Origin of the sequence: Schaalia sp. lx-260 (assembly GCF_021083645.1) — a bacterium.
Classification (GTDB): domain Bacteria; phylum Actinomycetota; class Actinomycetes; order Actinomycetales; family Actinomycetaceae; genus Pauljensenia.
In genome coordinates, this window is the sequence record NZ_JAJNRQ010000003.1 from 172,081 (window position 1) to 287,423 (window position 115,343).

General features: G+C 49.2%; 91 protein-coding genes and 1 riboswitch (2 of these 92 only partly in view). Of the genes, 34 read left to right on the forward strand and 57 right to left on the reverse strand.

Going from position 1 to position 115,343, the window contains the following annotated elements:
- The 3 genes in view from LRP57_RS04770 to LRP57_RS04780 are tightly spaced (each overlapping or abutting the next) and all read left to right on the forward strand, a layout consistent with a single transcriptional unit that may run on beyond the window.
- Window positions 1-971, forward strand: the 3' portion of a protein-coding gene (locus LRP57_RS04770) for a DUF4350 domain-containing protein (RefSeq protein ID WP_231205394.1). Its footprint begins 172 nt before the window's first position; 971 of the gene's 1,143 nt are visible here — the last part of the coding sequence; the start codon falls outside the window, past its left edge; it ends in the stop codon at window positions 969-971.
- Complete coding sequence (locus tag LRP57_RS04775) at window positions 964-2,055, forward strand: AAA family ATPase (protein ID WP_231205395.1); 1,092 nt, start codon at window positions 964-966, stop codon at window positions 2,053-2,055. Before LRP57_RS04770 ends, LRP57_RS04775 begins: the two co-directional genes overlap by 8 nt.
- Complete coding sequence (locus LRP57_RS04780; protein ID WP_231205396.1) at window positions 2,055-3,449, forward strand: DUF58 domain-containing protein; 1,395 nt, start codon at window positions 2,055-2,057, stop codon at window positions 3,447-3,449. The genes LRP57_RS04775 and LRP57_RS04780 overlap by 1 nt, the downstream gene beginning before the upstream one ends.
- 32 nt (window positions 3,450-3,481) lie before the next feature.
- On the opposite strand, the gene LRP57_RS04785 is transcribed toward LRP57_RS04780, so the two are convergent.
- Window positions 3,482-4,474, reverse strand: a complete 993-nt coding sequence (locus LRP57_RS04785) for a stage II sporulation protein M (protein WP_231205397.1) — start codon at window positions 4,472-4,474, stop codon at window positions 3,482-3,484.
- 18 nt (window positions 4,475-4,492) lie between these two features.
- Here LRP57_RS04785 and LRP57_RS04790 point away from each other — a divergent pair, with 18 nt between their 5' ends.
- Window positions 4,493-5,341 carry an RDD family protein gene (locus LRP57_RS04790; RefSeq protein WP_231205398.1) on the forward strand — a complete coding sequence of 283 codons (849 nt, stop codon included), beginning with the start codon at window positions 4,493-4,495 and terminating at the stop codon, window positions 5,339-5,341.
- Here the strand turns inward: LRP57_RS04790 and LRP57_RS04795 are convergent.
- Window positions 5,328-5,858 (reverse strand): DUF3499 domain-containing protein, encoded by a 531-nt coding sequence (locus LRP57_RS04795; protein ID WP_231205399.1) that lies wholly within the window; start codon window positions 5,856-5,858, stop codon window positions 5,328-5,330. The two genes, LRP57_RS04790 and LRP57_RS04795, sit on opposite strands and share 14 nt — an antisense overlap.
- A gap of 49 nt (window positions 5,859-5,907) precedes the next feature.
- Between LRP57_RS04795 and LRP57_RS04800 the strand changes: the two genes are divergently transcribed.
- Window positions 5,908-6,330, forward strand: a complete 423-nt coding sequence (locus tag LRP57_RS04800) for a metallopeptidase family protein (RefSeq protein ID WP_231205400.1) — start codon at window positions 5,908-5,910, stop codon at window positions 6,328-6,330.
- Window positions 6,331-6,523: 193 nt separating this feature from the next.
- Here the strand turns inward: LRP57_RS04800 and LRP57_RS04805 are convergent, their stop codons facing one another.
- Window positions 6,524-6,820 (reverse strand): WhiB family transcriptional regulator, encoded by a 297-nt coding sequence (locus tag LRP57_RS04805; RefSeq protein WP_331274740.1) that lies wholly within the window; start codon window positions 6,818-6,820, stop codon window positions 6,524-6,526.
- Between the two features lie 268 nt (window positions 6,821-7,088).
- Here LRP57_RS04805 and LRP57_RS04810 point away from each other — a divergent pair, with 268 nt between their 5' ends.
- Window positions 7,089-7,910: a hypothetical protein gene (locus LRP57_RS04810; RefSeq protein ID WP_231205401.1), complete on the forward strand. Its 822-nt coding sequence runs from the start codon at window positions 7,089-7,091 to the stop codon at window positions 7,908-7,910.
- A gap of 52 nt (window positions 7,911-7,962) precedes the next feature.
- On the opposite strand, the gene glf is transcribed toward LRP57_RS04810, so the two are convergent.
- Both glf and rfbB read right to left on the reverse strand, forming a co-directional pair.
- Window positions 7,963-9,123 (reverse strand): UDP-galactopyranose mutase, encoded by a 1,161-nt coding sequence (gene glf, locus LRP57_RS04815; RefSeq protein WP_231205402.1) that lies wholly within the window; start codon window positions 9,121-9,123, stop codon window positions 7,963-7,965.
- A gap of 248 nt (window positions 9,124-9,371) precedes the next feature.
- The gene (rfbB, locus tag LRP57_RS04820) at window positions 9,372-10,379 is read right to left on the reverse strand and encodes a dTDP-glucose 4,6-dehydratase (protein WP_231205403.1); all 1,008 of its coding nucleotides are present in this window, start codon (window positions 10,377-10,379) and stop codon (window positions 9,372-9,374) included.
- 140 nt (window positions 10,380-10,519) lie between these two features.
- On the opposite strand from rfbB, the gene LRP57_RS08275 reads away from it, so the two are divergent.
- The 3 genes from LRP57_RS08275 (at window position 10,520) to LRP57_RS04845 (ending at window position 16,761) form a co-directional block, all read left to right on the forward strand.
- Window positions 10,520-13,837 (forward strand): N-acetylmuramoyl-L-alanine amidase, encoded by a 3,318-nt coding sequence (locus LRP57_RS08275; RefSeq protein WP_269213849.1) that lies wholly within the window; start codon window positions 10,520-10,522, stop codon window positions 13,835-13,837.
- 57 nt (window positions 13,838-13,894) lie between these two features.
- The gene (rfbA, locus tag LRP57_RS04840) at window positions 13,895-14,758 is read left to right on the forward strand and encodes a glucose-1-phosphate thymidylyltransferase RfbA (RefSeq protein ID WP_231205404.1); all 864 of its coding nucleotides are present in this window, start codon (window positions 13,895-13,897) and stop codon (window positions 14,756-14,758) included.
- 182 nt (window positions 14,759-14,940) lie between these two features.
- Window positions 14,941-16,761 carry a phosphotransferase gene (locus LRP57_RS04845; RefSeq protein ID WP_231205405.1) on the forward strand — a complete coding sequence of 607 codons (1,821 nt, stop codon included), beginning with the start codon at window positions 14,941-14,943 and terminating at the stop codon, window positions 16,759-16,761.
- Window positions 16,762-16,837: 76 nt separating this feature from the next.
- Here LRP57_RS04845 and LRP57_RS04850 read toward each other — a convergent pair whose 3' ends face one another.
- Window positions 16,838-17,911, reverse strand: coding sequence for an acyltransferase family protein (locus LRP57_RS04850; RefSeq protein WP_231205406.1), 1,074 nt, complete (start codon window positions 17,909-17,911; stop codon window positions 16,838-16,840).
- Window positions 17,912-18,220: 309 nt separating this feature from the next.
- Window positions 18,221-19,660 (reverse strand): sugar nucleotide-binding protein, encoded by a 1,440-nt coding sequence (locus LRP57_RS04855; protein WP_231205407.1) that lies wholly within the window; start codon window positions 19,658-19,660, stop codon window positions 18,221-18,223.
- 221 nt (window positions 19,661-19,881) lie between these two features.
- On the opposite strand from LRP57_RS04855, the gene LRP57_RS04860 reads away from it, so the two are divergent.
- From LRP57_RS04860 to LRP57_RS04875, 4 genes are all read left to right on the forward strand, one after another.
- A complete protein-coding gene (locus LRP57_RS04860; RefSeq protein WP_231205408.1) occupies window positions 19,882-20,556 on the forward strand; it encodes a glycosyltransferase family 2 protein in 675 nt (224 codons plus the stop codon).
- A gap of 2 nt (window positions 20,557-20,558) precedes the next feature.
- Window positions 20,559-20,963 (forward strand): DUF2304 domain-containing protein, encoded by a 405-nt coding sequence (locus tag LRP57_RS04865; protein WP_231205409.1) that lies wholly within the window; start codon window positions 20,559-20,561, stop codon window positions 20,961-20,963.
- Between the two features lie 71 nt (window positions 20,964-21,034).
- Window positions 21,035-22,333 (forward strand): LCP family protein, encoded by a 1,299-nt coding sequence (locus tag LRP57_RS04870; RefSeq protein ID WP_231205410.1) that lies wholly within the window; start codon window positions 21,035-21,037, stop codon window positions 22,331-22,333.
- Between the two features lies 1 nt (window position 22,334).
- Window positions 22,335-23,759: an LCP family protein gene (locus LRP57_RS04875; RefSeq protein ID WP_231205411.1), complete on the forward strand. Its 1,425-nt coding sequence runs from the start codon at window positions 22,335-22,337 to the stop codon at window positions 23,757-23,759.
- Between the two features lie 123 nt (window positions 23,760-23,882).
- Here the strand turns inward: LRP57_RS04875 and galE are convergent, their stop codons facing one another.
- The 6 genes from galE to LRP57_RS04905 all read right to left on the reverse strand — a co-directional run bounded on the left by galE (window position 23,883) and on the right by LRP57_RS04905 (window position 30,357).
- Window positions 23,883-24,875: a UDP-glucose 4-epimerase GalE gene (galE, locus tag LRP57_RS04880; protein ID WP_231205412.1), complete on the reverse strand. Its 993-nt coding sequence runs from the start codon at window positions 24,873-24,875 to the stop codon at window positions 23,883-23,885.
- A 145-nt stretch (window positions 24,876-25,020) separates the two neighbouring features.
- Window positions 25,021-25,587 carry a 5-(carboxyamino)imidazole ribonucleotide mutase gene (purE, locus tag LRP57_RS04885; RefSeq protein WP_231205413.1) on the reverse strand — a complete coding sequence of 189 codons (567 nt, stop codon included), beginning with the start codon at window positions 25,585-25,587 and terminating at the stop codon, window positions 25,021-25,023.
- Window positions 25,588-25,643: 56 nt separating this feature from the next.
- A complete protein-coding gene (locus tag LRP57_RS04890; protein ID WP_231205414.1) occupies window positions 25,644-26,834 on the reverse strand; it encodes a 5-(carboxyamino)imidazole ribonucleotide synthase in 1,191 nt (396 codons plus the stop codon).
- 140 nt (window positions 26,835-26,974) lie between these two features.
- On the reverse strand, window positions 26,975-28,300 hold the full coding sequence (locus LRP57_RS04895; RefSeq protein WP_231205415.1) for a HAMP domain-containing sensor histidine kinase: 1,326 nt from the start codon (window positions 28,298-28,300) through the stop codon (window positions 26,975-26,977).
- A gap of 98 nt (window positions 28,301-28,398) precedes the next feature.
- Entirely contained in the window at window positions 28,399-29,079 is a 681-nt protein-coding gene (locus LRP57_RS04900) for a response regulator transcription factor (protein ID WP_231205416.1), read from the reverse strand.
- A 114-nt stretch (window positions 29,080-29,193) separates the two neighbouring features.
- Window positions 29,194-30,357 (reverse strand): adenylate/guanylate cyclase domain-containing protein, encoded by a 1,164-nt coding sequence (locus LRP57_RS04905; protein WP_231205417.1) that lies wholly within the window; start codon window positions 30,355-30,357, stop codon window positions 29,194-29,196.
- A 219-nt stretch (window positions 30,358-30,576) separates the two neighbouring features.
- On the opposite strand from LRP57_RS04905, the gene LRP57_RS04910 reads away from it, so the two are divergent.
- Complete coding sequence (locus tag LRP57_RS04910; protein ID WP_231205418.1) at window positions 30,577-31,299, forward strand: Maf family protein; 723 nt, start codon at window positions 30,577-30,579, stop codon at window positions 31,297-31,299.
- Window positions 31,300-31,455: 156 nt separating this feature from the next.
- Window positions 31,456-32,439, forward strand: a complete 984-nt coding sequence (gene dapD / locus LRP57_RS04915; RefSeq protein ID WP_231205419.1) for a 2,3,4,5-tetrahydropyridine-2,6-dicarboxylate N-succinyltransferase — start codon at window positions 31,456-31,458, stop codon at window positions 32,437-32,439.
- An 82-nt stretch (window positions 32,440-32,521) separates the two neighbouring features.
- Here dapD and LRP57_RS04920 read toward each other — a convergent pair whose 3' ends face one another.
- The 3 genes from LRP57_RS04920 to fdxA form a co-directional block, all read right to left on the reverse strand.
- Window positions 32,522-33,883: a citrate synthase gene (locus LRP57_RS04920; protein WP_231205420.1), complete on the reverse strand. Its 1,362-nt coding sequence runs from the start codon at window positions 33,881-33,883 to the stop codon at window positions 32,522-32,524.
- 146 nt (window positions 33,884-34,029) lie between these two features.
- The gene (gene dapC, locus LRP57_RS04925) at window positions 34,030-35,196 is read right to left on the reverse strand and encodes a succinyldiaminopimelate transaminase (protein ID WP_442984708.1); all 1,167 of its coding nucleotides are present in this window, start codon (window positions 35,194-35,196) and stop codon (window positions 34,030-34,032) included.
- Window positions 35,197-35,250: 54 nt separating this feature from the next.
- Window positions 35,251-35,574: a ferredoxin gene (gene fdxA, locus LRP57_RS04930; RefSeq protein ID WP_231205422.1), complete on the reverse strand. Its 324-nt coding sequence runs from the start codon at window positions 35,572-35,574 to the stop codon at window positions 35,251-35,253.
- A 42-nt stretch (window positions 35,575-35,616) separates the two neighbouring features.
- On the opposite strand from fdxA, the gene LRP57_RS04935 reads away from it, so the two are divergent.
- Window positions 35,617-35,946, forward strand: a complete 330-nt coding sequence (locus tag LRP57_RS04935) for a putative acetyltransferase (protein WP_231205423.1) — start codon at window positions 35,617-35,619, stop codon at window positions 35,944-35,946.
- On the opposite strand, the gene typA is transcribed toward LRP57_RS04935, so the two are convergent.
- Window positions 35,937-37,856 (reverse strand): translational GTPase TypA, encoded by a 1,920-nt coding sequence (gene typA, locus LRP57_RS04940; RefSeq protein ID WP_231205424.1) that lies wholly within the window; start codon window positions 37,854-37,856, stop codon window positions 35,937-35,939. The two genes, LRP57_RS04935 and typA, sit on opposite strands and share 10 nt — an antisense overlap.
- Before the next feature lie 302 nt (window positions 37,857-38,158).
- Between typA and LRP57_RS04945 the strand changes: the two genes are divergently transcribed.
- Window positions 38,159-38,746, forward strand: coding sequence for a 1-acyl-sn-glycerol-3-phosphate acyltransferase (locus tag LRP57_RS04945; protein ID WP_231205425.1), 588 nt, complete (start codon window positions 38,159-38,161; stop codon window positions 38,744-38,746).
- A gap of 206 nt (window positions 38,747-38,952) precedes the next feature.
- Here the strand turns inward: LRP57_RS04945 and LRP57_RS04950 are convergent, their stop codons facing one another.
- Window positions 38,953-42,060 carry a UPF0182 family membrane protein gene (locus LRP57_RS04950; RefSeq protein WP_442984709.1) on the reverse strand — a complete coding sequence of 1,036 codons (3,108 nt, stop codon included), beginning with the start codon at window positions 42,058-42,060 and terminating at the stop codon, window positions 38,953-38,955.
- A gap of 162 nt (window positions 42,061-42,222) precedes the next feature.
- On the opposite strand from LRP57_RS04950, the gene LRP57_RS04955 reads away from it, so the two are divergent.
- Complete coding sequence (locus LRP57_RS04955) at window positions 42,223-42,783, forward strand: PPA1309 family protein (RefSeq protein WP_231205426.1); 561 nt, start codon at window positions 42,223-42,225, stop codon at window positions 42,781-42,783.
- Between the two features lie 65 nt (window positions 42,784-42,848).
- Here LRP57_RS04955 and LRP57_RS08330 read toward each other — a convergent pair whose 3' ends face one another.
- Entirely contained in the window at window positions 42,849-44,072 is a 1,224-nt protein-coding gene (locus LRP57_RS08330) for a YlbL family protein (protein ID WP_231205427.1), read from the reverse strand.
- A 133-nt stretch (window positions 44,073-44,205) separates the two neighbouring features.
- On the opposite strand from LRP57_RS08330, the gene LRP57_RS04965 reads away from it, so the two are divergent.
- Window positions 44,206-45,717, forward strand: coding sequence for a zinc-dependent metalloprotease (locus tag LRP57_RS04965; RefSeq protein ID WP_231205428.1), 1,512 nt, complete (start codon window positions 44,206-44,208; stop codon window positions 45,715-45,717).
- Between the two features lie 184 nt (window positions 45,718-45,901).
- Here LRP57_RS04965 and LRP57_RS04970 read toward each other — a convergent pair whose 3' ends face one another.
- The 3 genes from LRP57_RS04970 to LRP57_RS04980 form a co-directional block, all read right to left on the reverse strand.
- Window positions 45,902-47,377, reverse strand: a complete 1,476-nt coding sequence (locus LRP57_RS04970) for an amino acid permease (protein ID WP_231205429.1) — start codon at window positions 47,375-47,377, stop codon at window positions 45,902-45,904.
- A gap of 82 nt (window positions 47,378-47,459) precedes the next feature.
- Window positions 47,460-47,903 (reverse strand): hypothetical protein, encoded by a 444-nt coding sequence (locus tag LRP57_RS04975; protein WP_231205430.1) that lies wholly within the window; start codon window positions 47,901-47,903, stop codon window positions 47,460-47,462.
- Window positions 47,900-51,007, reverse strand: coding sequence for a glycoside hydrolase family 2 TIM barrel-domain containing protein (locus LRP57_RS04980; RefSeq protein ID WP_231205431.1), 3,108 nt, complete (start codon window positions 51,005-51,007; stop codon window positions 47,900-47,902). The genes LRP57_RS04975 and LRP57_RS04980 overlap by 4 nt, the downstream gene beginning before the upstream one ends.
- Before the next feature lie 103 nt (window positions 51,008-51,110).
- Here LRP57_RS04980 and LRP57_RS04985 point away from each other — a divergent pair, with 103 nt between their 5' ends.
- Window positions 51,111-52,178, forward strand: coding sequence for a LacI family DNA-binding transcriptional regulator (locus tag LRP57_RS04985; protein WP_231205432.1), 1,068 nt, complete (start codon window positions 51,111-51,113; stop codon window positions 52,176-52,178).
- A gap of 119 nt (window positions 52,179-52,297) precedes the next feature.
- Here LRP57_RS04985 and eno read toward each other — a convergent pair whose 3' ends face one another.
- The 5 genes from eno to galK form a co-directional block, all read right to left on the reverse strand.
- Window positions 52,298-53,578 carry a phosphopyruvate hydratase gene (gene eno / locus LRP57_RS04990; protein WP_231205552.1) on the reverse strand — a complete coding sequence of 427 codons (1,281 nt, stop codon included), beginning with the start codon at window positions 53,576-53,578 and terminating at the stop codon, window positions 52,298-52,300.
- Between the two features lie 241 nt (window positions 53,579-53,819).
- Window positions 53,820-54,401, reverse strand: coding sequence for a hypothetical protein (locus LRP57_RS04995; protein WP_231205433.1), 582 nt, complete (start codon window positions 54,399-54,401; stop codon window positions 53,820-53,822).
- A gap of 66 nt (window positions 54,402-54,467) precedes the next feature.
- Window positions 54,468-58,109, reverse strand: a complete 3,642-nt coding sequence (gene mfd / locus LRP57_RS05000) for a transcription-repair coupling factor (protein WP_231205434.1) — start codon at window positions 58,107-58,109, stop codon at window positions 54,468-54,470.
- A 52-nt stretch (window positions 58,110-58,161) separates the two neighbouring features.
- Window positions 58,162-58,770, reverse strand: coding sequence for an aminoacyl-tRNA hydrolase (pth, locus tag LRP57_RS05005; RefSeq protein ID WP_231205435.1), 609 nt, complete (start codon window positions 58,768-58,770; stop codon window positions 58,162-58,164).
- 71 nt (window positions 58,771-58,841) lie between these two features.
- Window positions 58,842-60,110: a galactokinase gene (gene galK, locus LRP57_RS05010; RefSeq protein WP_231205436.1), complete on the reverse strand. Its 1,269-nt coding sequence runs from the start codon at window positions 60,108-60,110 to the stop codon at window positions 58,842-58,844.
- A 407-nt stretch (window positions 60,111-60,517) separates the two neighbouring features.
- Between galK and LRP57_RS05015 the strand changes: the two genes are divergently transcribed.
- Window positions 60,518-61,063, forward strand: a complete 546-nt coding sequence (locus tag LRP57_RS05015) for a 2'-5' RNA ligase family protein (protein ID WP_231205553.1) — start codon at window positions 60,518-60,520, stop codon at window positions 61,061-61,063.
- A 275-nt stretch (window positions 61,064-61,338) separates the two neighbouring features.
- On the opposite strand, the gene LRP57_RS05020 is transcribed toward LRP57_RS05015, so the two are convergent.
- The 5 genes from LRP57_RS05020 to purU all read right to left on the reverse strand — a co-directional run bounded on the left by LRP57_RS05020 (window position 61,339) and on the right by purU (window position 71,376).
- Entirely contained in the window at window positions 61,339-62,175 is an 837-nt protein-coding gene (locus LRP57_RS05020; RefSeq protein WP_231205554.1) for an exodeoxyribonuclease III, read from the reverse strand.
- A gap of 653 nt (window positions 62,176-62,828) precedes the next feature.
- Window positions 62,829-67,703, reverse strand: a complete 4,875-nt coding sequence (locus LRP57_RS05025) for an SHIRT domain-containing protein (protein WP_231205437.1) — start codon at window positions 67,701-67,703, stop codon at window positions 62,829-62,831.
- A gap of 280 nt (window positions 67,704-67,983) precedes the next feature.
- Window positions 67,984-68,889, reverse strand: coding sequence for a bifunctional methylenetetrahydrofolate dehydrogenase/methenyltetrahydrofolate cyclohydrolase (locus LRP57_RS05030; RefSeq protein ID WP_231205438.1), 906 nt, complete (start codon window positions 68,887-68,889; stop codon window positions 67,984-67,986).
- Window positions 68,886-70,175, reverse strand: coding sequence for a serine hydroxymethyltransferase (gene glyA, locus LRP57_RS05035; RefSeq protein ID WP_231205439.1), 1,290 nt, complete (start codon window positions 70,173-70,175; stop codon window positions 68,886-68,888). The genes LRP57_RS05030 and glyA overlap by 4 nt, the downstream gene beginning before the upstream one ends.
- 64 nt (window positions 70,176-70,239) lie before the next feature.
- Window positions 70,240-70,322, reverse strand: a riboswitch (ZMP/ZTP riboswitch).
- Window positions 70,323-70,509: 187 nt separating this feature from the next.
- Window positions 70,510-71,376: a formyltetrahydrofolate deformylase gene (gene purU / locus LRP57_RS05040; RefSeq protein ID WP_231205440.1), complete on the reverse strand. Its 867-nt coding sequence runs from the start codon at window positions 71,374-71,376 to the stop codon at window positions 70,510-70,512.
- Between the two features lie 132 nt (window positions 71,377-71,508).
- Here purU and LRP57_RS05045 point away from each other — a divergent pair, with 132 nt between their 5' ends.
- Window positions 71,509-72,600 (forward strand): cation diffusion facilitator family transporter, encoded by a 1,092-nt coding sequence (locus LRP57_RS05045; protein WP_231205441.1) that lies wholly within the window; start codon window positions 71,509-71,511, stop codon window positions 72,598-72,600.
- 94 nt (window positions 72,601-72,694) lie between these two features.
- Here LRP57_RS05045 and LRP57_RS05050 read toward each other — a convergent pair whose 3' ends face one another.
- From LRP57_RS05050 to LRP57_RS05075, 6 genes are all read right to left on the reverse strand, one after another.
- Window positions 72,695-73,684 carry a malate dehydrogenase gene (locus LRP57_RS05050; RefSeq protein ID WP_231205442.1) on the reverse strand — a complete coding sequence of 330 codons (990 nt, stop codon included), beginning with the start codon at window positions 73,682-73,684 and terminating at the stop codon, window positions 72,695-72,697.
- A gap of 404 nt (window positions 73,685-74,088) precedes the next feature.
- Window positions 74,089-75,771: a glucose-6-phosphate isomerase gene (pgi, locus tag LRP57_RS05055; protein WP_231205443.1), complete on the reverse strand. Its 1,683-nt coding sequence runs from the start codon at window positions 75,769-75,771 to the stop codon at window positions 74,089-74,091.
- Window positions 75,772-75,851: 80 nt separating this feature from the next.
- Window positions 75,852-78,149, reverse strand: coding sequence for a 6-phosphofructokinase (locus LRP57_RS05060; protein WP_231205444.1), 2,298 nt, complete (start codon window positions 78,147-78,149; stop codon window positions 75,852-75,854).
- A 262-nt stretch (window positions 78,150-78,411) separates the two neighbouring features.
- Window positions 78,412-79,728 carry a dicarboxylate/amino acid:cation symporter gene (locus LRP57_RS05065; protein WP_231205445.1) on the reverse strand — a complete coding sequence of 439 codons (1,317 nt, stop codon included), beginning with the start codon at window positions 79,726-79,728 and terminating at the stop codon, window positions 78,412-78,414.
- Between the two features lie 217 nt (window positions 79,729-79,945).
- Window positions 79,946-81,169, reverse strand: a complete 1,224-nt coding sequence (locus tag LRP57_RS05070) for an NADP-dependent isocitrate dehydrogenase (protein WP_231205446.1) — start codon at window positions 81,167-81,169, stop codon at window positions 79,946-79,948.
- Between the two features lie 139 nt (window positions 81,170-81,308).
- Window positions 81,309-81,608, reverse strand: coding sequence for a DUF3017 domain-containing protein (locus LRP57_RS05075; protein WP_231205447.1), 300 nt, complete (start codon window positions 81,606-81,608; stop codon window positions 81,309-81,311).
- A gap of 145 nt (window positions 81,609-81,753) precedes the next feature.
- Between LRP57_RS05075 and pta the strand changes: the two genes are divergently transcribed.
- The 4 genes from pta (at window position 81,754) to LRP57_RS05095 (ending at window position 87,365) form a co-directional block, all read left to right on the forward strand.
- Window positions 81,754-83,265: a phosphate acetyltransferase gene (gene pta / locus LRP57_RS05080; protein ID WP_231205555.1), complete on the forward strand. Its 1,512-nt coding sequence runs from the start codon at window positions 81,754-81,756 to the stop codon at window positions 83,263-83,265.
- Window positions 83,266-83,353: 88 nt separating this feature from the next.
- On the forward strand, window positions 83,354-84,550 hold the full coding sequence (locus LRP57_RS05085; protein WP_231205556.1) for an acetate/propionate family kinase: 1,197 nt from the start codon (window positions 83,354-83,356) through the stop codon (window positions 84,548-84,550).
- A 219-nt stretch (window positions 84,551-84,769) separates the two neighbouring features.
- On the forward strand, window positions 84,770-86,881 hold the full coding sequence (locus tag LRP57_RS05090; protein WP_231205448.1) for an NAD(+) synthase: 2,112 nt from the start codon (window positions 84,770-84,772) through the stop codon (window positions 86,879-86,881).
- Window positions 86,882-86,999: 118 nt separating this feature from the next.
- Window positions 87,000-87,365, forward strand: a complete 366-nt coding sequence (locus LRP57_RS05095) for a hypothetical protein (RefSeq protein WP_231205449.1) — start codon at window positions 87,000-87,002, stop codon at window positions 87,363-87,365.
- A gap of 221 nt (window positions 87,366-87,586) precedes the next feature.
- On the opposite strand, the gene efeB is transcribed toward LRP57_RS05095, so the two are convergent.
- From efeB to efeU, 3 genes are read right to left on the reverse strand one after another with little or no spacing between them, the layout of a single operon-like run.
- The gene (efeB, locus tag LRP57_RS05100; protein WP_231205450.1) at window positions 87,587-88,960 is read right to left on the reverse strand and encodes an iron uptake transporter deferrochelatase/peroxidase subunit; all 1,374 of its coding nucleotides are present in this window, start codon (window positions 88,958-88,960) and stop codon (window positions 87,587-87,589) included.
- Entirely contained in the window at window positions 88,957-90,153 is a 1,197-nt protein-coding gene (gene efeO / locus LRP57_RS05105; protein ID WP_231205451.1) for an iron uptake system protein EfeO, read from the reverse strand. The genes efeB and efeO overlap by 4 nt, the downstream gene beginning before the upstream one ends.
- Before the next feature lie 40 nt (window positions 90,154-90,193).
- Window positions 90,194-91,084: an iron uptake transporter permease EfeU gene (gene efeU, locus LRP57_RS05110; protein WP_231205452.1), complete on the reverse strand. Its 891-nt coding sequence runs from the start codon at window positions 91,082-91,084 to the stop codon at window positions 90,194-90,196.
- Between the two features lie 118 nt (window positions 91,085-91,202).
- On the opposite strand from efeU, the gene LRP57_RS05115 reads away from it, so the two are divergent.
- Complete coding sequence (locus LRP57_RS05115) at window positions 91,203-91,436, forward strand: twin-arginine translocase TatA/TatE family subunit (protein WP_231205453.1); 234 nt, start codon at window positions 91,203-91,205, stop codon at window positions 91,434-91,436.
- A gap of 23 nt (window positions 91,437-91,459) precedes the next feature.
- The gene (gene tatC, locus LRP57_RS05120) at window positions 91,460-92,242 is read left to right on the forward strand and encodes a twin-arginine translocase subunit TatC (protein WP_231205454.1); all 783 of its coding nucleotides are present in this window, start codon (window positions 91,460-91,462) and stop codon (window positions 92,240-92,242) included.
- Here tatC and LRP57_RS05125 read toward each other — a convergent pair.
- Together LRP57_RS05125 and LRP57_RS05130 are read right to left on the reverse strand one after the other, a co-directional pair.
- On the reverse strand, window positions 92,160-92,432 hold the full coding sequence (locus tag LRP57_RS05125) for a Sec-independent protein translocase subunit TatA/TatB (RefSeq protein WP_231205455.1): 273 nt from the start codon (window positions 92,430-92,432) through the stop codon (window positions 92,160-92,162). The two genes, tatC and LRP57_RS05125, sit on opposite strands and share 83 nt — an antisense overlap.
- Window positions 92,433-92,720: 288 nt before the next feature.
- The gene (locus LRP57_RS05130; RefSeq protein WP_231205456.1) at window positions 92,721-94,106 is read right to left on the reverse strand and encodes a class II fumarate hydratase; all 1,386 of its coding nucleotides are present in this window, start codon (window positions 94,104-94,106) and stop codon (window positions 92,721-92,723) included.
- Between the two features lie 342 nt (window positions 94,107-94,448).
- Here LRP57_RS05130 and LRP57_RS05135 point away from each other — a divergent pair, with 342 nt between their 5' ends.
- Window positions 94,449-96,122 carry a fumarate hydratase gene (locus LRP57_RS05135; RefSeq protein WP_231205457.1) on the forward strand — a complete coding sequence of 558 codons (1,674 nt, stop codon included), beginning with the start codon at window positions 94,449-94,451 and terminating at the stop codon, window positions 96,120-96,122.
- A 292-nt stretch (window positions 96,123-96,414) separates the two neighbouring features.
- Here LRP57_RS05135 and LRP57_RS05140 read toward each other — a convergent pair whose 3' ends face one another.
- Window positions 96,415-97,539 carry a GuaB3 family IMP dehydrogenase-related protein gene (locus tag LRP57_RS05140; RefSeq protein WP_231205458.1) on the reverse strand — a complete coding sequence of 375 codons (1,125 nt, stop codon included), beginning with the start codon at window positions 97,537-97,539 and terminating at the stop codon, window positions 96,415-96,417.
- Between the two features lie 222 nt (window positions 97,540-97,761).
- Here LRP57_RS05140 and LRP57_RS05145 point away from each other — a divergent pair, with 222 nt between their 5' ends.
- On the forward strand, window positions 97,762-98,478 hold the full coding sequence (locus LRP57_RS05145; RefSeq protein WP_231205557.1) for an exonuclease domain-containing protein: 717 nt from the start codon (window positions 97,762-97,764) through the stop codon (window positions 98,476-98,478).
- Between the two features lie 98 nt (window positions 98,479-98,576).
- Here LRP57_RS05145 and LRP57_RS05150 read toward each other — a convergent pair whose 3' ends face one another.
- The 4 genes from LRP57_RS05150 to LRP57_RS05165 all read right to left on the reverse strand — a co-directional run bounded on the left by LRP57_RS05150 (window position 98,577) and on the right by LRP57_RS05165 (window position 103,554).
- Window positions 98,577-99,275: a transaldolase family protein gene (locus LRP57_RS05150; protein WP_231205459.1), complete on the reverse strand. Its 699-nt coding sequence runs from the start codon at window positions 99,273-99,275 to the stop codon at window positions 98,577-98,579.
- A gap of 161 nt (window positions 99,276-99,436) precedes the next feature.
- Window positions 99,437-100,960: an IMP dehydrogenase gene (guaB, locus tag LRP57_RS05155; protein WP_231205460.1), complete on the reverse strand. Its 1,524-nt coding sequence runs from the start codon at window positions 100,958-100,960 to the stop codon at window positions 99,437-99,439.
- A gap of 215 nt (window positions 100,961-101,175) precedes the next feature.
- The gene (locus LRP57_RS05160; RefSeq protein ID WP_231205461.1) at window positions 101,176-102,456 is read right to left on the reverse strand and encodes an AGE family epimerase/isomerase; all 1,281 of its coding nucleotides are present in this window, start codon (window positions 102,454-102,456) and stop codon (window positions 101,176-101,178) included.
- 189 nt (window positions 102,457-102,645) lie between these two features.
- On the reverse strand, window positions 102,646-103,554 hold the full coding sequence (locus LRP57_RS05165; RefSeq protein WP_231205462.1) for a MerR family transcriptional regulator: 909 nt from the start codon (window positions 103,552-103,554) through the stop codon (window positions 102,646-102,648).
- A 368-nt stretch (window positions 103,555-103,922) separates the two neighbouring features.
- Here LRP57_RS05165 and LRP57_RS05170 point away from each other — a divergent pair, with 368 nt between their 5' ends.
- From LRP57_RS05170 to LRP57_RS05180, 3 genes are all read left to right on the forward strand, one after another.
- Entirely contained in the window at window positions 103,923-104,216 is a 294-nt protein-coding gene (locus tag LRP57_RS05170; RefSeq protein ID WP_231205463.1) for a WhiB family transcriptional regulator, read from the forward strand.
- A gap of 202 nt (window positions 104,217-104,418) precedes the next feature.
- Window positions 104,419-105,267: a DsbA family protein gene (locus LRP57_RS05175; protein ID WP_231205464.1), complete on the forward strand. Its 849-nt coding sequence runs from the start codon at window positions 104,419-104,421 to the stop codon at window positions 105,265-105,267.
- A 13-nt stretch (window positions 105,268-105,280) separates the two neighbouring features.
- Window positions 105,281-106,276, forward strand: coding sequence for a cytochrome c biogenesis CcdA family protein (locus LRP57_RS05180; protein WP_231205465.1), 996 nt, complete (start codon window positions 105,281-105,283; stop codon window positions 106,274-106,276).
- 78 nt (window positions 106,277-106,354) lie between these two features.
- Here the strand turns inward: LRP57_RS05180 and groES are convergent, their stop codons facing one another.
- The gene (gene groES / locus LRP57_RS05185; RefSeq protein WP_231205466.1) at window positions 106,355-106,651 is read right to left on the reverse strand and encodes a co-chaperone GroES; all 297 of its coding nucleotides are present in this window, start codon (window positions 106,649-106,651) and stop codon (window positions 106,355-106,357) included.
- 386 nt (window positions 106,652-107,037) lie between these two features.
- Between groES and LRP57_RS05190 the strand changes: the two genes are divergently transcribed.
- A complete protein-coding gene (locus tag LRP57_RS05190) occupies window positions 107,038-108,267 on the forward strand; it encodes a THUMP-like domain-containing protein (protein ID WP_231205467.1) in 1,230 nt (409 codons plus the stop codon).
- 29 nt (window positions 108,268-108,296) lie between these two features.
- Here the strand turns inward: LRP57_RS05190 and tsaD are convergent, their stop codons facing one another.
- From tsaD to alr, 8 genes are all read right to left on the reverse strand, one after another.
- A complete protein-coding gene (gene tsaD, locus LRP57_RS05195) occupies window positions 108,297-109,358 on the reverse strand; it encodes a tRNA (adenosine(37)-N6)-threonylcarbamoyltransferase complex transferase subunit TsaD (RefSeq protein WP_231205468.1) in 1,062 nt (353 codons plus the stop codon).
- 167 nt (window positions 109,359-109,525) lie between these two features.
- On the reverse strand, window positions 109,526-110,269 hold the full coding sequence (locus tag LRP57_RS05200; protein ID WP_231205469.1) for a succinate dehydrogenase/fumarate reductase iron-sulfur subunit: 744 nt from the start codon (window positions 110,267-110,269) through the stop codon (window positions 109,526-109,528).
- On the reverse strand, window positions 110,266-112,245 hold the full coding sequence (locus tag LRP57_RS05205; protein WP_231205470.1) for a fumarate reductase/succinate dehydrogenase flavoprotein subunit: 1,980 nt from the start codon (window positions 112,243-112,245) through the stop codon (window positions 110,266-110,268). The genes LRP57_RS05200 and LRP57_RS05205 overlap by 4 nt, the downstream gene beginning before the upstream one ends.
- Window positions 112,246-112,261: 16 nt before the next feature.
- Complete coding sequence (locus LRP57_RS05210) at window positions 112,262-112,963, reverse strand: succinate dehydrogenase cytochrome b subunit (protein ID WP_231205471.1); 702 nt, start codon at window positions 112,961-112,963, stop codon at window positions 112,262-112,264.
- Window positions 112,964-113,286: 323 nt separating this feature from the next.
- Window positions 113,287-113,766, reverse strand: a complete 480-nt coding sequence (gene rimI / locus LRP57_RS05215; protein ID WP_231205472.1) for a ribosomal protein S18-alanine N-acetyltransferase — start codon at window positions 113,764-113,766, stop codon at window positions 113,287-113,289.
- An 80-nt stretch (window positions 113,767-113,846) separates the two neighbouring features.
- Complete coding sequence (gene tsaB / locus LRP57_RS05220) at window positions 113,847-114,551, reverse strand: tRNA (adenosine(37)-N6)-threonylcarbamoyltransferase complex dimerization subunit type 1 TsaB (RefSeq protein ID WP_231205473.1); 705 nt, start codon at window positions 114,549-114,551, stop codon at window positions 113,847-113,849.
- A 138-nt stretch (window positions 114,552-114,689) separates the two neighbouring features.
- Window positions 114,690-115,256 carry a tRNA (adenosine(37)-N6)-threonylcarbamoyltransferase complex ATPase subunit type 1 TsaE gene (gene tsaE / locus LRP57_RS05225; protein ID WP_231205474.1) on the reverse strand — a complete coding sequence of 189 codons (567 nt, stop codon included), beginning with the start codon at window positions 115,254-115,256 and terminating at the stop codon, window positions 114,690-114,692.
- A gap of 12 nt (window positions 115,257-115,268) precedes the next feature.
- Window positions 115,269-115,343, reverse strand: partial view of an alanine racemase gene (gene alr / locus LRP57_RS05230; protein ID WP_331274741.1) — the end only. It continues 1,212 nt past the right edge of the window; only the last 75 of its 1,287 coding nucleotides appear in the window; the start codon falls outside the window, past its right edge — the gene reads right to left on this strand; it ends in the stop codon at window positions 115,269-115,271.

Here is a 115,343-nt window from a genome sequence, read left to right on the forward strand (position 1 = left end):
AAGGAGCACGCGCCCTCGTACAAGTCTTACGTGAACACGGTGTGAAAGTACATGTCGCATCTTCTGCCCGTGACGCTTTAGTACACGCTCAAAAAGATCACACAATCTTGGTAGTTCCCCACCCGTGGAAAATGCCTCATGAAATTTCTGAAGCATTCGCTGAACTTCCTTCAATGACGTACATAGGTCTACAACAAATGTACGATCCTCCTTTTCCTGGTGTCACCGTATATCCAAGCCGTTCAACAGCCTCAGAATTTCACGCTTCGTGCGATCTACCTGCTGCACAACGTGCACGCACACTCTCATCCAGCACCTATGGTGTTCAGCTGAGCGACCCAAACTGGATAGGCTGTTTCCCTTTGGAAGAAGACGTGTATACCTATGCTGAAGGCACACTTCAAGGGAAATGGCGTGCTCTTTTCAGCGATTCATCCATCGTTACCAATCAAAAGATAGCCGAACACGGAAATGCTTCCTTAGCGATCAGCACTCTTGGCCGCACCGGATCTATAGTCTGGTACACACCTTCCCCCGCAGATACTCTGGATGAGTTACCTGATTTAACCCCGCCTTTCCTTATCCCCATGCTCTTTTTACTTGGCGTAGCCCTTCTTGCCTATGGATGCGCGCGCGGACAACGATTAGGTAGGCTCGTCTGCGAAGATATTCCCACCCCGGTTCCGAGCGCCGAAACAGTTATTGGACGCGCTCGATTACTAAAACAGTCCGGCGATTATGGCTATGCTGCTCATCTTCTCCGAGTGAAAACTGCTGAAAAACTCGCTTCTTCACTTGGCATAGCTCATTGCGCTGCTCCTGAAGAACTCCACGCAGCTCTCACTCGACAAGGTATTGATGAACACCTCACATATCACTTATTGTGGGGTAAAGCACCTGAAACTGAAAAAGAATTCCTTGCCCTTGCTCATTCTCTCAACGAATTAGAAGAAAGTATTTCTCATGACTGACCAGCCTTTTACCCCCACCCCTCAGGATAATTCCAGTGTGTTGAATACTGCTTCTTCTCTCAGCCCTGCTACTGAACCCGTGCCAACACAGGAAACACCTACCTCATCTGTTTCTCCTGTTCTTACCCCACAAGCGCGGGAAGCACGTGAAGCGTTCTTCCGTTTACGTACACAGATCGCTAAAGCCGTCGTCGGACAAGAAGGCGCTGTCACAGGTCTGGTCATTGCCCTCATTGCAGGTGGACATGCTTTGCTGGAAGGTGTTCCTGGAGTGGCGAAAACCTTGCTTGTGCGCACTATGGCAACAGCGCTCAATGTGAATATGTCTCGTGTGCAATTTACTCCTGACCTCATGCCCGCTGATATCACTGGCTCTATGGTCTGGGATTCGGGGACTTCCTCTTTCACATTTAGGCCGGGGCCTGTATTTACCAATTTGCTTCTTGCAGATGAAATTAACCGTACTCCTCCTAAAACTCAGTCGGCTTTGCTTGAAGCAATGGAAGAACACCAGGTATCCATTGATGGCCACACCCATCCCCTAGATTTTCCTTTCATGGTGATCGCTACACAAAATCCTGTGGAATATGAGGGCACTTATCCGTTACCTGAAGCACAACTTGATCGTTTCCTCGTCAAACTTGATTTGTCGCTACCCAGTCGTGAAGAAGAAATTCACGTACTTGCTCGCCATCAAGAAGGTTTCGACCCGCTTGAGCTAGCAAAAGCAGGTATTGAAGCTGTTGCCTCACCTGAACATATTTTTGCTGCACGTCAAGCAGCTTCACGTATTGAAGTATCGCCCGCAGTTTTGACCTATATGGTGGATCTTGTTCGCGCGACACGTACCTCACCGTCTGTTCGCTTAGGAGTTTCACCGCGTGGAGCAACAGCTTTGCTTCGGACCAGTCGCGTCTGGGCTTTCCTTCAAGGACGTGCCTATGTTACGCCAGATGACGTAAAAGATATGGCTATCAGCACCTTAGCTCACCGCATGAGTGTACGTGCTGAAGCCGATCTTGAAGGGATCAGTGCGCGCACAGTACTTGAAGGACTACTGACAACAGTTGCGGTGCCACGCTAATGGCTTTATCGTGGCGTACCGCAGTCCTTATAGCCTGCGGAATCTTCCTGCTCATATTTTCCCCCACACTTTCAACAGCATGGGGGTGGATCTTCCTGTCACTTACTCTGGCGCTCATTGATGCTGTATGCGCGCTTTCTCCTCGTGAGTTTCGTATAGAACGTCATGTCAATGACAATATACGTGCAGACCAGAGCACAACATGTGACCTGTGGATTGAGAACCCTACTCGTCGCGGCGCAACACTCACTATCCGTGATGCCTGGCCGCCTTCGATGCAGCCAACACCCTCACACCACCATATTCGTTTAGCTGCACATGATCGTGTGCGTGTCACTACTGTGCTCTCTCCCAAACAACGGGGAACACGCCGTTGTGATCGCATCACCATTCGCGTCTGGGGGCCTTTAGGTTTAGCCGCACGCCAAGTCTCTTTATCGGCACCGGCATCTATTGCAGTTCTTCCTGAATTTCGTGCAAGAAAATTACTGCCTTCACGTCTTGCACGCTTACATGAGTTGGAAGGAAGCACAGCTGTTGTTTTACGAGGTCCTGGCACAGAATTTGATTCACTGCGCACCTATGTGCGCGGTGATGATCCGCGCGATATTGATTGGCGAGCCTCAGCTCGTTCACAGGATTTAATAGTTCGCACCTGGCGGCCAGAACGTGATCGGCATGTGGTTATTATTGTTGACTGCGGGCGTTCCGGCGCTCTGTTATTAGGCGCTCCTGAGCATTCTTCTAACGCCGATGCCCTTGATCTCGGTGTCGCACCACGTATGGATGCCAGCATTGAGGCTGCACTTCTTTTAGCGACCCTTGCCGATCGTGCAGGCGACCACGTGCATTTCTTAGCAATGGATCGTTCTGTCCGTGCGCGGGTTGATGGGGTGCAAGGTCCAGCCTTGCTACGCCAGTGTGGCCTATCGTTAGCTGATATCAGTCCTTCGCTGCTCCCAATGGATTGGCAGCGCCTCATCACTGAAGTACGTCGTACAGTGCATCATAAATCCCTTGTGGTTTTGTGCACTGATCTGCCTCCTGCTGGTACAGACCCTCAGCTATACGAAGCTGTCGCTCTTTTAACACGTACTCACACGGTCATTGTGGCCAGCGCTCAAGATCCTACGATCCTTCGCATGGCACAATCACACGATCAGCATAAAAAACACGCTCATACGGCCGATCATTATGAAATGAGTCCAGATACTCCCCCGCCTACCACTGACGTATATGACGTGATTGCAGCTCATGCTGCTTTACGTGAGACACGCGCGGGTGCGCATGAGCTTCAGCGTACAGGAGCTATTGTTATCACTACGGATGCAGGTCTTTTAGCGGCTCACCTATCTGACACGTACCTTGCTTTGAAGAAATCAGGACGTTTGTGATGGTTTTCCAGCGCAAGTAAAACCGAAACCCATTAGCCAGCCGTCACGTAATCGTAGCCCGCGTCTTTTTCAATATCCCCGCTGTAGCCCGCCATATAAGCACGTCGCCCAAGGACGCAGATATACAGAGCTAAGGCAATCACAACGAGGGAACCAGCTGTTATTTTCACAGCATCCGGTAAAGATGAGGGGGTAACAAACCCTTCAAGCATCCCTGAAATGAAGAGGAGGATCACTAAGCCTCCGGCTACCGTCACCATTGTTCGTCCAGCCTGAGCAACCGCTCGCATACGTGTAAGTGAACCTGGAACGATAAGTGCCCAAAAAACACGTAAACCGGCTGCTCCTGAAATAAAAACTGCTGTCAGTTCAGGAAGCCCATGCGGCAAAATGAAACGGAAGAAATGCCACACTCCACCAAATTGGATCACAATGGCAGCCGTTGTCCCAATAGAAGCCGCATTTGCGAAAAGAACTTGAATTGGATAGAAACCTGTGATTCCAGCACCCACGCATTGTAAAGCGATAAAAGCATTGTTAAACCACACAGAAATACCAAATTCTGCGCTTGTATCTTGGCTGTAATATTTGACGAAAGATTTTTGAGCATAGCTTTTCAGAGCTTCTTCAGACCCCAAATATGCAAAGTATGATGGATGCCACAGTATCCAGAGGGCATGTGCGGAGGAAACGAGAAGAAAAACCGTTGTCACCCCCACAATCCACCAACGAATCTGATACAAAGCAGCAGGTAAAATCACGCAAAACCACCGTGAAATCGCTTCTATAGACCCGCCCGATGTACCTGTTAAACGCGCACGTGCTTGCGCAAGATCACGAGATAAACGACGAGTGATATCCGGGTCTGCCATCAAAGTCTTTACTTCAGCCAAATCCGCAGTTCCCTGCTGATATAAGGCAGTCAGTTCCTCGATTTCTTTCCCATTCAAACGACGACGACGCGACAGTTCATGTAACCGTTGCCAGTTCGTGCTGTGAGCAACTTCGAGCGCTTCTATGTTCACTCCGCTAGCGTGTCATATATGATCGATTCTCGCTCAACTAACCGCACTGTGTATCGACGAATACCTGACGAATCTATTGTGACCGGCGCGGCTGTTGAACTCGACATTCATCCGGCTTCTCCGTTAGTGCGTATTGCAGCAACTTTTACTGATATTGGTCTGGGAATACTCGCTTCGATTGTTTTTGTGCGCGTATTCTTTTTTCACCTTGATAATGCCAGTCAATCACTTACACGGACACTATTCATTGCCCTTTTTGTCACGGTCGCCCTCATCATTCCTTTTTGTGTGGAGTTATGTACACGTGGTTCTTCTTTAGGGAAATGGGCTTTCGGTTTGCGCGTGGTACGTGATGATGGCGGCGTTATTACTGCTCGTCATGTCGCTATGCGCACTCTCGTTGGTCTGATGGATGTGTGGATTTCTTTCGGTGCTTTGGCACTCATCAGTGCAATTGTTTCGCCGCGCGGTAAACGTTTGGGAGATTTTGCTGCGGGCACGATTGTGGTTGCTGAACCTGAGTCATATGCGTATCCACCTATTCTTATGCCTCCGGATTTGGCACAATGGGCATCGACTGCTCAAATTCTGCCAATTTCATCTGAGCTTCACCGTGAGGTTTTAGGCTTCTTGCGCACGAATCGGATCTTACAGCCTGCTATGCGTTCACAGGCTGCTGAATCATTGGCTCAACGTGTAAGTACCTCAGTTGCCCCGCTACCACCGCAGGGTACCCATCCTGAACGTTTTCTCGCGGCTGTTCTGGTTGTCTTACGTGATCGGGAGTGTCAGCGCCTCTGGCAGCAAGAAAAGAGTGCTCAGCAACGTCGAGCACACGCAATGCGTACACCTTTTAACGTGTCGTAGTATCGTCGTCTTTTTCTTCAGGGACTATGCGAAATTGATCGCGGCGTTTAGCCCACGGGGATTGCGGATCAAGTGGACTGCGGTGAGCATCTTCGATCTGTGCGCTTTGGTCGGTGCTGTTGCTGCGGGGCTGGGCAAAAGGACCATATTCGATTTCATGAGGCTCAGGTGGTGTTGTACGTGAACGGTGTTCGTGGAGGGAATGTACTGTTGCATTGTTGTGATTATCTGCAGTCGTACGTGGAGATTGTGCTGCTTGGCGTACTGCATTTACAAGAGCCATGAGGTCGTCCTCTGAAGGCTCAGCTGGTTCAAAAGTTGTGTGAAGTCGAACAACTTGCCATCCACGTGGCACGGTGAGATGTTCTGCGTGAAGTTCGCAGAGATCATATGTGTGCGGTTCAGCAGCTGTTGCCAAAGGACCTAAAACCGCCGTTGATTCATGGTAATCGTATGTCAGGGTCGCTACAGACTGACGAGTACACCCTGGTTTGGAACAATGTCGAACCGAAATCACCGAACTACTCTATGCTACTTCATAGATTTCTGAGCGATAGAGTGAGGGGGTGTCCGTAGCATTGCATCGTTCTCCTTTTCGTGATCGTCATGGTCGCGGCCTTCGATATGTGCTTTTTCCTCCTTCAACTCCACGCTGGCGTACACGGCGTGAACATTTTGATGCACTCGTTGCCAGAATCGTCGCAGAACTTACTGAGCGGTGGCCAGCGGTAGGTACCATTGAATTTGCTGTTGAGGATGTTCCTCCTTCGCTTCCTGCGTTTTGGGAGGATTCCACTGTTATTTTGGCGCGTATTTTTCCGGCGGATCGTCGCCGTGGCTTACCTGATCGGATTGTGATTCATCGTCTTCCTGTCCTTCAACGAGTTACTTCCGATCAACTCGCTGTTTTCTTGCGTCGCCTCATCATTGAGCGAATTTCACATATTTTAACTATTCCACCAGATGAGTTAGAAAAAGAACTCTCGTAGGATTTTCCATTCACCGTACTATTGCGCATGCGTGCCGGCCAGCTTATGTGTGCGTTGTGTTTTATCGGCACTGGTACGAGGTTTTCCAGGTGGCTTTCCAAAGAAAAAGTGTGTGCTCGGACCTGCACACACTTTTTATGATCGTATTTTCATGTCACGTATTCGAGCTCAGTGCTCACAGACATGTTGTCTTTCATACTGCTGATCGTCGTATTCGTCGTCTTTCGCGTTCTGACAGACCACCCCAGATACCAAATCGTTCGTCATTAGCGAGGGCGTATTCCAAACACTCTGCACGGACTTCGCATGATTGGCATACTGCTTTTGCTTCGCGGGTTGAGCCACCTTTTTCCGGAAAGAATGCTTCCGGATCTGTTTGAGCGCATAACGCATGCTGCTGCCATGCCAAAGGACCATCGTCGGCTCCAGCCGTCGATGCGTCAAAGGGGTCAGACCATGTAATAGGTCCGTCTCCAAGGATATTCCACACGAGGTTCTCCTCATTGCGATAAGGCCAATATGAGAATTACACGCGTGTCATTCGTTCAAGTCAAGTGGTATGAGGTATTTGAGATATTGTCATCATTATGAGCAACATGCTGCTATAGGAATATTTTTCCTATTTTCGACAAAGTAGCTCCTTTCTTCCCTTCAGAAAAGTGCTGGAAGCCCTCTTAACAGCACAAAATCCCTATTTCATTTGATGGACTCTTATATGCAGAGTCGCTGACTTTCCTCTCGCACGCTAGGCTCTGAGCATGACGTATCTATCTGATCTCACTCATTCTCTTGCGGGACGACTAGGCCCTTCCCTCACTTTCTACGGTCATGATCGCACAGAGCTGGGAGCTCCAGTAGTTGCGCGTTGGCTATCAAAAACAGCGAATGCCTTGGGGGAAGATTTTTCACCTGCACTCTACGGGGATGATCCTGCAGGGCATGTTCTTATAGATCTTGGCTGCACCTGGCAAAACATTATGTGGAGCGCATCTGCCACGCTCTATGGCTGGTCTGTGTATTACCCTGCAACGGTTTTTCGCCCAGAAAATACGCTACGCACAGATAAAGAAGCTGTAGGTAATGTCATGTCGCACATTCCTTTTTTTGCCTCCGAGCACGTGCAACAGGGGCCGCAACAGCATGAGCACATGTACGTACCCGAAGATACGTTCCTTAATATTCGCGTACATTCCGATGAAGAATCGGCACTCAGTTATCCGTTTTCTGGTGAATGGGTACTCCTGCAGTGCATCGATCCTCTAACCTACATGTGGCCTGGGCCGTTGCCTGAGAATTGCTCAGATGCGCTCAGTGAGCTGATGTCACATGCGGATTCTGTTGTTGTCCCGCTCCTGGATACGGCACCTCATATCGAAGATGTACTGAACGGCACTATGTCTCACATACCCTCAGATATTTCACGCGTGCTACTACTGAGCGAAGATCCTTACAATGATATGGCACGAATCGTCAATTGCTGGGCACGGGGAATGTCCGTTGTATTCGTTGATCGCTTTGAATACACCTGCGAGGACGTACAAAGGATTGCCGAATTTGAAAGCGCAACTTTACTCTTGTGAGGTCACGCCTTAAAAGGCGTGAGCCTCCCCTATTTTCAATGTCTGAGCCGTATCAGCGGATGCTGCGGGCATCAAAAATTGGGGCGAGGTCGTTATCGACCATCGTCAGAGCAGAAGCAATAGCCATATGCATATCGAGGTATGCGTAGGTTCCGAGTCGCCCTCCAAAGAAAACATGCTTTTCGTCAGCCATCAGTTCACGGTAAGCGGAAATACGCTGACGATCTTGCGCAGTATTCACCGGGTAGTAGGGTTCGTCACCATGATCGGCGAAACGTGAAAATTCACGTGCAATAATCGTGCGATCGGTGCGATAGTCACGTTCGGGGTGGAAGTGCCGGAATTCAATGATGCGCGTGTAGGGAACATCAAGGTCACCATAGTTCATAACGGGGCAGCCTTGGAAGTCACCAATGTCGAGGACTTCTTTCTCGAAATCAACAGTTCGCCACGATAAATCGCCTGCCGAATAGTCGAAGTATCGGTCAACTGGCCCGGTGTATACGATCGGAATTTGACCGGCAACCGCGGCTTTATTTAAGGGGTGGTTCGGGTCGAAGAAGTCTGTATCTAAAACAACGTCAATACGCTCATCGTCAATCATTCGAGTGAGCCATGCGGTATAGCCGTCCGTTGGGAGGCCTTCGTAGGTATCGTTGAAATAGCGATTGTCGTAGGTGTACCTCACAGGTAAACGGGAGATGATGGAAGCCGGAAGATCGCGAGGATCTGTTTGCCATTGTTTCGCAGTGTAGTTTTTGAAGAATGCTTCAAAGAGGGGGCGGCCGACAAGGGAAATACCTCGTGACTCAAAATCTGTGATGTCTTCGCCGCTTATTTCTGCTGCTTGTTCAGCGATAAGCGCACGAGCTTGTGTCGGAGTTAGGGCACTGTTGAAGAATTGGTTGATAGTCCCCAGATTCACGGGCATGGGGTAAACCACGCCACCGACGGTAGTCCACACTTTATGGGTGTAATTGGTAAATGTCGTGAATTGGTTGACGTATTCCCAGACTCGTTTATTTGATGTGTGGAAAAGATGGGCACCGTAGGTATGGACTTCAATTCCGGTGTCGGGATCAATTTCGGAGTATGCATTTCCGCCAATATGGGGACGACGGTCAACGATCGTTACTTTCAGTCCCCAACGTGAAGCGCATTGTTGTGCGACAGTTAAGCCGAAAAGTCCTGAGCCGACAACTATGAGGTCCATGAGGTTTCCTTCCTATTCAGTCACTCTGTCGCAGTTTCATGTACAACCGTGTACTGCATGTCAGTTGCTCACAACCTACCATGAACTTGTCACGACGCTACGGTGACAAGCGGAGCCATACCTGAATCACTTATTGGCAAATTCGGCGATGTAATAGATGTATAGAGCAAGTGCAGGACTAGCTCGAAGGAGCACTGCTAGGCAATTTTCCTTCATGTAGTCCTGCACTTGAGTGAAGTTTTCAGATTTTATTGTCCTTGAGCAGCATATTTTGCTTCGACAGCTTCTTTTAGTGGCGCCCACCACTGTTCATTATTTCGGTACCATTCGATTGTGTCTGCCAGTCCGGATCGGAAATCTGTGTATTGAGGTTCCCATCCAAGTTCTTCACGGAGTTTCGTTGCATCGATTGCGTAGCGCAGATCATGCCCTGCGCGATCAGCAACATGATCGTAGTCATCTGCTGAATATCCCATGAGTTCGTTCAGGATATGCACAACTTCTTTGTTTTGCGTTTCACCGTCGGCGCCGATGAGGTAGGTTTCGCCTATACGTCCATGATTGAGGATTTCCCACACTGCGGTGTTGTGATCGCGCACATGGATCCAATCACGCACATTTAGCCCTTCTCCGTAGAGTCGAGGGCGGATACCTCGCAGGCGGTTTGTCACCATACGTGGGATGAATTTTTCAATATGTTGGAACGGCCCATAGTTATTGGAGCAGTTTGAGATGGTTGCTTCGACTCCAAATGATCGCACCCATGCGCGAACCATGAGGTCTGAGCCTGCTTTCGTTGAGGAGTAAGGCGATGAGGGATTGTATGGTGTTGTTGGTGTAAATTTTGCAGGATCGTCAAGCTCAAGGTCACCGTAAACTTCATCTGTCGAGATGTGATGGAAACGCACATGGTGTCGGCGCACGGCTTCTAATAGCGTGTAGGTTCCCACCAGATTTGTCATGACAAAGGGAGAAGGGTCATTCAGGGAATTATCGTTGTGTGATTCTGCGGCAAAGTGAACGATTGCGTCAGCTTGTGCGGCCAAGGAATCAATAAGGTCTGCGTCAGTGATGTCGCCTTCGATGATATTTAGACGTGCGTTGTGTTCTGGTTGTGTCACCGTTAAGGAGCCGCGGTTACCTGCGTAGGTAAATTTGTCTAGAACTGTGATATCGACCTCAGGATGATCCTCAAGGAGGGTGTGGACAAAGTTTGCGCCGATGAAACCTGCTCCACCTGTAACAACGATATGCATAAGTAGTACTCCTGCCAGATAAATGCTCTGACTTGATTATGCCGCTTCTGGGCAAAAAACTCCCACGTGACTTTGTGAAATGTTCATGTTATGTTGTATTCACATGTCACATTATCAACATTTGTCACAGGAGTAACATAATGTCTTGGAAAAGACTACTGAGGTTTGCCACACCTACAGTCTTGGTGGCCCTCACTCTGGGCGCTTCCCTTGCATATGCTGCCGATAACGCCCTTGAGGGAAAAACTCCTGTTCGCATACTGCAACTAACCGATGAAGCAGGTAATCCCACTGCAGCAGCCACTGCAGCTTTAGAAACAGTACCCGCCGGAAATGGCGGCGCCTCCCTGCACTACTTCCAACGCGGAGCGTTATCCTCCACAGGCGAAAATGCTCTTGACGCTCCCCACGATGCCGCGATCTTGACCCAGCCACTGGAAGTCCAAGACTTCACAGTTGCGGGCCTAACATGGACTGGACGCGCAGATCTACCTGAAGGCACATCCATCTACATGCGTGTACGTGAAAATGATGACTGGTCCCCGTGGCATGAGGTCGAAGCCGAAGTTGCTTCAGGGCGTGATGACAATGTAGGACACCCCGGAACTGAACCTTTCATCACCGGCACCGCCGACGGAGTCCAAATTCGTGTGACTGGTAATCCAAATAACCTCCCCCCTGAACTTCAGCTCTCCCTCATCCCCGCACAGCCTTCTGGCACCGTCGCTTTGGAAGACCGTGATCTGGAAACCGTTGAGGCACCTGGCACACCCCTCATCGAAGAAGACAGTGATGCAGACATAGAACTTTCCTCACCTGAGGAAGAAAATTCGCAAAACAGCGACACACCCGATCCCACTCTTTCTCACACCACAGCACTATCGGAACGACTCATTGGACGCATCGGCAGTTTAGGAACCTCGGCTGCAGTAACTTCTGCGCGTAGTATTGCCACATCAATACCTGAGTCCTTGTCCTACGGATTTTTCAGTCGCTCACAATGGCAAGCAGACGAATCAGAAATGACATGGCCACGATCTGAGGCCTACGCACCTTTCGTCGTTGTTCACCACACAGCGGGAACAAATAATTACACACGTGACCAAGCTCCCGGAATCGTTCGAGGTATCTACCATTACCACGCGGTCACCTTAGAGTGGGGCGATATCGGTTACAACTTCCTCGTCGATAAATGGGGACGTGCTTACGAAGGACGTTCCGGATCAGCAGCTGCTCGTAACGGCAAAATGGTTGTAGGCGGCCATTCCTATGGTTTTAACACTGGAACCATGGGGATTTCTATGCTCGGCACGTACAGCACCGTTGCTCCTTCGGAAGCAACACTGGACACAGTTGGCAAACTTGCTGGCGCGCATCTACGAGCAGCAGGCGTAGACCCGATGTCTTCCGGTTCTTTTACAGCTCAAGGTAACAGCGGAAAATACACAGCCGGCCAAGTCGCCTACCTCCCACGTATTTCTGGACACCGCGATAACGGAGCTACCGAATGTCCAGGAAATATGGGATATGCAAAACTCGGAGTCATCCGTTCTATTGCCACTTCAGGCTCAAATTCCTCCCCGGCTGGGCAATGGCAGCAGCTCACAAATTCTCGCGGAGGCACATCATGGTATTACGTGCTCAGCACCGGTCAAAAGCACATCGGCTGGCTGCTATCAGAGGGCACATGGTTTTACTTGGGCTCTGACGGCGCAATGGCAACCGGTTGGCAAAAAATCAACAATAAATGGTATTACTTCAATTCCAATGGTGCGATGGCCACCGGTTGGCAAAAAATCGACAGAGTATGGTATTACCTCTCTGATGATGGCGATATGCTCACCGGTTGGCAAAAAATCAACGGAACCTGGTACTACCTTGATTCCAATGGATCAATGGTCACCGGGAAACGTATCATTGACTCAGATCTCTACTACTTCACCGATAGCGGAGCACTAGCCCCACAGGGGTGGCTCAAACTTCAAAACACTTGGTATTGGGTATCCTCCAATGGCGCATTAGCAACCGGTTGGCAAAAAATCAACGGCACCTGGTACTACTTCGACTCCGATAGCACTATGGCAGTTGGAAGGCGTGTCATCAGCGGCAAGATGTACCTTTTCACTGATAGCGGCTCGCAGGCATCCAGTGGTTGGACTCAAGCCAACGGCAAGTGGTACTGGGTATCCTCCAATGGGGAGCTTGTCACCGGTTGGCAAAAAATCAACGGAACCTGGTATTTCTTTGACGTTGATGCCACCATGGTTACCGGCCCGTACATGGTCAATAAAACCACGTATCTTTTTGCCAACAGCGGTGCTCTGAGCGCAGGATGGGTAAAGTATCAAAACGCTTGGTATTTCGCTGATTCCAACGGAGTAGTGACAACCGGTTGGATCAAAGTCGCAGACTACTGGTACTACCTCGAACCTACCGGCATTATGGCCACCGGTTGGAAATCAATAGGAGGATATTGGTTCTTCTTTGATTCCACTGGGGTAATGGCAACCGGTTGGAAGAATATCGGTGGCCTCTGGTATCACTTTGGCTCTAACGGAGGAATGACGACAGGTTGGGCCAAACTTGGAACCTACTGGTATCACTTTGGCTCTAGCGGCGCAATGACAACCGGTTGGATTAAACTCGGGGCCTACTGGTACTACCTTGAACCCAGTGGCGCTATGGCCACCGGCAGCCGAGTTATCAATAACACCACCTACTATTTCGACGAAAATGGGGCGCTCGTTGATTCTGGTTCTGCCGCTCCTGCCAGTGGTTTTAACCCCGCCTTTCTTATATCTGATGCCCAGATGTTTAACGCGCACACAATGTCCACTGGCGCTATCCAACAGTTCTTATCTGAGAAAGGCCGTTCATGTCGTCCAGCTTCTGATGGAACTGCCTGTTTGAAAGATTATCGAATAACGTCATCGACAATGAAGTTCCCCTACTGCGCGTCCTATCAGGGAACTCCTTCTGAAAGTAGCGCGGAAGTCATTTATAAGGCAGCGCAGGCATGTGGGATTAACCCTCAGGTACTGCTCACCATGCTTCAAAAAGAACAAGGCCTACTTACTGCCAGTGGTAATAGCCTAAGCCAGACTAGGTATAGCAAAGCTATGGGGTATGCGTGTCCTGATTCAGCTCCTTGTTCTTCAGCTTATGCTTCATTCCCTTTGCAGGTATATGGAGCAGCCTCACGCCTTGTGCAGTACGGCGAGGAACCTCATAAATTCAATCATGCAGCCGGACGCACTTCATGGGTGGGATATCACCCGAATGCAAGTTGTGGCGGTTCACGGGTCACTATGGCAAATCGTGCAACTGCGGCTTTGTACAACTACACCCCTTACCAGCCTAATGCTGCCGCATTACGTCACTTAAGCGGCACGGGAGATCAGTGTTCAACGTATGGGAATCGTAATTTCTGGCGGCTTTTCAATGAATGGTTTAGCTAGAACCCGATTCAGAGGGCATAATCAAGAGGAGCAGATTTCACGCAAGCAGGAGGCACAATGAAGGGCATCATTCTGGCAGGTGGCTCAGGTACTCGACTTAATCCCATTACTTTAGGAACCTCAAAGCAGCTGGTTCCTGTGTATGACAAACCCATGATTTATTACCCCCTGAGCACGCTGATGCTTGCTGGAATACAGGATGTCCTTGTCATTACAACACCTCATGATGCCCCAGCTTTCCAACGTTTACTGGGTGATGGCTCACAGCTGGGTGTTCATATTACTTACGCTGTTCAAGCAGTTCCTAACGGTCTGGCACAAGCCTTTGTTTTAGGTGCCGATCATATTGGCTGCGAAAGTGCCGCGCTTATTCTCGGGGATAATATTTTCTATGGGCAAGGTATGGGCACTCGCCTGCGCCGACATGTAGATCCGCATGGTGGCGCTGTTTTTGCCTACCATGTGACAAACCCGCAGGAATACGGTGTCGTTGAATTTGACGAGAATTACACTGCGCTTTCAATTGAAGAAAAACCCACAAATCCTAAGTCAAATTACGCTGTGCCTGGTTTGTATTTCTACGATAACGATGTTGTTGACATTGCACGGAATTTACAGCCCTCTGCGCGTGGTGAATATGAAATTACTGATATTAACAAGGCCTACTTACAAGCCGGCACGCTTGCCGTAGAGGTACTCCCCCGCGGAAGTGCGTGGCTTGATACAGGAACTTTTGATTCTTTGGCTGATGCCACTGCTTTTGTGCGCACTATTGAGGCACGTCAAGGTATGAAGATTGGCGCGCCCGAAGAAGTCGCATGGCGTATGGGCTTTATTGACGATGAGGGTTTACGTCAACGCGCCGAACCATTGGTTAAATCCGGTTATGGAGCTTACCTTTTGGGGCTGCTAGACAAATAAAAGGGGAGTTTTCCTATATTTTCCTCGTCAGGAAATGATCTTTTTGAGATTTTATTAGATAACTAGTTGATTATGTGCGCAGCAATATATTGTGTTTTATCCTCGTAATCGTTCACCCGCACCGCTTCCTGCAGTAAAATTGAACATAATTGAGCTGGCATACACACGATTGGTTGATACACATGGATTCGCTCACCCGATCTGAATTTGAGGTTCTTTACGCACTTTCATGCGCTCATATTCCCCTCACCCAGCGGCAACTTCACGAAAAAACACAGATATCGCTGGGACGCATCAACACTGCCGTGCGCATATGCGAACAACGCGGCTACATAGCCAACAAAGTTATTACAGATGCGGGTCGCGCAGCCCTTGCTCCTTATCGTGTCAATAACGCAATTATCATGGCAGCCGGTTTATCCCAACGTTTTGCGCCAATTTCTTATGAGCGACCTAAAGGAACTCTGCGTGTACGCGGTGAAATCCTCATTGAAAGGCAAATTCGTCAACTCATTGAGGCAGGTATCACTGACATCACTATCGTTGTTGGCTATAAAAAAGAGTATTTCTTCTACCTTGCTAAAAAATTTGGCGTGAAACTCGTTATTAATGACGAATACGCGACACGTAATAACAATGGCTCGCTGTGGCGTGTACGCGATCAACTCGCCAACACATATATTTGTTCTTCCGATGATTATTTCACCGAAAATCCTTTTGAATCACACGTCTACCAAGCCTATTATTCAGCTCAATACATTGAGGGCCCCACACAAGAATGGTGTATAACGACAGGCCCTGGCGACAGAATCACCGGAGCAACTATCGGTGGTCACGATTCATGGACAATGCTCGGACATGTGTATTTCGACCGCGAATTCTCACGCACATTCTGTCGTATCCTCGATAAGGTCTATGACTTACCGCGTACCGTGCCACAACTGTGGGAATCCATTTATCTTGACCACATTAAAGATTTGCACATGGTGATACGTCGCTATCCCGCAGGAATGATTAATGAATTTGATTCTGTTGATGAATTACGCAATTTTGATCCGTTATTTATGGAAAATATTGACTCTGAGGTTTTCCATAATATTTCTTCTGTCCTTCATTGCCCTATCAATGATATCCACGATATTTTCCCACTGAAACAAGGGGTTACAAATCTTTCCTGCCATTTTTCCCTCGATGGTAAAGAATACGTGTACCGCCATCCAGGAACAGGAACCAGCAAACTTGTTGATCGACAAGCAGAATTTGAGGCTATGCATCTTGCCGCTGATTTAGGGTTAGATTCAACTTTTATTTCAGGAGATCCAGATTCTGGTTGGAAAATTTCACGTTATATTCCACATACGCGCAATCTTGACCCAGAAAATCCTGAAGAACTAGCTCAAGCAATGCGTATGGCCCGCACCCTACATAACAGCGGTAAAACGCTTTCTCGTTCATTCGATTTTATTTCTGAAAGCTTTTCTTACGAGCGCGTACTAGAACAGCATGGTCCCATTGATTTACCAGAATACGCTGAACTACGTGAAAAAATCCTCCGCCTTAAAACTCAAGCCGATAATGATGATTTCCCTCACGTGCCATGCCATAACGATTTTTATCCACCAAATTTCCTCATTGAAACAGATAACACCATTCATTTAATTGACTGGGAATATGCTGGCATGTCTGATGTGGCCAGTGATTTTGGGACACTAGTTGTGTGTACACGATTGTGCCCCGACAAGGCACAACAAGCTTTACGGTATTACTTTGACCGCATACCTACACACGAAGAAATGCGTCATTTCTGGGCATACGTTGTTTTTGCCGGCTGGTGTTGGTATGTGTGGGCACTAGCAAAAGAAGCCGAAGGAGATGATGTCGGCGAGTGGCTTCTGACCTACTATTCCTACGCGGCAACATATATTGATGACCTACTCGCCTGGTATGAGAACGATAGTTCAGATTTACCTGATTTCCTCACTTCAGACAGTAAAAACTCATAATGTGTAAGGGAGTGCGCAGCTTCAGTCACATCTAAGTCCTCATTGTGAGCATTTTTGATACTCGCGTGCCTACGCATCACATGTGACTGGTGCTGGCAGTAATTTTTCGGCGGCGACGCACCATATTCATCACAGGTTTATCAATGACGTGATAGTTGAAGATACCCCCGCATATTGCAATAAGGGATATAAGTGAGGCATTTACTGCCCAATGCATAGGTGTTGGCCATAAGAATACGAGTGTCTGCTGTAAGGGGAAAGCCCACAAGTAAATGCCGTAAGAAAATTCCCCGTATTTGGCAAAATGAGAAAACTTACGTCGTGTCCCCCACCCTAACCACAGACATGCGTAAGGGAAAGTCACGAGCATCGCAGCGATATCCCAACCGAAGTAGCATAAAACGATCGTTGCGAATATCGACAAAATACCCCATGAGGGACGCAAAATAATTTTGTCACGCCACACCCATAAACACACACCAATATAAAACTCAAGAACGGCGCGTACCACGCTCAGCATATACAGATGAAAGAAAGCAAAATAGACAACTGCGCAAGCGATTACGACGATAATGGTCCATATATAGGATTTCTTCCGAAAAGCCGTTAATCGAAAAATAAGGTAACACAGAATATATGCAGCAAATTCAACCGGTAGTGTCCACAAAGAGCCGTTGACTACTTCAGGATAAGGATTAAATGTAAAAACACCCGGCAAAGTATGAACAGGAATAAGAATGGCGTTGAGTAAATACCGGTAGGTTTCACCATTCGTTAGATAGTCTGTTATTGACAGAGTTGTCAATACCCCACCCCACACGAATGTTGAGAAAAGGACAATAAATATGAGTTGTGGGAAAATTCTTTGACAGCGAGCAATAAAAAATTTACGTGTATCTGGATGGCTTTCACAGCTTTTCGCAATGAGGATGCCACCGTAAAGAAAAAATACAGCAACTGCCATACCACCAAAGCTCAGGCGCTGGTCAGTCCACTGATCCAAAAAAGCCCCTAAACTGTGAGGCCCTTGAGTTAAAGAAAATGAATGCGACCAAATCACTGCGATTGCACTGACAAAGCGAATAAGATCAAGGTTGTTATCGCGTGAGGAAACAACCGTACCGAAACGAATGGCATCTCGCTTATTCATGTCACACCCTCACTTGTAACCTCAATATCGTGTTTTTCACCGATAAAACACGCACATCCGGATTCTCGTCAGCAGATGGTAGCATTTCCAATCCTTGGGAGTCTAACGCATATTCCCTGTTTATTTTTAGTGAACGCAGGTCTTTATGTACACGTTATTTATTCAGGATTCCGGGCAATAACCCAGGATTTTTGAGGCTTTCCTGCACTTTCCTGATGTTATATTCACCTTGTGTACTCACATATGCATAACAGAGGAAATCCTGAGCAGCAAAAACCTACCCTGTAGCACAAGCAGCGAATCTGCCTTTTATTGATTCAAAGCTACTTTCACGTATTCATCCAAACATTCGTGTGCAGGACGCGGCGTGAAACCTACCTTTTTGATTTTCGTTAAATCAAGTAACGAATGTAATGGGCGCGGGGCAATGCCTTCTTTTCCGTGGAAATACTCCTCGGTAGATACAGGTGTCACTGATTGCGGGTCTTTTCCACATAGCTCAAAGACACGCTGAGCAATATCAAACCATGAGGTGACTTCCCCTTCACATGACAGGTTATATGTCCCGTATTCAGGGCGCTGAGAGATCAGGTGGATAATCCCTTCAGCAAGTTCTGACGTAAAAGTAAGACGGCCTACCTGATCGTTGACCACAGCGGGCTTTACTCCCCTTTCAGCAAGGCTCATCATTGTTCGCACAAAGTTCTTTCCCTCGCCAACAACCCAACTGGTTCTTACAAGGTAGTGGCGTGGAGCAGCGCATACTGCCGCGTCTCCGCCAGCTTTTGATTGTCCGTACACTCCCAAGGGGCTTGGGGGCTCATCTTCTGTATGGATACTGTGTTTCCCGTCAAAAACATATTCACTGGACACGTGAACAAGGAGCAGATCATGACGAGCTGCGACACGTGATAAAAGGGCAGGACCTGTCGCATTCGCACGCCAAGCCAAGGGCCGTCCTTCATCAGTTTCAGCAGCATCCACCTGTGTCCAAGCCGCTGCATTAACCACAATGTCATACTCGGACCAGTTCACGTTCGCAAGGGCCTGTTCATCAGATATATCAAAATCTGGTAAATCCACACCGTGAGCCTGATATCCCGCATCCGTTAAACGCTGCATCATCGCTCGTCCCAGTTGCCCATTTGCACCGGTGACGAGTACTCGCTGTCGCCTATTCCTCTGCGCAGGAAAAGGTATGACTGTTTCAAGAGCAGGATGAGCATGATCTTTGTCAGAGATAATCGCGTGTTCCAATGGAATTGGCCATGCAATATTTGCAGTGCGATCACCTAAATGAACATACGTGTACTGAGCCTGCGGTGACCAGTGATCGTTTACAAGGTACGTGTAGGCCGTGTGAGGTTCCAAGGTCTGATAGGCATTTCCTACTCCCCGAGGAACAAAAACCGCAACAGACGGATCAATAATTGTTGTATAAACCGTTCCAAAACTGGGGCCTTCACGCAGATCCACCCATGCGCCGAAAACTTTGCCTGTGGCAACAGAAACGAATTTATCCCACGGCTCAGCATGGATTCCTCGTGTCACACCAATTTCATCATTGAAAGAGATGTTATTCTGCACGGGATGAAAGTCTGGCAAGCCTAGGTCCACCATTTTTTCTCGCTGCCAGTTTTCTTTGAACCATCCACGATTATCACCATGCACTGTTAAATCAATGCGTAAAAATCCGGGAATCGGTGTTTCTTCAATTCCAAGTTCTTTACGTGAGGATAGTTCGCTCATGCGGATCTCTTTCGTCATTCAGGACTATTCAGGACTATGAGTGCCTTACAAGGATAAGAAGTACTACAGCGATACTACGCTACATAGGGCTTTCAGAGGAGGCAGCCTACCTATGTGTTTCATGTGGAATGCCATTCCCCATTAGGCAAGGAAATACACAGACATCACACATATGCGCATAAATAACAACCACACATAGAACAGTGTGAAATACTGGTTTCATGAAGCCTATTCATGACACATGGCTCGTTATCCCGTTGTATAACGAAGAACAAGTAATCGGCGATGTGATACGCGCTGCTCTGCCCACATTTGAACATATTGTGTGCATTGATGATGGTTCCACAGATAAGTCAGGTCAAGCTGCTTTGAATGCCGGTGCCACAGTCATCACGCATCCGATTAATCTTGGCCAAGGGGCAGCCTTACAAACAGGTTTCGATTACCTCACGAAATACACTGATGCCCGTTATGCCGTTACTTTTGATGCGGATGGGCAGCATCGTGTTTCGGATGCTGTTGCTATGCGCGAACGCGCTCTAGCAGATGATCTTGCGATTATTTACGGTTCACGTTTTCTTGAAGGGCAAGTGGATATCAGCCCTTTGAAACGCCTCGTTCTTAAAACGGCTGCCATGGTCACGCGCTGGCAAACAGGCCTGCACCTCACTGATGCGCATAATGGTTTACGTCTACTGCGTATGGATGCTGTCAAACGTATTCACCTACGTCAAAGTCGCATGGCACACGCCAGCGAAATCGTGAATGAACTTGCGCGTACACGTCTGCCGTGGGCTGAAATGCCTGTGCATATTGATTACACAGATTATTCACGTGCGAAAGGCCAGTCTTTACTTAACTCTGTCAATATTCTCGTCGACCTGATTCTGGGGTAATTATGCCAAGCTACTGGTTAATTAAAGCTATCCTCGTCTTAGCTTTATTGATCCTTATTTTTTTCATGCTCAAACCTGTAAAAACAGCGCAACATCAAGCTCTGCGCAGACTTGGCACGTTATTTATTATTGTTTTGGCTGTTTTTGCTGTTCTTTTTCCACATTTCTTAAACCAATTCGCCACTTTGATCGGTGTTGAACGCGGCATCAACCTTTTGGTTTATTTCCTTACTATTGCTTTCTTCGCGCAGATGATGACCTCGTACCGTCGCTCTGTTCAAACCGAACATAAACTCACTCAACTGGCACGCGCAGTTGCCCTCCAGAACGCACAAACCCCACCTGTTGTCCCATCCTCTACTGAGGCATCTGGCTTTTCCTCTGACTCCCCTGGTGGCACACAGTAGAATTCAACACAATTGCAACATGTTCCACAGTCAAATCCCATATTTTCTTTCAACCCTTTAGACTCGTGACGATGACATCTCATACACAACATTCGGATACTGTCCCTGCTGCTCATGCTGCAACTTATCCTTACCGTTTCGGGGTATGGAAAACGATGTGCGCTGCTCTTTTGAGTATTGTTCTGCTTGTCAGCACAACTGTTTTAGGGATCTACCTTGACTTGGCGCGACAAGTATCCGACAGTGCCCTAGATATTTCTGCCTTTGAGAATGTCATGCCTCAAAGTGAACCTGAGGAAGAACCTCCAGGAGATCCTTTTACAGGTCAGGCAGTCAATATCTTGGTTTCTGGCGTTGATTCACGTTACGGTGAAGATCCACGTGCCTATGGGAGTTCTGAGGAACTTTCCACCATTCAATCTGATACGACAATGGTTGTTCACCTATCCGCTGACCGATCACGTATCCAAGTTGTCTCAATTCCTCGCGATCTTATTACAGCAATCCCCAGTTGTACGCGTTCCGATGGCTCACAAACACGGCCCTATGACGGCATGTTTAACTCCGCTTTTACAACAGGAGCGGTCACAGATGACCTCGCAGGCGGTGTTGCCTGCACGAAAGCCACCGTTGAACAATTAACTGGTCTAACAATTGATGCTTTCGTTGTCGTGAATTTTTCTGGCTTCAAATCAATGGTCGATGCTTTAGGTGGCGTGTGGCTTAACCTTGAAGAAGAAGTCTACGATGCTTTATCCGGTTTAAGTTTATCCGCCGGATGCCACAATATTGATTCTACTCAGGCGTTAGCTTATGCCCGCGCTCGATACAATCTTGGTGATGGTTCAGATCTTTCACGAATTGGCCGCCAGCATCAATTAGTTGGCGCTATGTTCAAAACATTGAAGTCTAAGAATTATCTGACAGATTTACCCTCTTTACTCACTTTCTTAAAAGCCACAGTTTCTGCTCTGAAAGTTTCCCAGAATTTAGCCGACATCAACACTGCAGCAGGACTCATGCTTTCCCTGACCTCTTTAGAGCGCAGCGGTCTTCAATTCATCACTATGCCGAATGCTCCTGCGCCTTGGGACCTCAATCGCGTTATAGAAGATCTCCCGCGTGCTCGTCCCGTATGGGAAGCCTTGAAATCTGATTCTGCTTTCCCCATCGGCACGCTTTACCGTGATATTTCAGGTGAAGAAACCATAGTCACTGCCCCTACTCAGGCAACAGAAAATACCGCACCAGATTCAGCAGCACCATCATCTTCCGTTTCAGAAAGTACTCCCACCCCCTCTGAAAATGCCCCAGCCACTGCGCCTGCCGCAGAAACTCAGGTAGCCGATTCTTGCCCTCCCCAGAACTAATATGACCACTCAGCCTCCTTCTTTTTCACCAGATCCTTCACGTAAACGACAGCGCCCACGCAACCCCTCCCTGGAACAGCAAAAAGAGGAAGATTTTTCACCTTCTATTCCACATTCGCTCAAAGAGTCTGATTCTCCCATCAATTCTGAGCTATCAGATCACCAGACTCTCCCTCCATCTTTTAGTCCACGTGTCGATCGTCGTGCTGTACCCGAGCGTCGTTCAATTCGTCATCAGGACACAGGTACTCCCACTTCTGATCATTGTGAATCTTCAGGTTCTCGTTCTACTCCCCTACCTGGTCAAGAAGTACCGCATCGCGTTCAAGCCACTATGCCGCCATCTTTTCAACCTGCGCGGCGCACTCCACTTACTTCCCCTCACCCTCATCCTGCACGTTCAGCCCCGGCTTCCTCCCCGCGTTTTTCAGGTTTTACACCAACAAATAGAGTTTCACCCTCTACGGTCCCTGCACGTTCACCGGGACGTAAACGTCGTCGCTGGCCTGGCTTTTTAGTAGGTGTTTTAGTCACGGCGATACTTATTTTCGTAGGATGGCCTGCTTTTCTCATATGGGATGCAAACGCTCATTTAGAACGAGTTTCTGCGCTTTCTGCCGCCCCTGATACTCCGGGTACTACATGGTTACTTGCTGGTTCAGATTCGCGTGCTGATGGCGCTGTCAGCGACGGAGCCGAAGGGCAACGCTCAGATTCAATTGTTCTGATTCACCAAGCTCCTAACGGGCAAACGTCAATGGTTTCTATTCCACGCGACACCTACGTGGAAATACCTGAGTACGGTTGGTCAAAAATTAATGCCGCTTATTCATACGGCGGCCCTGAACTTTTAGTGCAAACCGTTGAAAAACTCACCACACTCACCGTTGACCATTATGTGGAAATCGGAATGGGCGGCGTAGCGCACATCGTTGATTCACTCGGCGGCATTGAATTATGCATGGATATGGACGTGTCAGATGAGTACTCTCAACTGAATTGGACTGCTGGCTGTCATGTATCTGATGGAACCACGGCACTTGCTTTCTCACGGATGCGTTACGCCGATCCTCTGGGCGATATTGGTCGTACTCAACGGCAACGACAAGTTATTTCACAAACCGTAGCTACTGCCCTTTCACCTTCGACTCTTGTTCATCCTGGGCGCACCCTGTCACTTGAACGGGCAGGTTCAAGCGCTATCACTGTGGATAAAAATGCTTCTGTTCTTGATGTGGCGCGCTTATTACTTGCTTTCAAGAAAGCTCAAAAAGATCAGCTCGTCGGCGCACCACCTATTGCTTCTCTCAATGAACAAACCGCTGCAGGTTCTTCTGTGCTCCTTGTGGATACAACCGCACCGCGCTTTTTTTCTGCAATGCGTACTGGAACTTTGACCGCAGAAGACTTCATTCAAAAATTCTGATTTGATGATCTGTTCTGTCGTATTGATTCCGTTCTTTACTCAGATTATTCGGGATAGTACCGGCATACAAAGAAATCCTCCGCATCAGTGACACAGAGGATTTCTTTACGTGTAGGTAATGGATTATTCCGTAGGAACAGTAATACGCCTAGGTCCTTGCTGCCATGCTTCCCATGCAGATATGAGGATGTCCTCCACGCTCTGCTGAGCTTTCCATCCAAGATCGTGAGAAATATTTTCAGCGTTACCGATGAGCTTCGGTGGATCACCTGCGCGGCGAGGCAATTCATCTACAGGAAATTCCCATCCGGAAATCCGTCGTATTCCCTCAATAATTTCTCGTACAGAGGTCCCCTCCCCTGTGCCCACATTGTAGGTGCGGTGTCCTGGTTTTCCTGATTCGAGCGCCCGCAGAGCAGCAATATGAGCATGAGCCAAATCAAGGACGTGGATGTAGTCACGGATACAGGTCCCATCTGGTGTGGGATAGTCTGTGCCGAAGATTTTCGGTGGCTCATTTTTAGCTAATCGGTCAAGAACCATAGGAACTAAGTTCAAAATTGCTGGATCTTCAAGGTCAACCCATCCTGTTCCGGCAACATTAAAGTAGCGTAAACCTATCCAGTTCAGCCCCCATGCACGTTCACAGTCAGCCATCATCCACTCACCGATAAGTTTTGTTTCCCCGTATGGATTAATGGGGTGGCATTGCTCATCCTCACTAACAACTTCAACGGGTGGCATCCCATACACGGCGGCAGAGGATGAGAAAATCATTCGGTCAACACCGGTTTCTCCCATAGCCATGAGGATATTTGCGAGGCCACCGATATTTTGCTGATAGTACCAAGCTGGTCGTTCTACTGACTCACCCACTTGTTTACGCGCTGCAAAATGGATAACAGCGGAAACATCCTCATCAACCATCAGATTTGCCAGCAGTGTCCGCGCTTTATCCGTAGCAATATCAACGGTTATCAGTTTTGCTCCACCTATGCGCTCTACGCGTCCCGTTGATAAGTTATCAACAACGACAACTTTTTCACCAGACTGCTCAAGCAGCCTTACCACATGCGCACCGATATAACCCGCGCCGCCAGTAACAAGAATACTCATATTTCCAGCCTAGCGCCCTATCCCACTCTTTGCAGATAGACACACTGAATCATATTTCTATAACACAATAATTTTCATTCGTTCAACCTGAGCGCGTACGACACATTCACATGATATATACATACTTTTTATGTCGGTACCACACTCATGAGCAGGTGGACCTATCCTCATTCACTCGGTATGTAAGCGCTTCACCTTTTGCTACAGCAACAGCACGTAATTCTCTTTGGAAAGAACGCATTCTTTCACGCAAGAAAGCTGCATTTTCGTCCTGACCGGCACCTAGGATTCGTGCTGCAAGTAGCCCAGCATTACGCGCACCAGCAATCGACACCGTAGCAACCGGTACGCCCGCAGGCATTTGCACAATTGACAGAAGGGAATCCATTCCATCGACATGAGATAAAGGAACAGGAACACCAATAACCGGTAGCTCCGTTAAAGCAGCAAGCATCCCCGGTAAATGAGCTGCTCCCCCTGCGCCAGCAATGATGACACGTAACCCACGTTCTGCAGCCATACGCCCATACGCCACCATATCCTCTGGCATACGGTGCGCAGAGAGCACACCTACTTCACATGCGATGTCGAATTCTGCGAGCGCCTCCACCGCAGCACTCATCACTGACCAATCCGAATCTGACCCCATCACAACTCCAACGACAGGTTGTGCCCCTGTTGCTTTGAGCAAAAGATCCTCAGGTAAATTCATTTTTTTCCTTTTCGTTCGCACCGATAGATTCTTCTTCATGCCACGCTGGAATAATCTCAGTCTTTCTCGGTGCCGCTGTTTGCAGCTTTGTCACTATGACCAGCTAAAGCTTCAACCGCGCGTATAGCGAGGTCACGTGCGCGGGCAGGGTCTTTATCCACCACATTTACGTGACCAAGTTTACGGCCCGGTCGCACTTCTTTCCCATAGAGATGAACACGCACAGCAGGGTCCACCGCTAAAGCTTCCGGCAGTGCGCGCGCAGGCTCAGGTAGCTCTGATCCCAGAAGATTCGCCATCACCGTCACGCAGTCAGGTCGAAGCATATCTGTGCTACCAAGTGGAAGGTCTAAAACTGCGCGAATGTGTTGTTCAAATTGGCTGGTCACAGAGCCATCAATGGTCCAGTGCCCTGAATTATGCGGGCGCATCGCTAATTCATTTACCAGCAATTTCATACCTTTATCTGTGGAAACAACGAAAAGTTCCACTGCAAGTACTCCGGTCACGTCAAGCGCCTCAGCGATTGTGCGTCCAATTTTTATGCCAGTTTCCATGAGATCAGCAGAAAGTCCCTGTGCAGGAGCAGTCACAATTGAGCACACCCCGTGCGCTTGTTCAGTGGTGGCCAGAGGCCATGAACGTATTTCTCCTGAGGGCCTACGTGCCAAAAGAGCCGCAGCTTCAGCGATAAAAGGAACTTTTTCTTCTGCAAGGAGCGGTTTCCCGCGCGCTAACCAGTCATCAATGTCATGGGTTGCCTTTATGAGGCGCACACCGTGACCGTCATAGCCACCTGTCGGTGTTTTGACGATCAGGGGCCAGCCTACTTTTTGCGCGAAAGATTCCAGTTCGTCAGCCGTGGTGATTTCAGCCCAGCGGGGGCATGGGATTCCCAGCTGTGTGAGTTTTTTCCTCATGGCGATTTTGTCTTGCGCATAAAGGAGCGCCGAGGCACTGGGATGGATTGGCAGGCCCTCTGGAAGATCAGTGAGGATATCTTGTCCAATATGTTCGTGTTCAAATGTTAAAGCGTCAGCGCCGTAAATGAGTGCCTCTACATCACGTATCTGTGTTGGACTACCCACGGGCGCGTCAACAACCACTTGCCCAGTGGATCCATCGGGACTTTCCACAAGGGGACGCAAGTCTATTCCTAGCGCTATAGCGCTTTCTTGCATCATGCGGGCAAGCTGGCCTCCACCAATAACAGCGAGGACAGGACGTGTGCAAAGATGTTGATCCACTCTCCCACTTTATCGCGCTTGTCATGTAACGGTAAGTAAAGCTCATTGTGAGACACAGATAAGCCAGTGGCTCATGAGCATAATCATTGAGTCTGTAGGCTTTTGCAGGTGTCACTGAGCGCACAGTGAAAATGCTCTTTTTAGAATCGTCGTGACCGTCGCCCCATAGAAACAAGAGGACCCACTGGCATCACACGGTTAGGATCAAGCGAGGCCGGAACTGCGGCAAGTGAAAGACGGAAAATCGGTGGCTGAGCCTGAGCGAGTTCTAAACGCCCTCCCATAGCATTTGTGAGGTCTTTCGCCAGTGCTAAACCAATTCCTGTTGAACCGTGTCCAGATATTCCATATTCAAAGATTTCCGCAGAAAAATCAGGATCAATTCCTTGTCCCTCATCGGATACATCAATAACCACACCACGCTTATTTGAGGAACGTCGAGCAATAACGCGAGTTATCCCCTCACCGTAGTTCAACGAGTTTTCAATGAGGGTAGCAAGCACTTGACCAAGTTTGGCGTTATCTGCCAAAAGAGGACATTCAGCCTCATCAGTAAATACGAGGGAGCGACCAGCATTTTCAAATGTGTTTTCCCATTCTTCGCGCTGCGTATTAAATACTTCGAGGATATGAATAGCCTCTGTACGACCTCCTCCGCGGGCATTTGCGTCAAGTAAATCCGTGAGAACACCTGTGAGACGTTCAACTTGTTCAAGGCATGAATGTACTTCTTCACGTACTTCATCCTGCGTAGTAATCAGTTCGATTTCTTCTAGGCGCATCGATAAAGCTGTCAATGGAGTACGCAACTGATGTGAGGCATCGGCGGCAAATTGTCGTTCAGCAGCCAGACGTCCTGCCATACGTTCACCGGTACGAACGAGTTCTTCTTGGACGAGGTCAATTTCTTCTATGCCAGAGGGTTTGACTCGTGCCCGCACATGCCCTGACCCAATTTGCTCAGCTTGGGCGGATAGGTAAATGAGAGGGGCAGAGAGCTTACGTGAGAAACGATTAGCCATAATCCAGCCGACGATGAGGGAAAAAACTACTCCGCCCAAGAAAAGCAGGCACACATAAAAAATTTTTTCAATCGCAGGATAGGCTGATACATCCATACGCACACGAATATGAGTGGAAGATACTGTGGAGGAGGTTAGTCGTAGTCCTGTGTGCGGCGTGCCTGCTGTAATTACTTGCCCTTTGGGTAGGACCACACGGGTCCACGCACTCATCGGATCTTCCTTTGAGGGAAGTGTCCACGCTTCAATTGTTGTTTCGGTGATCTCGTGTCCCAGTTGGATACGACGTTCCAGCGCACGCACCAGTGAGGTGACCCGCGTATCCAATGCGCGTTGTTCAGAATGCCATTGAAAAACAGAGGCCGCGAAAGCGCCGGGAATCCCTAAAAGTAGTGCTACTACTGTGACGGCCGTCAGAATCATACGAACGGTTCTTTTGCGCATTCTTTCCTCCTGCTGGGGTGCGCCACACTATAGCTATGCGGGTACCGGTAATACACGAAAGCTCGGCTTTTGAGCCGAGCTTACGCATTAAAAGTATGTTATCGACTGGCTTTCTCGAAACGGAAACCCATTCCTCGTACAGTGGCAATGTAGCGAGGATCAGCAGCATCGTCACCGAGTTTGCGTCGTAACCATGACACGTGCATATCAAGAGTCTTGGTTGAGCCTGCTGGATCAGAACCCCAGACTTCGCGCATCAAAATATCGCGTTCAACAACGTTGCCGGCTTCACGGACAAGGACACGAAGTAAATCAAATTCTTTAGCGGTGAGTTGAAGTTCCTGATCGGCTATAAAAGCTCGATGAGCATGGACATCTACCCGCACGTCTTGCGCGCATAGGTCCGTTTCTGGTGTCTCACCCACTGTGCGACGCAGTAAAGCACGTACACGTGCCAACAATTCAGCAAGCCTAAATGGTTTAGTCACATAGTCATCTGCACCCGCATCAAGGCCAACAACCATATCAACTTCATCTGTTCGGGCTGTCAAAATAAGAATAGGAGTTGCCCGACCGGCCGCACGGATCTCACGCGCAACTTCAAGACCGTCCATATCAGGCAGGCCTAGGTCAAGAACTACAAGATCAGCACCGTCAACTTCATTTAGGGCACCTCGACCCGTGCCATGCGCACGCACGTCGTAACCTTCTCGTCCGAGCGCACGAGCAAGTGGTTCGGCGATTGCTGGATCATCCTCAACAAGAAGCACTATAGTCACGTAGCTATCCTATACTATTACCTGATAAAACTTTCATATTTTTTGACCTTTTCACTCCCTTTTGCTCACATAGTAAAATTGTGAAACAGAGGGAAAATGCCATAAAAATTCAGATCATTGTGTCCGATGTTCAGAAACCACATAGGGCGCGATCGTTCCAAAGCCTCGCAATTGAGCGCTGGGAAATTCTTCCAAGTGGTACCCATCCCCACCTTGCCCTGCAGCAATTGCCGCGGCAGTTGTCGGGTCGGTCAAAATTTTTCCCACGGGCGCGATATCCACTAAACGTGATGCCAAATTCACCGTTGGCCCAAAAACATCACCTGAACGCGAAAAGACATCGCCTCGAACAAAAGAGGCACGCACAGGCAAAATCTCATCATCTGCACTCAAACGTTCAACCAGATCCATTGCCACTTTCAGACCCGTAGGTAAATCATCAGCGATGTATAAAACAGCATCACCAATCATTTTGACAACCCTACCGCCGGCCTCAGTTACAGCCGTTCGACATGCGTCCTCAAAATGTCCAATGAGATCAACAAGCGCTCCACCTAAAATCGTTGACGAGGAAGTGTAGGAGACCATATCAACAAAACCTAAAGAACGATTCAGCGGGAATCGGGCGCGCATATCATCACCGCTACGCTTGGATATTTCTTTTTCAGTACGAGTAAGTAGTGCCTCTAATTGCCGTTGCCACGAGTGCGTAAACATTTTTTCAAAGACGGCGACTTTTTCCTGCATTGTTCGCAAAACAACTTCACGTGCCTGCGTATCATTCACACTCATCCGTCGCACAACATCATCAACCAAGGCTTCCACTTGCCATAGGCCTAATCGATCGGCAAGATGCGCATTTGCACGCAGAAGCGACCTGCTTGTTGACCTATCAATAGCACCTGATTGCAAAAGATCAGCCCACAATGCGTAGACCGTTAAATCTCGCTGAGTAAAAGCAACCGCACATTCATCACGCACAGGAAAACCCATATGCGCCCAATAATCACATACAGCTTCGATGCTACTACCCGTACATGACGCTAGATCTTGGGCACTATATACCGGTGTACCGCCACGCAACCATTGAGATATTTCTGAAGTCAGTGACTCCTGCTCACAGTTTTTATTGTGAGTATTTTCGGGCACTTCCACATCATGCAGATAGGAGGATTTCATATGGGTCTGGAGGGTTTCAGAGGCTGATGTATCCATAGGCACTGGGGCAGAGACAGCAGTCGCGTGCGCACTTTCAGCGGGTGCAACGAAAGAACTCATGTCCTCACGCTGTTTTTCATACACAGCAGTGCCAGAGGGCAAAAGTTCTCTAAAATGGTCACACCGTTGGGTGTTCACAGGTACCCACACCTCCAAAGTGTGTCAGCTATCACTCTCCAGTGTAATGCAACTCACGCATATTATCATCTTGGTGATCCAGTTCGTCATATTTCATGCCACCTCATCACACTTTTTTACATAATCAGAGACAATACTTCTATGCGCCTTGTACTTGCCTCACGCTCACCTGCACGTCGTAGCACTTTGATACATGCAGGTATTACTCCCATTGTCCGAATATCTGACATCGACGAAGATGCTGTTCTTCGCCAGCTTCCAGGCGGTCGGGCTTTTAGCGGCGGGAACACGACCCCAGCAGATGAAGTAAGCATACTCGCACAAGAAAAATGCATGGCGGTTGTTTCTATACTCTGCCACCCACAAACAGATCATGCGCCAGAAAATCCAGAGGATCTGAACGATATACCTGCACATGAGAAATTACTGGTTGTTGGCTGCGACTCCATGCTTGAAATAGATGGGAAAATGGCAGGTAAGCCACATGCCCCCGATATTGCTCGGGAACGTATCCGTCATATGCGCCGCACGCAAGCCACACTGTGGACCGGACATCACCTAGCATTACTTAGCGAAACTCGAACGAATGGTCACCGTGACCTCATCGGTTATAAGACCGCAAGTGCTTCCACCTTGGTTCATTTTGGCGATATAAGTGATGCAGAGATCGACGCCTATGTTGATTCAGGCGAACCATTACATGTTGCCGGTTCTTTCACAATCGATGGACTTGGAGGGCCTTTCATCACAGGCGTGGAAGGTGACCATCACAGCGTCGTTGGCATTTCTTTACCTCTGCTGCGTTCTCTTGCCAACGAACTCGGTGTTTTCTGGCCCGATTTGTGGGATCACCGTCGCCAATAGGCAATGGCATATCTCCACGATATTCTGTTCGAAAGGCGGCCTGCTCAATACCTCCACATGCAGAGTCCACCCCTCTTTGCTCTTGCGCGTACACGAAAGATGGCCACGGTATGGAATAAACAGGCCTATCCTGAGCCTCTCTCATAAAGTGAGGGGATGGATACAACGAAAGCATGGGGTATTGGCCTGGCAACAGTCACACTCAGTGGATGTACTTTAGATGTCTGGTTTCCTGACCCGCACCTTGGTGAACGTCCAGAAAATGGGGACGCACAGCTTCTTGACACGCTCAGCACACTGCAAAAAACAGATGATGCTCGACGTGTGCGTACCACGGTAGTTGTGTGCAGCACTGATTTAGAAGATCAACCCCAATCCACCGCAGATGCTTACCTGCGACTACATTTGCTGTCCCATCGGCTTGTTCAACCCAACACAATTAATCTTGATGGCATTTTTTCACGCCTACCCAACGTTGTCTGGACTTCTGTTGGCCCCTGCCCAGTAGAAGATTTCGAAGAAACACGTTTACGTCTGCGCGCACATTTAGGTCACCCTGTCACCGTCATGGGTGTGGATAAATTCCCACCAATGGTCAACTATGTCCTTCCTTCCGGTGTACGTATTGCCGATGGAGCTAAAGTCCGTTTAGGCGCACATTTAGCCGAAGGCACAACAGTGATGCACGCAGGATTCGTCAATTTCAATGCAGGAACTCTTGGACGTTCCATGGTGGAAGGCCGTATTTCACAAGGCGTTGTCATTGATGATGGATCTGATGTTGGTGGCGGGGCATCCACAATGGGCACGTTATCCGGTGGAGGTAAAGAACGGGTGCGTTTAGGTAAGCGTTGCCTTTTGGGAGCAAATTCTGGTCTAGGTATTCCACTAGGGGATGATTGTGTTGTTGAAGCTGGCCTATATTTGACGGCAGGAACAAAAGTCACTCTTATGCCTTCAGGTGGAGTTATCCCTAATGCGCATGGTCTTTTCGCTGAGCCACGCACCGTGTCGGCGCGTGAATTAGCTGGCGCTTCCAATGTTTTGTTCCGCCGTAATTCACTCTCTGGTCGCGTCGAGGCTCTGGCGCGTGGTGGTCATGGCATCGTTTTGAATGATGAGTTGCATTCGACAAACTGACTTATTCCTCTCTCATACGATATGAATAAGTCATCGGGGGCTGCTGGAATATTTTCCAGCAGCCCCCGCTCGCTTTTCCGACTCAGAGCACTCGACGCGACGAACGCTGACGTAAAGGTATGTAGTCACGATAGGTTTCGCCTACATATACCTGTCGCGGACGACCAATCTTATTTTCTGGGTCACGTGTCATTTCAACGTATTGCGCAATCCAGCCCGGTAAACGCCCTAAAGCAAAAAGCGGTGTGAACATCTTGGTGGGGAAACCCATTGCTGAGTAAATAAGACCCGTATAGAAATCAACATTCGGATACAGTTTACGTTCCTTGAAGTAGTCATCGCTGAGGGCGATGTCTTCAAGTTCCATTGCGATATCTAAAAGTTCATCACGCTTACCTAGACGCGAAAGGACATCATGAGCTGTTTCTTTCACTAAGGCAGCACGTGGGTCGTAGTTTTTGTACACGCGGTGCCCAAAGCCCATGAGACGCACATGTTCATCTTTATTTTTCACTCGTTCAACAAATGTGCGTACGCTTTCTCCCGTATCGCGAATACTGTGGAGCATGCGTAACACAGCTTCATTTGCCCCACCGTGGAGCGGTCCGGCGAGCGCACCTACACCAGCAGCAACCGAGGCATACAGGTTCGCTTGGGAGGAACCCACAAGTCGGACTGTCGAGGTTGAGCAGTTTTGTTCATGATCGGCATGCAGGATAAGGAGCATATCGAGCGCACGTACTAAAGCAGGGTCGATATCGTAGGCTTGGAAGGGCATGCCGAAAGTAAGACGAATGAAATCTTCAATATAGCTGCGTTGTGCATCGGGGTATAGTAGCGGTAATCCGGCGGCCCGTTTTGCAATATACGAAATCATTGTCGGCACTTTTGCGATCAATAAAACAAGAGCATCTTGCAGTTGTTTTTCATCACGCGGGTTCAAGGTGTCCTCGTAGTATGTTGCCAAGCCAGCAATACCTGCCTGCAAAATTGCCATCGGATGACCTTTATGCGGGAAAGCTGTAAAGAAGGCTTTGAAATCTTCATGTAGAAGCCTGTGTCTTTGGACGCGACGAATGAATGCTTCCAAAGTAGAAGCATCCGGTAAATCTCCGTGAATCAGCAGGTAGGCAACTTCAAGGAATGATGAATGTTTCGCAAGTTGTTCAATGGGATAACCGCGGTATCGCAAGATACCAGCTTCCCCGTCGATATACGTAATAGCTGATTGGCATGAGGCCGTATTTGTAAAACCTGTGTCCAGTGTGACCACATTGGCATCTGACATGAGACGACCAATACGAATACCATCTGTACCTGCCGTGGCTTGTTGGCGTGGTAATTCCAGACTATTTTCACCGATGGTCAGGTATGCGGGAACGTGTGTGCGCAGATTTGAATCTAGGTCACCTTCATCGTGGTGTGGTGTATTTTCTTGGGACATCGTATCCTCCTGTCGGCGCGACGAGCATCGTCTTTGTTGTCTCGACCTTGGCATCTCATTCAAAATGGGACCCTAGTCCTAAACTTTACTACTTCTTGCTCTATATTGCAGGAGTTTTACTTTTAACCCTTACTCCTTTTACTGTTTTACCGTGTCATAGCCGAAATACGCAAAGCCGCCGCGCGAATACGATCATCACTAGCCGTCAAAGCCACACGCACCGCACCACGGGCCGCCTCACCATAAAAATCACCCGGAGCAACCACAATCCCCGCACGAGCAAAACGATCCACCAAAGCCCACGAATCACCTCCGCCTCGGGAAAAAACAGTCGCAGCATCCTCACCTTGCTGTGCTTGACGCACCCACAAATACAAGCCCGCAACCGAAAGCGGATCACACACCAAATCTGTTCCCTGCAAAGCCGCTAACAAACACTCACGGCGCACACGATAACGTTCACGCTGCTCATCCACATGTTGCACATCATCTAAAGCAACGGCCATCGCATGTTGTACAGGAGTTGGCACCATCATTCCTGAATGTTTACGCAACTGAACGACCAGAGAAACCAAAGCCGGATCTCCCACCAACAGACCAGCGCGGTAACCTGCAAGATTCGACTGTTTTGACAGTGAATACACAACCAACAGACCCGTCGGGTCCCCCTCGCATACACGCTCATCTAAAAGAGAGGGAACCCCTTGTGAAGCATAAGGTTCTTCCCAGGGTAAAGAGGCATAACACTCATCAGAAATAACAATCGCTCCACGACGGGCAGCCCATTCACGTACCGCACGCAACTGTTGCACAGATAAAACATGCCCATCGGGATTCCCAGGTGAATTCAACCATACGAGCTGAGCATCAGGCCAGGTATCTATAGCGTACGGATCTACAGGAATCGCAACCGCACCCGCTAAACGCGCCCCCACATCATAGGTAGGGTACGCACATTCTGGAACCAAAACGACATCCCCTGGACGCACACCCAAAATAAAAGGAAGCCACGCAACCGCTTCTTTAGAACCAATCGTAGGAATCACACCCGTATGCCCCACATCAATCATGGAGCGGCGGCGGCACCAGCGCAGAATTGCCTCGCGTACCTCATCAGTACCAATAACCGTCGGATAACCAGGCGCTTGGGAAGCCTGCGCTAAAGCCTCACGCACACACAGCGGCGTTTCATCCACAGGCGTCCCCACCGACAAGTCACATACTCCGTCAGGATGCTCAGCAGCTTTCTTGCGATAGGGGCGCAAAGAATCCCATGGAAAATCAGGTAAATTCAACGGGCGAGGCACACTCACTTGAACCATCTCTCTCAAGTCACTCGCAGCACATTACAGCGCAAGATGCGATTTTTAATCCTGGTTCTGCGGAGGTAAAGCCGCAATCATCTCATCATCAAAATCTTGCACACCAGCACGCTGAGCACCGCCAGGCGAACCTAAATCCTTAAAGAAATCAACATTTGCCCGATAGTAATCTGACCATTCTTCAGGGAGGTCATCCTCATAGAAAATTGCTTCTGTCGGGCACACAGGCTCACATGCCCCACAGTCTACGCATTCTTCAGGATGAATGTACAAAGTACGCGCACCCTCATAAATACAGTCCACCGGACACTCATCTACACATGCCCGGTCTTTCACGTCAACACAAGGCTGGGCGATGACATACGTCATGGACTCCTCCTTCTCACAGGTATTACGACTATTATCTCCCACATGTCACGTAATGCCGAGTCCATGCCCATTCCATCGTTACCGTGGATGCAATGGAAGCCTGGGACACGTGTTGTTGTCCGCTACCGTTTGGCTGATGGACTTCATGATGCGCTGGGAGAACTCCGCGAAACAGCACCAGATCATGTGATTATCTACACAAAGCGAGGATTGGTTCGCGTCGAAGCTTCCACTATGGTCACGGGAAAAACTGTACCCCCACCGCCTCAAATCCCCACCATGATGACACGTGAAGAAATAAGGCAAACATATTCCACAGACACTTTCACAGCACAGGCATCACATAATCATCGCAACGAAGATCACCGCTGAGCACGACGTTCTCGTGCAGCAATTTTGAAACGCTCTTGACTATCCAAAACTACTTTACGGATACGAACCGCTTCAGGAGTCACTTCCACACACTCATCATTTGCTGCATGTTCCAATGATTCTTCCAAAGTTAAACGGCGCGAAGGAGTCAATCCTTCATAGACATCTGCTGTAGCTGAGCGGGTATTTGTTTGCTTTTTCTCACGAGTAATATTGACATCCATATCCTCTGCGCGAGAATTTTCGCCGACAACTTGCCCCTCATACACTTCTGAACCTGCTTCAATAATAAAAGTACCGCGTTCTTGCAAGTTAATCATTGCATAAGGGGTTGCTTGACCTGCACGATCAGCAACTAAAGAACCTGTCAGACGCTGCTCAATTGGGCCTTGCCACGGAGCGTAACCTTCAGCAATCGACGAAGCAATACCTGTACCACGTGTCTCTGTTAAGAAACGTGTACGGAAACCAATGAGGCCACGTGCCGGAACTAAGAACTCCATACGCATCCAACCGGACCCATGATTTGCCATTGTTTCCATACGGCCTTTACGTTGAGCCATGAGCTGCGTCACCGCACCCATATATTCCTCAGGAATATCAATGGTCATTCGCTCCATTGGTTCTTGCGTCACACCATCAATTTCTTTAGTAACAACCTGAGGTTTACCAACAGTGAGCTCAAAACCCTCACGACGCATCTGTTCAACCAAAATAGCTAAAGCAAGTTCACCACGACCTTGAACCTCCCACGCATCTGGACGTTCTGTTGGTAAAACACGTAAGGACACATTGCCAACTAGCTCACGATCTAAACGGTCTTTTACCTGACGAGCCGTTACTTTCGCTCCTTTGACACGACCAGCCATCGGAGACGTATTAATCCCAATAGTCATAGAAATCGCAGGATCATCCACCGTAATTAATGGCAAAGGACGAGGATCATCCATATCGACTAAAGATTCACCAATAGTGATGTCATCAATACCTGCAACCGCGACAATATCACCCGGAGCAGCTGATTCAGCCGAATAGCGTTGCAAACCCTCTGTCATTAACAGCTCAGTAATACGCACAGTTTTTACTGAACCATCATGTCGAGCCAAACCTACTGTCGCGCCTTTACGCAAAGTTCCATTATGAACGCGAAGCAAAGCCAAACGCCCCAAGAAAGGAGAAGCATCCAAGTTAGTCACATGCGCTTGTAAAGGCATGTCATCCTCATACGTTGGCCCTGGAATACGAGTTAAAATCGTGCGGAACAACGGTTCTAAATCCTCAGTAGGTAACTGACCGTCACCTGGATTTGTCAACGAGGACACACCTGCTTTTGCTGAGGCGTACACAACCGGGACATCAAGCAAAGCATCGACATCTGCTTCTATGCCCTCATTCATCAGGTCCTCAGCCAAGGACAAAAGCAAATCTGTTGTCTCAGAGACAACTTCTTCGATACGTGAATCAGGGCGATCAACTTTATTGACCACAACAATGACAGGAAGCTGCGCGTGGAGGGCTTTACGCAAAACAAAACGTGTTTGCGGCAAAGGGCCTTCTGAAGCGTCAACCAGCAAAACCACACCATCGACCATCGAAAGGCCACGCTCAACTTCGCCACCAAAATCAGCGTGTCCAGGCGTGTCAATTACATTGATGATGACACCATCTACAGCCCCGATTTCATGAGCAGCCGGACCACGATAATGAACAGCCGTGTTTTTCGCGAGGATCGTAATACCTTTTTCGCGTTCAAGATCACCCGAATCCATTACACGTTCGCCGGTTTTTTCAACAGTGTCACGCTCATTGAAAGCGCCTGATTGCCACAACATCGCATCTACTAAAGTCGTTTTCCCATGATCGACATGGGCGACAATAGCAACATTGCGCAAATCTGAGCGCTGGGGCATAAGTTTCCTCCTTGGATGAGGCCTTCTAAGGCCGCGCGAATCATATTTTCGCTCGTACACAGTCACGTTCCTACCCGAAACACTTTCAGACATGAGCGCGATCCACTGACATCCAGCCTATCTGTTTCCTCACCTTTGGCCTATCTTCATCCTTGCGAACTTGGACACGCTGCCTGTGACATCTAGGCTGTATGTCGTAAAGTTTGAGATTTGCTGCCGGTGCTTCACCGCCACCTATGCATCCTCTCAAAAGACAACATCCCGAATACACGTATCCTCAACCATTTGCGAAAGGCACTCATATGCGCCTCAGGAAAGCAATCGCGCGCACGTATATGCGTTTTTCTTCATGGACTTTCGTACACGAACCACTGCCTGAACAAGCAATGGTTATTGGCGCTCCTCACACGTCTAACTGGGACGCTATTTTCATGGCAGTAGCTTTTTGGAGCATTGACCGGCCTTTTTGTTTCTTTGTGAAAGATTCTGTGGTAAAAGTTCCGTTATTTGGCTCATTTGTTAAAAAAATTGGTGGTATCGGTATTGATCGTACTCGCTCCACCGGACTGGTTGAGACCATTACACATGCAGCTCGTGAAGCAGCTAATCGCGGGGAAACTTTCACAATTGTCCTCACCCCTAAAGGAACACGCTCACCGCGTCCGTACTGGAAGTCAGGTTTTTATCGCATAGCCCGCGGCGCAAACCTCCCTGTACAGCTTGGCTTCATTGACCGGACAACTCGCACATTCGGCTGGACACATTCCATTCATTTAAGTGGCGATATGCGTAAAGACATGGATGTTATCCGCACCTTTTATTCAGATAAAGTAGGGGTCCATCCTGAAAAGGTTTCTACTCCACGCCTGCGCGGTGAAGAAAACGAATAAGTTTCATCATCACTTAAAAAGGTGCTTACCGGCCACAAGAGTAATACTTCAGGCACGGCAAATAGGTGTATGAATGATCGGGGAGCAGCTTCAGCTACTCCCCGATCATCTGTATTCATGCTTTCAATGCTTCAACACAACTGGATACGCATGTACCCTGCCGCTGCACAGCATCATAGGTAGGACGCATCCACGCATTGTTTTTCTTAAGAGCCAGACTGAGTGGCTCCTGAAGCCGCTGATTGGGCAAGGTCAGACATGTGTTGCGTATCCGATGACTGGCCAGCTTCATGAGCTGATGAGGTCACATCAAAACCGAGTTCTTGCTGCACAGACAAGGCACGTGCAATCGCTTCATCCAGTTTCTTTTGTGCAGCACCATAGGCAGCCCAATCGCCTGATACACGCGCTTCTTCTGCGGCTTTCATCGCAGCAGAAGCATCAACGATTGCTTGATGTAAGCGTTCCTGAGCGCTGCCAGATACTGTATCAGTACTGTGATGTGACATATCCTGCTGATTTGATTGCGCATCAGCTGTTTCAGCTGCGGAGTCTCCCCCAAAAGTCTGATCTAACGATTCTTGAAGCGTGGGCGCAAAACCAACTTGATCGCCAAAAGCAGTGAGCACGAAACGTAAAATTGGGTACTGTGCATTACCTGAACCTTGAATGTACACAGGCTGCACGTACAACAAGCCACCCCCGACCGGAAGTGTCAGCAAGTTACCGCGTATCACCGTGGAATCAGACAGGTTCAAAATATTGAGCTGCGACGCGATTGCGTTATTCGTATCGTACGCATTTTGAATCTGTCCTGGGCCAGGAACCGTTGTTGACGCGGGTAAAGCAATCAAACGGATTTTCCCATAGCCCTCACGAATCTTTCCTGCTTGCTTTCCTGTTTCAGAATCCACAGCAATAAAGCCCGCCATAGCTTCACGACGCGATTCACCGCCGGGAACAAAAACTGATGTCAACGAAAATTCAGCCGTGGGTTGTCCCGGCATTTGCATCGTCAAATAGTAGGGAGGCTGCACAGCAGTATTTACCTGGCTTGTTCCCGAAGCAGAAGTATCAGATGATGCTGCCGGCGTATGTGACGCTGCTGCCGTAGAAGTTTCTTGCGCTAAACGCCAACGGTCACCACCTGTGTAAAAATCTGACCCGCTGGTGACGTGATAGCTTGTGAGAAGTTCCCGCTGCACTTTGAAAAGGTCCTGCGGGTAACGCAGATGGCTCATAAGATCTGCAGAAATACTCTCCAAAGGCTGAACCGTGTCAGGATACACATTCATCCACGTGCGCAAAACAGGATCTTCTTTATCCCACTGGTACAGGCGAACTGATCCGTCATAGGCATCAACAATTGCTTTCACCGAGTTACGCATGTAATTGACGGTATTTTCTTGAATGTACTGTCCCGCTTCCGTGGAACGGGAATCAATTGTTGCTTGATCTAAAGCTCGATGCTGAGCGTAAGGGTAGTTATCTGTTGTGGTGTAGGCATCAACAACCCATACCAGCCTCTTTGGTGTCGAAGAATCATCATCCATATCAACAACCGCGGGGTACGCGCCTTGTTCTAATGTGAGGTACGGAGCAACTTTAGCGACACGAAGCATTGGGTCACGGTCGTACAGAATTTGTGATGCCTCATTTGTTTGTGAGGAGAAGAAAATATCGGTTGAACGGAATTTAATGGAATACAGTAATTTATTCCAGACATTACCGAGCGAAGGACCACCATTTCCTTGGAAAGTTGTCGAAACTTGGCCGCCGGGCGCATTATCGTCCGGATAATCAAGTTCTTGGTTAGGCGCTCCCTGCGGTGCCCCGACAATAGAGTATGTCGTCGTCGAGGGTGAGAAATACACGCGAGGTTCATATTCACCCATTTCTCCGACCGAAGGAATTGACTGCTCCCAGTAAGAGGGCAAACCACCGGCTGTCACCGTATTACCGTAAGCAGCAACCACCCCAAAACCGTGGGTGTACACGGTATGCAGATTCGCCCATGTACGTTGTTCTTCTGATAGGCCTGCAAGATTGAGTTCACGCATCGAAATCACAGTGTCACGTTTTTCACCGTTAACAGTGTAACGATCCACATTGAAACCATTACCAAAACCGTAGTACGGACGTGACTGTTGAAGTTGCTGCACGGCCTTACCAATGACAAGGGGATCAAGTAAACGAATTTGTGAGGTTGTTTCTGTATCTGCACGTAATTGACCGGATTCCACCGTTGTTTTTGCGTCATAGGTCTGGTATTCAACATTATCGAGGCCGTAGGCCTGCAAAGTTGCATCAATATTGCGTTGAATGTATTCGGATTCCAGTTGACGTTCATTCGGTACAACTCGGAACTGCTGGACAAGGCTGGGATATACCATTCCTAATACCAGAGAGGACACAATTGTAACGACCACGCCAGCAGCAGGTAAACGCCAAGTCCCACGGAAAGCCGCGACAACAAAAAGGAGCGCCACGAGTACGAAAATCACTGACAGAATCGTGTGTGTAGGCAAGGTGGCGTGAATATTCGTGTACATCGCGCCATCCCATTTTTCACCGCGCGCAAACATGATGGAATAGCGGCTCAACCAGTGGGAGGCAGCAAAACATAAAGAAACGACTGCTGCCAAGATGCCGCTCAGCAAACGCGCAGGACGCGAAGCATGGGGACGTGGGAATAAGCGAATAGTGCCGTAAAGGTAGCTAACAACTAATGCAGCAATTAGCATAGTGACGCTTATCCGTAAAAGAAGCTCCACCGCCAGCTGCAACATCGGGAGAACAAAAACAAAGAAAGAAATATCTAAACCGAATTCGGGGTCAGCTGTACCGAAAGGTGTGCGGTGAATAAATGTCAGAATGGTCTGCCATTCTGTAGCTACACGTAAACCTGTAGTTACACCAAGGAACAAGGACACGCCCCAGAAAACTAAGCCACGAACAGGCTCAAGAGCTTCACGGTATCCTCGTAAATTTGCAGATATTTGCCCTCTCGTAGCAGCTTCACGTCGCGCCCATGACCATGCGAAAACCCATCGTGTTCCAAGAGTGGTTACCAGGAAACCGATAAGGAATAGGGCAGCAATAGCGATCCAACGTGTCAGTAGGATTCGTGTAGATTCCATTTGCTGATACCACAAGATCTCTGTCCAAAAAGAGGCGGCAGCATAAACAAATAGACCAAGCAGCGCCAAAACGAGGACGACAACAATGCCTGGTTTCATTCCTTTAGAAGGGAGTGAGAATGCGCGTGGCATTTTGGGTTGGGAGTTATCAGATGACATGGGGAAGAAGCTCACTGAGCAGTCCTCTCGTATTTTTTCTTTTACTTATTTCCATCCTAATGCTCAATGAGGAAAGCTACCGCTTGTAAGTGGATGAGCGTTGAAATGCCTCATGCGATCCTTCACCAAAACTTGGTCTTTGCTGATCTTGAGCACATAAAATGCGAAAATATTCCTATGACTTCCACTGAGTTTATGCCTACACGCCAACAGATTGCTTTAGCGAATGTCGTCGTTGACATTGAAAAAACTGCTGCACGTGCTGGATGGGATCATGCACCTTCACTGTATGCGCTGGTTCCAACACAGGATTTACTTGAACGCAGTGACCTGCCTGTGGATGTGAAAAAGCAACTAAAACACGGGTGGGATGGAAGCGCGGAGCATTTGAGCGCCATCATTCAAGACGACCTTTATGAAAATGATTTAGAAGATATTCTTGGTCATTTGGCTTGGCCTGAGGAAGTTGCAGGGGCCGCAGTCAGTGTGGAACGTGTTGTTGTTCCTCCTCAAGTAGAAGAAGAAGCTCCGATGGATCCTGAACTCGCCCTCCAATTTATCCAGAATCATCCTGCACGTACAGATGTGCGTTTGGTTGCTGGAGTTTTACGTACTGGCCAATCTTGGTCAGCGGTTCGTAGTCGCTCACATGACAGTGACGATAAGGTAGGGCAAGGATCGGCTTTAGCTCCCAGCTTGACAGAGGCTTTACTGGCTTCTTTTGCTCCGCAGGAATAAGTCTGAATACACAATTTCCTTCATGCAAAGCAAAACTGAGGGACACAGCCTGTCCTCTATTGCCTTTAGGGAGCCTGACAGGTAGGTAATTGCTGTGTGCGCCCTGAAGCTATTGCTTCAACAGCAGCTTTTGCTTCACTAAGTGTTGACACTGAAAATACATGTAATCCTTCAGGTATGTGACCGATGACTTCTGAGCAGTTCATCTGCGGAGCAAGGAACCACATGGCACCATCACGTACAGCTCCCCTCATTTTTTGTTGTATTCCACCGATCGGACCTATCTGCCCGTCGTAACTCACTGTTCCTGTTCCTGCAATTTTTTGTCCACCCGTGATGTCACCGGGAGTCATGCGATCAATAATTCCCAGAGCAAACATCATTCCAGCAGAGGGACCCGTAATATTTTCCAAGTCAATGTGAATGTCAACAGGCATCATCACATCTGCTGATAAATACACACCAATTTTTGATCCTTCGCCTTCGTCAATTCCTTCAGAAGCTGTTGTCTGTACTTCCACGCTGGTTAGTACACCGCCTCGTTCCACTTCAAGTGTCACAAGTGAACCAGCAGGAACATGACGCATCAGGCGGAAAGGAACAGAAGCAGAATTTACTTCATGGCGCACGCCATCGGGAGTAATTATTGTCCGAAGAATATCCTTTTCATGGAGGACTTCCTGTGCTCCGCTTCCTTCGACAGTTCCTTCTACGGTCACTGTCGCTGGCACACTCCAGCCGAGTTCTTCTAATGCTGCCACTGATGAGGTGGATTGGGCGCTTTTCATCTGTGCTTTACCGAATTGTTCGATCTGTTCATGTGTGACCTGCGGACCATACACGTCACTGTAGCGTTGGATAGTATTTCCCCCTTCCAACCATTTCACTAGGAGCGTGAGCGCATTGACCGAATAACCCGGCCCTCCCATTTCTGACACTGTTACCAGACGAAGCTCCCCTGTTGCTTGTTCTGCTGTATGAGGGGCATCTAAGGTAAGAGGCTGATGAGTGTCGGAGTGCGTACCTGTGATGTCGATGACCGGTTTACCTGACCACATACCTACTACATCAACTGTAGGGCCTGGACTTGTAATGACATACGGAAGCGGTATTGCCACTGCAGCAATACTTAAACCGCTTACCAGCGCGAAAGTAAGCCATACGCGTAAACGTATTTCTTTTACTGACGTGTGAAGGCTTTGCCTCAGACGAAGCAGCAGCCCCGGAGCGTTATGCTGCACAGCGTGGGTTGCGTATTCAGCTTCTGTTTTTTTCTTTTCTTCAGGCACGCCTCTATTGTGACTCCTAGAGTGCAGGCGCACCTGTTCACGCATGATATTTCAGCGAACAGCGAGGACACTCACAGGAAATTCCCATATTTTCAACGCGCTTGTTATCTGTGTTCAGGCTAATGTCTTTTTTATGAATGACGATCACACTGATCCTTTGTCATACGATGATTTTGACGCTGATAATTCTTCCTTCGCACAGTTCTTGCGTCAGCTTCTTGGGGATGAAGCCGCAGATGAAGCTGCTCGGGCTTTACGAGCCTCAGGGATTAATCCTCAGGATTTTGCTCAGCATTTTCCGTCTCCGGCGCATATGGAAGCAGCTATCGGCCAGTTCCAGTACCTCATGTCAACTTCTACTGAGCCTGTCAATTGGAAAGTTGCCACTGATTTGGCGCGTCAGCAAGCCTACACTGCCGGTGATCCACTACCTTCGGCAGCTCAAGCCCAAAGAGCTCGCCAAGCACTAACTGTTGCCGACTTATGGTTGGACGCGGTTACTGATTTTATGCCTGGACAGGTCAGCCGTCACGTATGGTCACGTACACAGTGGGTTGATAATACTGTTGACGTGTGGAAACGCGTATGTGAACCTGTAGCACAAAATGTGACTCGCTCATTATCTGAGGCTATCCGCACTCAATTCGGCGACAATGATGAGGCTATAGAGCATCTTCCTGAGCAGGCTCGCGCGCTCTTTGGACATACGCAACAGATGATGCCTCAGCTAGCTTCCCTCATGTTTGCTTCTCAGGTTGGTCAGGCTTTATCCGCATTAGCGCAAGAGTCTTTTGGTTCAACAGATGTTGGTTTGCCTTTGGCTGGCGCGGGTTCTGCTGCCGTCATCGTGCATAACATTGAAGCATTTGCTGATGGTTTAGATATTCCTTTTGAGGAAGTTCAGCAATATATTGCTTTACGTGAGTGTGCTCATCAGCGTTTATTTGCTGCTGTACCGTGGTTGGCTGGGGACCTTATTCGCGCAGTGGAAAAGTATTCTACGCATATTGCTATCGATATGGATGCTATCTCTTTAGCAGCTTCACAGGTGGATCCTTCCGATCCTGACTCATTAGAAGAAGCCCTGAATGGGAATATTATTTTTTCTGCTGAACCTTCACCTAAGCAACGTGAAGCACTGACTCGTTTAGAAACCCTTCTGGCTTTAGTTGAGGGATGGGTCGAAGTCGTGACCACTCAGGCAGCTATGCCTTACCTGCCTCATGCCGATAATCTTCGTGAAATGATGCGTCGCCGTCGAGCCTCAGGAGCGCCAGCGGAAGAAATTTTAGGTTCCCTTATCGGCTTGCATATGCGGCCACGTCGCGCGCGAGGTGCTGCTGAGATTTTCTGCTTAGTGGAGGCAGAGCAGGGACGGCAGGGACGAGACGCCCTATGGTCGCATCCTCATATGATTCCTACGTCAGAAGATTTAGATTCTCCTTCTGCTTTCCTGGTGATGAGGCAAGCAGCGCAAGAACAAGATGCGGATATTGATGATGCTTTGGCTGCGCTTTTAGATGGAACTATGGGTTGGGCAGAAGGTTTAATGCCTGATGCTAATACCGATCCCGATGCTTCAATGCGCAATGAGGGACCGAGTATGTCAGATCATGACGATGAGGACGATTCCACAACGAACTGACAGTAGCGGCTCACCCTTTTTCCTTTGCTCATTACTTCAACGGATGAAAGGGAAAAGCACTCATATGCGACATGCGGGTGATTCCCTTACAGATAAGGAAACCACCCGCATGTTTTTCTATTTCAGCCAATGGTATTCAGACCTGTGTGAGCTTTTCGATCTGAGTGTATTAGCTGCTGTTTTTTCACTGAGTATCCGCAGGTGTCATATACACGGCTGTAGGCGTGAGTTCACGTTGAGCTGCTTCAGGGTCTGTGAGCCGTAATTTACGGATATAGCGTGCGTATATCACATAGGCTCCACCAATAAAGACCACAACGCCACCGATGTTATACACAAGCGTGAGCCATACTTCTTGACCAAAAGGCAGTGTTCCGGTGATAAATACAAAGCTGAAAACCACCATCATGAATCCTGCCATTGACATGCCGAAAGTACGCGATCCAACGCGGAATTTACGCGGAATAGCGTCATAGTTTTTGCGGAAGAAGAAGTAAGCAAGGTAAATAAAGAGTGGTGGAATAAGAGCTGTTGCTGCGGTCATATTAATAACGATTTCCAGTAGGCCGTTAATAGAATCTGAACCTAAAGCCGGAATAATCAAAATTGGTACCACGATAGCGAATTGCACCCATGCGGCGCGCCACGGAATACCTTTGTCATTGAGTTCAACCAAGCGTGAACCAAAGATTCCTTTTGGAATTTCAGAGAAAAAGATTTTCACCGGTGTTGCTGTCCACATCAGTAAAGAGCCAAGGGTGGCTGCAAGCATAACGAAACCAACAATCCGATTCACCAGTGCAGTGCTCAAACCAAAATACGAGCCTAAAGCTCCCATTGTTTGAAAAATACCTGATGAATAGGACAATTCACCGGCAGGGACAAAAACTGTCATTAACAGTGAGGCTACTGCGTACAGTAAGCCGATGAGCAAACCGGCGGTGATGATTGTCCGAATGAAAGTGCGCACGCCACCTCGTAAGTCGTTGATGTAGACTCCCACAGATTCTGCTCCGCCGACTCCTTGAATGATCCACGCTAATGTACCTAAAAAGGCCCACATTGTAGCGAAAGATGTAGTATCGGGGCTCATTGCTTCTAAAGTGATGGGAGTAGCTGGTTCAAGACCGCCCATCAGTGCGCTAAGTGTGAGAATAACGAATGCTAAAGACATTGCCATCATGAGTGTGGCTCCCACATTTGTCACTGAGCCAATCCATGAGGCACCTTTGGTGGACACCCATGTTGCTAGAGCAAAAATCGCAATTGAAATAACAGTGATTGCCGTTTGCGAAAGTACTTTTTCTTCACCCCAGAAGGCGTATGAGGCATACACCAAAACAATGGGCAGTAAAGAAGCAAAGTAGAAAAGATTAACGAACCAGTAGGAGAATGCTCCAAGAAATGCCCAACGGCCTCCCAGTGATGTTTTTACCCACTGGTAGTCACCGGATTCGGAGTTTTTATTCAATGCGACCAGCTCGGCCACAATGAGCGTGTAGGGCAAGAAATACAGCAATGTGGCACATAAGAAAGCAGGAGCTGAGGCTAAACCAATGGACACTGAATTATTAATCACGTTGCGGAAATTAAAAACAGCAGCCACCGTCATGGTGAGAAGCGCATATGTGCCGACTCTGGCACGAGCTGATGAAGTCATATGTTTTCCTTTATCAATGAGTACATGTTATGTGACCGTGATCTGATGATCGGTAGATGCAGGTGTTATAAGAGGCAGACACCTACTTGTTGTGAAAAGAATGTCCTTCCACTGTGACATGGAGTAAAAGTGCGCAACCGTCCGGCCCTATTCGTATTCGCGTCCCTTCTGTGATATCAACAATGAGCAGGTTTCCGGGGGGCAAAGTATGTGTGGAGTACTCCCCTACGACTGTGTGGGTATCACTTAAATCACTGTAGGGTTGTGTGCTTTCCCATTGCGCGCATATGTCGTATTCCACTTGCCCGCTGAGGCAATAGAGCACACGCTGGTATCTGCGTCGCGCGACAAAATGTTTGTCGCTGTCCTCTTGTTTCACAATGCGCCATGTCAGTGAGTCACCAACCGAATATGTTGGGCCTGCAGGTAGCTGTGTGCATATGCGTATAGCTTCAAAAGTGCGATCCCATTTTTTGTGGCCGGCGAGCACATCCATAGCGCTTGGGAGTGATGAAAAGACTTTCATTTTTCCCCCTGTTGAGTAACGGAGAAACGGATCCAATGTGAGAAGGGTTCCCATCTCACGCGATATTTTTCTAATACTTCAGAACCCCATGAATTTGATCCGAGTCCTAGGAGTTTCCAGTCAATATTCATTTCAATGTGATCTGCTTCGGATAATTCATCGCTGTGTTGTGCTTGTTCTAATACTTCATCTGTGTAAGGCAATGCTCGAATATTCACGGGGCAATCGACTGCCTCAATGTGCAGGCTGTGTCCTTGAGCGTTACTCAACGTAAAGTCTCGAATTTCGCTTCGATTTCCCATGTCCTGCGGAACCACATAAGGGGTGACCATATGTGCGATATGAGTGCTGTAGCGTCCGAGCAATTGTGCTTGGCATGAATCCGGGTAGTTTTCTTCAGGACCACGCCCGTAGTAGTTCACGTAACACATGTCGCGAGAAACACCCATGCGTATTCCTACACGAGGAATCACGTCCGCGAAAGGTCCGTATGGTTGGCCGCTCACGTGGAGGTCAATAGTGCCGTTGTCGTGTATGTACCAGGTGTAGATGCACCTCATTCCGTATTCGTGTGCGGGTGGAGCGATAGTGGTGTGTACAGTCATTTGCACGTAGTCCTCGTGCTGTTCCCATTGCACAGAGCGTGTTGCTTCTTGACATAGGTGTAAGTAGCGTGGTGCCCACAGTTCTGCGTTTTCTTGGGCGTGATTGTCGATGCAGGCGTGCCAAAAGGTCAGATGTGGCGAATGGGTCAGTATGTCGTACCCGTTGTAGCACCATTTCAAAAGGCGACCGGTGATACGGTCAAATGTGCAGCGGCCACGTGATGTTTGCACACTCACGCTGTGTTCTTCATCTGTCTGTTGGCATGCAAGGGATACGTGTTTTTCTTCGTGAGTGTGGATTGCATTTTCGCCTACTCGCTTATGTCCGTCCTCCCAAGCGCGTTCACGTATCATGATTTGGGTTTGTCCCAGTGTCACTGGTGCGCTCTGAGTTTCCTCATCTGTTCCTTGGAAGGCGCGTATAGTGATATAGATTTCGCGCGGGGTACTTCTGTTATTTTTGAGGGTGTCCGCTTGGCCGTTCACGACTTTTTCATCGAAGAAATCTGTCAGTTCAAGTGTTGTTGTTTCTCGTGGATATAGAGGAGGGCATGTCGTTGTGCATGTCTGTACCGGCTGGGCGTCGTAATACACAGTCATCGTTAATGTGACGTGTTCCAGTGGCGTGAAATAGCGGCGGGTGCGTACGTGAAGCTGGGTTCCTGTGTACGTCAAACGTATGGGCGCGATAACGGCAGCGTATTCTGTGAGGCCGGGGCTTGGTTCACGCCAGGGAAATACTAGGCCGTCAATACAAAAGTTTCCGTTATTGGGCTTGTCACCAAAGTCGCCACCGTATTTGTAGCTTTCTATTCCGTCGCCATCTGTTATTCGTATGCCGTGGTCAATCCACTCCCATACGAAGTGGCCTTGTATGTGGTCGTATGTGTCGATTATTTCTTGGTATTCGCTCAGGCCTCCGGGACCGTTGCCCATTGCATGTGCGTATTCGCAGAGGATTCGTGGTTTAGGGTGAGGGTTTTGCGCAAAGTCGTACATCTGCGATACCCGTGAGTACATTGTGGAGATGACATCTGTTACTTCTGCGTGCCTGTCTTCTTCGTAGTGGATTGGGCGTTTTGGATCAAGTTCTCGACAGCGGGCTGCCATTGCACGAATATTGCATCCGTATCCTGATTCATTTCCTAGTGACCACATCACAATGGAGGGGTGGTTACGTTGGGCAAGAACATGACGTTCAATCCGGTCTACGTAGGCTTTTTCCCATGTGGGATCATTGCTTAGCCGCGATATGTCACCGACGGTGGCAAAGCCATGACTTTCAAGATCTGTTTCAGCGAGGACGATAAGTCCTAGTTCGTCGCACATCTGATAAAAGCGGGGGTCGTTCGGATAGTGCGATGTTCGCACGGCGTTGATGTGGTGCGCTTTCATCATATGTAGGTCTTGTGCGACGTCTTCCATTGTGACTGCACGTAAACGATCAGGGTGATGGTCGTGACGGTTCACGCCGTGCATAACAAAGTATTGACCGTTGAGTAGGAGTTTCCCGTCTTTTATGCTGATGTCACGGAAACCAAAATGATAGGGAATTACTTCGCTCAAACTGTTATCCGTTGCGTGGCGCACAGTCATTATGAGGGTGTAGAGTATGGGTTTTTCAGGGTTCCACCACTGTACTGTGTCGATGGTGTGTGTCAGGTTGAGGTGTCCTGTGGCATCAAATTTGTGAGTACCTGAGGCGATGACATGTGATGTGTGTTTTTCGTGGATTTCCCATTCGAGGAGCATATCCGTCCCAGCACTGTTCAATGTGGCTTCAAGGTTGAGTTGAGCCGCTTTTTCGCACATCGCAGTCGTTAGGTAAAAGTCGTGGAGGTAAATAGAGGGCCTGCTGAGTATCCAGACTTCACGAAATATTCCGGCAGCCCACCACATATCTTGGTCTTCAATATATGTACCGTCGCTGTATTGGCATACCATAACCGTCACAAGGTTTTCACCAGGGGTCAGGCTGTCTGTGATGTCGAATTCTGCGCTTAGACGTGAGCCTTTTGAAAAGCCAATGTTTGTCCCGTTGAGGGTTACTTGGAAGTATGATTCCACTCCATCGAAACGCAGAATGTAGCGTCGTGTGGGATCTATTTGGTCGAGGGTGAATACGCGTTGGTATGCGCCTGTGGGATTTTGTGATGGAACATGCGGTGGGTCTATTGGGAATGGATAGCCTTCGTCTGTGTATTGGAGTTTTCCGTATCCATCCATTTGCCACATATGAGGCACGGTGACGATGTCGTAGTTTTCTTGCAGAATGTGTGGGAAGTCCGCAGGGATACGCTGTGGATTGTCATAGAGGGCGAAATACCACGGACCGTTTAAGGAAAGGTAGTCGCTGGCCCCTTCACGTGTGGGGATAAGTGAGGCAGTGGCGCATGCGCGTAGTGCTTGGGTTCGTGTGCGGTAGGGCAAGAAATAGGCATGGGCAGGTAATCGCCCTGCAGCCAAGTTGTTGGGGTTTTCCCATGGATACGTCAACATATTGTGTCCTCTTCGACGCATAGAAACCGGTTTCTATATCGTATATCACATACTACAGTGAAAAAAATTTCTTTATTATGAAACAACTCACACTATAAAAAATATGGCATACTCAATGGGATACGAATTACTCCCCCACCCAAAGACCCCTACACATATGCCTCACACACCCCATAAACGCCCCACCATTGATGACGTTGCACGAAGCGCAGGAGTATCAAAAGCAACAGTCTCCCGCGTACTCTCAGGAACATATCCAGTATCCAGCAGCACAAAAAAAGCAGTACAAGACGCTATCGACACCCTCAACTACACAGCCTCCATTCGCGCCCGCTCACTTGCCACAGGCAAATCAGAATCCATCGCCATCGTCATATCAGAGCCACTCGACACCTTCTTTGCCGACCCCACATTCGCGCTTATACTCCGCGGAATTACCGACGCAATGGCTGCAACCCCCTACATGCCCATCCTCCTCCCCACAGCAACCCCCGCTGAGCAGCGCAAAGCCTTACGTCTCATAACAAATCAAGCAGTAGACGCAGTCATTCACCTTTCCCCTTGGGCCGATCAAGAATTCCTCACTCCCCTACTCACACACACCATCCCCGTTGTCTTATGTGGACAAGACCATATTCCCCACTGGAGCCACCGATTCTCATTCGTCTATTCTGACGACAGGCGAGGAGCCGCCCAAGCAGCCACTCATCTTGCCTCACGCGGTTCCCGCAATCCTGTGGCTTTATTAGGCGCACCCAAACAACCCGCCGCACAAGAACGACTCCAAGGGTACCGACAAATATTCCCTCACCTAGATAACTCACGCATACGCTGGGGCGGATGGTCACCAGAAAATGGAGCACAAGCCATGCGTGACATTTTGGCCTCAGGAATTCCTTTTGACAGCGTCCTTGCTGCCTCAGATCGCATTGCCCGAGGAGCCCTTTCCGTCCTCACTGCGCATGGCCTAACCGTACCCACTGACGTAAAAATTATCGGCTACGACGACCACCCCACAGCTAGTGACGATTCACCACAGCTCAGTACCATCGCTCAACCCATGCACGAACAAGGCGCGCACGCATTCGCATTGACACAAGATATGCTCAACGGTCACGCTCCACGCAGCGTGCTACTGCCAACACACCTGCATATCCGCGAAACAACCTAAATAGTCACTACTTTTCACAAAAACACATTCAGGGTGAGGCGCATAAGCACCTCACCCTGAATAATCACTACGCCTTACGGTGACGATACACCTGAACTAGGTAGCATCACCTACAGTTTTCAGCGACCAAAACGTGGGAATGCGGAACGACCAGCATACACAGCGGCTTCACCCAGCTGTTCTTCAATACGAAGCAACTGATTGTACTTTGCCACACGCTCTGAACGTGCCGGAGCACCCGTCTTGATCTGACCGGAGTTAGTTGCCACAGCCAAATCAGCAATCGTTGTGTCTTCAGTTTCACCGGAACGGTGAGAAGTCATTGAACGATAACCATTACGGTGAGCTTCTTCTACAGCGTCCAAAGTCTCTGTCAAAGAACCAATCTGGTTTACCTTCACCAGCAGCGCATTAGCAGCACCCAAATCAATACCCTTGCGCAAACGAGCAGGGTTCGTAACGAACAAATCGTCACCAACCAACTGGACGCGGCTACCAATCTGAGTGGTCAGAGCTGTCCATGCATCCCATTCATCTTCAGACAATGGATCTTCAATGGAAACCAGTGGGTAATCGGTAATGAGCTTCTCGTAGTAATCCACCATGTATTCGGTCGGGCGTGCTTCACCTTCGAACTGGTACTTACCATCCTTGAAGAACTCGGTAGAAGCCACATCCAGAGCCAAAGCCACATCATCACCAGGACGTAATCCAGCCTTTTCAATAGCTTCAACAATCAAGTCCAAAGCAGCAGCATTCGACGACAGATTCGGTGCGAAACCACCTTCGTCACCCAAACCTGTGGACAGGCCACGTTCTTTAATAACAGCCTTCAACGTGTGGTAAACCTCTGCACCCCAACGCAAGGCATCACGGAATGTATCTGCACCCAAAGGAGCAATCATGAATTCCTGAATATCCACGTTGGTGTCAGCATGTGAACCACCATTAAGAATATTCATCATCGGAACCGGAAGGACATGGGCGTTAGGGCCACCAAGGTACTGGTACAGTTCCAGACCTGCAGAAGTTGCAGCAGCCTTAGCAACAGCCAAGGAGACGCCCAAAATTGCGTTCGCACCCAGTTTGCCTTTGTTGTCAGTACCATCCAAGTCAATCATCACTTGGTCAATGAGGCGCTGATCGGCGGCATCTTCACCAATAAGTTCAGGGGCAATCACTTCACTCACAGCTTCAACAGCATCCTGAACGCCCTTACCCAAGTAGCGGCCCTTATCGCCGTCACGACGCTCTACAGCTTCAAACGCGCCTGTAGAAGCACCTGAAGGAACAGCCGCACGCTCATGGGTTCCGTCCTCAAGCAGGACCTCAACCTCAACGGTCGGGTTACCGCGCGAATCCAAAATCTCGCGTGCTCCAATGCCTTCAATCATTGCCACGTTATTCTCCAATCGATCAACTGCGTGACTGCGGTCAAAGATAACGTTAGTACGTGGCGGGCCTGAGGTCATCCTGGAATTTCATTTCCCCTATACTGACCAGCCTTATCCACCCTCACCAAATGAAAGAGAAGATGACATTAGTCCCCATTTTCATGTACAGCACTACATAATAGCCATGAGGTAAATCACATGAAAAAGGGGAGCATACTCCCGCATACTCCCCCTTGATTCTCAGTCTTTACTGGCCTTGCTGCATAGCAGTCGCACCCAAAGAATCAGCGGCCACCACATCACCAAATAATGGTTTAATCGGATTACCCGTTTGCATATCCACTGACCCATAACGCGGATTCACACTCACCGGCATATGAGCTTGAAGATCCTTGAAAGTATCCAACAACTGAGCGGCCTTCTGTGAATCTTGTGAAACGGCTGCCAGTTGTTGCTGCACATATGAGTAACGCACCAAATCCGACACAACTTTTCCTGGATTTTCCGGAATCGCCTGAATATTATTCGATTCTTTCAGCACACCCAGCTGCTCACGCACCTGCGTATCATCTAAAGCAACACCTTGGCTTTGACCAAGAGCAATACCTACTGCCCACGCCGGCAATGCTTGAACCAAACGATCAGCCTGAGGACGCTTACCCATCATTTCAGCATACTGACGTACACCTTCTTCAACCTGCGCCTGCGTGTACACCACATCACCTACAGATACAGCCACACCAGGCTGCGCTGAACAGGCACTCATCCCCACAGCGGCGACAGCAAGACCCGCAACCACACACGCTTTTTTCCACGCCACTAATTTCATTACTGTTCCTCCAGCTTTACGGCACACTGCCAGCACGCAACCGGCCGATTCCTCACTCATTCTAAATCATGCAGAGAACGGAACAAGGATCTTCGTTACCACATCCCGTATCCACTCTAACAAAGGTTCGTCGGTTAAAGGTACTCCACCTATCCGCGAAGTCATCGGCGCTGGAATAAGTACCTGCCTGACCGCTGTTTTAATAACAGCCCCCGGATGCAAACGTTTAAGACGTATCACCTGCGAATCAGCCAAGTGAACCGGAGAAAAACGCACATACTTTCCTTGAAGCATCACTTCTTCAAGTCCAGCAGCACGAATAACCTCACGCAAACGCGCCACAGCAAATAATAAATTCACTTCACGCGGAACAGGACCATAACGGTCCTCAAGTTCCACACGCACATCAGATTCTTCCTGAGGCGTCTTCGTTGAAGCGATACGACCATACATTTCAAGACGCAAACGCTCACCCCGAATATAACTGTCAGGTATATGCGCGTCCACCGGCACATCCAGACGCACATCCGTCATATTCTCAGTTTTCTCACCTTTATAAGCAGCTACAGCATCGGCAACCATCCGCACATACAAGTCAAAACCTACACCCTCAATATGCCCCGACTGTGCGCCACCTAAAAGATTACCGGCACCTCGAATCTCAAGATCCTTTTGCGCAACCGCTAAACCTGAACCCAATTCACTATGAGCAGCAATAGTGGACAAACGTTCATGCGCAGTTTCAGTAAGCGTCCGATCTTGCGGATAGAAAAAATACGCATAGGCGCGTTCACGCCCACGCCCGACACGGCCTCGTAACTGATGAAGCTGTGAGAGGCCAAAAATATCGGCACGATCCACAATCAGCGTATTCGCATTAGAAATATCAAGACCTGTTTCCACAATTGTCGTACATACAAGCACATCGAAATCATGATTCCAAAAGTCAATAATCACTTCTTCTAACTGATGCTCCGTTAACTTACCATGCGCCACACGCACACGAGCTTCTGGAAGCAACTGCGAAATATGATCCGCAACCGAATTAATTGAATCCACCCGATTATGCACATAAAACACTTGCCCATCACGCAGTAATTCCCGTCGAATAGCTGCAATAACCTGAGCATCTGTATGCGGCCCAACGAAAGTAAGAACCGGTTGACGTTCCTCAGGAGGCGTTTGCAAAATCGACATCTCACGAATACCCGACACAGCCATCTCTAATGTGCGCGGAATAGGGGTAGCAGACATCGATAACACGTCCACATCTGTACGCAAGGCTTTCAACGTTTCTTTATGTTCCACACCGAAACGCTGTTCCTCATCAATCACCACCAGACCTAAATCTTTGAAAGCCACCGTTCCTGTGAGCAGCGCATGGGTTCCAATCACCACATCCACCCCACCTGAAGCTAAGCCCTGACGGACGCGTTCAGTTTCTTGAGGCGTAGAAAAACGTGACAATGCCGCCACCGTCACAGGGAAACCCGCATAACGTTCCTGGAAAGTTTCCACATGCTGTTGGACAAGCAAGGTCGTTGGCACCAAAATTGCCACCTGTTTGCCGTCTTGCACGGCCTTAAAAGCTGCACGAACCGCGACCTCTGTTTTACCGTAACCCACATCACCTGTGAGCAGGCGATCCATTGGGATAGGTTTTTCCATATCGGCTTTTACTTCATCAATTGTGACAAGCTGATCCGGCGTTTCCACATACGGGAAAGCATCTTCTAATTCACGTTGCCACGGCGTATCCGGCGAAAACGCATATCCACGCGTAGCCTGACGCGCCGCGTACAGGCGAATCAGTTCTTTAGCGACCTCATTGACTGCTTTGCGGGCACGAGCTTTTGTTTTCGCCCACTCAGCACCACCCATTTTGGTCAATGATGGCGTATCAGACCCCGTGTACTTTGAAATTTGGTCGAGGGAATCTGTTGGCATAAATAAACGATCACCTGGTTGTCCACGTTTCGACGGAGCGTATTCGATGACCAGATAATCACGAGTTACCGCACTATCACCACGACCAACAGTTCGTGCAACCAGTTCAATAAATCGTCCAATTCCATGATGTTCATGAACAATTAAATCCCCCGCTTTTAAGGTCAGCGGATCCACACCTTTTTTGCGACGTGAAGGCATACGTCGCATATCTTTCGTTGTCGCCCCCTGCCTGCCAGTCAGATCAGGTTCAGTCAGGAGAACAAATTTCAGGTCAGGCGCAACGAATCCTTTCCCCATCGGTGCTGCAATGACATGCACAGTCGCTGGGATCATCTCTGACACTGACAGTTCTTCAACCAGTCGCGCAGCTAGACCAGCACTGTTCAAAACATGTGTCATGCGCTGTGCTGAACCGGGCGCATCCGAGGCAAGAACGATTCGCCATGATTGGCGAGCTAAATCTGTAAGGTCACTCGTTGCTTTTTCAATGTCACCACGATAAGCATGCGCTTCACGCATACCAACAGCCATGATGGTCGGGGAAGCAATAATCGCTTGAGTATCACCCGTATATGAAGGGCTATCATCTATGTCCCCTGTGGTGGCAGGTGATACGGGAAGTGATTCAAGTAATTCTGCGGGCGGTAAGGATGTCAGGTCCCACCATATGCGGCCAGCCTTGCCTCGTAGTTCCTCATAATCAATAAATGAGGCATGATCGGCTTCCAGAGGGATGGTGCCACCTCCGGCCGCTGCGGACCATGCGGCTGTTAAAAATTCTTCCGTTGTTGCCACGAGATCGTGGGCACGCGAACGTACACGTTCAGGATCACATACGAGGATTGGGGAAGCTTCTGGAATGGAATCTAAGAGGCGTTCCATGTGGGGAACAATGAGGGGGGCCAGTGATTCAATACCGGGGGCATGAATACCTTCAGCAGCTAATTCAAGGAGTTCCGCAGCCCCACTATAGTGCTGTGCAGCTTGACGGGCACGCTCACGCACCTGCGGTGTCAGTAGAACTTCTTGACAAGCAGTTGCCCACATCCCATGTGTAGCTTGTTCAATGGTTCGTTGATCTGAAACAGAGAAGATACGAATATCTTCTACCTCGTCTCCCCATAATTCGATGCGGAAAGGATGTTTTTCATGTGCAACAAAAACATCAATAATTCCACCGCGCACGCTGAAGTGGCCGCGTTTTTCGACCATATCAACACTTTGGTATCCCAGGTGAGTCAAGCGGGCAACAAGGTCAGTCATATCAACACGGTCACCGACGCGCACGTACACGGGTTCATCGTCACCTAAACCACCGATCACAGGTTGCACAAAAGCACGTACTGGGCACACCAGAATACGGACAGGACGCGCATTCGGATTGTTGTGCATCGGATGTTTCAGGCGGCGTAAAACAGCAACACGTTGAGCGATCGTATCGGCCTGTGGGGATAGTCTTTCATGAGGCAGAGTTTCCCATGCTGGGAAAAGAGCAACATCATGTGCGGGAACCCATTGTTGCAGAGCCTGCACCAGCGATTGTGCTTCACGTCCTGTGGCTGTCACGACCACGAGTGGCGCTTTGTGCGCATGAGCATTGTGATGATCTGCCAGATTGCGCGCGATTTCCGCAATCAAGGCCGGGCGTGCGCCTACAGGTATAACAAGTGTGCCGCTGAGTCCACGGCCTATTGATTCACATGCCTGCGCATATGCCGGGTCTTGGATTAGCAGGGAGGAAAGTCCAGCGAATTTCACGTAACGTCTTTCACTACGGGTTCACTTAGGAATAACACTATTAAGAACGATATTAAGAACGAGCTGTATGCAATTTTTGTTGTGTTTCAACAAAACCATGCAGCACCATGTCTTGCACCACATCTGCGGCTTGTTCAATCGTGACATTCATTTCTGCACGATCACGCACATTCAGCCGAGCAAGGACATACGCGGCAGGATCTTGACGACCTGGGGGCCGTCCTATACCAATGCGTAAACGAAAGTAGTCACGTGTTCCTAGGTGCTGGGTCAGCGATTTGAGGCCATTATGTCCGCCTTCGCCGCCGCCTTTTTTCAGGCGTAACTCGTGCGCAGGTAAATCCAAGTCATCGTGTATGACGAGGAGCTGTTCTGGCCCTATATTCAGGTACTTCATCAGGCGTGAAATTGGGCCGCCACTGGTATTCATGTAGCTATCGCTTATGGCGAGTGTGACACGTGGGCCGGGGATTCCTCCGGGTAGTGTTCCTAGACGTATATCAGCGGTATGTGTACTACTTGCACGATGGGAGGTCATAGTATTTCCTGCCCGTTCTGCAAGGAGCTGCACGGTCATATGACCGACATTATGTCGCGTATCAGCATACTGGGCACCGGGGTTTCCCAGTCCCACGATGAGCCAAGGAGCAGAGGAATTCATGTCCATGATTCTCTCATTATCTGAGTGGCATAGGCTCTGTGAACAACAAAGAGGTTCGCTGTTTCACAGCCTCAGATATCCCTCCCTGCAGGAGCGCCAGCGATTGCTGTCAGAAAATGAGGGCTTTCCCATCCACGATCTGCGTAGGCACGAACGACCGTTCGTGCAACTTTCTCAGCCTCATTGAGGCGAACTAAAGCAATAGCTGAACCGCCGAAGCCTCCCCCAGTCATACGAGCACCGTAAGCTCCCGCTGCGCGGGCAGCAGCTACAGCGACATCTAATTCCTCACACGAAACATCATAGTCATCACGTAAAGAATCATGAGAATCATTCATTAAAGCTCCAGCAACATACAAACGTTCCCCTTCAAGAGGCCCTTGCGTGAGCACATCAACGAAAGCCCGTGTCCGCGCAATTTCAGAAATCACGTGCCGCGTGCGCTGCACCAAACGCTGGGAATCAGCACCTACCTCAGATAACACGTGCGTGGCAGCTTCCACATCCTCAGCTTCAACAAGCAGATTCACCCCGAGGATACGCGCAGCTTCTTCACTATCTGCACGACGTTGACCGTATTGGCCGTCAGCCAAAGAATGTGCTGCCCGCGTGTCAATAACCAGTAAGGCAAGATCCTCACTGGCAAGGTCAAAAGGAATATGTGCAACCGACATATCTCGACAATCCAATGCAAGCGCATGCCCAGCGCGACAACGCAAAGAAGCCGTCTGATCTAATCCCCCTGTATTCGCACCGGCGATTTCATTTTCAGCACGCCGACACAAATCGACAAGGATTTTCCGCCCTTCATCATGGGGAGCCTGCACCGTCCCAGCAATGCCAAAATCACCTAAATCATCAAGGGCAACAGCCATAGCGCACTCCAAAGCTGCCGATGATGAGAGGCCTCCGCCCCGTGGCACACATGACCATAAAGCAGCATCAAAACCTTGCAGTGGCCCATAACCTGCGCGTTCAAAAGCCCAAGCCACTCCCGCAAGATACGCTGCCCACGTCGTTACTTCATATTCGCTTCCACGTGGGCCAATCTGGTCAAGATCAAGTTCATCAATCTGTTCTCGTGTCTGAGGGGATACTAAACGTATCCGACGATCATTTCGCATGGATACAGCAATATAGGCACGATGCGGAAGCGCTATTGGCAGGCATGGGCCTCCGTTATAGTCCACGTGTTCACCGATGATGTTGACTCGTCCCGGAGCTGACCATACGCCTGTCGGTTCTGTGCCGAAAGTTTCAACGAAAAGCGTCCGCGCATTTTCAATACCTGCACGGGGATCAACAGCTTCATTCCATGTAATTATTTTGTCGCTGAGCATGTCTTTTACCTTCACTTATTCTTTCTTTCACACGTATCCACGCCAGCCCACGCGCACCTGAATTTACGCATATACACGCAAGAAGTTTCAGTACCGCGGAACATGCCCCTCCTACTCAATCAGCATCAACGCTGCTGTAGGAAGCATTGAGGCGCATCCGATGGTAGGTACCACATCTACGGTTATCATGAGCGCGTCTTTCTTTTACGAAGTGGATAAAGGTCGAGATGATAGGTCACCATTGCCCCTTCTGGTGCGCATATCACTAACCGCACCATCAACGTTAACAACCTCCAGGTTGGATTCCAAGTCCTTCAGAGTTTACGATAGCGTGTCAGCTTGAAACGCGATGATGTAAACATCCGTGACATGTTGACATGTTTTTGTCGTCAATTTCAGGTTTTTTCATGTTCTTGCAGCCTTTGTCTCCCGGCGAAGAATGGCTCGGAGTCGTCATCGCAATCCCTGAGCCTTGGGTAAGTGAATTGACACAAGCGCGCCTGAGTTTTGGCGATAAACTCGGTGCTTCAGTACCTGCGCATATTACACTCATGCCTCCCTTGGCTATCTCATCTGACGAGCGTGAAGAAGTGATTCGGCATTTACGTTCTGTGGCGCAAAAGCACCGTCCTTTTCGTTTAACCCTTCAAGGAGCTGGATCGTTCCAGCCGGAATCCCCTGTGGTTTTCGCGCATGTCGCAGAAGGCGCTTCTGAATGTGCGATGCTGGCAGAGGATATACGCTCAGGGCCTTTAGATCATCAGTTACGTTTCCCTTATCATCCTCACGCGACACTTGCGCAGGGCGTTAACGAGGACGCTCTTACTCGTGCTTTCGAGTATGGACAGTCCATTCACGCCTCTTGGTTGGTCCCAGGATTCAGACTTGATCGTGTGGATGCAAGTGGAACATATTCTTCTTTAGCTTTATTCGATTTAGAATCTGTTATGTAATCTGAAACATTACAGCAAGCGCCTCTCAGGTACTGTTTTTGCGCTCAAGGCATGCAAAGAGCCCCTCATCGCAGCATGTCGCGGCAGGTCACGATAAGAAAATCTCTCACCCCAAAATACAGGGACAGCACAGGTGTAAGGGGAAAAGTGTGCGGATACGCGCAAGCACACGGTTGCTGGCCACGAATAAAGCCCACATGCCTATGAGTAAACGTCGAACTAAAGTTTAGTCCACACAGGCTTTTTAAATTGAGCGCGGCACAGGGTTACCCGCCTCAGAGCGCGTAATCAATACTTAAAGGCGCATGGTCCGAGAAACGCTGATCGTAGCTCTGCGCGCGACCTATAAAGAAAGAACGCGCACACTCAGCTAACTGAGGAGTCACATACTGGTAATCAATACGCCATCCAGAATCATTATCGAACGCTTTTCCTCGCCATGACCACCATGTATAAGGACCTTGTACGTCACCCGCTAAGTCACGCATCATGTCATGCCAGCCTTCGTGTACCCATTGTTCTAGGAAGGCAATTTCTTCATCCAGAACACCTGCGCTCTTATTGTGATTTGGTGTCCAGTTTTTGATATCTGCACGTGAGCGCACAATATTGAAGTCACCTGCCACAAGTGCATGAGATTCTTGGGTGAGCAGTTCACTCATTCGTGTACTAATACGAGGCATATGCGCCATTTTTGCTTCTTGCTTAGGTGTGTCTTTTTCACCCGAATGAAAGTAGGCTGAAACAACTTTGAGGGTGCTCCCTGCTGGCGTTTCAATATGCGCTTCAACCCAGCGTCCTGAATCCACGTCGTTCTCATCCTCGTATAGGTAAGTACGCGGGTCCATTGGGTCAGTACCGTTTATGTTTTCGCAGTGCAGCAGATCAGCACGATCACGGTGTACCGCTATGGCGACACCTGCTCGACCTTTAATACGGCACGGCACAACGATAGTGCGCCACTGGTCCCCTAAAAGATCTGTGACTATCTGAGGGTCAGCGCGGACTTCTTGTAGGAGGAGGAGCGCAGGTTCTTCATATTCGAGCCACTGTTTCATGTCGCGTTTCATGGCGGCGCGAATACCGTTGAGGTTAACCGTGGTTATCCGCATGGTCCCTGAATCTTGTGAACGTTTCACTTATCCCCCTTCAATGAGCATGACTATTGTGCCCGTTCAAAACATTTCATGCCCACGGTGTTCACAGTAGTGTGAGTGTTCTATGAGGATTGGCTTGTCTATGAAGTATGCGGCAGGCATGACAGGAGCTAATCCGATTCATACGATATGGTCACTGTTTTCTGCTATTGCATGCCGGGTTATCTCAAAAAAACTTCACGGTTAAAGTATGTATATTTTTATGACTTTCCTTTAGCGCTCAAAACCTATGCATCCGATATTGACATATTGTGGCTATACGTAAATTTTTAGATAAAAAATACGATGCCTTAATTTTCAAAATATGGAGTTACGAAAATATAACGATCCACCAAAAGTATTTTGATGAGATTTTACACAGAGTAGGATGAAGGAATCCTGCGAAAAGGAGGCCCGCAGTACTCACAACGATGTGGATGCTTCGGGTTTTTGTTTTTGTTTGTTGTGGAAACACTAACGCGCACGCTGCGCTTGAGGGCGGGCGGCGTACTTTTCACAAGTGTGTTTGTTGCTGGTTTTCTTGATAAAAAGCGTGTCCTTCTCACCTTAAACAAGCAAGAAGGACACGCACGCTCAACGCGATTTCTTTTGCTGAGAGTACTCAGGCACTAGCCCCTGGCACGACGCTCCACACCACGCGCCACAGCGCCACAACCAGCCAAAGCACCCACCAGCACCAACAAAACCAGCACACCCGTACCCGTATTCGCTAAATGACGAGAAACAGGACGCACAGGAACAACAGTCACCTCATCAGACAAGCCACCCGAACCCGACTGGTCTAAGGCGCCACTTTCAGCCCCAGCATCATCAACCACCTCACAACCAAGCTGATCGCGCGCAGGAGCACTCCACGACCAACGCGTACGAGCACCCTCAACAAACACAAACCCAGGCAACGGCTGCGCAGTCACAACAACAGTAGAACCATACTCATACGCATGCTCACCCGCATCAACCACACGACCATCCATCCTGTACACAACACCCTCAGTCAACGGAATCGTCACAAAAGGCGCAACCACACACGAAGAAGGATCCGACGCAAAAGGAGCAACCGGAGCAACACCCACCAGCTCAGACGCGCCACCCGACTGCGGAGAGTCACCCGACTCAGGCACATCACCAGACTGTGGCATATCACCAGACTCAGGCGCATCACCAGACTGTGGCATATCGCCGGACTGTGGCATATCACCCGGCTGAGGCTGCGGCTGCGGCTGTGGTTGCGGCTGCGGTTGAGGTTGCGGAGCTGGGGTTGGGGTTGGTTTCGCAGTGAAAACCCACGTGCCAACAAAAGCCACATCCTCAACCCCAATAGTGCGAGCATTCTCATCCCAACCCTGGAAAGACCATGTGCCGTCAGCCACAGCAACCACGGCCTCAGCAGGAGCAGGAGCAGTCACCTGATCGCCCTTCACACCACTCACAGGCGCAGGCGCAGCAAGTGAAGCAGGCAAATCCATCCCCGCAGTAGCACTACGGTAGGTGAAGGTCGCGGCATGCTGATTACTCGCGAAAGTCCACGTACCAACAAACGCCACATCCTCAGTATCAATAGTCTGGGAATCGTGATCCCACCCAGCAAAAGTCCACACGCCGTCATTATCAGCATCAGCCACAGTGGAGTGTTCAGGGGCTGGGGCGTTCACCACGGTGCCTTGAGAACCACTCTGATTATGCTGTATGACCAAAGAAGCAGGAAGCTCCCTGCCTTCAGTACCACTACGGTAGGTGAAGGTAGCAAGGTGAGCATTCAACAAATACGTCCACGTGCCAACAAACGCTAGGTCCTCGTCAGCGAAAGTCTGAGAATCGTGATCCCACCCAGCAAAGGTCCACACACCATCATCCTCAGCAACCTTATCCTGCTCAGGCATCGGCGCATTCACCACATCGCCCTTCTCGCCTGTCACAGGCGCAGGAGCGGTAAGCGAAGCAGGAAGATCTTTACCCTGCGTACCACTACGGTACGTGAAAGTAGCAGTGTGCTGATTGCTCACAAAAGTCCACGTGCCAACAAACGCCAGATCCCCGACCCCGAAAGTCTGGGAATCATGATCCCACCCGGTAAAAGACCACACACCGTCATTATCAGCATCAGCCACAGTGGAGTGTTCAGGGGCCGGGGCGTTCACCACGGTTCCTTGAGCACCAGTTTGATTTTGTGGATGAACCAAAAACGCAGGAAGATCCCTACCCTGTGTTCCTGACTGGTAAGTGAAGGTCGCAGTGTGCTGGTTTTCCGCATACGTCCACGTGCCCGTGAATGTCAGGTCCCCGTCAGCGAAAGTCTGGGAATCGTGATCCCACCCAGTGAAAGACCACACACCATCACCCTCAGCCACAGTATTTGGCACAGGAACAGGCGCACTCACCACATCACCCTTCACACCAGTCACAGACGCAGGCGCAACAAGTGAAGCAGGAAGATCCTTACCCTGCGTCCCCGACTGGTAAGCGAAAGTCGCAGTATGCTGATTGCTCGCAAAAGTCCACGTACCCGTCACAGTCACATCTTCACTGCCAAAAGTGCGAATAGTGGGGTTCCACCCAACAAAATGCCACGTGCCATCAGCCTGAGTGTCCTTATAGTCTTGAGGCTGGTCAGGCATCGTCACACTGTGACCTTCATAGCCAGAGGCCGCTTCAGGAGCTTTCAATTCAGCAGGTAAAGCCGGAGAAGTATCAGCAGCCTTGTAAACAAACGTGACCGTGTGCTGATGTGCGGGCGTGAATACCCACATACCCACAAGTTCCACATTCGCTTTATTGACTTTTAGCTGTTCAACGATAGTTCCGTTATACATCCATCCATTGAAAGTCCACGTGCCAGGTACACCATTGTTCATTGTGGCACTCGTTGCGAGAGCCGGATTAACGGTGACGTTTTCTCCTGTGGTGTACGTGTTGTTATCAACGGGCACAGCGGGGGAATTTTCCGGCTGCGTATCACCATCAATCCGGTAGGTGACAGTGTAGGTATGAGGTGTGAATGTCCACGATCCTACAAACTCAATATCGTGATCTGTCACCGATGCTTGCGTGACAATATCATCGCTACCGGCTAGTTTCCATCCATTAAAAGCCCATGTACCATCCACACCATTGTGTTCAGGACTGGTTGAGGTCACAAGCGCAGCTTGTACAGTATCTCCGTTCCTGTACTCTTGCGTTACAACGGGCACAGTCACATCCTGCGGCACATCACCATCGAAACGATAGGTCACGTGATATGTGGTCGGCGCACTGTAGATCGAGGTTGTGAACTCGTTCGTTTGCGCCTTATACGCGAGGTAGATAGCAGACTTCAACTGTTCAACATAAGTGTCCTTTGCACGTACACCTGTGCGAGTGTTTGCAAGGTCTTGATCCACAGCCGTTTTCATCAACTCGCGTAGCTTGGCTGCATTTTCAATCGTGATGGTCTGTCCACCGTAGGTGATCTTCACTGGTGAAAGCTGATCGAGCTTAGCTTCACGCTGAGCAAACATTGCTTTACGGAATTCAGCATCTGAGCTGTAGGGACTGATTTTCTTGAGCACTTCACTATCAGCAAAGAGAGCACCTTCTGGTGTACCTGCTGGTTTGTATTGGTCAGACAGGTAAGGAACCCAACCATTGCTAAACCCGTACTCACCAAGGAGTTCCCAAGCGATACGTCGTATATGGACATCACCCGTCGCGCCTTCAGGTGATTGAGGCGCACCAAAGAGTGGGCTGAATAACGGGACCGTCGGATAGCTGTTATAGGGAACCGTGCCTACATGCCTTAAACCGACAGCTTCATAACGAGAAACAACAGCATTCGCATCAACGAGGTCATTAATAGATGTCCAGTTCGCGGCATCTTCCTCACGTGAAACTGTGAAATTTTCATCATACTTGCCCGTATAGGGTCTGTTACTTGGGGTGAGAGTAACAATGTTGAACCATTTCTGTTTCGTTACTGCATCACGCGCAAGTATTTCTTGAGCTTCGATCAGGTCAAGAGTGTTGGTCACATCCAGTAGGTTCTTCATGTAGTTTTTCACGGAACTCTCATCAGTAAATGAGGTGACCGTTGAATTTGCATATCCACTGGCCGGCCAGTTCATGATCTGGTTCAACTGATAGATCGGGTCGTTATTTTCCAAAGTTTCATACAAGCCACGTGGTAACAGCTCTGTTGATGTACCTGAACGGTGCCTATTGCCTTTGAGATACGCATGAGGAGGGTTTTGTGCAAGCTGATGAGTCAGCTCGTGACTGTAGGCTGAGCTGCCAGTATCATTCAAAAGTCGTGCTGTCCAGAACGTAATGTCATTACCTGATGCTTCAGCACCAACATGCTTATGAGCTGACCACAGCTTCATTGGACCAAAGAAAGCCTTGACCGCTTCAGCCGCGTTTGCTCCCCCTTGGGGTGACCATGCGGCTTCACCACTCCCACGGCCAGCCACAAAGTAACCTTCCGTGACGATACGGTCAGTTTTCAAATTTCCTGCAAATTCAGGCACCATACGCGCCCAAAAATCAATATAGGCAGCTTGGTCTTGACCGCGCTGGGCAACACGTTCTTTGAATGTTGCCATATCGGAGGTATTGGTCTTATCCGCAACATACCCTTCACGCATACCCCAACTCACCGAGGACACATTCGAGAGCACGTACATGTCACTATTGGTTCGCGTGACCAGCGGCAAAAAATAAGACAGGAGTTTTCGTGACGACACCATTTTTGAATACAAGCGATAGATACCATCAGCAATACTGGGGCTTGCATTTTCTGCGACAGTATTTCCATGCGCAGTGAGCTGACCCGCATACCAGTCATCAACCTGGTCAGCAGGAACAACGCTCTTAATGAAACCGTCAAGTGTTCGCTCATTACTCACTGTGCCAGCAAGTATGCGGGTAAATGTGTCAATATTCTTAGGCATCGCATATTGATCGCCGGTTTGCGACCCTAAAGCGATGGCAACATCAAGGGGATTGAAGGCTTTACCAAATGAACCTGAAGTGCGTAGGCCCTGAGCAAAATTTACCTGCCCATAATCAAAGTCATACAGGCGCTGCTCATATGCTAAGCCAAGCAACAATTCAGCAGGTTTAGCCTGAATTGTTCTGGTGTAGTAGTCAGCGTCACGCCCACTATTTTGCGAGTCCGAGGAAATCACCTGGGCAAGATACGTCTCAAGGTTTGCTTGCACATCAGCAAACGCTTGGGCATATCCAGAACCCGCCACGTATTCCTTATGAAGTTCCTGCTTTGCCTCATCCTCTGTGACCTCCACAAAGTTACGGCCAGTTGCTTTAGCAATCGCAATGCGCTTATGTGTCACATCGGCATACGAGAATCGTGAGGGCGCGATTTTTCCTGCCACTTGAGGCGAATCATAGGTTAAGGCGCTCAAAGTTGAACGCACATTGGCAATCACCTCAGCCACCTGTGTCTGATCCAATCCACTGGCCGCATAGGCTGGTGCAAGTAGGCCCGACATACACAGGCACAGGACAGAAAACAGCACAACCACTACGCGTCGCATAAAATCTCTCAAACTTCAGTGTCAAATAAATATCAATACCATTGTAGTAAAAGCGCATACTACTTGACCAAATGGTCCATACAACAACGTAGTCGCTCTGTCCTATATTTTCTCAGCCAGCAAAGGGCATACGCATGCTATACCAGCTGTCATTCAGTACATCATAAGTGCAATCTGCACATATTTTGGGGGCACAGTGCAATCTACACCATGCCCCCAAAGAAAACAGATACGCTCAGCGCATTGCTACCTGACGTTCAGCAGCTTCAACCACGTTCATCAGCAAAAGCGCACGAGTCATCGGTCCCACTCCACCAGGATTTGGTGAAAGCCACGAAGCAACTTCATCTACCCCATCAGCAACATCACCATGCAAACGCGATTTCCCTGTGGCCTCGTCATACACGCGTGAAACGCCGACATCTAAAACTACCGCACCCGGTTTCACCATATCCGGTTTAACCAGTCCTGCAAAACCCGCAGCAGCAACAACCACATCCGCCTGACGCACATGGCCCGCAAGATCACGTGTCCCCGTATGGCACAACGTCACCGTCGCATTCACTGCGCGACGTGTCAGCAGCAGGCCAATAGAACGCCCCACCGTCACGCCACGCCCAATGACACAGACATTTTTACCGTCCAAAGTAATCCCGTGGCGTTCCATCAACTCAATGACAGCACGTGGAGTACAGGGCAACGGAGAATCAATCGGTTCATTTGCGCGCAGCACCAAACGGCCAAGATTCATCGGATGTAAGCCATCCGCGTCCTTTGCTGGATCAATACGTTCCAGCACAGCATTCGTATCAATACCCCTAGGCAAAGGTAATTGAACAATGTATCCCGTGCATGAGGGATCCTCATTCAATTGATCTATTGCCGCCTCAATATCACCTTGCGATGCATCGGCTGGTAAATCCACGCGTATTGATTCAATACCCACTTCAGAACAGTCACGATGTTTCCCCGCAACATATGCAACCGAACCTGGATCTTCACCTACCAAAATAGTGCCAAGACCAGGAGCAACACCGCGTTCATGCAGGAGGCCTACGCGCTGACTAAGCTCATTTTTTATTGCTGAGGCCACCTTTACTCCGTCAAGGAGACGTGCTGGACCTACCCAAGGCGCCCTCATTGATTAAGACCCGCATACAAGGGGTGTTTATCAGTCAAACGCCCCACACGTGCACGCAAAGCATCAACATCGACAGATACCCCTGATGCCCCTTGTACCAGCGCAGTCGCAATGATGTCAGCAACCTCTGCGAAGTCTTGCGCATCAAATCCGCGAGTCGCCAATGCGGGAGTACCAATACGCAAACCAGATGTGGTCATCGCAGGACGAGGATCGAAAGGAACCGCATTACGATTCACTGTGATACCAACCGCATGTAAGAGGTCCTCTGCTGCTTTCCCGTCCAACTGAGAGCGAACAAGATCCACCAAAACCAAGTGCACGTCTGTACCACCGGTTACAAGGCGTATCCCCGCCGCTTGAGCATCCGGTTCATTCAGACGCTGCGCGATGATCTGCGCACCTTCCAAAGTACGACGCTGACGATCACGGAATTCTTCGGTCTGAGCGATCTTCATTGCGATAGCTTTCGCTGCAATCGCATGCATTAATGGACCGCCTTGCTGGCCTGGGAATACGGCGGAATTTAGTTTCTTGCCCCATTGTTCCCCGCGTGAGGAAAGGATCATACCTGAACGTGGACCAGCCAGTGTCTTATGAACAGTTGTCGTGGTGATATCTGCAAAAGGCACCGGATTTGGATGCAAACCTGCAGCAACAAGACCAGCAAAATGAGCCATATCCACCCATAAAGCAGCCCCTACCTCATCAGCAATATCACGGAATGCTTGGAAATCTAAATGACGAGGATACGCAGACCATCCAGCAATAATGACTCGCGGGCGTTCACGTACAGCTACTTCACGTACTGCTTCAGGTTCAATACGCATGGTTTCACGGTCAACTTCATAGGCAAGCGCATTGTAGTTTTTCCCTGAGAAATTAATTCTCATCCCGTGCGTCAAATGACCGCCGTGAGCTAAAGACAAACCAAGGATTGTATCGCCAACATTTGCCATTGCCATCAGAGCAGCAGCATTTGCTTGAGCACCCGCATGAGGCTGCACATTCACGTAATCTGCACCAAAGACTTGTTTTGCTCGTTCGATTGCGAGATTTTCTGCTACGTCAACAAATTCACATCCGCCATAGTAACGACGACCTGGGTAGCCTTCCGCATATTTATTGGTGAGGACTGAGCCTTGCGCTTCTAAAACAGCGCGTGGAACAAAGTTTTCTGAGGCAATCATTTCTAATGTCGAGCGTTGCCGTTGAAGTTCCTGGTCCAGGACCGCACGAATTTCGGGGTCAAGTTCAGCCAAAGTAAGGTCGTTCAGACGATCCATGTGATCTCCTATGCGTTGTCAGTGCTGTCTTTCACTAGCGGTAGTACATGTACTTACTACCACGGAGTCAGGCCCAGGCGGGCGGCCACGACCTCCATAATCGCTCCCCGGTGGTCCCCCACCTGTGCGCCAGTCACGACTTGTTCAGCTTAGCGCAGATAGCATTACCATGTGGTTTCTCTCCAGAAAATCCGGACACTCCTAGCAGGAAATCCACCACATTCACACAGGGAACAATGGCCCTCCGAAAGCAAATGAAACGGAGTGGGCTACGCGCATATAAGCGCACAATATGTGACTTGACCTGCTTGCGAAAGGCGAATGAATTGTCGAGTTAGCGTGAAAAAACTACCGTACGCGACCCATCCAGCAGCACGCGGTGTTCACTATGCCAACGCACAGCTTGAGCCAGTACACGACGTTCCACGTCCTGCCCTAAAGCCACCATGTCGTAGGTAGAATCAGCGTGAGATACTCGGGTCACATCCTGTTCAATGATTGGCCCTTCGTCAAGATCCGGCGTTACGTAATGAGCGGTTGCACCAATCAGTTTCACACCGCGATCATGAGCCTGCGCATATGGCCGAGCACCTTTGAAACTTGGCAGGAAAGAATGATGAATATTAATGATCCGGCCTGCCATTACTTCGCATACGCGTTCGGAAATAATCTGCATATATCGCGCCAAAACAACAAGCTCAACCTTTTCAGCATCAACAAGGTCAAGGAGTCGTTGTTCAGCTTGCGCTTTGCTTTCCGGCGTGACGGGGACCAGAAGGAAAGGAATCCCGTAAAATTGAGCGACAGGCGCTAAATCCGGGTGATTACCCACAACTGCCACTACATCAATCGGTAGCCCTTGAGTGCGTTGACGGTACAGTAAATCTTGCAGGCAATGTCCCTCACGCGACACCATAATGACCGTACGTAAAGGGCGTCCCAGTTCATCTACATTCCACTGGGCGCCAAAACGCTCTGCTACTTCAGTCAGTCCAGTTTCCACAGGTTCACGACCGACAGGGGAATCAACCTCCACGCGCATAAAAAACAGGCCTGAATCAGGGTCACCAAATTGCTGGGACTGGATAATATTGCATCCATTCCCGGTCATCACACCTGTCACTGCATGGACAATACCTGGCTGGTCAGGGCACGAAAGAGTGACAACCAGTTTAATACGCTGCGAAGTTGTGTCAGTCATGCACATTAGGGTAACGCTTCCACTACTTTCACGTCATACAGGCCCATAAACATGAGCATCATTGCTGGGCAGGTATTTTGAGCTGGGGATTCCAGCATTGATTTCAATACCCCTCACGGGTATGTTTAAGGAATGGCTTCTACAGATTCTGAAAACCTGCCACAGGATTTAACGCACCCTCAGAACCCCTGTATTCCTTCCACAGACGCAACGCATACACACGCTCCCTTATTTCCTTCACGTCGAGAACTCCATCAGCGCACGACTTCTTCTCCGCGCCCACACGCATCAGCCCACGCTCACCAGCATTCACATAACCATGAACACAATCATGTGCAGGGCGTGTCCTCCACAGTTCGTCTCAGCCTTGCCCTCGGTATCACTTTAAGTGTTTTCCTGGCTGAGATCATTGCCTCATCCCTGTCAGGTTCTTTATCTTTAGCAGCAGATGCCGCGCATATGGCTGTGGATTCCTCAGGGCTCCTTATTGCTCTTATCGCAACTTTTTTAGCTCAAAAACCTCGTTCAGACCGTCACACATGGGGGTGGGCACGATCTGAAATCCTTGCGACGGCACTGCAAGCGGGTATGCTTTTCGCTGTTTGTGTAGGTGTTGCGTGGGAAGCGATTCCGCGTTTACTATCCCCCACGCCCGTTAATGGCCTTGTAATGTCAGTCCTTGGCATTACTGGTCTGATAGCGAATATTATTGCATTGACTATTTTAACAGGGGGCCGACATGATTCACTCAATATGAGGGGCGCTTTCCTTGAAGTCCTCAATGACACCCTCGGGTCTTTCGCTGTTATTGTGGCCGCTGTTTTGAGCATTTATGTGGGATGGTGGGCAGCTGATGCTGTAGCTTCCCTCGTTATTGCAGCTTTAATGGGTCCTCGCGCCTTATCGCTCTTGCGTCGCTGCGTCACCATTTTATTGGAGCACACGCCGCAAGAATTAAATCTGGGTGAACTACGTCAGCATTTTCTTTCAATTGAGGGAGTACAAGCTATCCATGACATGCATGTGTCAGTGATTGCGACAGGAATCGTAGCTTTGACCGCTCATGTCAGTGTTGATGAAAAACTCAGTGCCGCTGAGCGTGACACTATCCTCCATACTTTGCAAGAGTGTACTTTCAGTCATTTCCCACTGACGATCACGCATTCTACTATCCAAATTGAAGGCCTCACACATGCTGAGCATGAAAAACCTCTGCATGCATAGTCTGTGCGCATAAATGAAGCTAGACATAGTGCGGTGGGCCATACGATGCGTACAGCATCGTATGGCCCACCGAAAGTATGCAGCGACGAAAACGTTACTTAATGAAACCCAAAGCCTTCACAGCGTCGTATTCTTCCTGCAGAGCAGCAATATTGTGGTCAATGCCTGCGCGTGAAGCCTCAGAAATTTCCAGGCCCTCAACGATCTGCCATTCGCCACCGTTAGAGGTCACTGGCATACCGAAGCACAGACCAGCCGGCACACCATAGTGGCTGCCATCCATCATCACTGCTGATGTGGTCCATTCGCCTTCAGGTGTGCCTAGCACCCAGTCATGCATGTGGTCAATTGCTGCGCCCGCTGCTGAAGCAGCTGAAGAAGCGCCGCGCGCCTCAATAATTGCAGCGCCACGCTTAGCGACAACCGGACGGAATTCTTCAGACAGCCATGCTTCATCCACCAATTCTGATGCGGCTGTGCCACCAACAGTTGCCCATGACACGTCAGGGTACTGATCGGCAGAGTGGTTACCCCACACCACGAGGTTCTTAATATCAGCAACAGGAGCACCTGTTTTGCGAGCAAGCTGAGAAATCGCGCGGTTATGATCCAGACGCATCATCGCAGTGAAACGCGAAGCGGGGACATCTGGAGCAGCATTCGCAGCAATAGTCGCATTTGTATTTGCAGGGTTGCCGACAACCAAAACACGCACGTCGTCAGCAGCACCAGCGTTAATAGCGGCTCCTTGTGGGCCGAAAATACCGGCGTTTGCTTCCAGAAGATCTGCGCGTTCCATGCCTTGACGACGGGGCATAGCACCCACAAGGAATGCGGCATTTGTTCCTTCAAATGCTGCATGAGCATCTGTGTAAATGTCTACGCCTGCGAGCAATGGGAATGCGCAGTCATCCAGTTCCATTGCGGTACCTTCAGCAGCTTTTGCACCCTGAGGAATTTCCAGCAGATTCAGTTTCACTGGAACATCCGGACCAAAAACCGCTCCAGAAGCGATGCGGAAAAGCAGTGCATAGCCAATATTGCCAGCAGCACCAGTTACGGTGACAATACGAGGTTGTGACATATCTATTTGCTCCTTAATTGGGGAACAAGCGGCACGCATATTGCGGCTGTAATGTTCCCTCAGGTGAATTCAAGCTGACAATGTTAAGCGTAGGCGTTTCTGCAGATTTTTTCCTATGCCTGCAGTCCCAAATCCATATTTTTATGCCGTTGCTCATATTTTCACCAAAAGAAAGCGTGTGGCACACGCCTCATACATGTTGTGCATGTATCTGCATGAGCTACAGAGGATTCTTTTCACACAAGCCCTGCACTCAAGGGATACTACTTTCATTGCTCCTGCACTACATAGGAAAATCCCATGAGGTTCAACGATCCACAGAGTACTCGCTCTCTGTAGCATCGCGTAACCTCATGGGATACACCCTTGTTCTCAGCGATGGTATAAACGCTGAGAACTATCACTTAGGAACGATGCGCCCGGTAAAACTCAATCAGCGCGCGGGTAGACGAATCCTGAGCAGCTAACGCAGCTTCATCCCCAGCAATTGCTGGCATGATTTGCTTTGCAAGTACTTTCCCAAGTTCCACACCCCACTGGTCAAAGCTATCCAAGCCCCACACTGCTCCCTGCACAAATGTGATGTGCTCATATAAAGCAATGAGCTGACCCAGAACTGACGGATTCAATTCAGCAGCCATAATGGAGGTCGTTGGACGGTTACCTGTAAAAACACGTGCCGACACGATGTGTTCCGCAGTGCCTTCAGCTCGCACTTCTTCACTGGTCTTACCAAAAGCCAGAGCCTTTGTTTGCGCCAAGAAATTCGACAGGAAAAGCTCATGCATATCCGCTTCACCGTCACGCAAAGGCCATGTTGGGCGTGCAAAAGCAATGAAATCTGCTGGGACCATACGTGAGCCCTGATGGATAAGCTGATAGAACGCATGTTGACCATTTGTTCCCGGTTCACCCCAGAAAATCTCACCGGTATCGTAAGTCACAGGAGCACCGTCGCGGCGCACAGATTTCCCATTTGATTCCATGGTGAGCTGCTGCAAATATGCGGGGAAACGATGCAGATACTGCGAATATGGCAAAACAGCGTGGGTATCTGCTCCAAGGAAATTGGAGTACCACACATTCAATAAGCCCATGAGCAACGGGACATTATGTTCTGGCTCCGCCTGAGCAAAATGACAGTCCATTACATGGAAACCGCGTAAGAACTCCGCAAAAGCCTGCGGGCCAATAGCGATAGCCAGTGAGGTGCCAACAGCAGAATCAACTGAATAGCGGCCGCCTACCCAATTCCAGAATCCAAAAGCATTCTTCGGGTCAATACCAAATTCAGCGACCTTATCTAAAGCTGTTGATACGGCAACGAAATGACGTGAAATTGCTTCTTTTTCTGCGGGCGTATCACCTGTGGCAATAATGTTACGTTCACGCAGTGCGTTAAGGAACCACTCGCGCACTACACGCGCATTCGTAATAGTTTCCAAAGTGGTGAAAGTCTTTGAGGCCACGATAACCAGAGTGGTTTCAGGGTCAAGGTCTTTTGTTACTTCACCAGCATCAGTTGGATCAATATTCGATATGAAACGACATTCCAAACCTTCACGAACGTATGGTTTCAATGCCTCATATGCCATAACTGGCCCAAGATCAGATCCGCCGATCCCCACATTTACTACGGTACGCACAGGCTTGCCTGTGATACCTGTCCATTGCCCTGAACGTACTCGTTCGGCAAAATCGTGCACGCGCTCTAAAACATCGTGGACATCTGCAATAGCATTCTGTCCGTCCACTTCTAATGTGTCATTCGCTGGGCGGCGTAAAGCCGTATGTAAGACTGCACGATCTTCCGTGGTGTTAATGTGAACACCGGAGTACATGGCATCACGTAATTCGTACACCTTCGTTTGTTCAGCTAATGCCAGTAGTTCTGTCATGATTTCATGAGTAATGAGGTTCTTTGACAGATCAACGACCAGATCACCAGCTGTACGGGTCCACTGCTGCGCACGGTCAGGTTCAGCAGCAAACCACGCACGCAAATCCGGTTCAAATGTATCGGCTGCTTTATCGAGGTTTTCCCACGCAGATGTCATTGTGGGGTCAAGTGGAACGAGGTCACTCATAGTTTTCCTTTTTCTTCTATGGTTTTCGATTACGTGGTCGGTAAATCAGGTCCACATGATTCGCATGTGTCCTGCTCGTGTTAGTGGGCTAAATCAGCTGCATCCACAATTGTCACTGGTTGCACATTCACATCAGGATCTTTAAAGGATACGGTTGTTAAAACAGGTCGTAATTCCGCCCACCATTGAGTAACAGGACGACGATTCTTCATATCGAGGTCATCAGACATGCGTTCTACCGGTCGCACATCCATACCGCCTTCTACTTGCCCGACATACACGTGACGCGCGCGACCCGAAGCTATCTGGTCAGCTATTTCCTCTATGCCGCAATCAACAAGGCGTGTGGCAAGTAGGCGGTCAAAAGCGCTGGGCGCTCCGCCTTGTTGTAAATGTCCTAGTGCCGCATGACGCACATCGTAGATGCCTTGACCTTCGGCTTCAAAAGCAGTTGCCAAGAATTCTGAATCATAGTGCGGATCATTGGCTTCATTGACTACAACTAAGAAAAGACGCCGTCCTTCTTGGAAAGATTCACGAAGTTTACGTGCGTCTTTATCAATATCTGCCAATGCCACGGGCTGTTCATTAAGGTAAGCGTATTCAGCTCCCGTGGCGATACCAGACATCAGTGTAAGGTAGCCGCAGCGCCGTCCCATCAGTCGAGCAACGAAACAGCGTTTAGAAGCGGCAGCCGATTCTTTAATACGGTCCAGTGCCCATATAGCATTATTGAGTGCGGTGTCGGCGCCAATCGACAGTTCTGACCCGGGCAAGTTATTGTCTATCGTTGCCGGTATCAAAACGATTGGTAAACAAAAAGCAGGGTAACGATCTCTTTCTGCGTTCATCGCATGGACAGCAAGGTAGGCGTTGAGCCCGCCGATCACCATGAGCGCATCAATTTCATGTTTTTCAATTGCCCGTCCAAGTGCATAGAACTGTTCTACTGAGGGCACGGGACGGCGAGTGCCCAGTTCTGCGCCTCCTTGGAAAGCCCAGCCTTCAACATCTCCCCATGACAATTCACGCACTTGGCCATCAGCTAAACCAGCCCAAGAACCTTCAACGCCAAGCATGGTCCATCCGCGCGCAATACCCAGACGAACCGCAACACGGGCGGCCGTATTCATCCCTGGGGCTAGACCGCCAGCGTGCAGGATTGCAATTCGACGAGGATGATCCTGAGGTGGGGATATGAGTTGCGGAGGTGAAGAAAGAATTTCGTTAATTCGCACCATTGTTTTGAAAGAAGATCCACGGGCAGCTTGAGCGCCTGAGAAATCTCCTGCAGCAACTAAATCTTTCACTCCGCGCGTATCGGTTACTGCTTTCATCAGGGGTAGACGGGTAATTCGGTTGCGTCGCACCCCTAGAATACGTGCCTGTGTATGCGTGTCGTTATCTAAGATTTCTTGGACCGCTGCATACCCCAGCAAGGTTGACATCCAACGGTCATATGCTGAAGGTGAGCCGCCGCGCTGTACGTGCCCCAAAATCGTGATACGCGCGTCTTCGCCTGTTCGTTCTTTTAATGCGTGCGCAATATGGGCCGTTGTCAGAGCATTTCCTTCACGGTCTGTGGCACCTTCTGCAACCAGAACAATAGATTCACGACGACCTGCTTCGCGTCCTAAACGTAGTTTGGTTGCCATGTCGTCTTCCCAGCCGGGTCCTGCTGGATTTTCAGGAGTAAAAACATAGTCAGCCCCGCCAGCGACAGCTGCCATCAAAGGTAGGTAACCGCAGTGTCGTCCCATCACCTCAACAATAAATGTGCGCTGATGCGAAGCCGCGGTAGAGGAAATCTGGTCAATGGCATCAAGAATTCGATGTAATGCGGTATCTGCGCCGATCGTCATATCGGTACCCACCATGTCGTTGTCGATAGAACCGACAAGTCCAACGACATGCAAAATAGGGTGCGCATCTGCGATCTCTTGACTGATGTGTCCTTCCTCAACGAGTTCACTCACATGCTGTGACCATTCTTCACGGAATTCGTTGGTGCCTGAAAGGGAACCATCCCCTCCGATGACAACTAGGCGATCAATCCCGTGTTCTAACAGGTGCAAAGCCGCAGCGTGGCGGCCCCAGTATTCACGAAATTCTGGGCAACGCGCTGTTCCGATAACAGTCCCCCCTTGGGAGAGAATCCCTGAGGCATCTGACCATCCCATGCGTTTAATGGAGTCACCACCGTTGACAGCACCTGACCATCCTTCAAGGATCGCGTACGGTTGAACGCCTCGGGCAAGTGCGGTTCGCACAACGGCACGTACCGCAGCATTCATTCCTTGAGCGTCACCGCCTGAGGTAAGGACACCTATGCGAGGTGTCATACCTTGCTGTTCGTCGCAATCAGTAGTGTGTTCCATAAGTTTTTCCGTTCCATACATCTGGTCTGGATAGGGTAAGGAAGTCTGCGATAGTACGTGCACGCATGTGTGAGAACAGCATATGTGACTTTTTCACATGTTCTCCTTGCGTGAAAGTAAATAGCAGACAGTTATACAGATTACTCTATAAATATGGCTCGCTGACTGCAGGATTTCACGCAGTCAGCGAGCCAATTCTTTTCAAGAATACTGCAGGATTTCACGCAGTCAGCGAGCCAATTCTTTTCAAGAATTCAGGGGTTTATACCTGAGAGGTGAGCGCGCTTTGGGCACGTTCTTCTGGGGTGACGACTCCTTCTACTGACACTTTATCCAGGTAAGCCATTCCATCAAATGCAAGTTCACGCGCATTTTCTGGGTCGGCTTCGCTGCCAAGGTGTCCTCCGGCGAGCTTGTCAACAACCAGTGAAATCGCAGCATCACCTGTGACATTGGTTGCCGTACCGAAAGAGTCGAGGGCAATGTAGGTAGCAATCATCAATGCAACAGCGGATTCATCGAAGCCTAGCATTGAGGCAAGCAAGCCTGTGGAGGCCATGATTGCTCCGCCAGGCACGCCGGGGGCGGCAACCATCGTAATGCCGAGCATGAAAACAAAACCTACCCATTGAGCTGCTGTGATTGTCATTCCGTGGGTGTAGACAATTGCGAAAGCGAAAGCAAAAATCTTTGAGGTGGATCCGGCCAGGTGAATGGTGGCGCACAGAGGGATCGTGAAGGATGCTACTGGCTGTGAGACACCTAATTTACGTGCTTGGCGCAGTGTTACTGGAATTGTTGCTGCAGATGATGATGTTCCCAAAGCGGTGAAGTATGCCGGGAGCATAGTAAGCAGTGATGTGAAAGGATTCTTCCGTGCGATGGCTCCGGCAACAAAGTACTGCGTCAAAAGGATGACGAGTTCAAGAATAAGAACGATGACAACCACGCTGAGCATGTTGCGCATAATGCCCCATGCTTCACCTGTGTAGGTGAAGTTTAAGAAGATGCCGAAAATATGCAATGGCAACAGGGGGACAATTACTTTTTCAATGAGGCGCGTGATGATGGCTCGTAATTCGATCACTCCTTTGCGTAGGACGCCTCTGGGAACGAATGAAAGACCGATGCCGATGATGAATGATAGGAGTAACGCTGTCATAACATCCATGACTGGCGGCATCTGGACAACAAAGTACGATGCGAGAGCACTACCTGGTTCTTTCGCGTCAGCAAGTGAAGATCCAAGGACGTGTGGGAATATGGTTGCACACGCAAGGTAGGTAAGAAATCCTGCAAATAGGGTGGATCCGTAGGCGATTGCCGCTGTAATGCCTAGCCATTTACCTGCGCCTTTACCAAGATCTGCGATAGCTGGGGTAACAAGCCCAATGATGATGAGCGGAATTGAGAAGCCAAGGAATTGACTGAAAATCGCAGAGAATGTCGAGAAGAAACGACCGAGTGTTTCAGGAATGATGTGCTGATCGCCAATGCGGAGTGAGCCAAGGACAAGAGCCAGAACAATTGCGACAAGCACCCATACGAGGATGCCACTCTTTTCCATAAACTTACGCATACCTATTTTCCTTGTGTTGTAGAGGAAGGGTCGCTTAAAGACTGCCTTTTGATGAAGTTTTACCGGAGAACGTATCAGCATATGGACTTTCTGGGGTAGCAGATTGGCCCTGCTTACCCTTTACCGTTCTTGATGAGTTGTGAAGCACATGTATAGGTAGGCCTATAGGTAAAGGGACGGCCATTCCTTTATGGATATGACCGCCCCTTTGTTTCTTTCAGTGTTTCTTGCTGTATTCCTGCATATTTTCATCGAGGACGTGGAGGAATTCTTCGGTTGTCAGCCAGGGAGATTCTGCGCTGATGAGGCGTGCGAGGTCTTTCGTCATCTGCCCTTTTTCTACAGTACGAATGATTACTTTTTCCATTGCTTGCGCAAAACCGATGACTTCAGGTGTTCCGTCAAGTTTTCCTCGGTGTTCCAGTGCGCGAGTCCATGCAAAAATTGATGCAATCGGATTGGTAGAGGTGGGTTCGCCTTTTTGATGACGACGATAGTGTCGGGTAACAGTGCCATGTGCGGCTTCGGCTTCCATCGTACGACCGTCAGGGCTCATCAGCACTGATGTCATTAATCCGAGGGACCCAAAGCCTTGTGCTACCGTGTCGGATTGAACGTCGCCGTCGTAGTTCTTACAGGCCCACACGTAACCGCCGGGCCACCGTAAACTACATGCCACCATGTCGTCAATAAGTCGATGCTCGTATGTAAGTCCTGCGGCATCGAATTGTTCTTTGTATTCTTCTTCAAATACACGGGCAAAAGTATCCTTAAAAGCTCCATCATAGGCTTTAAGGATCGTGTTTTTTGTTGAGAGATACACCGGATAGCCTCGTTGTAATCCGTAGGCAAAAGAGGCGCGCGCAAAATCAGCGATGGATTCGTTGAAGTTGTACATTCCCATCACTACACCGCCGTCTTTGGGGACGCGGATAATTTCGTGTTCTATGGGTTCTGAACCGTCCTCAGGTGTGAAGGTCAGGGTCAATGTGCCGGCTCCGGGAAGGGTCAGATCTGTTGCTTTGTATTGGTCGCCAAAGGCGTGACGTCCAATGACGATGGGTTTTGTCCAGTGCGGGACAAGGCGTGGAATGTTAGAGATGATGATTGGTTCACGGAAAATAACGCCGCCAAGGATATTGCGGATAGTTCCGTTAGGGCTTTTCCACATTTTTTTCAAGCCGAATTCTTCTACACGCGCTTCATCAGGAGTAATGGTTGCGCATTTGACACCTACGCCGTGTTCTTTAATGGCGTATGCGGAGTCGATTGTCACTTGGTCGTCGGTGGCGTCCCTGTTTTGTACTGACAGATCATAGTAGCGAAGGTCAATATCAAGGTAGGGGTAGATCAAGCGTTCTTTAATAAATTGCCACATAATTCGAGTCATTTCATCGCCATCGAGTTCAACGACTGGCCCTGCAACTTTGATCTTTGACATGAGCGCTCCTTTATAAAATATGTCACGATTGACAATCTCAATCCCCAGATTACTCGATATCAAGATATATGTCAGGCCTATGTATGCCTTATTGGGCAATTTACAAACAAAAAGCTAGAAAAACCCCTTTCATACGTGACTATCCCACCCCAACGGTGGCAGTCCACGGCGCAAACCACCAACACGCCACAGCTACAAGAATCCACAACACACAATCAAAAAAACGCCCCCGCGAAGCAAACCATGGCCTACCGGGAAAAATAGCGCGCACACAGGCACAAAACAATGAAAAACCCGCCAATGATAAAACCGCGCGATGAGGATGATTCGTCACAATGAGAACAAGAAAGACACATAACCACAGAACAGTCACTATGCGAGTAGCACGCTCAAGCCAAGCGGCATAAGCAGAAAAACGCGATCTTTTTTGCTCATTCACCTTTCGGACCCTAGCATGGACGAGCCGTGCTTCACACTATTTTCTGCACGTGTGGGCCACAAGCACAGATACCATTAAGGAAGTGACCAATTCCGGCCACCACCGTTGCACACATATGTCGCACGTATACGAAGGAGCATCCGTGATTTCCCGTTTCCTCGTTATCGCCCCGGAAGGTATACACACCACCCGAGCCGCCGACGACCTCGCTCAATGCCTCTCTGCTGCAGCGCCGCTCAGCCGCATGAGCGCCTTTGCAGGCACAGACCTTACCAGTGCAGCCGCTTCGCCTGAACGCGCACTTCCCCTCGCCGTAGAAGCTGTACGCGCATGCGACAGTGAATATGTACTTATCGAGGGTGTAGCCGACGTTGCACTACACCTCTTTGACACATTCGACTGGAATCTTAATTTAGCTGCAGCAACACAGGCACATGTCATCTTGGCTTTAGACACCGAAGGGTATTCTGCCGACCTTGTTGCCGCAGAAATTCGCACAGCACGTATGCGCGCACAAAAACATCATGCGCAACTCAGCGCCGTCCTCTTACCTGCAGCAATGGCTCAAGCAGTTTCAGTGGACGATGTACACATACTCTCTCTGCCGCTCACCGATGAGTCACGAGCTACTTTGACAGGCCTCACCCCTCCATCAGCAGTTACACCACTGACCTTCCAAGCAAATCTTGTTGATCGTGCTCGTTCAGACCGTAAACGCATTGTCCTACCCGAACCAGAAGATGATCGTGTCCTCAAAGCAGCAGCAGAAGTACTTCAACGCGGCATCGCTGACATCATCCTTGTTGGCGACGAAGTAGCTATCCGTCAGCGCAGTGAACAGCTCGGTGTTGATGTTTCTGCGGCTAGCGTTGTCGCTGTGGACGATCCTGTGCTTCACGAAAAGTATGCCGCTGAATTTGCGCGTCTGCGTCAAAAGAAAGGCATTACCATTGAGCAGGCTCGCGAGAAGGTACGTGACGTATCCTACTTTGGCACGATGATGGTACATATGGGAGATGCCGATGGCATGGTTTCAGGTGCAGCCCATACGACTGCTCACACCATTGTTCCTTCATTCCAAATTATCAAGACAGCACCGGGTGTATCAATTGTCTCCTCAATTTTCCTCATGCTCATGGCTGATCGCGTGTGGGCTTTCGGTGACTGCGCAGTAAATCCCAACCCCACGCCTGAACAACTTGCAGATATCGCAATTTCCTCTGCATATACAGCTCGCCAATTCGGTATCGAACCAAAAGTTGCAATGCTGTCCTATTCCACAGGAACCTCCGGTTCTGGCGTAGATGTGGAAGCTGTTGCTGAAGCAACCCGCATTGCTCAAGAAAAGGCCCCCGAACTCGCAATCGAAGGCCCTATCCAATTCGACGCATCTGTTGATGAAGCCGTGGCTGCCACAAAACTGCCGCATTCCACAGTTGCAGGCCACGCTACCGTATTCGTATTCCCCTCTCTTAACGCAGGAAATATTGGGTACAAAGCTGTTCAACGTTCATCTGGCGCAGTTGCTGTTGGCCCAATCTTGCAAGGATTAAATAAACCAGTGAATGACTTGTCACGCGGCGCCCTTGTGGAAGATATTGTGAATACTGTTGCTTTGACAGCTGTCCAAGCGCAAAACTCAAGCAACGCCTCATAATATGTCAGCGCGGCACGTATAGCTTTTATCAGTTGTACATAATCCAGCCTCACACTCATCTCATTTTCATTTATGGAAAGGCCCATTTATCGTGAAACAAACTGTCCTAGTCATAAACTCAGGTTCGTCCTCCATTAAGTACCAACTTGTTGATCCACAAACTGGCCAAGCATATGCAAAAGGCCTCGTTGAGCGTATTGGCGAATCAGAAGGCCATATCGTCCACAAATACGATAGCAATACCACTGAAGTGAATGCCCCTATCGCAGACCACGAAGTAGGGATGCGCGAAGTTCTTCGTCTTTTTGACGAGGTCGGCCCACGTTTATCCGAAGCACATATCGTCGCAGTTGGACACCGCGTTGTACAAGGTGGCCGTTACTTTGATGGACCCACTTTAATTACTGACGATGTGCGCACCCTCATTCACGACCTATGCGCGCTTGCTCCCCTGCATAATCCTGCGCACCTTAAAGGCATTGATGTGGCACGCGACCTCATGCCAGATGTTCCTCATGTCGCTGTTTTTGACACAGCTTTCTTCCAGAGTCTCCCCGAAGAAACTGCGACTTACGCCCTTGACCGTGATGTAGCGGAAAAATACTCTATTCGCCGTTATGGAGCTCATGGCACCAGCCATCAGTACGTTTCTCAGAGCGTGTCACACCTACTTGAACGCGATGATTTACGTCAGATTGTCCTTCACCTCGGCAATGGCGCTTCTGTGTCAGCAATCAAAAATGGGCACGCTATCGACACATCTATGGGTCTGACACCATTAGAAGGCCTAGTTATGGGTACCCGTACCGGTGATATTGACCCTGCTGTTGTTTTCCATTTGCAACGTCAAACCGGCTGGTCAGCAGAAGAACTCGATACGCTTTTCAACAAGAAATCCGGTTTGAAAGGCTTAACCGGCGAAAATGATATGCGTGCTGTCCGCGCCATGACTACCAGCGACGATGAACAAACACGTCGCCGCGCACGCGTGGCATTAGATGTGTATATCACCCGTATCGTGAAATACATTGGTTCCTATACCGCTGAACTTGGTGGCCTTGATGTCCTCACATTCACCGCAGGAATCGGAGAAAACGACACCAATTTACGCACTGAAATTATTGAACGCCTCGCACCTTTTGGTGTTTTCCTTGATGAGGCAGCAAATAATGCCCGCCACGATACAGCCGTCACTATTTCCACACCGGAATCTTCTGTGCGTGTCATGGTTGTCCCAACAAATGAGGAATATGCGATTGCGCAGCAGGCACTCAGCCTAGTCTGACCCTCATATATTCAAGGGTATTTCTCACACCTTATGGGGTCTGGCTTTCAGGGTCAGACCCCATATTCTTTCTCAATTTCGTGTTTTACCGATACCGACACGGACCTATCACGCTGGAAGGACAGCCCTACTCATCTGTGAATCTTTCACTAGAAGACACTCACATATGCACGTACACTTCCACCTGAAGATCAGCGCACACTCGCAACAGGAGTCACCATGAATTTTTTCAACATCTACGACCAAGGTTTTGCTCGTGTCGCCGCAATCTCATTCCCTGTGCATCCTGCTTGCCCACACAAGAATGTTGAAGAAATCATAAGCGCTGCCAGACAATGTCACGAACATGGTGTGAGTGTAGCCGTATTCCCTGAATTATCCGTCAGTGGATATTCGCTCGACGACCTTTTCTTACAAGATGTGCTCCTTGACAATGTGGAAAAAGCCCTGCAAACACTCCGTCAAGCAACCACTGATATGGCTCCCCTACTTGTCGTTGGCGCACCACTGCGGCACTTTCACCGAATTTACAACTGTGCTGTTATTTTCCATCGTGGCCGTGTCCTCGCAGTCATTCCGAAAACACACTTACCGAACTATCGTGAATTCTACGAAAAACGGTATTTCGCTACTCTAGGACCTCACACACCTCGACACATTGATATCACACCTTGGGCATGCGACCTGTCAGATGCTGACAATCTCGCTGAATCTGATCGTCTCTTTGTTCCTTTTGGCCCCACACTTATTGAGGCAACCGATATACCTGGATTCACACTCGGAGTTGAGATTTGTGAAGATATGTGGGTTCCCGTCTCCCCTGCTTCTATAGCAGCACTACATGGGGCAACTGTCTTAGCAAATCTTTCTGCTTCCCCCACAACAGTAGGCAGAGCCGATGACCGTGATCTGTACACACGAAGTGCCTCAGCCCGACTCAACGCTGCCTATATATATGCCGCAGCTGGCTTAGGTGAGTCCTCAACGGATCTCACGTGGGATGGTCACACGGCAATTTATGAGGCCGGAGATCTTTTAGCGCAGGGACCACGTTTCATACAGGACACGCATATTATCACTGCTGACATTGATCTGGACCGCCTCCGCACAGAACGTAGTCGTCAAGGTACTTTCCAAGATAATGCTGATTTTCTTGCCGTAAACGGGCATACGCCTACAGATTTTTCCCCGGCCCGCGTGCAGGTGTCACTTACTCCTCCACGTGAGGATATTGGTTTTGAACGTGTTGTTGATCGTTTCCCATTTGTACCTAATGACCCACAGCGACTCGACCATGATTGCTATGAGGCCTACAACATTCAAGTAACTGCCCTCGCGCAGCGTCTGCGTGCAATAGGACAACCAAAGCTCGTGATCGGCGTATCGGGCGGGCTTGATTCAACCCATGCCCTCATTGTTGCAGCACATGCGATGGACCAGCTCAAACGGCCTCGGACCGATATTTTGGCCTACACCATGCCTGGCTTTGCAACCAGTCCTGAAACCCTCGCGAAAGCCTGGGAACTTGGTCGTTCCCTTGGGGTTTCTTTTGAGGAGATCGACATTCGTCCCGCTGCCCGTCAAATGCTAGCTGATATGAAACATCCCTATGCTCACGGCACCGACCTTTATGATGTGACATTTGAAAATGTTCAAGCTGGCCTGCGCACTGACTATTTATTTCGCTTAGCTAATCACCATGGCGGTATTGTCCTTGGCACAGGTGACTTATCTGAACTCGCCTTAGGATGGTGTACCTATGGGGTCGGTGACCATATGAGTCATTACGGGGTAAATGCAGGGGTTCCGAAAACTTTGATCCAACATCTTATTCGTTGGGCGGCCTCATCCAATCAATTTGATGCGCGCGTCAATCGTGCTCTTTTGTCAATTGTGGATCAAGAGATTTCACCGGAACTTATTCCGGCGACCTCAGATGGGCATATGCAATCAACACAAGAGCGAATTGGCCCGTACAATCTGCAGGATTTCACCCTTTTTTACATTTTACGGCGAGGCGCACGGCCTTCAAAGATTGCCTTTTTAGCTCATCATGCATGGTCAGATATATCACGAGGAAATTGGCCGGCTACTTTCCCGTCTTCAGAGAAAGTTGCCTACGATTTGTCAACTATTGTGCGCTGGGAGCGTTTGTTCTTGAGTCGTTATTTTAGTCAGCAATTCAAACGGAGTGCCCTGCCCAATGGGCCAAAGGTTGTGGCAGGCGGGTCCCTTTCGCCTCGCGGTGATTGGCGTATGCCCTCAGATGTATCGGGAGCGGATTGGGTTGCTGAACTGGATGCTGCTGTGGCGGGCCTTATCGAAAATTAATCTCACAAATCTGACAGATCACCGGGGAAAGCTCTCCATATGCAGTATGGCAGGCTAAAACCTGAGCACTCTCGCAAATTTTCTCGGTAAAATTTGTGACGTATAGAAAGGCATTGTCGTGTCACTCACTCTGTTCTTCGCTTATGCGGGAAGCGTACTTTTCCTGCTGTGTACCGGAGCTTTGGCCTACATTATTTTCCATATTTTTCGTGGAACTTTGCCTTTTGCTTCGCGTTTAGCTTTACCGAGTCGCGCGTTGCGCAGCTCTGAGCAGATCTGGCAGGCCGGTCATCGAGCTGCATGCCCGCTGTTATGCGCTAATGCTTTTTTCACGGGAATACACGCTGTTGCGTGCGCTGCTTTCGCATGGTGTGCGCCCGCTCATCCTTTGACTGTTTTCCTGCCTTTCAATGGCATACTTGTCGCGAGCGTCCTGTGGGTTTTAGCTGATAAAGTCGCGGTGTGGACATCCAATCATGTGTAATGCGCGTTGATAAGTCATAAGTCACGGCGCTTACGCTGAAGCCATATTTTATTTCGTCAGCGCTTTCTTCACTCCCTGCTTTCTTCAGTCTCTGCTTTCCTCAGGCTGGGCTTTCCTCATCAGGGCGCACTTATCCTTCAACTTATAAAACATCACGTGCTGTACCTGCGTTTTTCAACGCACAGCACAACACGTGATTAATTGCTTACAAAAAGGGTCTATTACGCCAAGAGTGTTTCTCCTACGTAAGTATCACCTTCACCTACACCAGGCAGTATCAGATACATACCCGACGCAATATGTTGCAAGTATTCTGTCAGTAAATCATCAGACATACGCGACAAAACAGGTATGAAATTCACTGCAGGATCACGCACAAAAGCAATGAAGAACAAGCCAGCTTCCAAACGTCCAAGGTAATCAACGCCTTCAAGGTAGTTATACCCGCGACGTAACATTCGTTTACCTGAATTATTAGTTGGGTGCATCAATGCCACATGTGAAGTGGGATCAATGACAGGTTTGCCATTTGCTTGAGCTGAAAAATCCGGGGCGCTGAATTCTTCCCCACCAGACAGTGGTGCCCCGTGGAATTTGTCTCGGCCGACAATGCGTTGCTGCTCACCAAGACTGAGTTCATCCCAGACTTCCATCATCATTTTGATTTTGCGGGTACACATGTACGTGCCCCCTGCTGCCCATGATCCTTGGTCGTCTTCAGGCTGAATCCACAAATGAGTATTCAGTTCTCCAGGAGAATCTTCAGCTTTAATATTTGATGTTCCATCTTTGAAACCAAAGAGGTTACGCGGTGTTCTTTGCGTGGAAGAAGTCGAGGAAGTACGCCCATATCCCAACTGTGTCCACCGCATTGTTGCGCGTCCAAAAGCAATGCGCGTGAGGTTATGCAGGGCATGGAGGTTCACCATCGGGTCTTCTGAGCAGGCTTGAATAATCAGGTCACCTCCACCTCGCTGAGGATCCAGTTTCTCAGCTGCCATGCGAGGAATTCCTTGTTCGAGGACTTGCGGAAGCTTGCCAGCTAAGCCGAAACGATCAACGCCTTCATCGGTGAGGAACAGTGAACGTCCTACTCCAAAACTGATAGTCAAAGCAGCAGGGCCTGCACCAATGGTTTCTCCCGTGTCACGTGGAGCAGCTTCAAGATTTGTGGCGTGATTTGCTACCGGTTCACCTTGAGTCATACGTTCTGCCGCTAAAGTCCAGTCACGTAGCAGTTCAATGAGGGTATCACGGCTATCTGTGGTCAGGTCAAAAGCAGCTGTATGCATTTGCTGCTGCGCTGGGGTCAAAATCCCTTGCTGATGTTTACCTCGGAAAGGATAGGAGGTCTGCAGCACGTCACTGGCAATGTTGTCGCCTGCTTGCCGTCCAAGAGCAAATCCTGATGCCCCTCCTAAACCAAAGGTTAATGCCCCAAGTCCAGCTAAACCAAGGAATTGTCGCCGCGATAAGCCATGAGGTTTTTCAGCGGTTTCGTGTGAGGCTTCTGTTTTTCCTGTAGCAGGGGGAAACCCCGCAGGATTTTCTTGATCCCGCGGGGTGCCCTGTGAAGCATTCTGATGCTCTTTCACTTGATGATCGCCGCCGTCAGCTGAGCTAGAGGCAGACGCAGAGCATTCACCTTGTCTGATAATGCTTTACGACCAGCATCATCAACAGTGTCGTAGGAGGCGTATCCGTCGCCTTCAACGTATTTACCAAGTTCAGCTTGCATTCCTTCAAAGGCTTCGTGGATACGCTTGGCCAGTTCAGGATCCTTTTGCTTTGCTAGGGTTTCAACGTTTCCGTAGGCAACTTTTGCACCTTCAACGTTAGCGACAAAGTCCCATAGGTCGGTGTGTGAGAAGGCTTCTTCTTCACCGGTGATCTTGCTGGTGGCTACTTCTTCGAGTAGCGCAATTGCACCATTGGAGATGTCGTCAAGTGAAACAGAGAATTCTGCCGAATAGACCAGATCGTACAGATGCTGAGTATTTTCAACGAGTTTACCGGCAGTGTCTTTGCGTTGTTCCTCGCTCAGGCCTTCATAGCCTTCGGGACGCCACAAGTCTTTCTCGATGAGGTGCCAGCCGGTCCATTCGTCCATACCGGATTCGCCTTCTTGGAAGTCAGCTTCGCGTAGGTCGAGGGCTGGGTCGATGTCACCGAATGCTTCGGCGGTCGGTTCGATACGTTCGTAGTACATGCGGGTTGGTGCATATGCTGCTTTTGCTGCTTCTGTGGCACCGGAGATGTAGATTTCAGCGAATTTTTGTGTTTCAGCTAAGAGTTGTCCTGCTTGGTCACGGATGTAAGCGGTGTAGTTTGTGACAGCTGAATCAATCATGCTTTGCTCATCAGCGCTGACTTCAGCTTTTGTGCCCGAGTCAGTGACTGTGAATTGTGCGGTTCCTACGAGGGCACCCACCATATTCTTCTTACATGCGGTGTAGTAGGTACCAGGTTCTAATGCGATAGTGTATTCGACGGTTGTGCCGGGGCCAAGGTTTTCACGTTCACCGACGATACGGAGTTTGTCATCAGCGAGGATTTCAAATTCGTTGCGTACTGTGCCGTTGTTCGTCAAGGTGAATGTGGTGACACCTGAAGGGGCGGTTGCTGCAGACACAACACATGTGTCATCGCTGATGGCTACGCTCAAAGCGGAAGGATTTGCTTTTTCTGATTGATTATTTGCGCTAGGGTTATTTGCCACGCAACCGGCGAGGGTGAAAGCAAGAACACCTGCCGTAGAAGCGGCAATGCTCACACGTGAAATTTTCATGTTTCTCCTTTGTGAGATTTTTCTTGGGATGTAGTGGTGTTTACGCTGTTTCCACGTGGCTGTGAGCCACCGCAGACGGACGATCTGCAGGTGAACATATTCGTGAACGCACGAGGAAAATGGGTAAAACACTGACGATGTAGATAAGCCATGCGAAGAATTGAAGATGCGTGGGGGCAGCATTGAGGTTAAACATGGCTTCAAGGAGGACCCACCACCATGCTGATGTGTTCAGCCATGAGGCAAGGGAACCGTCAACGAGGTACGTGAAGTCGTAGATCGGTACTCCCCAGCCGGGCAGAACATTGGCTTCTTGGAAGTCACCGATGCCGTATGACATGACTCCGGCTGCCACGAAGATTAACAATAATCCTGTGATATTAAAGAAAAGAGAGAGGTTAATACGAGCAGCACCTGTATAGACTGCCCAACCGATAAGTACTGCAACGATAAGACCGGTGAGTACACCCAAGGTTGGGTCAATGACCGAGTTTGTTGCAGAAGATTTCACTGTGGCCCAGACAAATAGGGCTGTTTCGATTCCTTCGCGTCCAACGGCGACAACGGCAATCCACACGATGCCCCATGTGGACCCTGTTTTAAGAGCCGCATTGGTGTCGCTTCGGAGTTTTTCTGTGAGTGCGTGCGAGTTTTTACTCATCCATAAAATCATCCACGTGACCATTGCCACGGCGACTAAGGAAAGTCCTCCGCCGATGATTTCTTGGGCAGCGAAGCTCAGGGTATAAGGTCCCCAGGTCATATAGGCACCTAAAGACAAGGGAACGAGGACAGCAATGATGGTGCCTAAAGCAACCTGTGGGAACAGGTCTTTACGTCCAACTTTGGCTAGGTAAGCCAAAATGATGCCGACGATGAGAGATGCCTCAACACCTTCACGTAAGGCAATCAGAAAGTTGGCTAGGAACACAGCTCACCCTCCTAGAACGAGAGAAAGATATTTACGTAATGATCCTTTTTTGTAAAGTGTGGATTAGACTAACCTTATTGCTTTAAGGTTTCAACCTCCCTCATAAGGAAGTACTTATATGCGACCCATACATTTTTTTATCCTTCTACTTGTTGCCCTCATTATTTTTGGCGCACAAAAACTCCCTGATTTAGCGAAATCACTAGGACAATCAGTAAAAATTCTGAAAAAAGAACTTCAAGATGATGAGCCGTCCTCAGATGCTCCTCAAGTAGAAAAAATCACATCTGAAGCTGCGCCTTCCGTCCCACCTACAGAGACAAACCCTTCCCCTTCAGAAAGCACACACTAATTTCTGCTAACCCCACAGGTCTCATGCCCCTGACGGAGCATTTACTTGAGCTTCGCAAACGTATCCTGCTCTCTTTAATGGGCATTGCTCTTATAGCAATCGCTGGCTGGTGCATATATCCCCTTTTGCTTGAGATGCTCGTAAAGCCCCTCGATGAGATTTTTGCCGCCCAGACCCAGCCCATGCATCATGACGGAGTAAATTTTCGGACAGTTCTTTCCCCGCTCACTCTCCGCTTATCGGTTTCTGCCTGGATTGGACTCATAGGTGCAAGCCCTTGGTGGCTTGCACAGGTATGGTTTTTTATCGCCCCCGCTTTGGAACGCCACCACCGTCGCCTCATCATCGCTTTAACATGCGCAAGCGTCATTTTATTTTCCGGCGGAGCAATGCTGGGCTGGTTTTTCTTTCCCCGTTTACTTGGGATTCTTTTATCAGAAATACCTGAACGAGCCGGTTCCCTACTCGATATTGATTCTTACATCACTTTCGTCATCACATTGACTGTTGTCATGGGAATCAGTGCGCTCTTTCCTCTCGTCATCATTGGTTTACATGCGCTACACATAGTCTCTGTTCGCGGATACATTCGCGGCTGGCGATGGGCAGTAATGGGAGCTTTCACTTTTGCCGCTATTACGAATCCGCTTCCAGATATCTGGTCAATGATCGTGCAATCACTCGCTTTACTTGGACTGTATTACTGCGCTGTTGGCATATGCGCTACGCGAATGTGGTGGGCTCAGCGTGGTCGGGTTCTTTTTTCTGCTCTGACAAAGAAATTACGTCAATTTGGGGAACACTAATATCCGGTAGCTCCGTTTCTTCAATCACTGTCTGCATTTGTTCATGAGCCGCCTGTTGAAATTCTTGAAGGCGAGAGCGAGCTTTGAGCAGGGTACGAGCAACATTCACCATTGTTTTTGGCCCTAGGATAATTAATCCGACACATGCAATCACAAGAGCTTCTGTTCCTGAAATGCCGAAGAATTCCATATATACATGCTCCTGACTTCACCTGTGCGCTAGGTAAAATTTACACGGTATTTTATTCTTTTCTTTCATTGCGTGACTCTCAAGTTGCTCTTGGCTTGTATAAAGCAATACCAAAAATCTCTGACAGGTACGTGCCGTAATGAAAATAATCAGAGGAGGCAAAATACAATACGGGCCTTGATAGCAATATGCCACCAAGACCCGTAGAGTTATTTCACCTCGTCAAATACGATAAAGACACTCAACAAATTATGTAGCATCAAGGCTTTATGCGTATCATCCGTAGTGTCACTGACCGGTCATTGTACGCACATCAAGAGCAGCATCAAGCTGTTCTTCTGTTATTTCACCTCGTTCAACAAATCCCAAATCAATAGCCGCCTCACGCACAGTTAAATCATGTTTCACTGAATGTTTTGCGATCTTTGCAGCTGATTCATAACCGATCAAACGGTTCAGAGGCGTCACAATAGAAGGTGAAGACTGCGCTAAACGCAAGCATCGTTCTTCATTTGCCTGAATACCATCAATGCAACGCGCCGCGAGAACCTGCGACACATTCCCTAAAATTGAGGCTGATTCTAAAATATTGGAAGCCATCACCGGCAGCATCACCAGCAAATCAAAGTTGCCTTGCGCTCCAGCAAAGGCCACAGCCGCATCATTACCGATCACTTGTGCGCATACTTGCACAGTTGCTTCTGGCAAAACAGGATTCACCTTACCCGGCATGATTGATGAGCCCGGCTGCAAATCTGGCAAGAAAATTTCACCAATACCTGTACGCGGGCCAGAACCCATCCAACGCAGGTCATTAGCAATTTTCACCAAGGAAACAGCCACTGTACGCATGGCACCTGACAATTCCACCAGAGAATCCTGAGCAGCTTGTGCTTCAAAGTGATTTTCAGCTTCACGTAAAGGCAAACCTGTATTTTCAGCGATCAGCTCAATGACTCGGGCAGAAAACCCTGCCGGCGTATTGATTCCGGTTCCTACAGCAGTTCCACCCAAAGGCAATTCAGCAAGATTGGGTAGGGCAGCCTCGATACGACCAATCCCTTTAGAAATCTGTGTCGCATAGCCAGAAAATTCTTGACCGAGGGTGATCGGCGTTGCATCCATTAAGTGTGTACGACCAGATTTAACGACATCAGCAAATTCTGTGGCTTTTTGTTCCAACGAATCATGCAGAGTCCGTAACCCAGGAATAAGCACTTCCAGGGTGGCTTGGTATGCAGCTATGTGAATAGAGCTAGGGAATACGTCATTGGATGATTGTGAGGCATTCACGTGGTCATTCGGATGTATTTCGTGCCCTGATTCACGTGTTGCTATGGTGGCAATAACCTCATTTGTGTTCATATTTGATGAGGTACCTGAACCTGTTTGGAAAATATCAATCGGGAAATGGTCATTGACTTCACCGGCGATTACTTTTTCAGCAGCAGAAACAATGGCATCGCAGATATCTTGACTGATAACACCAAGTTCAGCATTAGCCAAGGCAGCCGCACGTTTAATTTGTCCAAGTGCGGCAATGTGGTGTGGCGCTAATTGCTGACCAGAAATGGGGAAGTTTTCCACGGCCCGCTGTGTTTGAGCGCGGTAGAGAGCTTCTATAGGGACACGTACTTCACCCATAGTGTCATGTTCGATACGGTATTCACTCATAAGTCCTCCACATCATTGGGTTCTAGCTTTGTCCCCTCTATTGTCACCGAAATAAGAAAGAACTGTGGAATGTAATTACGGAATATACGCAAAATCACCTCATCACTAATTCGGAGCCTGAGGGTCACATATCACGCGATGACACACTTGTATTTCCTCATATCCTCCCAACTTTCTCCCTATCATCACACGTGAAAATCCCAGTATTCTCAAAGAAAAACACTCCCACCTCGCTTCCTTTTTCCTGCGGAAGTATCAAATGAGGACAGGGGTCCCCACTCCTACCCCAGTTACGTCATACGGTGTGTACAACCCATGTATCACCAGCAACAAGGAGTTACCATGACTGAGTTCTTCTACGAAGACTTACTTCCCCTCGGAGAAGACACCACCACATACCGCCTCATTACCACTGAGGGCGTACAAACCGTAGAAGGACCAGACGGTGTCCCTTACCTGAAAATCGCCCCCGAAGCCCTCCAAACACTAGCTCGCGAGGCCTACCATGACATTTCTTATTTCCTGCGAACAGAACACCTCGAACAGCTAGCAAAAATTTTGGAAGATCCCGAGGCTTCAGCAAATGACCGCTTCGTCGCACTCGATCTCTTAAAAAATGCGAATGTTGCTTCGGCGGGTGTACTCCCCATGTGTCAAGACACCGGCACAGCCATCATCAAAGGCGAGCGCGGCCAACGAATCATCACAGAAGGAAACGACGAACGCGCCCTTTCGCGTGGCGTATATGACGCTTACACCGAGCTTAATCTGCGCTATTCACAAAATGCGCCTTTAACCATGTACGACGAAAAGAACACCGGCTGCAACCTGCCCGCACAAGTCGAACTCTACGCTGACACCCACCGGGGGCATGAATGTGATTACCATTTCCTTTTCATGGCTAAAGGCGGAGGCTCTGCAAATAAGTCCTACCTTTACCAAATGACGAAAGCCATTTTGGATCCCGAGCACATGATGCAGTTCCTCGAAGAAAAAATACGTTCATTAGGAACAGCAGCATGCCCGCCCTATCACCTTGCTATCGTTATTGGTGGTACGAGCGCTGAATACTGCCTCAAAACAGCAAAGTATGCTTCTGCGCACTATTTAGATTCTTTACCCACCCACGGGTCTGAGTGCGGTAATGGCTTCCGTGATGTTGAAATGGAAAAAGCTGTTTTTGAGCTGACTCAGCAGATGGGAATTGGAGCGCAGTTTGGCGGTAAATACTTCTGCCATGATGTGCGTGTCATTCGGCTTCCACGCCACGGGGCTTCTCTACCTGTTGCCATTGCTGTGTCCTGTTCCGCTGACCGTCAAGCGAAAGCAAAAATCACCCCAGAAGGTGTGTTTTTGGAGCAGCTTGATTTTAATCCGGGACGTTTCTTACCTGCGACAACTGATGAAGAACTTGGTTCTGATGGTGAGGGCGCTATTCACGTTGATTTGAACCGTCCAATGGCTGAAGTCCTAGCTCAGCTTTCTCAGTATCCCGTTAAGACTCGTTTGGCTTTGTCAGGCACGATGATTGTTGCTCGTGATATTGCCCATGCGAAAATTCGTGAGCGTCTGGATAATGGCGAGCCTATGCCGCAGTACATGCTAGATCATCCTGTGTACTATGCCGGACCTGCGAAAACACCGGAAGGTATGCCTTCAGGTTCTTTCGGCCCAACGACTGCGGGACGTATGGATTCTTATGTGGATCGTTTTCAGTCTCTGGGTGGCTCAATGATTATGGTAGCTAAAGGAAACCGTTCCGATCAGGTAACTCAGGCCTGTCACAAGCACGGGGGTTTCTATCTGGGCTCTATCGGTGGTCCCGCAGCAGAATTAGCTGCGCATTGCATCAAGAAAGTCGAATTACTTGAGTATCCTGAGCTTGGCATGGAAGCTGTGTGGAAGATTGAGGTAGAAGATTTCCCTGCTTTCATTGTTGTTGATGATAAGGGGAATGATTTCTTTGCTGGTACTCAGGAAGTTACTCTGACCATTGGTAAACGTCCTGGTTTATAGATTCTGGTGGCCCTCATGTTGTTCTGCTTCACGGTAGTTCACTGACATTATTGGCCTTCCCAGTTCAACAAATGAATAAGGATGTGAGGCTTTTCTGATGCATGAAAGGACCATGTGAGCACTTTCCTCTTTAAGTTGGGCCTCAACTAAAACGTACAGGTGCTGCTTTCTCATGTTTTATCCGTGGGAAAGCAGCACTTTTTACACCCAATTGACGCTTATAGGCGTATCGCATATAAGCGTGTCTGCACCTCATCTAGCGTAAAAAGCGACGCACGAGTATCAGTAGAGTTCATAGCGGGCGGTAAGGGCTGACAACCACTTCAACACGCTGCAGGTCTTTCACTTCGCTGTAACCTGTTGAAGCCATTGTTCGTTTCAATGCGCCAACAAAGTTTAATGAGCCATCTGCCCGTGTTGAGGGGCCGTAAAGGATCTGTTTCATTGTTCCGCTTGTTCCCACATGTACGCGCTGTCCTCGTGGCATTTCAGGGTGCGTTGCTTCGCTTCCCCAATGCCATCCACGACCGGGAGCTTCCTCAGCACGCGCAAGTGCTGCACCTAGCATAACGGCATCAGCACCACAGGCAATGGCACGTGACAGGTCACCTGAACGTCCAATACCTCCATCCGCAATGACATGCACATAACGTCCCCCAGATTCATCCATGTAATCTCGACGGGCAGCAGCAACATCAGCCAGTGCCGTCGCCATTGGCGCATGTACGCCCAAAGACTGCCGAGTTGAATGGGCTGCGCCACCTCCGAAACCGACGAGGATTCCTGCTGCTCCTGTCCGCATCAGATGTAAAGCTGCAGTTGTGGTTGATACGCCTCCCACAATCACAGGCACATCAAGTTCGTAGATAAAACGTTTGAGGTTGAGTGGTTCTGCGCGTGAAGATACGTGTTCAGCCGATACAGTGGTGCCACGAATAACGAATAAATCCACACCCGCATCGACAACATATCGCCAGTATTTTTGTGTTCTTTGTGGTGATAGGCGGCCCGCGACGACAACACCAGCCTCACGAATCTGTTGGAGTCGAGCTGTAATGAGTTCAGGTTGAATTGGCTCAGAGTAGGCTTTCTGTAAAAAAGGAATGGATTCTTCCCCGTCAAGATGCGAAACTTCTTCAAGTAGTGGTTCTGGATCCTCATAACGGGTCCATAGACCATCCAAATCCAGAACGCCGATACCGCCTAAGCGTCCACATTCGATAGCTGTCTGAGGGCTCATCACTGAGTCCATGGGGGCAGCCATAATTGGAATATCAACATGGTAGGCATCAATTTGCCAGCCCACGTTGACGTCTTCTGGATCGCGGGTACGTCGTGCAGGTACTAAAGCGATGTCGTCTAGCGTGTAGGCGCGTCGTCCACGTTTGCCTCGACCAATTTCAATTTCATGACTCACGTACTCATACTATCGGGAACAGTCTTTTTCTTTCAGTCAATATGCTTATGTGTATTTCCACCTCATAGAAATTACTTGTCTCATATTTCTATACGGGTGTATGCGCACGGGATTTCTCAGCACAAAGACAGCATGTATTGAGCGCTGCGTCGCACTTTTGGTGTTGAAGTGTACGCAGATGTGGGAGTTATAGGGGACACTGGAAGTATGAGTGAAAAAGAGATGATATGGACAGATGTTCCGTGGTTAGGTTTTGACACGGAAACAACGGGGGTGCATGTTCACGAAGATCGTTTAGTTACTGCTGCCCTTGTTTTGAGACGTGCAGGCGCTCACCCTCGTGAAGCTGATCTGATGCGCACATGGCTGGCTGATCCTGGTGTGGAAATACCTGAAAAAGCGAGTGCTGTTCATGGGATCACCACAGAATATGCGCGTGAAAATGGGAAGCCGATTACTCAGGTACTTGATGATGTGGCTTCGACTTTAACTGACCATTGGAAACGAGGTTTTCCTGTGGTTGTTTTCAATGCTCCCTACGATATTTCTCTGATGGAAGCTGAGCTTCGTCGCCATGGTTTACCTACTTTAGAAGAACGTCTTGGTCGTTTACCTTCACCGGTTATTGATCCGCTTGTTATTGACCGTGTTGTTGGTAAATATCGCAAAGGAAAGAAAACACTGGTGCTGATGGCACCTGTATATGGTGTGGTTGCTGAAGAAAATGCTCATACTGCGGAAGTGGATGTGCAAATGACTCTTGATGTCCTTGGGGGGATTGCGCGAAAGCACTCCGACACCTTTGGGGCTATGACGTGTATGGAGCTTCACGAATGGCAAAAACGTGAACATGCACAATGGGCAGCTGACCGTGAGGAATATATGCGACGCAGTGTAGGTAAGGAGGTTGTTATCTCTCGCGCATGGCCTCTTGAGTAGTCCTCATGCTCATAAGCATAGTCGTGCGCGCTCTGCGATCAGGTACCAGCACACATCATGCCTGCTGGTAGCTCAGGTGAAATTCGTGAGGTGAAATTCTACTTTTCACCTGTGGCAGCAACCAGGTCAGCCCAAGTCATCGGCCCACCGACAAGTCCAGCAAAATCAGCATTTTGCTCATGAATTGCCATATCGGTTGCCGGATTACTGACAAGATGTGCAAGCACATCAGGGGCGGCTGTGATTGCCCCAATGCCGTCACGGACAAGTTCAAGGACTTGCTCTGAGTTCTTGAAAGACGCGGCAAGCACATCTGATTGAATCCCCTGAGCACGAAGCATCCTATGCATATCAGCTGCTACACGGACACCTGAAATACCATAGTTATCCATACGGTTCACGTAAGGGGCGATATAACGGCATCCTGCTTTTGCTGCCATGAAACCTTGCATAGCTGAGTGAATACCTGTCGCAGTAATGTAAAAACCTCGCTGCTTCAATAAGGGCATTGCTGCATAGCCTTCGCGTGTCACAGGCACTTTCACGAAAATATGTTCACCTAAAGTTTCACGTAAAGCGGCTGCTTCAGCCAACATGCCCTCAGTTGTTGTCGATACTAATTGCGCATGCATTTGTGAGCCAAAAGGCAAGATTTCCTTAATCCGTTTCAATGTGGCCAGAGGATCCGCCCCATAACGTGCCAAAATCGCTGGATTTGTTGTCACACCGTCAACTGGTAAAAATGACAATGTATCTTCAATAGCCTTTGGGTCAGCGTCGTCAATCAAAATCAACATCAGGAGCCTCCATTTCAGTCTCTGGCTTTCTCCTACTGTATGAGTTCCACAGGTGTCACGACAAATCCCCTCCCCTGTTTCAAAACAGGTAGCAAATATCAAGCGGCGAAGGGAATAGTATTTTCCCTCCGCCGCTTACAGAATTGCCACGTCAAGCACTGTCACTTCAGGCTGTGATAATTTGGGGCTTCCGTTGTCATTTGTACATCATGCGGGTGTGATTCACGCAGACCTGCTGATGTGATCCTGACAAAACGACCATTCTTTTTCAGGTCGGCAATAGTTGAAGCGCCCAAATAAAACATTGTCTGATGCAAACCGCCTACCAGTTGGTAAACCACTGAAGCTAAAGCACCTGTATAAGGAACCTGTCCTTCAATGCCTTCAGGGATGATTTTGTCATCACTTGATACATCTGCTTGGAAATAACGGTCCTTTGAATACGATTTACGTCCACGTGAACTCATTGCCCCCAGCGAACCCATTCCACGGTAACGCTTAAATTGCTTACCATTGGTAAATACCAGTTCACCAGGTGATTCCTCACAACCAGCAAGCAAGGAACCCAGCATCACTGTATCCGCACCAGCAACCAATGCCTTACCAATATCGCCTGAATATTGCAGTCCGCCATCAGCAATTAATGGCACGCCCGCTGGCCCGCAAGCCTTCGCAGCTAAATGAATAGCAGTGATTTGAGGAACACCCACACCTGCAACAACACGAGTCGTGCAAATAGATCCAGGGCCAACCCCCACTTTCACAGCATCCACACCGGCATCAATCAGAGCTTGAGCACCCTCGGTAGTTGCCACATTTCCACCAATGATTTGCACCCCTTCAAAAGCAGAATCTGCTTTAATGCGGCGAATCATGTCAAGAGCCAAAGCAGCGCCACCGTTTGCAGTATCAACCACAAGGACGTCAACACCTGCCTCAGCAAGTGCGCTGGCGCGTTCCCATGTGTCTCCCCAGTAGCCCACTGCGGCGCCAACAACTAAACGACCGCGAGCATCTTTGGTGGCATTGGGATACTGCTCTGTCTTTACGAAGTCTTTGACTGTAATCAGGCCCGTTAAACAACCGTTGTCATCAATGATCGGTAGTTTTTCAACTCGGTGCTGTGCCAAAAGAGCTTTCGCGTCCTCGCGTGAAATACCTACATGTCCTGTCACTAGACGTTCACGCGGTGTCATGCAATCAGATACATGTAAATGCGACCAATCCTGTGGGGGGACAAAACGCAGATCACGATTGGTGATGATACCTAAGAGCTCACCATTTTCACCAACAACCGGCAGACCAGAAACCCTGTACTGTCCACATAAACGATCAAGTTCCTCGATTGTGGCATCGGGCCTGACGGTCACAGGATCTTCCACCATGCCTGATTCTGAGCGTTTCACTTGGCGCACCTGCTGTGCTTGCTCATCGATGGAAAGATTTCGGTGCAAAATTCCAATGCCACCTTGACGTGCCATAGCAATTGCCATACGCGCTTCGGTGACCGTATCCATTGCCGCTGACAGCAACGGAATACGTAGTTGAATATTTTTTGTGAGATATGAGGTTGTATCCACAGTTGAGGGAACAACATCCGTTAATTCCGGTAGCAAAAGAACGTCGTCGTAAGTCAGGCCTGTTAAAGCAAAAGGATCCTGTGCATGTGTCGTAAGTCCACCCATAGAACAAGTGTAGAGGCCAAGCCTACACATTTTATCGTTGAACCCTGTGAAAAATATGACGTAGGACCTCTGTATTGTATATATGAGTCTTCATATCAGGCCTATGCCCCACAGGTGAAATAATGGGCTTTCATCAAACAAATAAAAGACGGCACCTGTGTTGGCCGTATCACTCAGGTCAATCCTGTAGGTGAGGATCCTCGAAAAAGTTTTCCTTATAGAAACGAGTGGCTCTCACGTGCCCGTCGCGCTGATTCTGCGAAACTAGCTGCTGGCGGTAACAGCGGTAAAAGAAGCATCTGCGCTACATGATATACGTCAGGTTTACCGTCCCACGTTGTCGTTGACACGTCACCGTTTTCATTCACTTCATGTACCCATCTGCCAATGTCTTCACGTAGGTACTGATCGGCCCATGCAAGCCATGAAGCAAAAAAGTCAGATACTTCCTCAGCGTCTTGTGTTCGCCCCACGACGTGAAGTTCGCGTCCCAATACCATTGCTGCACTTAATGCTTCACATAAAACCCAGTGCATACGTTCTGTGACAACTGGCTGACCGTCAAAGTCGGTGGTATACACAAAGCCACCATGCTTGCTATCCCATCCTTCCTCAGCAGCACGACTAAAAAGTGCATGAGGAGCTTCTAGTGTCCAGTCTGGAATTTCGTCACCATTTTCCCTCAAAGCACCACGCACATGCAGCATCAGGCGAGCCCATTCACATGCGTGTCCCGGTGTAACACCGTAGGGGCGGAAAGGATCATGAGGATTTTCTTTATTGAAATCTGTCTGCACTGCCCATTTACTATCAAAGTGTTCAGGTAAACGGGCGCCCCACTGCGCACATAGATCAGCGGCCCAGCGGGTGATTGCGCGCGCACGGTCTAGCCACAAGCGTTCCCCTGTCGCATGATAAGCCGCCAGATATGCTTCCACCGTGTGCATGTTGGAGTTGAGGCCACGGTAGGCTTCTTTCTGCGTATATTCCTTATCCCATGATTCGCATACACGCCCGTGTTCTGGTTCCCACCAGTGGGTATCTTGATCGGCGAGCGCGTCCTCAAGGAGTTGGCGTGCGCCCTCTATACCTGCTGTGAGGGCACTTGAAGCTGCGAGGATAACGAATGCGTGAGCATAGGCTTCTTTACGACCGTCTCCAACGTAGTGTCCGTGACCGTTTTCGTCGATACCGTGTTCTACTGCGCTGAACCAGCCACCGTTTTCATGATCGCGAAAAGCAGTGGTTAAGGAACGGATCCCGTGTTCAGCAAATTCTGACATACCCGCGATACCGCATAGGGATGCGAGGGCAAATACATGGGTCATACGGGCTGTAATCCACAGTTCAACGGGACGTTTTTTGTTCACTGTGCCGTCCCCCATTAAGTATCCAAATCCGCTGGGACGCAGGGAGGCGCAGGCAAAACGTGTAAGAACAAGGAATTCTTTGGTGAAGCTGGATTGTAGGATTGGTTCTTCCCACGGGCTTTCCATGATTCCTCCATTATGTTGATGTGTGGGTATATGTTCCTTTGCGGGGACGCAAGATTATAGGTGCCACGTTACCATTGAAAGCAAAGGGAAATGGGGGCTTTCGACCATAGGATGTGCGTTCCTGTGCTTTCGTGACCGATTATCGGACAGTGGATGTGGTATCCGGAAAAGTGATGACCGTGGCCTGTTTTAGATACGTGCAAGAGTTTCTTCAACGGCTGCAGCGATAGTGCGTACACGTAGGACTTTCGGATTCAGAATTGGTGGTGTATCCGCTCCTACGAGGATGACGTCGGTGCTGTGGTCATGTATGAGGGTTGTGACAAGTTTTTCACATGCTGTCCCGCGTCCTGTGACGACAGCGATACGCACATCATGGTTTTGTATGTATGTTGCTATTCGGTCGCATACTTCTGTCCCACCGTGATTTCCTGTGGACATAATTGCCGTGGGGTGTTCTCGCCATTGTAAAGCTACTCCCATGACATGAGCTGCCAAGGAATGTTCTTCATCTGTGAGGATAAGGATTCCTACTGTTTTTTCTTGGTCTGTTGAGGTGGTGGGGCGTTGGTCTGATATTTCGGTGAGGACTTGGAGAACTGCAAGTGTCAAGAGGGCCGAGGGTGCGTATCCTGGTTTTTCGCCTTCGGTGGAGGCTCTGATGGATTCAAGTGCCGGTTCAAGTAAATGTGTCCATGTGTAGACGAGGCCGTGGGTTGCTATCGCATTTTCTAGTAGGCGTATAAGGGTTTCTGCGCGACCTCCTTGTGCAGCGGCAAGTATGTCGTCGCAATGTGATGGCACGGGAAGTTCACGCGTGTTTTCACGTGTTTTCACGGGGGTTTCGCCTCGCACAATAGCTGCGGCTTCAGCTGTAGGAACTCCTGCGTGAATTAATTCAACCATGTGAGCAAGGCGCGCAAAATCATCTGGAAGGTAGCGTCGTCGAGTTCCGGATTGGCGTTCTTCGTTTCCAATCCCATATCTGCGTTCCCATGTGCGTAATGTGGAGGGAGATATTCCTAGGCGTACCGACACAGCGGCTACAGTAAGTGGCGCTTGTGGTAATTCTGCGGCCACGAGCTGTGCCTTAGGCATATTTGCTCCTTTTCACTGCGTGCTGATATGCGCAAAAATGACGCACTTTCTGTTCTTCGTGCGCGCATTACTTGTGCATTGCTTTTCTTCGATTGTCGTACCCTCAGCCTTTTTGCGCCACCGGAAGATGTGTTTTTCTTCTTTTCGCCCAGTTTCAGTGCTTTGTGGAGTCTTTTTCTTTATTGAACTGTAACTTTCATAGATATTTTCTTTCAGTGTTTTCTCAGCTTTCTCTCTTTTCCTGAGAGTTTCAGGAGAATTTATGACACGGTCTTGAACAACATATGCACAGTTACGTAGAATGGTGGATAGCAAGATGAAGGAACATTCTTCATCATCAATTGTTCACTTGTAGGAAATGAGGACCCATGACTGATGTCTCGCGACTACCCGGCCCTATGATGGAGGTTTGGGAGTGGCAGTACCAAGGGGCCTGCCGCGACCTAGATACGGAAATGTTTTTCCATCCTGAAGGCGAACGAGGCTCCACTCGCCGCCGTCGTGCTGAAGCAGCGAAGGCCATATGCGCCACATGCCCTGTTCTTGAACAATGCCGCCAATATGCCCTTGCAGCACAAGAGCCTTATGGCATTTGGGGTGGCATGACCGAAGAAGAACGTCGAGAAGCTGTTCGAGGCACTGCTCGACGTCGCGCCTCCTAAAAACCGTCCACTAATTGCGTCGTCACAGCAGTGACGACGCTTTTATTATCCTTGGGCACTCATCATAGGGATTAAGGCATCAATGAGGGATATCCCCTATATCTACAGATACTTTCATACAAAAGATGTCGGCCCTCTATTTTCATACTATTTTTTGATATATAGGTGAAGATTTTCTTTTTCTCATTACGAAAGCAAGGTTATGACACTTCCCAACTCCCCTACAGTTTCCACTGCCTCACCTCGTTCTGAGCGTAACCCACTTGTCCTTATCATGGCTTTGCTTTTGCTCATTGTTGCCACTCTTTTAATCGTGGTAACGGTAATATTGGTTCGTGACCGCTCGCTAGCCCAGCCGCCACAATCTGCCGTCGAAATGACGCAAAGTGAAGCGGGCTCCTCCACTGCGCAAAAACCTCAGTCCACGCAAACACAAGCGCAGACATCACATGAGGAAGTCGCACCCGCACATACCGATTCTGAAGCTCTGGCAATTATCCGAGCAGAACCTCACCGTGATCCCACAGACGGTCAGGCTAAAGGCTCTGTTGATGCTCCCGTTGTCCTTGTCTTATATTCGGATTTCGGCTGCCCCTATTGCACGCTTTTTGCTAAAGAAATACAGCCTCAGCTCAATGACCTTATCGACAATGGAACACTTCGTGTCGAATGGCGTGATCTGGCGCAGGTCACACAAACCTCACCTCTTGCAGCACAGGCTGGTCGCGCCGCAGCTTCACAAGGTCGTTTCTGGGAATTCCATGACGCTGTTTATGCGGCTGCAGGACCATCTGAGCACCCTGAATATACTGAAAGTAAACTCATCGACTTTGCTCGCGCAGCAGGGGTTCCTGATATTGAAGCATTCACAGCTGAAATGACCAGTCAAGCTACTGTGCAGGCAGTGCAAAAAAGCCGTGAACACGCGTACTCAATCGGCGTGAAAGGAACACCTTTCGCTTTCATTGGTGACTCTGTTATCAGCGGCTACCGCGATATAGCCTACATTCGGAATACGATCACTGAGTACGCGAAGCAAGCTGCTCGTTAAGAATGCTCTCGTTATGATGACACTTCCCGCATGGGCGGCTTTTTGCGGAGGAATCCTCACACTTTTCGCACCCTGCTCTGTGATGGTCCTTCCTGCGTTTTTTGCTTACGCTTTTACTTCTCGTACTACCCTGCTGCTTCGTACCGCTATTTTCTGGGCGGGTCTTTTAACTGCTTTGTTGCCTTTAGCTGTTCTTTCTGGTTCCGTTGGCTCAGCATTTCACGCTCACAGTCATCAAATTGTGGTTGCAGCTGCTGGGCTCATTATCGTCCTTGCTTTTTTGCAGATTTTCTCTGTTGAATTTCATTCACCTGTCAGGTTTTTTCGCTCACTTTGGATGAAATACCGTCGAGGTTTACCTCGCTTTTCTACATCTGGTGCTCATTCATCGTCGGCCTCACCTGCTTCAGTCCAACTGGACGAAGGGTCTATTTCAGCCAGAACAGGCAAACTTTTTACGCCGACTTCTGCCGTTTTTACTTCTAGAAGCCATAGGCTCCGTTCCACAGATGATTCAGCAAACCCTCTGGCAGTGTACTTGCTGGGTATTACTTACGGTGTAGCAGGTGTAGGCTGCGCTGGCCCTATTCTTGGAGCTGTTCTTTTGGGCGCAGGCTTAGGAGGCTCGCTCCTATCAGCACTGTGGCTCATGTTTCTTTACGGGAGCGGCATGTGCCTTCCGCTGCTGCTTCTTGCGATCGTGTGGCGCTCGTGTGAAAAGTGGATGCGCCCTTTGCTGCGTCCTCGTCCTGTAAAACTTTTGGGACGTTGGACAACATGGACGCATATTATCTCCGGCCTATTTTTCTTGTTTTTAGGCGTATCGTTGATCTGGGGCGGTTTATGGCTTCCTTTTCAACATTTCTTTAGTTCTTCTGCTCTCGCAGATCTTGAAAGCCGTACGATCGAGGTTTTCTCCCTCATTCCCTGGTGGCTTCCTGTTGGTATTGTCGCCATCTTAGCAGTGGGCATATATGCGTTACGGCGTTATCTGCGAGTAGGAAAATAGGAGGCCCACCTGTCAAATAAACAGGTAGGCCTTCTGGGTCCTTTCGGTGTACGTATGAGTACACCGTGATGGATAAGCTCAGCGCTCGACGATTGCGAGTACGTCACGAGCGGAAAGGATCTGGTATTCCTCCCCTTCGTACTTGACTTCTGTGCCACCGTAACGGCTATAAATAACAGTGTCACCAATCTTGACATCTACAGGAACACGGTTTCCGTTATCGTCAACGCGGCCGGGACCAACAGCGATAACTTCACCTTCCTGCGGCTTTTCCTTGGCTGTGTCAGGCAAAACTAAACCTGAAGCGGTGGTGCGTTCAGCTTCAAGCTGACGAATAACAATACGGTCTTCAAGGGGCTTAATGGTGATCGACATTGTCGTCACTCCTTCTTACAACGGAAAGACATTACTGCTCTCTGTCTGCCGTCGCGGGGGTCAGACCCAGAGCCTTCCGCGATCATGTCGCGTTCAGGTCCCAGCTTAGAACCGCATTGGCACTCAAGCAAGCCGAGTGCCAATTTCAGTGGTAAATATATCGTCTATATCAACATTTCATGTTTCCAGATGATTTTTTACGTAAAGTATGCTGCCCACATTCTTCATACGCCGATTCACTCATATCGCCTTGTATTTCTTTTCCCCACCTGTCAAGGCTATTTCATCAATATTTACCAGAAACACTGTAATTTGGGTGTATTTGCACTCAATTGCCTCATTTCTCCCAGTATCCGCCTTCCAAAGGATCATGGGACAATAACAGCATGGATACGTCGCTTCGCCTCATCTTGGACTCCCCTGCCTGGGAAATACTGCAAGCATGGGAAAAACGCCCCGAACGACGCACCCTTGACTCACTTTCTTTAAGCACCGCTTTACGTTCCCAAGGTGTAACACCTCACGTCGCTTCCGCTATCCTCCAGCAACTTGACCTACGCGAAGCGGCAGAAAGAAAATTTGGTTCTTTAGCTCGTCATATGGTTTTCACCCGCGAAGGACTCGAACAAGCCTCACGTTTATCTGTTGCTACAACTCACGCGCAACGTTTTCACCGTGCCGGAGTCACTTATCTTGCCGATTTAGGCTGCGGTATCGGCACTGAATCTTTAACGGCAGCCGGCCTTGGAATCCGCACATTCAGCCTTGATATTGATGAGGACTCAGCGGCAGCCGCAGCAGCAAATCTACGAGATTTCCCTGAGTCTGAAGTGCTATGTGGCGATGTTTTACAACTGGAGATGAGTGATCTTATCGCTCGTGGCGTAAACGCTATCTTTGCTGATCCTGCACGTCGAAGCGGCCTACACAAAGGCAATACTCGTATTCAGGATCCTGAACACTGGGCCCCTCCTTTATCTACGGTGCTCTCGTGGACTCAGTACATTCCGGCTCTTGGTGTCAAAGTAGCCCCCGGAATCGCATATGAGGTACTTCCCGCAGATTTTCATGTCCAGTGGACAAGCGTAGACGGTCAGCTTGTTGAGGCAGCTCTATGGTCACCTCCTCTTGCAATAGAAGGCCCTGGTCGCAGTGCGCAAATTATCCGAGAGCAGACCATACACATTGTCACAGATCCTCATGCTCATACCCCATGCGATCCGATCACTCCTGCACCTGTTGGACCGCTTAGCCGGTTCATCATGGAACCCGATGATGCGATAATCCGCAGCGGCACTATTTCCGCTATCGCAGATCAATACAACCTGCACCTCATTGATTCACGTATCGCTTACCTTACAGGCGATACATATACACCCAGCCCGTTTTATTCAGCTTTCGAGGTACACGACGTCACCGCGCTCCGCCCTAAACAGATTTCTGCAGCACTGCGTCATTTAGATGCTGGCTACGTTGAAATCAAGAAACGCGGAGCCGATATTTCACCTGAGGTCTTACGTCGACAGCTCAAACTCACTGGAAGTACGCCCGCTGTTGTCATTGCCACGCGCATCCAAGGACAACATCGCGCAATCATTGGTCGCCGCGTTTGCTGAAAATATTCCCCCAGTGACAGCACTGGTTTTTACTGTGATGCCTGTGTGAGGACCATTGCTGAATCTGGTGAAAAATCAGCAGGTGAAGGACGTACTCCTGCCCGCAGTAGTTCCGATCCCATAGCAGCAATCTGTGCGCCGTTATCTGTACAAAAACGTAACGGAGGCATACGTACTTCAATTCCTGCGGCCTGAGCACGTTCCAAAAGAAGTTCACGTAAACGCGAATTTGCACTAAAACCACCGCCCACGACAATTGTGGAGCATTCATGGTCAATAGCTGCACGCACAGCTTTTGCTGTTAATGAATCATTTACTGCTTCAGAAAACGCGGCGCATACATCAGCCGTATTTACGTGTTCTCCTGCCGCTGTCGCACCCTCAACATAACGAGCGACAGCAGTTTTTAAGCCAGAAAAACTGAAATCATATTTATGGCGTTCTTTATCTTTTCCTGCAGCTAAACCACGTGGAAAACGTAGTGCAGAAACATTGCCTTCGCGTGAAAGGCGATCCACATGCGGACCTCCTGGATACGGTAAGCCCAACAAACGCCCTACTTTATCGAATGCTTCACCAGCAGCATCATCTAAAGTGCCGCCGAGTTCTTGCACATCAGTGGCAATATCACGAACAAGCAGAAGATTCGAGTGCCCACCAGAAACTACCAGACCAATAAATTTTTCAGGTAAAGGCCCATCAACTAATTTGTCAACAGCAAGGTGCCCAAGAACATGGTTCACACCGTAAATGGGTTTATTCAGAGCAAAAGCCAGACTTTTAGCAGCACAAATACCTACTGTTAAGGAGCCCACTAAACCTGGTCCTGCTGCCACAGCAATAGCATCCACATCGGCCAGTGATACCTCGGATTCCTTCAATGCTGATTCTAAGGTCGGCAGGATTGATTCCAAGTGCGCACGTGAAGCAATTTCAGGGATGATACCGCCATAACGTGCATATTCATCCATTGATGTTGCTGTGCGGTCAGCCAGTAGTTCACATCCCCGCACCAGAGCCACTCCTGTTTCATCGCATGTCGATTCAATTCCAAGAACCAGTGGCTGTGCTTTTTCTTTCTCTGAACTCACAGGGGAAATTTTAACCCCTATGGAAGTGGGCCAGCAGTTCCACACAGAAAAGTTGTGAATAATACTCAAGAGAAAGATTCATCAGGGCATGTACAGCATAGTGCCCGCCCCTATGTACAAGGACGGGCACTATATGAAAATGGTGTATGGCACCTGCCATCAGCAGATCACATGCCTGCGAATGTTGCCTTACCGAGCTGGCGGTTCAATGTCGCAATCACATCCAATGGGATTTGCTTAGGACATACGGCCGCGCACTCACCAATATTCGTGCAGGAACCGAAACCTTCCTCATCGTGCTGGTTCAGCATAGCAACCACGCGCTTGAGGTTTTCTGGCTTGCCTTGCGGCAAGAGCTGCAGGTGTGTGACTTTTGCCGAAGTGAACAGCATGGCGGAAGCATTCGGACATGCAGCAACACATGCGCCACAGCCAATACACGCTGCGGCCTCGAATGCACGGTCTGCGTCCTGTTTTGGAACAGGTGTGGCATGGGCATCTGGAGCTGCACCTGTGTTGACGGAAATGTAGCCGCCAGCCTGAATGATGCGATCCAGGGCGCTGCGGTTTACCACAAGGTCCTTAATGATTGGGAAACCTTCAGCTCGCCATGGTTCGATGGTGATGACATCTCCATCGTTGAATGTACGCATGTGTAGCTGACAGGTTGTTGTCACCTCAGGACCGTGAGCGATACCGTCAATGACCAGACCACATTGACCACAGATACCTTCACGGCAGTCTGAATCAAAGGCGATTGGTTCTTCGCCGCGAGCGAAAAGCTCTTCGTTTAATACGTCAAGCATTTCAAGGAACGATGATTCCTCAGAAATCCCGCGGATCTGATATTCGTGCATAGCGCCGGGATCTTCTGGACCGCTCTGACGCCAAATCTTCAGTGTCAAGTTCACTTGTAACTCCGCTGCTTCAGCTCGATGTTGTTGTAAACCAGGTCTTCCTTGTGCAAAACAGGAGGTTGGCTTTCACCAGTCCACTCCCATGCTGCGACGTACAGGAACTTGTCGTCGTGACGCAGGGCCTCCCCTTCAGGAGTTTGCGACTCGGCGCGGAAGTGCCCACCGCAGGATTCTTCACGGTGCAAGGCATCAATACACATTAATTCGCCTAATTCCATGAAGTCAGCAACACGGCCTGCTTTTTCTAGGGATTGGTTGAGTTCACCGACCGATTTACCCGGTACGCGAACATTTACCCAGAATTCTTCACGGAGCTGACGAATCAGGCCAATGGCTTTCTTCAGGCCTTCTTCGGTACGTTCCATACCGCAGTATTCCCACATGATGTTTCCCAGTTCCTTGTGGAATGAGTCCACTGAACGGTTACCATCAACAGCCATCAAACGGTCAATACGGGCCTGAGCCTCAGCTTTTGCTGCGAGGACATCTTCCGAATTGTTATCCAAACGAGGCAAAGAAAATGCGTGAGCCAGATAGTCATTGATGGTGTTAGGCAAAACGAAGTAGCCATCTGACAGACCTTGCATCAGCGCAGAAGCACCTAAACGGTTGGCACCGTGATCTGAGAAGTTTGCTTCACCTGTCACATACAGGCCAGGTAGGTTAGATTCAAGATCGTAGTCAACCCACAAGCCACCCATTGTGTAGTGAACCGCAGGGTAGATACGCATAGGCGTCTCATACGGGTTATCACCTGTAATGCGTTCATACATGTCAAAGAGGTTGCCGTACTTCGCAGAAACAGCGTCACGTCCCATACGACCAATTGCTTCAGCAAAGTCGAGGTACACGCCGCGAGCAACGCCGTCAATCTTCGGACCAACGCCTCGGCCTTCGTCGCACATATTCTTTGCTTGACGTGAAGCGATATCACGAGGAACGAGGTTACCGAAAGCCGGATAGATGCGCTCAAGGTAGTAATCGCGATCTTCTTCTGGAATATCACGTGGATCTTTTTCGCAATCCTCAGCCTTCTTGGGCACCCAAATACGACCGTCGTTACGCAGGGATTCCGACATCAAAGTGAGCTTTGACTGCTGATCGCCGTGCTGTGGAATACAGGTCGGGTGAATCTGCGTGAAGCAGGGGTTACCGAACCATGCGCCCTTACGGTGTGCACGCCAAATTGCTGTCGCGTTACATCCCATTGCGTTGGTGGACAGGAAGAACACGTTGCCGTAACCGCCTGAGGCCAGCACAACCGCGTCAGCCACATAGGTTTCCAGTTCGCCTGTGGTCATGTTGCGAGCAACGATTCCTCGGGCGCGCCCATCAGAAACAATGAGTTCAACCATTTCGTGACGGGAATGTTCTGTCACTGTTCCAGCGGCAACTTGACGTTCAAGTGCTTGATAAGCACCGATGAGGAGTTGTTGCCCTGTCTGGCCGCGCGCGTAAAAAGTACGTGAAACCTGAACGCCACCAAATGAACGGTTATCTAATAAGCCACCGTATTCACGGGCAAATGGAACACCTTGAGCAACACATTGGTCAATGATGTTCGCACTTACTTCAGCTAAACGGTACACATTTGTTTCACGTGCACGGTAGTCACCGCCCTTTACGGTGTCGTAGAACAGGCGGTACACGGAGTCGTTGTCGTTGCGGTAATTCTTGGCTGCATTGATACCGCCCTGCGCAGCAATTGAGTGTGCGCGGCGAGCAGAATCCTGATAGAAGAATACGTCAACGTTGTATCCCATTTCACCTAAGGAGGCCGCAGCAGCGCCTCCAGCTAAGCCTGAGCCAACAATGATGACACGCAGCTTACGGCGGTTAGCGGGATTAACGAGGGCCGCAGAGAATTTACGTTGTTCCCAGCACTGTGACAATGGAACATCCAGCGGCGCTTTATGATCGACGGCGGGCTCGCCTTCACGGTAGAAGCCCTTGATTAAGGTGTCAGTCATATACGATCACCCTTTCTCAGCGTATGAAGCCGACGGCGATGGCTAACGGCGGTAAAGCAAACATCGCGAAGATGAGAACACCGATGAGGCCAGAGACAACGACCATAAATTTACGTGTTCCTGAACGAACCCATCCAAGGGATTGGAATGCCGACCAGAAACCGTGAGCGACGTGCAGACATGCCGCTGCCACAAAAACGAGGTACACGATCACCATGAAAGGATTCTGGAATGCCGCAACCATACGCTCATACGGTGTGGAATCGGCGGTGAATCCCGTGCGAATTGTCCCTGTGGTGAAGTGAAGAATATGGAAAATGATGAGCCCTAGCAGCAAAACTGCTGTGACACGCATCGTACGTGCTGCATAGGCATCAGCGGCATTTTTCTTTACGCGGTACGGAGTACGACGAGCTCGACGTGAACGTTTCCATGTAATCGCAGCAGCAGCGACGTGAATAACGAGCATCAGCATCATTGCTGCGCGGAATACCCAAATAAAACCTCCGTGCGGGAAGATTGGGTACAGCGCGTCGTGCTTCAGCCATTCAGCATAATGATCGTATGCCTCTTGACCGAGGAACATCTTAAGGTTTCCATACGAGTGGAAAAGCAAGAAAAAGACGAAGACAAGTCCTGAGACAGCCATGAGTTGCTTAACAAACACCGTGGTTGTCCATGCGCGACGTTTCTTCGTTGCGACAGTTTGTGTGGCCATGTATCCACCCTAAAGGCTCCGTACTCATCCCTGCTGGGACTCGGGACCTGTTTCGCACACGGTGTCAAAAAAATAGTATTTTTTCGGCTTTATTCCGCCATTTTCGTAACACGACTTTTTCTAGTGTTTTTCTTCGCATTTTCAATTTCGTCATCATTAACGAAAGGTATTAACTAACATTGTTTTTGCTTATCTAGCCTGAAGACTTCGCAAGCAACTTTACCTAACAAAAGTTTTCCTTGTCTTAGTCACGTTTTCCACGTTTCGTCGCATTTTCCTCGCATATAAAAAATGTTGCTTTTCCCCTACCATACGCGCAGTATTCACACGTTTGAGGCAGGTTTACTCCCCGACAGCGCATCTTTACGCATAGTGAGGGCGTCCTCCCGAGGATAACGAAAATAATTTTTCACACGTCCTATAGGGAAAAATCCATGACGCTCATACATGTGGATAGCGCCCACATTAGATTCACGTACTTCCAAAAAGATTCGCTGTGCTCCTTCATCCAGTGCAACAGCAAGTACATCAGACATTAAGGCGTGACCCACACCAGTCCCTCGAAATTGTTCTCGCACACCAATCGTCATCACATCCGCATCAATACCAATGGATATCCCCGCCCAACCTGCTAATACGCTCCCTAAAAAAGCCCCAACATAATAGCGGTGCGGTGAAGATAACTCCTGCTCAATCATTGAGTAAGTCCATGGATCCTCAGCAAAAACCTCACATTCACAGGCATAAACAGTTTCACAATCAGCTACCCCTAACCTGTGATACTCATAGGATGGAGTTACCATTTGATTTAGCCGCGCATGATCGCCATTTATCGGCATTATTTTTCCTTTATTCCGAGCAATTGCAGTACCTGCGCACGTATCTACATGCGCTCAGCTGCCTGCCCATGAATATCTGGACGACGTAAATACAATGGCTCAGTCCCCACACGTTCCATATCACCTTGAGCCAAACGAGAACGCACAATACGGACCATAACCGCCGGATCAATCGGAGCAAGAGGACCCCGCGCAATCCCGAGGAGCGCATCTGCCGAGTGAGCGGGAACTTCCCCTTCACATACCAGTAGAGCAGAAGGTTCATGAAGTTGAGATACAAGCATCTGAGCTGATCCCACCTCTATATTGCCTTCACAGAACACGTCATCTGGCCCATCAGCTCGATACATACCCCAGTACAATTCACGACGACGAGCATCAGAAATAGCCACCACTGTTTCGTTCTGAGGTAAAAGATCCAAAGCGGCACGGGCCATCACATCAAGCGAAGGGACACCGTACACCGGCACTTTCAGTGAGTAAGCTAAAACACGCGCACTGACCAAACCGGCACGTAAACCAGTAAAAGGCGCTGGCCCTGTACCTACAAGCACAGCCTCAATACCGCAGTCCCCTGTCCCCGCATGAAGGGAAGGAATACCAGCTTCTTCCACAACAGAATGAATCATCGGGATAATTGTTTCCACGTGATGACGTGCCGACTGCGAACGCGCACGAGCAACAGTCTGACCATCACGAACAACAGCTACTGATGTCACAGAAGAAGTGTCAAGGCACAGATATAACACGATTGATTCCTCTTAAATAGTCAAAGTCTGAGTGAAATATACACTGTGCAGGCAGTGTCGCTACCGTCAAGGCTCAAAACGAAAAACCATAGCGCGGCACTATGCACGAAAGTAAAGGCAATGACAGATCACAAGTTCTTAACTCGCGGATCCTGACATTCCTTGTTGGTAAAGAAAATCTGCTCGGGCACGTAGAGCCTCAAAAATACCATCCCAACGAGTCCCATGAGCGGTAAAAACAATGCGACGCTGCCCATCATCCATCGTTTCTAAATCAATCACATTGTGGTCATCACATTGCACATATCCACCTGTTGCGCGTTCAACATCTATTTCTAAACGTTCAGAGGATAAAGCTTCAGTTTTCCCTTCACCCCATTCCACAACAGTGACAGATTCATCAAGTGTGGAATCAAGATCTAAAGTTTCAAGATCGTCAAGATCACGAATACGGTACGCGTCTGCGTGAATCAAAGCAGGCCCTTCCCCTAAAGGAGGGTGCAGTCGGGCAACAATGAAAGTGGGAGAAGCAACCTGTCCACGTATATTCATACCGTGGCCGATTCCTTGAGTGAATGTGGTTTTACCTGCGCCTAGGCCACCTCGCAGCATAATCAAATCACCTGCACGTACACACTCACCGAGCGCTTGGCCTAATGCGCGTGTCATGTCGGCATTCTGCGTATGACAAACGAATTTCTCCATTATTTTTCCTTCTCACACAAGATCGTATTGGGCGTTCTCGCAGGTTTGTTCACTATCGGTCCAATGCCGTCGCAGTCGTTCACCAAC

What these genes read in the sequence shown, in the direction of transcription:
- LRP57_RS05020 (WP_231205554.1), bottom strand. Translation starts at nt 62,175, where the DNA reads ATGCGGATAACCACGGTTAACCTCAACGGTATTCGCGCCGCCATGAAA.
- glyA (WP_231205439.1), bottom strand. Translation starts at nt 70,175, where the DNA reads ATGGATCGTCTGAACGACCTTACTTTGGCTGAACTTGACCCCGAAATT.
- LRP57_RS04905 (WP_231205417.1), bottom strand. Translation starts at nt 30,357, where the DNA reads ATGAGTTCTTTCGTTGCACCCGCTGAAAGTGCGCACGCGACTGCTGTC.
- LRP57_RS04790 (WP_231205398.1), top strand. Translation starts at nt 4,493, where the DNA reads ATGATCGATTCTCGCTCAACTAACCGCACTGTGTATCGACGAATACCT.
- LRP57_RS05165 (WP_231205462.1), bottom strand. Translation starts at nt 103,554, where the DNA reads ATGCCTAAGGCACAGCTCGTGGCCGCAGAATTACCACAAGCGCCACTT.
- rfbA (WP_231205404.1), top strand. Translation starts at nt 13,895, where the DNA reads ATGAAGGGCATCATTCTGGCAGGTGGCTCAGGTACTCGACTTAATCCC.
- purU (WP_231205440.1), bottom strand. Translation starts at nt 71,376, where the DNA reads ATGACTGACACAACTTCGCAGCGTATTAAACTGGTTGTCACTCTTTCG.
- LRP57_RS05190 (WP_231205467.1), top strand. Translation starts at nt 107,038, where the DNA reads ATGGATACGTCGCTTCGCCTCATCTTGGACTCCCCTGCCTGGGAAATA.
- LRP57_RS05090 (WP_231205448.1), top strand. Translation starts at nt 84,770, where the DNA reads ATGAATTTTTTCAACATCTACGACCAAGGTTTTGCTCGTGTCGCCGCA.
- LRP57_RS05210 (WP_231205471.1), bottom strand. Translation starts at nt 112,963, where the DNA reads ATGGCCACACAAACTGTCGCAACGAAGAAACGTCGCGCATGGACAACC.
- LRP57_RS05150 (WP_231205459.1), bottom strand. Translation starts at nt 99,275, where the DNA reads ATGTTGATTTTGATTGACGACGCTGACCCAAAGGCTATTGAAGATACA.
- LRP57_RS05015 (WP_231205553.1), top strand. Translation starts at nt 60,518, where the DNA reads ATGTTCTTGCAGCCTTTGTCTCCCGGCGAAGAATGGCTCGGAGTCGTC.
- LRP57_RS04920 (WP_231205420.1), bottom strand. Translation starts at nt 33,883, where the DNA reads ATGTCCCAAGAAAATACACCACACCACGATGAAGGTGACCTAGATTCA.
- LRP57_RS04995 (WP_231205433.1), bottom strand. Translation starts at nt 54,401, where the DNA reads ATGAAATTAGTGGCGTGGAAAAAAGCGTGTGTGGTTGCGGGTCTTGCT.
- LRP57_RS05170 (WP_231205463.1), top strand. Translation starts at nt 103,923, where the DNA reads ATGACTGATGTCTCGCGACTACCCGGCCCTATGATGGAGGTTTGGGAG.
- LRP57_RS05030 (WP_231205438.1), bottom strand. Translation starts at nt 68,889, where the DNA reads ATGAGGGCGCCTTGGGTAGGTCCAGCACGTCTCCTTGACGGAGTAAAG.
- LRP57_RS04865 (WP_231205409.1), top strand. Translation starts at nt 20,559, where the DNA reads ATGCCAAGCTACTGGTTAATTAAAGCTATCCTCGTCTTAGCTTTATTG.
- LRP57_RS05130 (WP_231205456.1), bottom strand. Translation starts at nt 94,106, where the DNA reads ATGAGTGAATACCGTATCGAACATGACACTATGGGTGAAGTACGTGTC.
- LRP57_RS05115 (WP_231205453.1), top strand. Translation starts at nt 91,203, where the DNA reads ATGCGACCCATACATTTTTTTATCCTTCTACTTGTTGCCCTCATTATT.
- LRP57_RS04870 (WP_231205410.1), top strand. Translation starts at nt 21,035, where the DNA reads ATGACATCTCATACACAACATTCGGATACTGTCCCTGCTGCTCATGCT.
- glf (WP_231205402.1), bottom strand. Translation starts at nt 9,123, where the DNA reads ATGGACCTCATAGTTGTCGGCTCAGGACTTTTCGGCTTAACTGTCGCA.
- LRP57_RS04910 (WP_231205418.1), top strand. Translation starts at nt 30,577, where the DNA reads ATGCGCCTTGTACTTGCCTCACGCTCACCTGCACGTCGTAGCACTTTG.
- LRP57_RS08275 (WP_269213849.1), top strand. Translation starts at nt 10,520, where the DNA reads ATGTCTTGGAAAAGACTACTGAGGTTTGCCACACCTACAGTCTTGGTG.
- LRP57_RS05175 (WP_231205464.1), top strand. Translation starts at nt 104,419, where the DNA reads ATGACACTTCCCAACTCCCCTACAGTTTCCACTGCCTCACCTCGTTCT.
- groES (WP_231205466.1), bottom strand. Translation starts at nt 106,651, where the DNA reads ATGTCGATCACCATTAAGCCCCTTGAAGACCGTATTGTTATTCGTCAG.
- LRP57_RS05125 (WP_231205455.1), bottom strand. Translation starts at nt 92,432, where the DNA reads ATGGAATTCTTCGGCATTTCAGGAACAGAAGCTCTTGTGATTGCATGT.
- LRP57_RS05065 (WP_231205445.1), bottom strand. Translation starts at nt 79,728, where the DNA reads ATGCGTAAGTTTATGGAAAAGAGTGGCATCCTCGTATGGGTGCTTGTC.
- LRP57_RS04970 (WP_231205429.1), bottom strand. Translation starts at nt 47,377, where the DNA reads ATGACTTCATCAGCTCGTGCCAGAGTCGGCACATATGCGCTTCTCACC.
- LRP57_RS04875 (WP_231205411.1), top strand. Translation starts at nt 22,335, where the DNA reads ATGACCACTCAGCCTCCTTCTTTTTCACCAGATCCTTCACGTAAACGA.
- LRP57_RS04860 (WP_231205408.1), top strand. Translation starts at nt 19,882, where the DNA reads ATGAAGCCTATTCATGACACATGGCTCGTTATCCCGTTGTATAACGAA.
- LRP57_RS04975 (WP_231205430.1), bottom strand. Translation starts at nt 47,903, where the DNA reads ATGAAAGTCTTTTCATCACTCCCAAGCGCTATGGATGTGCTCGCCGGC.
- LRP57_RS04945 (WP_231205425.1), top strand. Translation starts at nt 38,159, where the DNA reads ATGCGCCTCAGGAAAGCAATCGCGCGCACGTATATGCGTTTTTCTTCA.
- galE (WP_231205412.1), bottom strand. Translation starts at nt 24,875, where the DNA reads ATGAGTATTCTTGTTACTGGCGGCGCGGGTTATATCGGTGCGCATGTG.
- tsaE (WP_231205474.1), bottom strand. Translation starts at nt 115,256, where the DNA reads ATGGAGAAATTCGTTTGTCATACGCAGAATGCCGACATGACACGCGCA.
- galK (WP_231205436.1), bottom strand. Translation starts at nt 60,110, where the DNA reads ATGCTCAGCGACAAAATAATTACATGGAATGAAGCTGTTGATCCCCGT.
- dapD (WP_231205419.1), top strand. Translation starts at nt 31,456, where the DNA reads ATGGATACAACGAAAGCATGGGGTATTGGCCTGGCAACAGTCACACTC.
- efeO (WP_231205451.1), bottom strand. Translation starts at nt 90,153, where the DNA reads ATGAAAATTTCACGTGTGAGCATTGCCGCTTCTACGGCAGGTGTTCTT.
- LRP57_RS04810 (WP_231205401.1), top strand. Translation starts at nt 7,089, where the DNA reads ATGACGTATCTATCTGATCTCACTCATTCTCTTGCGGGACGACTAGGC.
- rimI (WP_231205472.1), bottom strand. Translation starts at nt 113,766, where the DNA reads ATGGTAACTCCATCCTATGAGTATCACAGGTTAGGGGTAGCTGATTGT.
- LRP57_RS05060 (WP_231205444.1), bottom strand. Translation starts at nt 78,149, where the DNA reads ATGGAACACACTACTGATTGCGACGAACAGCAAGGTATGACACCTCGC.
- LRP57_RS05050 (WP_231205442.1), bottom strand. Translation starts at nt 73,684, where the DNA reads ATGTCACAACCTCGTATTGTCACCGTAACTGGTGCTGCTGGCAATATT.
- LRP57_RS05160 (WP_231205461.1), bottom strand. Translation starts at nt 102,456, where the DNA reads ATGGAAAGCCCGTGGGAAGAACCAATCCTACAATCCAGCTTCACCAAA.
- guaB (WP_231205460.1), bottom strand. Translation starts at nt 100,960, where the DNA reads ATGGGTGGACTTACGACACATGCACAGGATCCTTTTGCTTTAACAGGC.
- LRP57_RS04845 (WP_231205405.1), top strand. Translation starts at nt 14,941, where the DNA reads ATGGATTCGCTCACCCGATCTGAATTTGAGGTTCTTTACGCACTTTCA.
- rfbB (WP_231205403.1), bottom strand. Translation starts at nt 10,379, where the DNA reads ATGCATATCGTTGTTACAGGTGGAGCAGGTTTCATCGGCGCAAACTTT.
- LRP57_RS05180 (WP_231205465.1), top strand. Translation starts at nt 105,281, where the DNA reads ATGATGACACTTCCCGCATGGGCGGCTTTTTGCGGAGGAATCCTCACA.
- LRP57_RS04955 (WP_231205426.1), top strand. Translation starts at nt 42,223, where the DNA reads ATGACTTCCACTGAGTTTATGCCTACACGCCAACAGATTGCTTTAGCG.
- LRP57_RS05135 (WP_231205457.1), top strand. Translation starts at nt 94,449, where the DNA reads ATGACTGAGTTCTTCTACGAAGACTTACTTCCCCTCGGAGAAGACACC.
- LRP57_RS04985 (WP_231205432.1), top strand. Translation starts at nt 51,111, where the DNA reads ATGGCATACTCAATGGGATACGAATTACTCCCCCACCCAAAGACCCCT.
- LRP57_RS04780 (WP_231205396.1), top strand. Translation starts at nt 2,055, where the DNA reads ATGGCTTTATCGTGGCGTACCGCAGTCCTTATAGCCTGCGGAATCTTC.
- LRP57_RS04855 (WP_231205407.1), bottom strand. Translation starts at nt 19,660, where the DNA reads ATGAGCGAACTATCCTCACGTAAAGAACTTGGAATTGAAGAAACACCG.
- purE (WP_231205413.1), bottom strand. Translation starts at nt 25,587, where the DNA reads ATGAATTTACCTGAGGATCTTTTGCTCAAAGCAACAGGGGCACAACCT.
- LRP57_RS04980 (WP_231205431.1), bottom strand. Translation starts at nt 51,007, where the DNA reads ATGTTGACGTATCCATGGGAAAACCCCAACAACTTGGCTGCAGGGCGA.
- LRP57_RS04775 (WP_231205395.1), top strand. Translation starts at nt 964, where the DNA reads ATGACTGACCAGCCTTTTACCCCCACCCCTCAGGATAATTCCAGTGTG.
- LRP57_RS05145 (WP_231205557.1), top strand. Translation starts at nt 97,762, where the DNA reads ATGATATGGACAGATGTTCCGTGGTTAGGTTTTGACACGGAAACAACG.
- LRP57_RS04850 (WP_231205406.1), bottom strand. Translation starts at nt 17,911, where the DNA reads ATGAATAAGCGAGATGCCATTCGTTTCGGTACGGTTGTTTCCTCACGC.
- LRP57_RS05205 (WP_231205470.1), bottom strand. Translation starts at nt 112,245, where the DNA reads ATGACTGACACCTTAATCAAGGGCTTCTACCGTGAAGGCGAGCCCGCC.
- pgi (WP_231205443.1), bottom strand. Translation starts at nt 75,771, where the DNA reads ATGAGTGACCTCGTTCCACTTGACCCCACAATGACATCTGCGTGGGAA.
- LRP57_RS04965 (WP_231205428.1), top strand. Translation starts at nt 44,206, where the DNA reads ATGAATGACGATCACACTGATCCTTTGTCATACGATGATTTTGACGCT.
- LRP57_RS04935 (WP_231205423.1), top strand. Translation starts at nt 35,617, where the DNA reads ATGTCACGTAATGCCGAGTCCATGCCCATTCCATCGTTACCGTGGATG.
- LRP57_RS05070 (WP_231205446.1), bottom strand. Translation starts at nt 81,169, where the DNA reads ATGTCAAAGATCAAAGTTGCAGGGCCAGTCGTTGAACTCGATGGCGAT.
- fdxA (WP_231205422.1), bottom strand. Translation starts at nt 35,574, where the DNA reads ATGACGTATGTCATCGCCCAGCCTTGTGTTGACGTGAAAGACCGGGCA.
- LRP57_RS04895 (WP_231205415.1), bottom strand. Translation starts at nt 28,300, where the DNA reads ATGCGCAAAAGAACCGTTCGTATGATTCTGACGGCCGTCACAGTAGTA.
- LRP57_RS05045 (WP_231205441.1), top strand. Translation starts at nt 71,509, where the DNA reads ATGGCTTCTACAGATTCTGAAAACCTGCCACAGGATTTAACGCACCCT.
- typA (WP_231205424.1), bottom strand. Translation starts at nt 37,856, where the DNA reads ATGCCCCAGCGCTCAGATTTGCGCAATGTTGCTATTGTCGCCCATGTC.
- tatC (WP_231205454.1), top strand. Translation starts at nt 91,460, where the DNA reads ATGCCCCTGACGGAGCATTTACTTGAGCTTCGCAAACGTATCCTGCTC.
- LRP57_RS05025 (WP_231205437.1), bottom strand. Translation starts at nt 67,703, where the DNA reads ATGTCGGGCCTACTTGCACCAGCCTATGCGGCCAGTGGATTGGATCAG.
- pth (WP_231205435.1), bottom strand. Translation starts at nt 58,770, where the DNA reads ATGAATTCCTCTGCTCCTTGGCTCATCGTGGGACTGGGAAACCCCGGT.